At 63.0% G+C, this 111,970-nt stretch carries 109 protein-coding genes; 54 read left to right on the top strand and 55 right to left on the bottom strand.

From position 1 onward, the window contains the following. Positions 1-128 precede the first annotated feature (128 nt). The 3 genes from EWH12_RS08300 (at position 129) to EWH12_RS08290 (ending at position 2,411) form a co-directional block, all read left to right on the top strand. Positions 129-1,034 carry a TonB-dependent receptor domain-containing protein gene (locus EWH12_RS08300; protein ID WP_165363586.1) on the top strand — a complete coding sequence of 302 codons (906 nt, stop codon included), beginning with the start codon at positions 129-131 and terminating at the stop codon, positions 1,032-1,034. A gap of 16 nt (positions 1,035-1,050) precedes the next feature. Beyond that, on the top strand, positions 1,051-2,109 hold the full coding sequence (locus tag EWH12_RS08295; protein ID WP_066607905.1) for a tyrosine-protein phosphatase: 1,059 nt from the start codon (positions 1,051-1,053) through the stop codon (positions 2,107-2,109). Positions 2,110-2,210: 101 nt separating this feature from the next. Further along, positions 2,211-2,411: a hypothetical protein gene (locus EWH12_RS08290; protein WP_129926273.1), complete on the top strand. Its 201-nt coding sequence runs from the start codon at positions 2,211-2,213 to the stop codon at positions 2,409-2,411. 44 nt (positions 2,412-2,455) lie between these two features. Here the strand turns inward: EWH12_RS08290 and EWH12_RS08285 are convergent, their stop codons facing one another. The 5 genes from EWH12_RS08285 to EWH12_RS22455 all read right to left on the bottom strand — a co-directional run bounded on the left by EWH12_RS08285 (position 2,456) and on the right by EWH12_RS22455 (position 7,420). After that, a complete protein-coding gene (locus EWH12_RS08285) occupies positions 2,456-2,716 on the bottom strand; it encodes a hypothetical protein (protein ID WP_066607902.1) in 261 nt (86 codons plus the stop codon). 233 nt (positions 2,717-2,949) lie between these two features. Continuing rightward, positions 2,950-4,164, bottom strand: coding sequence for a GGDEF domain-containing protein (locus EWH12_RS08280; protein WP_242495992.1), 1,215 nt, complete (start codon positions 4,162-4,164; stop codon positions 2,950-2,952). Positions 4,165-4,427: 263 nt separating this feature from the next. Beyond that, positions 4,428-6,161 (bottom strand): acyl-CoA dehydrogenase family protein, encoded by a 1,734-nt coding sequence (locus EWH12_RS08275; protein ID WP_129926272.1) that lies wholly within the window; start codon positions 6,159-6,161, stop codon positions 4,428-4,430. A gap of 98 nt (positions 6,162-6,259) precedes the next feature. Next, positions 6,260-6,844: a TetR/AcrR family transcriptional regulator gene (locus tag EWH12_RS08270; RefSeq protein WP_129926271.1), complete on the bottom strand. Its 585-nt coding sequence runs from the start codon at positions 6,842-6,844 to the stop codon at positions 6,260-6,262. A gap of 270 nt (positions 6,845-7,114) precedes the next feature. Beyond that, positions 7,115-7,420, bottom strand: a complete 306-nt coding sequence (locus tag EWH12_RS22455; protein ID WP_207212376.1) for a hypothetical protein — start codon at positions 7,418-7,420, stop codon at positions 7,115-7,117. A gap of 373 nt (positions 7,421-7,793) precedes the next feature. Between EWH12_RS22455 and EWH12_RS08260 the strand changes: the two genes are divergently transcribed. Together EWH12_RS08260 and EWH12_RS08255 are read left to right on the top strand one after the other, a co-directional pair. Further along, complete coding sequence (locus EWH12_RS08260; RefSeq protein WP_129926270.1) at positions 7,794-9,368, top strand: Re/Si-specific NAD(P)(+) transhydrogenase subunit alpha; 1,575 nt, start codon at positions 7,794-7,796, stop codon at positions 9,366-9,368. Positions 9,369-9,381: 13 nt separating this feature from the next. Beyond that, the gene (locus tag EWH12_RS08255; protein WP_066607887.1) at positions 9,382-10,833 is read left to right on the top strand and encodes an NAD(P)(+) transhydrogenase (Re/Si-specific) subunit beta; all 1,452 of its coding nucleotides are present in this window, start codon (positions 9,382-9,384) and stop codon (positions 10,831-10,833) included. A 78-nt stretch (positions 10,834-10,911) separates the two neighbouring features. Here the strand turns inward: EWH12_RS08255 and EWH12_RS08250 are convergent, their stop codons facing one another. The 6 genes from EWH12_RS08250 to EWH12_RS08225 form a co-directional block, all read right to left on the bottom strand. Further along, positions 10,912-11,160: an S-adenosylmethionine decarboxylase family protein gene (locus EWH12_RS08250; protein ID WP_129926269.1), complete on the bottom strand. Its 249-nt coding sequence runs from the start codon at positions 11,158-11,160 to the stop codon at positions 10,912-10,914. A gap of 60 nt (positions 11,161-11,220) precedes the next feature. Continuing rightward, a complete protein-coding gene (locus EWH12_RS08245; RefSeq protein ID WP_129926268.1) occupies positions 11,221-11,472 on the bottom strand; it encodes a hypothetical protein in 252 nt (83 codons plus the stop codon). 192 nt (positions 11,473-11,664) lie between these two features. Beyond that, complete coding sequence (cofC, locus tag EWH12_RS08240; protein ID WP_129926267.1) at positions 11,665-12,228, bottom strand: 2-phospho-L-lactate guanylyltransferase; 564 nt, start codon at positions 12,226-12,228, stop codon at positions 11,665-11,667. Further along, positions 12,228-13,154: a 2-phospho-L-lactate transferase gene (gene cofD / locus EWH12_RS08235; protein WP_129926266.1), complete on the bottom strand. Its 927-nt coding sequence runs from the start codon at positions 13,152-13,154 to the stop codon at positions 12,228-12,230. The genes cofC and cofD overlap by 1 nt, the downstream gene beginning before the upstream one ends. Then, positions 13,151-13,888: a coenzyme F420-0:L-glutamate ligase gene (cofE, locus tag EWH12_RS08230; protein WP_129926265.1), complete on the bottom strand. Its 738-nt coding sequence runs from the start codon at positions 13,886-13,888 to the stop codon at positions 13,151-13,153. Before cofE ends, cofD begins: the two co-directional genes overlap by 4 nt. A gap of 75 nt (positions 13,889-13,963) precedes the next feature. Further along, the gene (locus EWH12_RS08225) at positions 13,964-15,184 is read right to left on the bottom strand and encodes a cytochrome P450 (protein ID WP_066607874.1); all 1,221 of its coding nucleotides are present in this window, start codon (positions 15,182-15,184) and stop codon (positions 13,964-13,966) included. A gap of 119 nt (positions 15,185-15,303) precedes the next feature. On the opposite strand from EWH12_RS08225, the gene EWH12_RS08220 reads away from it, so the two are divergent. After that, on the top strand, positions 15,304-15,669 hold the full coding sequence (locus EWH12_RS08220) for a nuclear transport factor 2 family protein (protein WP_129926264.1): 366 nt from the start codon (positions 15,304-15,306) through the stop codon (positions 15,667-15,669). Positions 15,670-15,692: 23 nt separating this feature from the next. On the opposite strand, the gene EWH12_RS08215 is transcribed toward EWH12_RS08220, so the two are convergent. The 3 genes from EWH12_RS08215 to EWH12_RS08205 all read right to left on the bottom strand — a co-directional run bounded on the left by EWH12_RS08215 (position 15,693) and on the right by EWH12_RS08205 (position 20,011). Beyond that, positions 15,693-16,493: an SDR family NAD(P)-dependent oxidoreductase gene (locus EWH12_RS08215; protein ID WP_066607871.1), complete on the bottom strand. Its 801-nt coding sequence runs from the start codon at positions 16,491-16,493 to the stop codon at positions 15,693-15,695. A 94-nt stretch (positions 16,494-16,587) separates the two neighbouring features. After that, positions 16,588-18,981, bottom strand: coding sequence for a TonB-dependent receptor (locus EWH12_RS08210; RefSeq protein ID WP_066607868.1), 2,394 nt, complete (start codon positions 18,979-18,981; stop codon positions 16,588-16,590). Positions 18,982-19,132: 151 nt separating this feature from the next. Further along, positions 19,133-20,011: a helix-turn-helix domain-containing protein gene (locus EWH12_RS08205; protein ID WP_066607864.1), complete on the bottom strand. Its 879-nt coding sequence runs from the start codon at positions 20,009-20,011 to the stop codon at positions 19,133-19,135. A 228-nt stretch (positions 20,012-20,239) separates the two neighbouring features. Here EWH12_RS08205 and EWH12_RS08200 point away from each other — a divergent pair, with 228 nt between their 5' ends. Continuing rightward, positions 20,240-21,529, top strand: a complete 1,290-nt coding sequence (locus EWH12_RS08200; protein WP_129926263.1) for an MFS transporter — start codon at positions 20,240-20,242, stop codon at positions 21,527-21,529. Positions 21,530-21,585: 56 nt separating this feature from the next. On the opposite strand, the gene EWH12_RS08195 is transcribed toward EWH12_RS08200, so the two are convergent. The 3 genes from EWH12_RS08195 to EWH12_RS08185 form a co-directional block, all read right to left on the bottom strand. Next, a complete protein-coding gene (locus EWH12_RS08195; protein WP_066607858.1) occupies positions 21,586-21,981 on the bottom strand; it encodes a carboxymuconolactone decarboxylase family protein in 396 nt (131 codons plus the stop codon). Beyond that, a complete protein-coding gene (locus EWH12_RS08190) occupies positions 21,978-22,826 on the bottom strand; it encodes an NAD(P)-dependent oxidoreductase (protein WP_129926262.1) in 849 nt (282 codons plus the stop codon). Before EWH12_RS08190 ends, EWH12_RS08195 begins: the two co-directional genes overlap by 4 nt. A gap of 127 nt (positions 22,827-22,953) precedes the next feature. Next, positions 22,954-24,264: an MFS transporter gene (locus EWH12_RS08185; protein ID WP_165363585.1), complete on the bottom strand. Its 1,311-nt coding sequence runs from the start codon at positions 24,262-24,264 to the stop codon at positions 22,954-22,956. 151 nt (positions 24,265-24,415) lie between these two features. Here EWH12_RS08185 and EWH12_RS08180 point away from each other — a divergent pair, with 151 nt between their 5' ends. Further along, positions 24,416-24,685 carry a hypothetical protein gene (locus tag EWH12_RS08180; protein ID WP_066607853.1) on the top strand — a complete coding sequence of 90 codons (270 nt, stop codon included), beginning with the start codon at positions 24,416-24,418 and terminating at the stop codon, positions 24,683-24,685. Between the two features lie 171 nt (positions 24,686-24,856). On the opposite strand, the gene EWH12_RS08175 is transcribed toward EWH12_RS08180, so the two are convergent. The 8 genes from EWH12_RS08175 to EWH12_RS08140 all read right to left on the bottom strand — a co-directional run bounded on the left by EWH12_RS08175 (position 24,857) and on the right by EWH12_RS08140 (position 31,957). Then, complete coding sequence (locus EWH12_RS08175) at positions 24,857-25,987, bottom strand: phosphotransferase family protein (RefSeq protein ID WP_129926260.1); 1,131 nt, start codon at positions 25,985-25,987, stop codon at positions 24,857-24,859. A 3-nt stretch (positions 25,988-25,990) separates the two neighbouring features. Beyond that, on the bottom strand, positions 25,991-27,073 hold the full coding sequence (locus tag EWH12_RS08170; RefSeq protein ID WP_129926259.1) for a TIGR03857 family LLM class F420-dependent oxidoreductase: 1,083 nt from the start codon (positions 27,071-27,073) through the stop codon (positions 25,991-25,993). Positions 27,074-27,134: 61 nt separating this feature from the next. After that, positions 27,135-27,590 carry a nuclear transport factor 2 family protein gene (locus tag EWH12_RS08165; RefSeq protein WP_066608700.1) on the bottom strand — a complete coding sequence of 152 codons (456 nt, stop codon included), beginning with the start codon at positions 27,588-27,590 and terminating at the stop codon, positions 27,135-27,137. A 14-nt stretch (positions 27,591-27,604) separates the two neighbouring features. Next, positions 27,605-28,798 (bottom strand): DUF1214 domain-containing protein, encoded by a 1,194-nt coding sequence (locus EWH12_RS08160; protein WP_129926258.1) that lies wholly within the window; start codon positions 28,796-28,798, stop codon positions 27,605-27,607. Between the two features lies 1 nt (position 28,799). Continuing rightward, on the bottom strand, positions 28,800-29,570 hold the full coding sequence (locus EWH12_RS08155) for a tyrosine-protein phosphatase (protein WP_066607836.1): 771 nt from the start codon (positions 29,568-29,570) through the stop codon (positions 28,800-28,802). Beyond that, on the bottom strand, positions 29,567-30,085 hold the full coding sequence (locus tag EWH12_RS08150) for a VOC family protein (RefSeq protein WP_129926257.1): 519 nt from the start codon (positions 30,083-30,085) through the stop codon (positions 29,567-29,569). The genes EWH12_RS08155 and EWH12_RS08150 overlap by 4 nt, the downstream gene beginning before the upstream one ends. A 64-nt stretch (positions 30,086-30,149) precedes the next feature. After that, positions 30,150-30,935 (bottom strand): SDR family NAD(P)-dependent oxidoreductase, encoded by a 786-nt coding sequence (locus tag EWH12_RS08145; RefSeq protein WP_066607833.1) that lies wholly within the window; start codon positions 30,933-30,935, stop codon positions 30,150-30,152. 158 nt (positions 30,936-31,093) lie between these two features. Continuing rightward, positions 31,094-31,957, bottom strand: coding sequence for a helix-turn-helix transcriptional regulator (locus EWH12_RS08140; RefSeq protein ID WP_129926256.1), 864 nt, complete (start codon positions 31,955-31,957; stop codon positions 31,094-31,096). Between the two features lie 130 nt (positions 31,958-32,087). Here EWH12_RS08140 and EWH12_RS08135 point away from each other — a divergent pair, with 130 nt between their 5' ends. Beyond that, positions 32,088-33,380: a sulfotransferase family protein gene (locus EWH12_RS08135; RefSeq protein WP_242495991.1), complete on the top strand. Its 1,293-nt coding sequence runs from the start codon at positions 32,088-32,090 to the stop codon at positions 33,378-33,380. 91 nt (positions 33,381-33,471) lie between these two features. After that, entirely contained in the window at positions 33,472-33,789 is a 318-nt protein-coding gene (locus tag EWH12_RS08130) for a 2Fe-2S iron-sulfur cluster-binding protein (RefSeq protein ID WP_066607827.1), read from the top strand. Between the two features lie 12 nt (positions 33,790-33,801). On the opposite strand, the gene EWH12_RS08125 is transcribed toward EWH12_RS08130, so the two are convergent. Further along, the gene (locus EWH12_RS08125) at positions 33,802-34,455 is read right to left on the bottom strand and encodes a TetR/AcrR family transcriptional regulator (protein WP_242495990.1); all 654 of its coding nucleotides are present in this window, start codon (positions 34,453-34,455) and stop codon (positions 33,802-33,804) included. Between the two features lie 78 nt (positions 34,456-34,533). Here EWH12_RS08125 and EWH12_RS08120 point away from each other — a divergent pair, with 78 nt between their 5' ends. The 3 genes from EWH12_RS08120 (at position 34,534) to EWH12_RS08110 (ending at position 37,698) form a co-directional block, all read left to right on the top strand. Continuing rightward, positions 34,534-35,472 carry a Rieske 2Fe-2S domain-containing protein gene (locus EWH12_RS08120; RefSeq protein ID WP_129926255.1) on the top strand — a complete coding sequence of 313 codons (939 nt, stop codon included), beginning with the start codon at positions 34,534-34,536 and terminating at the stop codon, positions 35,470-35,472. Positions 35,473-35,486: 14 nt separating this feature from the next. Then, positions 35,487-36,560, top strand: a complete 1,074-nt coding sequence (locus tag EWH12_RS08115; protein WP_066607822.1) for an aromatic ring-hydroxylating oxygenase subunit alpha — start codon at positions 35,487-35,489, stop codon at positions 36,558-36,560. Between the two features lie 61 nt (positions 36,561-36,621). Beyond that, positions 36,622-37,698 (top strand): LLM class flavin-dependent oxidoreductase, encoded by a 1,077-nt coding sequence (locus tag EWH12_RS08110; RefSeq protein ID WP_066607820.1) that lies wholly within the window; start codon positions 36,622-36,624, stop codon positions 37,696-37,698. A gap of 60 nt (positions 37,699-37,758) precedes the next feature. On the opposite strand, the gene EWH12_RS08105 is transcribed toward EWH12_RS08110, so the two are convergent. From EWH12_RS08105 to EWH12_RS08065, 9 genes are all read right to left on the bottom strand, one after another. Then, positions 37,759-39,426 (bottom strand): FAD-dependent oxidoreductase, encoded by a 1,668-nt coding sequence (locus EWH12_RS08105; protein ID WP_129926254.1) that lies wholly within the window; start codon positions 39,424-39,426, stop codon positions 37,759-37,761. Positions 39,427-39,461: 35 nt separating this feature from the next. Then, complete coding sequence (locus EWH12_RS08100; protein WP_066607816.1) at positions 39,462-40,382, bottom strand: TIGR03619 family F420-dependent LLM class oxidoreductase; 921 nt, start codon at positions 40,380-40,382, stop codon at positions 39,462-39,464. Positions 40,383-40,464: 82 nt separating this feature from the next. Beyond that, the gene (gene npdG, locus EWH12_RS08095) at positions 40,465-41,121 is read right to left on the bottom strand and encodes an NADPH-dependent F420 reductase (protein ID WP_129926253.1); all 657 of its coding nucleotides are present in this window, start codon (positions 41,119-41,121) and stop codon (positions 40,465-40,467) included. Further along, positions 41,118-41,948 (bottom strand): SDR family NAD(P)-dependent oxidoreductase, encoded by an 831-nt coding sequence (locus EWH12_RS08090; RefSeq protein WP_129926252.1) that lies wholly within the window; start codon positions 41,946-41,948, stop codon positions 41,118-41,120. Before EWH12_RS08090 ends, npdG begins: the two co-directional genes overlap by 4 nt. Then, complete coding sequence (cofH, locus tag EWH12_RS08085) at positions 41,945-44,284, bottom strand: 5-amino-6-(D-ribitylamino)uracil--L-tyrosine 4-hydroxyphenyl transferase CofH (RefSeq protein WP_129926251.1); 2,340 nt, start codon at positions 44,282-44,284, stop codon at positions 41,945-41,947. Before cofH ends, EWH12_RS08090 begins: the two co-directional genes overlap by 4 nt. A 69-nt stretch (positions 44,285-44,353) precedes the next feature. Continuing rightward, positions 44,354-46,687 carry a TonB-dependent receptor gene (locus EWH12_RS08080; protein WP_207212375.1) on the bottom strand — a complete coding sequence of 778 codons (2,334 nt, stop codon included), beginning with the start codon at positions 46,685-46,687 and terminating at the stop codon, positions 44,354-44,356. 221 nt (positions 46,688-46,908) lie between these two features. Continuing rightward, the gene (locus tag EWH12_RS08075; protein WP_129926249.1) at positions 46,909-48,003 is read right to left on the bottom strand and encodes a CaiB/BaiF CoA transferase family protein; all 1,095 of its coding nucleotides are present in this window, start codon (positions 48,001-48,003) and stop codon (positions 46,909-46,911) included. Continuing rightward, entirely contained in the window at positions 48,003-48,932 is a 930-nt protein-coding gene (gene kce, locus EWH12_RS08070) for a 3,5-dioxohexanoate:acetyl-CoA acetone transferase (protein WP_129926248.1), read from the bottom strand. The genes EWH12_RS08075 and kce overlap by 1 nt, the downstream gene beginning before the upstream one ends. Positions 48,933-49,013: 81 nt before the next feature. After that, the gene (locus EWH12_RS08065; RefSeq protein WP_242495989.1) at positions 49,014-51,698 is read right to left on the bottom strand and encodes a winged helix-turn-helix domain-containing protein; all 2,685 of its coding nucleotides are present in this window, start codon (positions 51,696-51,698) and stop codon (positions 49,014-49,016) included. Positions 51,699-51,919: 221 nt separating this feature from the next. Between EWH12_RS08065 and EWH12_RS08060 the strand changes: the two genes are divergently transcribed. Both EWH12_RS08060 and EWH12_RS08055 read left to right on the top strand, forming a co-directional pair. Then, positions 51,920-52,921, top strand: a complete 1,002-nt coding sequence (locus EWH12_RS08060) for a quinone oxidoreductase family protein (protein ID WP_066607798.1) — start codon at positions 51,920-51,922, stop codon at positions 52,919-52,921. Further along, on the top strand, positions 52,918-53,694 hold the full coding sequence (locus tag EWH12_RS08055) for an SDR family oxidoreductase (protein WP_129926247.1): 777 nt from the start codon (positions 52,918-52,920) through the stop codon (positions 53,692-53,694). Before EWH12_RS08060 ends, EWH12_RS08055 begins: the two co-directional genes overlap by 4 nt. A gap of 54 nt (positions 53,695-53,748) precedes the next feature. Here the strand turns inward: EWH12_RS08055 and EWH12_RS08050 are convergent, their stop codons facing one another. From EWH12_RS08050 to EWH12_RS08030, 5 genes are read right to left on the bottom strand one after another with little or no spacing between them, the layout of a single operon-like run. Beyond that, positions 53,749-54,576, bottom strand: a complete 828-nt coding sequence (locus tag EWH12_RS08050) for an SDR family NAD(P)-dependent oxidoreductase (RefSeq protein WP_066607793.1) — start codon at positions 54,574-54,576, stop codon at positions 53,749-53,751. A gap of 18 nt (positions 54,577-54,594) precedes the next feature. Beyond that, positions 54,595-55,449, bottom strand: a complete 855-nt coding sequence (locus EWH12_RS08045; RefSeq protein WP_129926246.1) for a MaoC/PaaZ C-terminal domain-containing protein — start codon at positions 55,447-55,449, stop codon at positions 54,595-54,597. Between the two features lie 21 nt (positions 55,450-55,470). Continuing rightward, complete coding sequence (locus tag EWH12_RS08040) at positions 55,471-56,628, bottom strand: acyl-CoA dehydrogenase family protein (RefSeq protein WP_129926245.1); 1,158 nt, start codon at positions 56,626-56,628, stop codon at positions 55,471-55,473. Then, entirely contained in the window at positions 56,625-58,793 is a 2,169-nt protein-coding gene (locus EWH12_RS08035) for a 3-hydroxyacyl-CoA dehydrogenase NAD-binding domain-containing protein (RefSeq protein WP_201785545.1), read from the bottom strand. Before EWH12_RS08035 ends, EWH12_RS08040 begins: the two co-directional genes overlap by 4 nt. 34 nt (positions 58,794-58,827) lie before the next feature. Further along, on the bottom strand, positions 58,828-60,030 hold the full coding sequence (locus tag EWH12_RS08030; protein ID WP_129926244.1) for an acetyl-CoA C-acetyltransferase: 1,203 nt from the start codon (positions 60,028-60,030) through the stop codon (positions 58,828-58,830). Positions 60,031-60,183: 153 nt separating this feature from the next. On the opposite strand from EWH12_RS08030, the gene EWH12_RS08025 reads away from it, so the two are divergent. Further along, entirely contained in the window at positions 60,184-61,854 is a 1,671-nt protein-coding gene (locus EWH12_RS08025) for a class I adenylate-forming enzyme family protein (protein ID WP_066607782.1), read from the top strand. A gap of 26 nt (positions 61,855-61,880) precedes the next feature. Further along, positions 61,881-62,663: an SDR family NAD(P)-dependent oxidoreductase gene (locus EWH12_RS08020; protein WP_066607780.1), complete on the top strand. Its 783-nt coding sequence runs from the start codon at positions 61,881-61,883 to the stop codon at positions 62,661-62,663. A 7-nt stretch (positions 62,664-62,670) separates the two neighbouring features. On the opposite strand, the gene EWH12_RS08015 is transcribed toward EWH12_RS08020, so the two are convergent. After that, a complete protein-coding gene (locus EWH12_RS08015) occupies positions 62,671-63,363 on the bottom strand; it encodes a GntR family transcriptional regulator (protein ID WP_201785544.1) in 693 nt (230 codons plus the stop codon). 130 nt (positions 63,364-63,493) lie between these two features. Here EWH12_RS08015 and EWH12_RS08010 point away from each other — a divergent pair, with 130 nt between their 5' ends. The 11 genes from EWH12_RS08010 to EWH12_RS07960 all read left to right on the top strand — a co-directional run bounded on the left by EWH12_RS08010 (position 63,494) and on the right by EWH12_RS07960 (position 72,089). Further along, the gene (locus tag EWH12_RS08010; protein ID WP_129926243.1) at positions 63,494-64,345 is read left to right on the top strand and encodes a fumarylacetoacetate hydrolase family protein; all 852 of its coding nucleotides are present in this window, start codon (positions 63,494-63,496) and stop codon (positions 64,343-64,345) included. A gap of 53 nt (positions 64,346-64,398) precedes the next feature. Continuing rightward, a complete protein-coding gene (locus EWH12_RS08005; RefSeq protein ID WP_066607768.1) occupies positions 64,399-65,364 on the top strand; it encodes a VOC family protein in 966 nt (321 codons plus the stop codon). Next, positions 65,361-66,101: an alpha/beta fold hydrolase gene (locus EWH12_RS08000; RefSeq protein ID WP_129926242.1), complete on the top strand. Its 741-nt coding sequence runs from the start codon at positions 65,361-65,363 to the stop codon at positions 66,099-66,101. The genes EWH12_RS08005 and EWH12_RS08000 overlap by 4 nt, the downstream gene beginning before the upstream one ends. After that, positions 66,098-66,874 (top strand): SDR family oxidoreductase, encoded by a 777-nt coding sequence (locus EWH12_RS07995; RefSeq protein WP_129926241.1) that lies wholly within the window; start codon positions 66,098-66,100, stop codon positions 66,872-66,874. Before EWH12_RS08000 ends, EWH12_RS07995 begins: the two co-directional genes overlap by 4 nt. A gap of 82 nt (positions 66,875-66,956) precedes the next feature. Continuing rightward, positions 66,957-68,120 (top strand): acyl-CoA dehydrogenase family protein, encoded by a 1,164-nt coding sequence (locus EWH12_RS07990; RefSeq protein ID WP_066607763.1) that lies wholly within the window; start codon positions 66,957-66,959, stop codon positions 68,118-68,120. A 9-nt stretch (positions 68,121-68,129) separates the two neighbouring features. Beyond that, complete coding sequence (locus tag EWH12_RS07985) at positions 68,130-68,588, top strand: hypothetical protein (RefSeq protein ID WP_066607761.1); 459 nt, start codon at positions 68,130-68,132, stop codon at positions 68,586-68,588. Continuing rightward, on the top strand, positions 68,585-68,974 hold the full coding sequence (locus EWH12_RS07980) for a MaoC family dehydratase (protein ID WP_129926240.1): 390 nt from the start codon (positions 68,585-68,587) through the stop codon (positions 68,972-68,974). Before EWH12_RS07985 ends, EWH12_RS07980 begins: the two co-directional genes overlap by 4 nt. 19 nt (positions 68,975-68,993) lie before the next feature. Next, positions 68,994-69,548: a VOC family protein gene (locus EWH12_RS07975; RefSeq protein WP_242495988.1), complete on the top strand. Its 555-nt coding sequence runs from the start codon at positions 68,994-68,996 to the stop codon at positions 69,546-69,548. Between the two features lie 16 nt (positions 69,549-69,564). Then, on the top strand, positions 69,565-70,404 hold the full coding sequence (locus tag EWH12_RS07970; RefSeq protein WP_129926239.1) for an alpha/beta fold hydrolase: 840 nt from the start codon (positions 69,565-69,567) through the stop codon (positions 70,402-70,404). Beyond that, positions 70,401-71,156 carry an SDR family NAD(P)-dependent oxidoreductase gene (locus EWH12_RS07965; RefSeq protein WP_129926238.1) on the top strand — a complete coding sequence of 252 codons (756 nt, stop codon included), beginning with the start codon at positions 70,401-70,403 and terminating at the stop codon, positions 71,154-71,156. The genes EWH12_RS07970 and EWH12_RS07965 overlap by 4 nt, the downstream gene beginning before the upstream one ends. Positions 71,157-71,171: 15 nt before the next feature. Continuing rightward, positions 71,172-72,089 (top strand): alpha/beta fold hydrolase, encoded by a 918-nt coding sequence (locus EWH12_RS07960; RefSeq protein WP_066607746.1) that lies wholly within the window; start codon positions 71,172-71,174, stop codon positions 72,087-72,089. A gap of 48 nt (positions 72,090-72,137) precedes the next feature. Here EWH12_RS07960 and EWH12_RS07955 read toward each other — a convergent pair whose 3' ends face one another. Continuing rightward, positions 72,138-72,662, bottom strand: a complete 525-nt coding sequence (locus tag EWH12_RS07955) for an ester cyclase (RefSeq protein ID WP_066607744.1) — start codon at positions 72,660-72,662, stop codon at positions 72,138-72,140. Positions 72,663-72,813: 151 nt separating this feature from the next. Between EWH12_RS07955 and EWH12_RS07950 the strand changes: the two genes are divergently transcribed. The 5 genes from EWH12_RS07950 (at position 72,814) to EWH12_RS07930 (ending at position 77,919) form a co-directional block, all read left to right on the top strand. Further along, the gene (locus EWH12_RS07950; RefSeq protein ID WP_066607741.1) at positions 72,814-73,269 is read left to right on the top strand and encodes a nuclear transport factor 2 family protein; all 456 of its coding nucleotides are present in this window, start codon (positions 72,814-72,816) and stop codon (positions 73,267-73,269) included. Between the two features lie 40 nt (positions 73,270-73,309). Continuing rightward, a complete protein-coding gene (locus tag EWH12_RS07945) occupies positions 73,310-75,646 on the top strand; it encodes a membrane-bound PQQ-dependent dehydrogenase, glucose/quinate/shikimate family (RefSeq protein WP_066608672.1) in 2,337 nt (778 codons plus the stop codon). An 85-nt stretch (positions 75,647-75,731) separates the two neighbouring features. Continuing rightward, positions 75,732-76,172 (top strand): nuclear transport factor 2 family protein, encoded by a 441-nt coding sequence (locus EWH12_RS07940; RefSeq protein WP_066607738.1) that lies wholly within the window; start codon positions 75,732-75,734, stop codon positions 76,170-76,172. Next, positions 76,165-77,166 carry an NADP-dependent oxidoreductase gene (locus EWH12_RS07935; protein WP_129926237.1) on the top strand — a complete coding sequence of 334 codons (1,002 nt, stop codon included), beginning with the start codon at positions 76,165-76,167 and terminating at the stop codon, positions 77,164-77,166. The genes EWH12_RS07940 and EWH12_RS07935 overlap by 8 nt, the downstream gene beginning before the upstream one ends. Before the next feature lie 27 nt (positions 77,167-77,193). Next, positions 77,194-77,919: an SDR family oxidoreductase gene (locus tag EWH12_RS07930; protein ID WP_129926236.1), complete on the top strand. Its 726-nt coding sequence runs from the start codon at positions 77,194-77,196 to the stop codon at positions 77,917-77,919. Here the strand turns inward: EWH12_RS07930 and EWH12_RS07925 are convergent. Together EWH12_RS07925 and EWH12_RS07920 are read right to left on the bottom strand one after the other, a co-directional pair. Then, positions 77,916-79,070 (bottom strand): oxidoreductase, encoded by a 1,155-nt coding sequence (locus tag EWH12_RS07925; protein WP_129926235.1) that lies wholly within the window; start codon positions 79,068-79,070, stop codon positions 77,916-77,918. The two genes, EWH12_RS07930 and EWH12_RS07925, sit on opposite strands and share 4 nt — an antisense overlap. A gap of 134 nt (positions 79,071-79,204) precedes the next feature. Beyond that, complete coding sequence (locus EWH12_RS07920; RefSeq protein ID WP_066608671.1) at positions 79,205-79,411, bottom strand: ferredoxin; 207 nt, start codon at positions 79,409-79,411, stop codon at positions 79,205-79,207. A gap of 92 nt (positions 79,412-79,503) precedes the next feature. Here EWH12_RS07920 and EWH12_RS07915 point away from each other — a divergent pair, with 92 nt between their 5' ends. The 7 genes from EWH12_RS07915 to EWH12_RS07885 are packed head-to-tail and all read left to right on the top strand — an operon-like array spanning position 79,504 to position 85,999. After that, a complete protein-coding gene (locus EWH12_RS07915; protein ID WP_066607723.1) occupies positions 79,504-80,889 on the top strand; it encodes an aromatic ring-hydroxylating dioxygenase subunit alpha in 1,386 nt (461 codons plus the stop codon). A gap of 26 nt (positions 80,890-80,915) precedes the next feature. Next, positions 80,916-81,494, top strand: coding sequence for a 3-phenylpropionate/cinnamic acid dioxygenase subunit beta (locus EWH12_RS07910; protein WP_066607720.1), 579 nt, complete (start codon positions 80,916-80,918; stop codon positions 81,492-81,494). Positions 81,495-81,507: 13 nt separating this feature from the next. After that, on the top strand, positions 81,508-82,677 hold the full coding sequence (locus EWH12_RS07905) for an FAD-dependent oxidoreductase (RefSeq protein WP_129926234.1): 1,170 nt from the start codon (positions 81,508-81,510) through the stop codon (positions 82,675-82,677). Next, positions 82,674-83,486, top strand: a complete 813-nt coding sequence (locus EWH12_RS07900) for an SDR family NAD(P)-dependent oxidoreductase (protein WP_066607714.1) — start codon at positions 82,674-82,676, stop codon at positions 83,484-83,486. Before EWH12_RS07905 ends, EWH12_RS07900 begins: the two co-directional genes overlap by 4 nt. Further along, a complete protein-coding gene (locus EWH12_RS07895; RefSeq protein WP_066607712.1) occupies positions 83,483-84,115 on the top strand; it encodes a TetR/AcrR family transcriptional regulator in 633 nt (210 codons plus the stop codon). Before EWH12_RS07900 ends, EWH12_RS07895 begins: the two co-directional genes overlap by 4 nt. Before the next feature lie 4 nt (positions 84,116-84,119). Further along, positions 84,120-85,346 carry an acyl-CoA dehydrogenase family protein gene (locus EWH12_RS07890; protein WP_201785543.1) on the top strand — a complete coding sequence of 409 codons (1,227 nt, stop codon included), beginning with the start codon at positions 84,120-84,122 and terminating at the stop codon, positions 85,344-85,346. Between the two features lie 56 nt (positions 85,347-85,402). Then, positions 85,403-85,999: a malonic semialdehyde reductase gene (locus EWH12_RS07885; protein ID WP_242495987.1), complete on the top strand. Its 597-nt coding sequence runs from the start codon at positions 85,403-85,405 to the stop codon at positions 85,997-85,999. A gap of 33 nt (positions 86,000-86,032) precedes the next feature. Here the strand turns inward: EWH12_RS07885 and EWH12_RS07880 are convergent, their stop codons facing one another. Genes EWH12_RS07880 through EWH12_RS07870 form a run of 3 tightly spaced genes read right to left on the bottom strand, consistent with a single transcriptional unit; the run spans position 86,033 to position 89,198 of the window. Continuing rightward, positions 86,033-87,256 carry a cytochrome P450 gene (locus tag EWH12_RS07880; RefSeq protein ID WP_129926233.1) on the bottom strand — a complete coding sequence of 408 codons (1,224 nt, stop codon included), beginning with the start codon at positions 87,254-87,256 and terminating at the stop codon, positions 86,033-86,035. A 53-nt stretch (positions 87,257-87,309) separates the two neighbouring features. Continuing rightward, on the bottom strand, positions 87,310-88,473 hold the full coding sequence (locus EWH12_RS07875) for an acyl-CoA dehydrogenase family protein (protein WP_066607703.1): 1,164 nt from the start codon (positions 88,471-88,473) through the stop codon (positions 87,310-87,312). 17 nt (positions 88,474-88,490) lie between these two features. Further along, positions 88,491-89,198 (bottom strand): GntR family transcriptional regulator, encoded by a 708-nt coding sequence (locus EWH12_RS07870; RefSeq protein ID WP_129926278.1) that lies wholly within the window; start codon positions 89,196-89,198, stop codon positions 88,491-88,493. A gap of 112 nt (positions 89,199-89,310) precedes the next feature. On the opposite strand from EWH12_RS07870, the gene EWH12_RS07865 reads away from it, so the two are divergent. From EWH12_RS07865 to EWH12_RS07845, 5 genes are all read left to right on the top strand, one after another. Then, positions 89,311-89,763, top strand: coding sequence for a hypothetical protein (locus EWH12_RS07865; protein ID WP_242495986.1), 453 nt, complete (start codon positions 89,311-89,313; stop codon positions 89,761-89,763). 118 nt (positions 89,764-89,881) lie between these two features. Then, positions 89,882-90,718 (top strand): SDR family NAD(P)-dependent oxidoreductase, encoded by an 837-nt coding sequence (locus tag EWH12_RS07860; RefSeq protein ID WP_066607700.1) that lies wholly within the window; start codon positions 89,882-89,884, stop codon positions 90,716-90,718. A gap of 20 nt (positions 90,719-90,738) precedes the next feature. Further along, positions 90,739-92,316: a phytoene desaturase family protein gene (locus EWH12_RS07855; RefSeq protein WP_129926232.1), complete on the top strand. Its 1,578-nt coding sequence runs from the start codon at positions 90,739-90,741 to the stop codon at positions 92,314-92,316. An 11-nt stretch (positions 92,317-92,327) separates the two neighbouring features. Next, positions 92,328-93,422 (top strand): phosphotransferase, encoded by a 1,095-nt coding sequence (locus EWH12_RS07850; RefSeq protein ID WP_129926231.1) that lies wholly within the window; start codon positions 92,328-92,330, stop codon positions 93,420-93,422. Positions 93,423-93,440: 18 nt separating this feature from the next. Continuing rightward, complete coding sequence (locus tag EWH12_RS07845; protein ID WP_066607678.1) at positions 93,441-94,577, top strand: epoxide hydrolase family protein; 1,137 nt, start codon at positions 93,441-93,443, stop codon at positions 94,575-94,577. 5 nt (positions 94,578-94,582) lie between these two features. Here EWH12_RS07845 and EWH12_RS07840 read toward each other — a convergent pair whose 3' ends face one another. The 3 genes from EWH12_RS07840 to EWH12_RS07830 are packed head-to-tail and all read right to left on the bottom strand — an operon-like array spanning position 94,583 to position 97,209. Further along, positions 94,583-95,410 carry an SDR family NAD(P)-dependent oxidoreductase gene (locus EWH12_RS07840; protein ID WP_129926230.1) on the bottom strand — a complete coding sequence of 276 codons (828 nt, stop codon included), beginning with the start codon at positions 95,408-95,410 and terminating at the stop codon, positions 94,583-94,585. 39 nt (positions 95,411-95,449) lie between these two features. Beyond that, a complete protein-coding gene (locus EWH12_RS07835) occupies positions 95,450-96,817 on the bottom strand; it encodes a phosphotransferase (protein ID WP_129926229.1) in 1,368 nt (455 codons plus the stop codon). Further along, complete coding sequence (locus EWH12_RS07830; protein WP_242495985.1) at positions 96,814-97,209, bottom strand: nuclear transport factor 2 family protein; 396 nt, start codon at positions 97,207-97,209, stop codon at positions 96,814-96,816. Before EWH12_RS07830 ends, EWH12_RS07835 begins: the two co-directional genes overlap by 4 nt. Before the next feature lie 162 nt (positions 97,210-97,371). On the opposite strand from EWH12_RS07830, the gene EWH12_RS07825 reads away from it, so the two are divergent. The 3 genes from EWH12_RS07825 to EWH12_RS07815 are packed head-to-tail and all read left to right on the top strand — an operon-like array spanning position 97,372 to position 98,899. After that, a complete protein-coding gene (locus EWH12_RS07825; protein WP_129926228.1) occupies positions 97,372-98,073 on the top strand; it encodes a hypothetical protein in 702 nt (233 codons plus the stop codon). Continuing rightward, the gene (locus tag EWH12_RS07820) at positions 98,070-98,657 is read left to right on the top strand and encodes a cytochrome c oxidase subunit 3 (RefSeq protein WP_066607654.1); all 588 of its coding nucleotides are present in this window, start codon (positions 98,070-98,072) and stop codon (positions 98,655-98,657) included. The genes EWH12_RS07825 and EWH12_RS07820 overlap by 4 nt, the downstream gene beginning before the upstream one ends. Beyond that, positions 98,654-98,899 carry a cytochrome C oxidase subunit IV family protein gene (locus EWH12_RS07815; protein ID WP_066607652.1) on the top strand — a complete coding sequence of 82 codons (246 nt, stop codon included), beginning with the start codon at positions 98,654-98,656 and terminating at the stop codon, positions 98,897-98,899. The genes EWH12_RS07820 and EWH12_RS07815 overlap by 4 nt, the downstream gene beginning before the upstream one ends. Before the next feature lie 9 nt (positions 98,900-98,908). On the opposite strand, the gene EWH12_RS07810 is transcribed toward EWH12_RS07815, so the two are convergent. From EWH12_RS07810 to EWH12_RS07790, 5 genes are all read right to left on the bottom strand, one after another. Continuing rightward, a complete protein-coding gene (locus EWH12_RS07810) occupies positions 98,909-99,688 on the bottom strand; it encodes an SDR family NAD(P)-dependent oxidoreductase (protein ID WP_129926227.1) in 780 nt (259 codons plus the stop codon). Then, positions 99,685-101,331: an FAD-dependent oxidoreductase gene (locus tag EWH12_RS07805; RefSeq protein WP_165363584.1), complete on the bottom strand. Its 1,647-nt coding sequence runs from the start codon at positions 101,329-101,331 to the stop codon at positions 99,685-99,687. The genes EWH12_RS07810 and EWH12_RS07805 overlap by 4 nt, the downstream gene beginning before the upstream one ends. Before the next feature lie 39 nt (positions 101,332-101,370). After that, the gene (locus tag EWH12_RS07800; RefSeq protein WP_066607646.1) at positions 101,371-102,429 is read right to left on the bottom strand and encodes a class I SAM-dependent methyltransferase; all 1,059 of its coding nucleotides are present in this window, start codon (positions 102,427-102,429) and stop codon (positions 101,371-101,373) included. After that, positions 102,422-103,447: an LLM class flavin-dependent oxidoreductase gene (locus tag EWH12_RS07795; RefSeq protein ID WP_129926225.1), complete on the bottom strand. Its 1,026-nt coding sequence runs from the start codon at positions 103,445-103,447 to the stop codon at positions 102,422-102,424. Before EWH12_RS07795 ends, EWH12_RS07800 begins: the two co-directional genes overlap by 8 nt. A gap of 95 nt (positions 103,448-103,542) precedes the next feature. Beyond that, complete coding sequence (locus EWH12_RS07790; RefSeq protein ID WP_165363583.1) at positions 103,543-104,226, bottom strand: TetR/AcrR family transcriptional regulator; 684 nt, start codon at positions 104,224-104,226, stop codon at positions 103,543-103,545. Between the two features lie 147 nt (positions 104,227-104,373). On the opposite strand from EWH12_RS07790, the gene EWH12_RS07785 reads away from it, so the two are divergent. From EWH12_RS07785 to EWH12_RS07760, 6 genes are read left to right on the top strand one after another with little or no spacing between them, the layout of a single operon-like run. Further along, positions 104,374-105,996: a GMC family oxidoreductase gene (locus EWH12_RS07785; RefSeq protein WP_242495984.1), complete on the top strand. Its 1,623-nt coding sequence runs from the start codon at positions 104,374-104,376 to the stop codon at positions 105,994-105,996. After that, the gene (locus EWH12_RS07780; RefSeq protein WP_129926223.1) at positions 105,993-107,483 is read left to right on the top strand and encodes an aldehyde dehydrogenase family protein; all 1,491 of its coding nucleotides are present in this window, start codon (positions 105,993-105,995) and stop codon (positions 107,481-107,483) included. The genes EWH12_RS07785 and EWH12_RS07780 overlap by 4 nt, the downstream gene beginning before the upstream one ends. Positions 107,484-107,486: 3 nt before the next feature. Further along, complete coding sequence (locus tag EWH12_RS07775; protein ID WP_129926222.1) at positions 107,487-108,647, top strand: sulfotransferase family protein; 1,161 nt, start codon at positions 107,487-107,489, stop codon at positions 108,645-108,647. Then, positions 108,634-109,812 carry a hypothetical protein gene (locus EWH12_RS07770; RefSeq protein ID WP_242495983.1) on the top strand — a complete coding sequence of 393 codons (1,179 nt, stop codon included), beginning with the start codon at positions 108,634-108,636 and terminating at the stop codon, positions 109,810-109,812. The genes EWH12_RS07775 and EWH12_RS07770 overlap by 14 nt, the downstream gene beginning before the upstream one ends. Next, positions 109,794-110,561, top strand: a complete 768-nt coding sequence (locus EWH12_RS07765; protein WP_242495982.1) for an SDR family NAD(P)-dependent oxidoreductase — start codon at positions 109,794-109,796, stop codon at positions 110,559-110,561. Before EWH12_RS07770 ends, EWH12_RS07765 begins: the two co-directional genes overlap by 19 nt. A gap of 38 nt (positions 110,562-110,599) precedes the next feature. Further along, positions 110,600-111,706 carry a phosphotransferase gene (locus EWH12_RS07760; RefSeq protein ID WP_129926221.1) on the top strand — a complete coding sequence of 369 codons (1,107 nt, stop codon included), beginning with the start codon at positions 110,600-110,602 and terminating at the stop codon, positions 111,704-111,706. Positions 111,707-111,970 lie beyond the last annotated feature (264 nt).

Raw genomic sequence — 111,970 nt, 5'->3', positions numbered from 1 at the left:
CGTTCCCGGCCCAATATCTCCACCGCCGTCCCTCGCTTTGGCTCAGGACGTCCATAACGACGTCCTTATGGACGTCTCTTACGCGCTCACATCACAGCAAGGCAGGCGGCCTCAACCGGTCGGTTACGATGGGCGGACGGTACAGTCATGACAAGAAGAAGGGCGAGTTGACCAAGGTCAATGGCGCAACGCCGACCGTCAACGGCGTCACCGGCGACGTGCCGATGGCATTCAAGTCCGATCGTTTCGATCCGCTGGTCACGCTTGCCTATGATGTGAGCCGCCATATCAATGTCTATGGCAAGTGGAGCACCGGCTACAAGGCGGGCGGCGCCAATTCGCGCTCGCTCACCTATCGCAGCTTCGGGCCGGAATCGGTGTCCAGTTTCGAAATCGGGTCGAAGATGGACCTGCTGGACAATATGGTCCGCCTCAACCTTGCGGCCTATACGACCAAGTATAAGAATGTGCAGATCGATTTCAACGCGGTGACGCCGGGTGTCAACCGCACCACATTGGAAACGGTCAATGTCGACGGGTCGGGCCGGATCAAGGGGTTCGAAGCGGACTTGACGGTGGCGCCAGCGACCGGCCTGACGCTGACCGCCAGCTACGCCCTGACCGACATCCGCCTGCCCCAGGCGCATAACCCCTTCATTGCCGGCAATCCGCTGGTCACCGTCTATCCGGTCTATGTGCCCAAACACTCGTCCAGCGGCGCGATCGATTACAGCCTGCCGGTCGCCGGGGACGCGAAGATCCTCGCGCATCTCGACGCCAATTTCGCCAGCCGCCAATATAGCAGCGCCAGCGATCCCACGCTCAACGACCGCACCTTCCTGGTCAATGGCCGACTGTCGCTGGCCGACATCGATTTGGGCCGGGACAATGCGAAGCTGCGCGTGTCGCTATGGGCGCGCAACCTGCTCGACAACCAGTTCGTGTTCCTGCGCAACTACAGCGCCGCGCTGGGCACATACGCCATCTATAACGAGCCGCGCACATTCGGCGGCGAAGTGAACGTCCAGTTCTGAACGAGAGGATAGAGCTATGAAGAAAATCATTCTGGCCCTGGCCGGCCCGTCCCTGATCGTCCTGTCTTTCGCCGCCATGCCTGCATCAGCCCGCGTCGCCGATGCGACGGCGGAGCGGCTGGCCGGCGACAAGATGCAATTGCGCTGGTCGGGCGCCGCCAAAGTCGACGTCTATGCCGCCGATCGGGCGGATGCGGACATCGCGTCGGCGCGACTGCTGTCGGCCGCCGATGTCGACGGCGGCGAGATCGTTCCGGTCGACGCAGTCAAGCGGCCCTATTTCCTGCTGCGCGACCGGGCCGACAACAAGGTCACGATCCTGTCCGAACGATTGGTGCCCTTGGCGCAGGGGTCCAACTTCCGCGATCTGGGCGGGTATCGGACCAAGGATGGCAAGCAGGTCAAATGGGGCCTGCTCTATCGGTCGGGCGGATCGGCCATGCTGACCGCCGACGACAAGGCGCGGGTCCAGGCGCTGGGCCTGCGCAACATGGTCGATCTGCGATCGGACGAGGAACGGCAGTTCGCACCGTCGCAGATCGACGGCGTCCCCTACTCCACGATAGGCTATTCAATGGCGGCGATGATCAAGGGCGACCTGCGCAATGGCGGTGCGCTCTATCGGAACTTCCCTGAACAGCTCGCGCCGCAACTGCGCATCCTGTTCGACATATTGAAGCGCAACGAAGGGCCGGTGGAATATAATTGCTCCGCCGGGCAGGACCGCACCGGCTTTGCGAGCGCGATGATCCTGTCCGCCCTTGGCGTGCCCCGCGACGTCATCCTGGCGGATTATCATCTGTCGACCAGCTATCGGCAGCCGCAATATGAGGTGCCCCCGATCAATGCGGCGCTCTACCCGGACAATCCGGTCGCCCAGATGTTCGCCCGCTATCAGAGCAATCCCGCCTATGCCAAGGCGCAACCGCTCAAGGATGCCGACGGCAAGGCGTTCCTGGCCAGCGCGTTCGAGGAAATCGACGCCCGCTGGGGTTCGGTCGACAATTATCTGAAGCAGGAGATCGGCGTCACCGCCGTCGATATCGCGGCATTGAAGCGCGCCTATCTCCAGTAACCGGGCGCATCGCACCGATGGGCGGGCAGGATATGGACCGTTCGTCCATCGGGGCGCTTCCGGTGTTTACGGGCCGGGGCGGTCGGCGCTAGAGCGCGTCGATGACCATCATTGCAACGATCATGAACAGCGCCACCGGCCAAGCCATCCAGAAGATGAGCTTTGGCCGGATGCCCAAGCCGTGGGCGACATTCCACCTGGAAACCGGTGAGCGGGTCACCGCCGACCGCGTTCATGTCGGCAAGCCCGCGCCCGGCAAATTCGTCGCACCGGTCGAGATATGGGTCACGCCCAAGAGCTGAAACGTCCCATTGACGGCCCGCGCCCCTGGCTTGACCCGGCGCGATCAACGCTGCGCGAAGCGCACCGCGGGCTTGTGGCTGATGGTCAGCCCCGCCTGCGCCCATTCGCTCTTGCTGCGGCACTGGGTCACGGGGATCAGCGATCCGGTCACCACCTGCTTGAAACAATAACGGTCGGTCTTGACGTCATAGCGCACCTTGGCGGCGCCGAAATTGCCCTGGGCCTGAGCGAAGGCGGGCGTGCTGGCGGCCGAAACGGCGACGGTGGCGACGGCAATGGCGGCGATGAAAGCAATGGTCTTCATGATGATGTCCTTCCCTGAGTATGTGGCCCTGAGTATCTGGCCCTGAGCGTCTGGCCGAAACCTGCTCGCAGGCTCTGTCCGCCATATTGCAGAGAGCGTGCCAGTTTGCGGAAAGTGCTGAAATCCAACCCTATCCCGGCCGCGCGCGGGATTGTCGCCGATAAATAATCCCGCTTATTGGGATTTTTCATCAACCATTCGGGAATATTGCATGGATTGCGGCATTTTGGCCGTCAGGCGACCGCCCGGCCCTCATCCTGCACATCTTCGGGACCGCAAAATTGCACCTGCGCCTTTCCCTTGGCCTTGGACCGATAGAGGGCCGCGTCCGCACATCCCATCAGCCTTTCCATGTCGAGGCCATGTTCGGGCGTCAGGGCGATGCCGATGCTGACCGAAATGCGCATGGCGACGCCGTCAATGACATAGGGTTCGCTCAATTGCCGGATCACCCTGCGCGCGAGCAGTTCGGCCTGATCGGCATGGTGCACATGGGATTGGATCAGGAGGAATTCATCGCCGCCCAGCCGCGCCGCGACATCCTGCGTTCGAATCGCCGACGCCAACCGATCCGCGACCTCCACCAGCATCCTGTCGCCGACGGGGTGGCCATATTGATCGTTGATCGCCTTGAATCCGTCCAGGTCCAGATAATGAATCGCCAGCTGGCTGGTCGCATGGGCGGATTTGAGCTTGGCCTGAAAGGATTCGCGCAGGAGCAGTCGATTGGGCAGGCCGGTCAACGGATCGAAGCGGGCGAGCTTGCCCAGATCATGTTTGGCGGTGAGATGTTCGACGGATGCGCCATAGAGATGCCGCGCCGACGCCAGGCTCATCAACCCCACCGTGATGAGGAGCAGGGCTTCGAGCGTGAAAAATTCGGTGTGCAGCCTCTCGCCATCATCGCTTGCGGCATGAACGAACATCGCGAACGCGACGGGCAGCACCGCCAACGACACGCTGATCGCGCATAATGTCGGCCGACCGGCGTTGCGCGACACGATGCCTGCGCCAAAGGTGAAGACCAGGCTGACCGTCGCCAGATGGACGAGTGGTTCGTGCGCCATCAGGACGCACAGGTTCAGCGCGGCGATCAGCAGCGCGAAGGCATAAGTGAGGATGGCGTAGCGCCCTTCCCAACGCCCCAGGCGCGCAACGTCCTGATCCGCGCCGCCGGCGCGATGATAGGCGCGGATCAACAGGACGCGCCCGATCGTCACCGCAATCGCAATGCCGGTCAGGGCGGCGATCCAGCCATCGTGCCACTTGATGTAGATGAGCGATCCGACCAGCGCATAGAGGATGCCAAATCCCGCGATCGGCGCAGTCATGGTGAAGAGGGTGGAGACGAGGTCGCGATAGACCGCATCGGGCAAGGCAGGCGCGGCGGCGCGGTTGAACCAGGTCCGCACCGGTCGTCCGCCGTCAATCTCCTGCCTTCTCTCCATGGCGCCTTTCTTCGACAGGAAAGTTAACAGTTCCCTATCGATGCGACGAGACGAGGCGGACGCCGGCCATGGAGACAGCATTCCCCCGCTCTGCGCAGCGATAGCCCTAGCCGATGGCGATCTGCTTTGGTGGCATTTTGCGCGCAGTCGTGACGCCCCAGGCCGATCGTGCCGATCCACGATATTGCCCCAAGCCGGTCAAGCGGCACCGCGCAGCGCCCTCCCCCTGGCTGCTACGCGGTTTCGGATCGATCAAGCCGTGCTTAAAAGCAGTCTGCGCCCAGCGCCATGATCGACGCTTCGCCAGCCGCGATGCTGACCGCCAGGCTCTGCGCCTGCGGCAGCATCCGCTGGGCGAAGAAGTCGGCGACGATACGCTTGCCGGCGTGCAACACATCGTCGCCCTGCGCCGCCACGGCCATGCGCGTCCACATCCATCCCATCGAAACCAGCGCGAAAAGACGCAGATAATCGACCGCCGCAGCGCCCGCAGCATCCCCATGCGCGCCTTGCAGCGATGCCGTGGTGGTGCGCAACAAAGCCAACGCCGCGCGCGTCTTGATCGCGATATCAATAGCGCCGGCCGCGTCCACATCCGCCGCGATAAGGTCGAAATAGCCGTCAACCACGGCGCCGCCCGCCATCGCCAGCTTGCGCCCGACCAAATCCATCGCCTGCACGCCATTGGTGCCTTCATAGATTTGCGCGATGCGCGCATCGCGCACATATTGCTCCATGCCCCATTCTCGGATGTAGCCATGGCCGCCGAACACCTGCTGCGCCTGCACCGCGCTGTCGAAACCGAAATCCGTGAAGGCGGCCTTCACGACCGGCGTCAACAGCGCGACCAGCGCGTCGGCCTTCGCCCGCTCGGCGGCGTCGGGATGATGATGCGCCCGATCGAGTTGGAGCGCGGTCCAGCCGCCCAATGCCCGCCCGGCCTCGACAAAGGCGCGGATGTTGAGCAGCATCCGCCGCACATCGGCATGGTCGATGATCGCCACCGGCCCACGCGCACCATCGGCGCTGCGTCCCTGGAGCCGCTCCTTGGCGTAACCCGCGGCCTGCTGATAGGCCGCGCCGGCGACGCCGAGTCCCTGGATGCCGACCATCAGCCGCTCCGCGTTCATCATCGTGAACATGGCGGCCAGCCCCCTGTTCGGCGCGCCGACCAGCCAGCCGGTCGCTTCGTCATAATTCATCACGCAGGTCGGCTGGGCATGGATGCCCATCTTCTTTTCCAGCGCGCCGACCGACATGCCGTTGCGTATCGTGAATTCGCCGTCCGCGTCGGGCAGATATTTGGGCACCAGAAACAGGCTGATTCCCTTCACCCCGGCCGGTGCATCGGGCAGGCGCGCCAGCACGAGATGGACGATGTTGCCGCCAAAATCATGGTCGCCCGACGAAATGAAGATTTTCTGTCCGGTCACGGCAAAGCTGCCATCGCCCTGCGGAACGGCCCTGGTCTTGAGCAGGGCGAGGTCGGTGCCTGCCCCGCTTTCGGTCAGCGCCATGGCGCCGGTCCATTCGCCGCTCACCATTCGCGGCAGATAGACCGATTTCAGCGCATCGTCAGCATGGGTCGCAATCGCTTCGCAGGCCCCGCGGGTCAGGCCGGGAAACAGGCCGAAGGACAGGTTCGTCGCCGACAGCATCTCGTCCAGCCAGAGTTGGAGGATGAACGGCAGTCCCTGCCCGCCATGGGCCGGATCGGCCGACATGGATGCCCATCCCGCCGCCACGAAATCGCGCCATGCGTCAGCGAAGCCGGCGGGAGTGATAACGCTTCCATCGACCAGGCGGCTACCTTCTTCATCGCCATGGCGGTTGAGCGGGTGTAGCCGATCGGCGCACATCCGCCCCGCTTCCTCCAGCACCGCGACCGCCAGGTCGGCGTCGACCGCCTGACCTGTCTCCGCCATCGCCGCGTCAAAGCGCAGCACCTGCGTCAGCAGGAAGCGGTAATCGTCGATCGGCGGAACATAACTGAACATCGGGCCTCTCCTCAAAGCGCAGCGCCGCAACTACACCAAACATGTGTTACAGTCAATTCCAATGGGCCGGACAGGATGGCGGGTTTACAGCGAACACCCTATTCGTGCCGGAAGATCGACACGATCTGGGCGGCGATGTCGTTGGGCGCCAGACGTCCTGCGCGATACCAATTCGACGCTGAATTAAGCTGTGACAACAATAGATTGCGGTAGACGGACCGGTCGATATGCGACGGCAGCGGCAGGCCCGCGACCAGCGATCGGAAAACCTCTTCGAACCGATCACGCCGCGCAATCAGCTGTTGGCGCACCGCATCGGGCACTTCGCGAAAATCGTTCATCATCGGCATCGTCAGCGAATCCGGCGCCAGCTGGATTTCCAGCAAGGCCGCGCAGGCCGCCGCCAGCCTGGCCCATGGATCGTCCTGCGCGCGGACAGCCTGGGCGATGCTGCTCTCGGCGGCGTCCAGCGCGGCATTGTGCAATTCGACGAACAGCGCGTCCTTCGATTTGATATGGTGATAAAGCGACCCGCCCAACACGCCGGCCTGCTCGCCGATGTCGCGCATGGATGTCCCGCGATATCCCTTTTTCGCGAACAGTTGCGCCGCGATCTCCAATATCTGGCGACGGCGCCCCGATCCCTCGTCGTTCGAACCGCTCGCTGGATCATGCTTCTTCATCAGGACGCGCTAGCATAACTTTTCGTGGCGTCGAAGCCCCGTCCCGCAGATCGATCGATCTACCAAATCCCATGTAAAATAGCGATTTGTATCCCTTGGCAGACATTTTGTGGATGCACGGCGATGTCGGGGGTAAAAGACGATGATGCCGGGCGATACGGTGATAAAACAGGGAGAGAGATGATGTCGAAACTGCGAAAGCATATGTCTATTTCGGCGTCTGCGATGGCGCTGGCCATGGCGCAAGCCACTGTCGCCGGCCGACATCGGCTATGACGAAATCATCGTGACCGCGCGCAGTCGTTGCAGGATGTCAGCGTCGCGGTATCGGCGGTGAGCGTCGTCCGTCACCTTCGGCAACGACTTCGACCAGGCGAAGGTCTTTATCCGCGCCGTGGGCGCAAATACGTCCACCACCGGCAGCAGCACCGGCGTCGCGCGCCTTGCGCCGCTTGGTCCGGCCGGTATCGCGACCAAACCCCGCGACCTGGGCAGCGATGAACCGCCGTCGGTCAATAGCAAGAGCCAGTCATACACGGCGACCTTCAACTGGGAATTGAGCGACGCCTTTTCCATCACCAACGTCGCCGACTACCGCGATTTCAAGACTATGGCTTCCCACTCGGCTACCGCTACTGATCAGCGTGGACCGAACGAAGGCGGGAATGGGATTTCGATCCTGCCCCCCTTCTCGGTGTCCGGAAATCCGCCGTCCTGGCGCGCGGACGGGCCGGTCCATGAGAATGCCGGGAAGCTCTCTGGCAGGAGCGCAGAGCGCCAATCGAGCCGACGCGCATTTTCGCCCGACAGCGCATGATGCATCGGCCGAAGCGCTAAACTTCACCTTCTATGCCCTCAAGTCTTTCACTATAGCGCTATGGCGATCGATCGACCATTAGCGCATCGGCTGGATCACATCCGCGCTAAAAAAGAGGGGGAGGAAGCCAGAGTGAGAATAGGTGCACCCAAAGAAGTGGCGCAAGGCGAGGCGCGCGTCGCGCTGACGCCCGACAGCGCTCTGCAATTGCAGAAACTGGGCCATATATGCCTTGTCGAAAGCGGCGCGGGCCAAGCAGCCGGCTTCGACGACGACAGTTATCGCGCTGCCGACGTGCAGGTGGTTGCAACCGCTGGCGAATTGTGGGCGGCATCTGACGTCATCGTCAAGGTGCGTCCGCCCGAAACAGAAGAGGCCGCGCGCCTTCAACCGGGCAAGTCCCTCATTTCCTTCTTTTATCCTGGACAGCGCAGCGACGAGCTGGCCGCGATCAGCGCGACTGGCGCCAATGTGCTGGCCATGGACATGGTGCCCCGCATCTCGCGCGCGCAGAAGATGGATGCGCTGTCCTCGATGGCGAACATTGCGGGCTATCGCGCCGTGATCGAAGCGGGCGCCAATTTCGGACGCTTCTTCACGGGCCAAGTGACCGCAGCGGGCAAGGTGCCGCCGGCCAGGGTGCTGGTGATCGGCGCGGGCGTCGCCGGCCTGGCCGCGATCGGCGCGGCGACGTCGCTTGGGGCGATCACGCTGGCCTTCGATGTCCGGCCGGAAGTCGCCGAACAGATCGAATCGATGGGCGCGCAGTTCGTCTATCTCGACTTTTCGGAGGAACAGCAGGATGGCGCGGCGACCGGTGGCTATGCCGCCCCGTCCAGCCCGGAATTTCGCGAAGCGCAGCTCAAGAAATTTCGCGAACTGGCCCCGAACGTCGATATCGTCATTTCCACCGCGCTCATTCCGGGGCGCGATGCCCCGGTCCTTTGGACCAAGGACATGGTCGAGGCCATGCGCCCTGGATCGGTCATTGTCGATCTGGCGGCGGAACGCGGCGGCAATTGCGAGCTGACGGTCACGGACGAGAAGATCGTTTCGCCAAATGGCGTTACGATCATCGGCTATACCGATTTCCCCAGCCGGATGGCGGCGCAGTCCAGTTCGCTCTACGCCAGCAATATCCGCCACATGCTGTTCGACCTGACGCCGGGCAAGGATGGCGTGATCGTCCATAATATGGAGGATGACGTAATCCGGGGCGCGACCATCGCCTTTGAAGGCGAGGTCAGCTTCCCGCCGCCACCGCCCAAGATCAAGGCGATCGCGGCCCAGAAGCCCAAACCCAAGGCGGAGGAACTGACGCCCGAACAGAAACGGGCGAAGGACGTCGCCGCCTTCAAGGCGCAGACCCGGTCGCAGGTCACGACTTTGATCGTCGCCGCGATCGTGCTGATCGCGGTCGGCGCCGTGGCGCCCGCCAGCTTCATGGCCCATTTCACGGTCTTCGTGCTGGCCTGTTTCGTCGGCTTTCAGGTGATCTGGAATGTCAGCCATTCACTGCATACGCCACTGATGGCGGTGACGAACGCGATTTCGGGCATCGTCGTGGTGGGGGCCATGCTCCAGGTCGGGTCATCCAGCACCATCATTCTGGTTCTGGCGACGATTTCGATCCTGATCGCGTCGATCAATATCGTTGGCGGCTTCCTGGTCACGCGCCGGATGCTGGCCATGTTCCAGCGGTCCTAAGGGGGTGGATTTCATGTTCGATACCGGTGTGGTGTCCGCAGCCTATCTCTCGGCCGCGGTCCTTTTCATTCTGTCGCTCGGCGGCCTGTCCAATCAGGAAAGCGCCAAGCGCGCCGTATGGTACGGCATTGCCGGCATGGCCCTGGCCGTGTTGGCGACGCTCTTTGGCCCTGGCGCGGCCAATCTGCCGATCGTGGCCGGCACCTTCGCCGTCGCAGCCGTCATCGGCTGGATCGTGGCGATGCGAGTCCAGATGACCGAAATGCCCCAGCTTGTCGCCGCGCTGCACAGCTTCGTGGGGCTTGCGGCGGTCTTCATCGGTTTCAACGCGCATTTCGAACTGGAAACGGTGAATGCGCTCGATCCGGCCGCGCGTGAAGCGCTCACCGGCTTTGCCGGCCTGCTCGCGCACAAGACGCCGGTGGAGATCAACATCCTCAAGGTCGAGGCGTTTCTCGGCATCTTCATCGGTGCGGTCACCTTCACCGGATCGATCGTCGCGTTCGGCAAGCTCGCGGGCAAGCTGGACGGCAAGGCGAAGAAGCTGCCCGGCGGCCATGTCCTCAACGCTTCCGCCCTGCTGGCGTCGTTGGTTCTGATGGTGATGTATGTCGGCGATATCGGCGTGGAAGGCCGCGAACTGACCGTGCTGCTCGCCATGGCGGCGCTGGCGCTGTTCATCGGCTTCCACCTCGTCATGGGCATCGGCGGGGCGGACATGCCGGTCGTCGTCTCGATGCTCAACAGCTATTCCGGCTGGGCTGCGGCCGCAATCGGCTTCACCCTGGGCAACGACCTGCTGATCGTCACCGGCGCGCTGGTCGGGTCTTCGGGCGCGATCCTGAGCTATATCATGTGCAAGGCGATGAACCGGTCCTTCGTATCGGTGATCCTGGGGGGCTTCGGCGGCACGACCGGCCCGGCCGCGGAAATCGAGGGCGAGCAGATCGCGATCGACGCCGATGGCGTGGCCTCCGCGCTCAACGATGCGGACAGCATCATCATCGTGCCGGGCTATGGCATGGCGGTGGCGCAGGCGCAGCAGAGCGTGAGCGAACTCACCCGCAAGCTGCGGGCCGCGGGCAAGAATGTCCGTTTCGCCATCCATCCCGTTGCGGGCCGCTTGCCGGGCCACATGAACGTGCTGCTGGCCGAAGCCAAGGTGCCCTATGACATCGTGCTGGAAATGGACGAGATCAACGACGACTTCCCTTCGACCGACGTCGTGATCGTCATCGGATCGAACGACATCGTCAATCCGGCGGCGCAGGATGATCCCAACTCGCCGATCGCGGGTATGCCGGTGCTGGAAGTGTGGAAGGCCAAGCAGGTTTTCGTGTCGAAGCGTGGTCAGGGCACCGGCTATTCCGGCATCGAAAACCCGCTTTTCTACAAGGACAATACAAGGATGTTCTACGGCGACGCCAAGGTCGCGGTGGACAGCCTGCTCGGCAAACTGGCCTGAACGCGCCTGTCAGGGAATATGTCGATGGTTTCGGCATATTCCCTGGACGCCTTCATCAGGATCGCGCCATCCGCGGGGTCACCCCCTACGCACCATGGTCCAGGTTATGCGCTCTGGCGCCAGATGATCCGCCAAAGTCGCAAGCGCCGCCGCCGAATCATGGGGCGCGCCGCTTAGAAAAATGTCGATGGCGGCATAGCCATGTTTGGGCCAGCTATGGATCGACATATGCGATTCGGCGATCAGCGCGCGCTCCAAGCCGGTCTGGCTGAACAGGCGGGTCAGGACACGCCGCCAGCGCACCGACATAGTCGAAGGTCCGGGCATTATGTCATATCCGGTTACCGCACGCTGGCTTTTTCCACGGCTCAATCGTCAATAATTCGATTATAAGGCCCGAATATTCAACATGGCCGCGATCTGTTCTTCGGCCGTGGTTGCTTCAGCGACGAGCAGGCGCAAGGCCTTTGCCGTGTCGTCCAGAAGACCGGCGCCAATAGGTCGCTCGCCATTTATGAAGCGGCGAATGGCCCTCTCGTCTATCCCAAGGCGCCGCGAAAAAGCGGTGACGCCACCAAATAGTTGAACGCAATAAGCGAAATGCTCACGTTGTTCATCCTCGGAAATTGACGCAGCCATTATTTCCCTCTTTGGTTCATGGTCTGCCGCCATAATCTATCTTGGCGATGAAACGCAATCGACCCGGCCACACCCTCTTAAATTCAACGGTCGTTCAGTGGCCCCGTCCGCCCTCCACCGCCCGAATCCTGCGGGGGAGGCACTGAAGTTCATGTTGATTGAGAGGGGAGCCGACATTCGGATTCGTCCCCACTATGACAAAATTCGCCCCGCAGATATGCCCCTGAGGTCTTCGGGCACATCAATGTCGAAACCAAGGCCCTCAGTCTCAACTATCGCCGCCTGCAATCGCTGGCTCCGATGACGGGCAAGACTGTTCGGACCAAAGGCGAACGCAAACGGATCGACATCGGCCAAAGCTACAGCATTGGTCCCCTGGCCATGGCGATCCGGCGCGAAAGCCGCGCCGGCATCTTCCGCGGCCGCCAGAAGACGCGCGATGTCGCCAGCGACCAATTTGGGCAGGTCGGCATGAACCACGACGAAACGGGATGTCCCGAACCGAAGGCGCGCCGCAGTCAGTTCGCGGTTCAATCCCCTTCCTTCATCCCGCACCCAGGCGCATGGCCAGTCAAGGGGAGCGGCCGGCGCCAGAAGGCGCACCATCCCCACCGCTTCGACTTCCGCCACGCAATCAACCACGCGCCGGGACATATCCGCCGCCAACATCATCCTCTGTCGCGCATCTAGCACACCGCCCAACCGCGACTTGGTGTCGGGCCCTTGCTTCCAGGGGATGATCACATTCCATTGCATCAGGCGCGCAGCCGGGTCGCCAGGTCCAACGCCGCCTGCGCCACCCGCATTTTATCGGCAAGCGTCGTCATCAATGTGGCGCACCGCGCAATGGCGATGTCCGTCCCATCGCACGGATCGCCGCTGTCGATCAGCATGGCGTCGATCAATCCGGCATAATGCTGCGCAATGCTGTCATTATCGACAGGCATGTGCAGTTCGCCCATCAGTTTCGCCGTCGGCCCCTTCACCGCTTTACCATTGATCAGCGGGGAGACGGCGACGACCGGCGCAGACGTCCGCGCCAACGCCGAACGCACGCCCGGCACCGCCAGCAAGGGGTCAACGCTCAAAAAAGGATTGGAGGGCGCGATGAGCACCGCGTCGGCGGACAGGATCGCGTCCACGACGCCGGGAGCGGGCTTCGCCTTTTCAGCGCCCTCGAACAGGATGGCGCGGACGACCGGCGCGCACCGCTGTTCGACAAAGTAGCGCTGAAATTCCATCAGGCCGTCATCGGTGGCCAGCATCGTCGCAACGGGATCGTCGCTCATCGGCATGATGCGGCTCGCAATATTCCATCGGACGGCGAAGCTGGCCGTAACCTGGGACAGGGATTCGCCCTGCGCCATCCTATGCGTGCGCAACACATGCAACGCCATGTCGCCGTCGCCCAGCGCGAACCAGTCCGGCCCGTCCAATTCCCGAACGGCCGCCATGAAAGCCCAGCTTTCCCCTTCCCGCCCCCAACCCTGCGCCGCATTGGCCTTGCCCGCCAGCGTGTAGAGCAAAGTATCAACGTCGGGCGACACATGGAGGCCCAGATGACGAAAATCATCGCCTGTATTGACGATCGCGGTCAAGGCGCCGTCGGGCAGGATATGGGACAGGCCCAAGGCCAGCTTGGCTCCGCCTACCCCGCCCGTCAGAACCACGATCTGTGTCATGCAAACAGATCCTCGTGCACCGGGCGGACCAGATCGGCGGCAGGTCGGGCCATGCCCCGCAGCGGATAGCCCCGGATCACCGCAGCGGGAATACCCTCCGCCCCCTCGCCCGTCGCCAGGCAAGCGGCGGTCGCGATAATATCGCCCAGCGCGATCTGGGTGACTTCCAGCGTGCGACCGTCGCGATCCATTTCACCCCGGCGGTCGTCGAGCGCGGGCAGTCCCGCCGCGCCGATGGCGACCGCGACCACACCCATGCGCCATGGTCGGCCAAAACTGTCCGATATGACCACCGGCATGTCCAGTTGCCGGTGCAACAGGGCCGCCGTTCCATCCGGGTCGACCGGCAGGAGCAGCGCGCGATCGCCGTTCCCTGCGCCGATATTGGACCGGTCGATGCCTGCGTTCGCCATGACATGGCCCAACCGGTGGCGGGCGATCAGAACATGTGGCACGGCCCGCAAGATAGCCGTGGATTCGTCCAGCACCAGCTGGACCAGTCGCGCATCCTTGCGGGTGATCGCCGCCAGCCGCTGCGCCTCTTGCCCCGGCACGACGTCATCCAGAACGACGAAACGCCCCTGCGCCTTCGAAACGATCTTCTGCGTGACGACCAGCACATCGTCATGATGGCGCTCCATGCCGCACCGCTGCATCGCGGCCAACAGCAAAGCCGCCAGATCATCGCCCGGACGAACCTCTCCAATCCCCGTCAAGGGGGTGATTTCTATCATGCGCGGCTATCCTTCGGCGTCACGCCTTCTCGTGCGACGCCACGGCCTCTTCGTCAACCTCGACGATGACGGGACTCACCCCCATTGCAGGTGCAGGTCGGGGACGTGCAGGATGTTGCCGACGAAATAGGGCACCTTGAACCCGTCCTTGACCCGGAATTGCGGCAACATGCCGACAAATTCCTCTACCGCGATCTGCAATTCCAGTCGCGCCAGATGCATCCCCAGGCATTTGTGAATGCCGCTGCCCAATGACATATGCGGCGCCTTGCGGTCGAACCGGATCGCCTGCGGATCTTCATAATAGGCCGGGTCGCGGCCGATGACCGGCGAACAGAAGGCGACATAATCGCCTGGCATGATCGTCTGCCCGTGAATTTCGATCACCTTGGTGGCGATGCGGAACGCCGTGACCGGCGCGAAGGCGCGCAGAAACTCCTCCACAGCCAGCACGATCAGCGACGGGTTGGCGCGCAATTCATCCTGCTTGTCGGGGTTTGCGGCCAGATAGTTGAAGATATTGCCCAGCAGCGACGTGACCGTGTCCAGCCCGCCGATATAGAGGTTGAAGCAATGGCCCAGCACCTCGTCGTCGTTCCACAGGCGGCCGTCCACCTCGAACGTCAAGATCTTGCTGATATAATCGTCGCGCGGCGCGACCCGGCGCGCCTCGATTTCCTCCATCAGGTAATTTTTGACGCTGCGCACGGCATTGCCGCGCACTTCCCAGTCATTGCTGTGGAGCAGTTCCTTTTCCCATTTCAGGAATTCTGCCATCCGCTCCTGCGGCAGGCCCAGCAGGTCCAGCACGATGAAGATCGGGAATTTCTCGGAAAAATCGGCGATGAAATCGCATTCGCCCTTGTCCTTGAATTCCTCGATCAAGGCGCGGGCGCGTTCACGCACCTGTTCCTTCATGGCGAACATCTTTTGCGGAGCGAAATGGCTATTGAGCGCCTTGCGATAGCCGGTATGGACCGGCGGATCGGCCTCGGTCGGGATCACCAGCCAGTTTTCACCGATATTCTGCGCCCATTTGCCCATGCCGTTCTTGGTGAAATTATCCGCGTCGCGCAGCATCGCCTGCACGTCGTCGGCATTTTTCAGCAGCCATCCGGGCTGGTCGCCGGGAAAGATATTGGTGACATAGGTGATCGGCGGCAATTCCGCGTGCATTTGCGGGATCAGCACGTCCTGCGGATTGTCGTAGGTCACCTTGCGCGCGAACAGCGGCAGGGCCATCGCCAGATGCGCGGGCACATGGTCCGGCAGGGGCTTTTGTGCGAGTGCGGTCATATAAATCTCCGAACGGGAACGGGATGAAAAATGTCCTTGCCAAAGACAGGTGCGGCACATGCCGCCTGCCCCAATCTGGCCGCGACGCGGATGGACCGCGACGACAGGAGGCGATGGACATGAACGAGGCAGCGACGCTGGATCTGGAACAGGCGATCCGCGACAATTACCGATTGTGGAACGAGGGCAAGCGGGACGAACTGGACCGGCTGTTCGCAGCGCTCGGACCGGACGGCTTCACCATAGAATATGTCGGCACCCCCGCGGTGGACGGACCGGCCGCCATGACCGATATGTGGACGCAATATGGCGGCCAGTGCACGACCGATCCGGTCGAGGTGATCGTCAACGGGTCGGAAGGCGCGGCCTATGTGCTCAACCGGCTCCAGACGCCGGACGGCATCGTCACCCTGCCGAGCCTGGAAACCTACAAGGTCGATGGCGGGCGGCTGACCATCCGCTATTTCCACCGGACCGCGCATTAGGGATCGGCAGGCGGCGGCCATGGTCAGTCCGCCGCCTGCATGAAAGCCAGCAGGTCGGCATAATGGGGCTGATGCACCAGCCCGCCGCCGGAAATCGAGATATTCTCTCCCGTGATGTAGCGCGCTTCGTCCGACGCCAGGAAAGCGACCAGCGCGGCTATATCTTCCGGCGTGCCGAATTCGGGCGTCAATATGTGCCGCTTGATGATGTCCTTCAGGCCCGGCACCGTCTTTTCCAGCGCCGGGGTCAACACCACGCCCGGCGCAATGCTGTTGCACCGGATATTCTGCCGTCCATGCTGGGTGGCGACATATTTGGTCAGGCCGATGATCGCGGCCTTGGACGATCCATAGGCGATGCGCGCCAGGTCGCCCGCCGTGCCCGAATTGGACGCGGTGTTGATGATCGATCCGCCACCGCCCGCAACCATATGGGGAATCGCATATTTGCACCCCAGCAGATAGCCGGTCAGGTTGACGTCCAATATTTCGCGCCAGATGCCGATGGGAATGTCGACGGCGGTGGTGTCCTGCGGGCTTTTGGCCGGGTCGGTCATCGCCGCATTATTGTGCAATATGTCCAGCCGCCCGAAATGATCGACGCAACGGTCCACCATCGCCTTGACCGACGCCGGGTCGGCGGCGTCGAACTGCACCGCCAGCGCCTTGTCGCCCAGCGGCTGCGCGGCGCGGGTAGCGGCATCCTCGAACAGGTCGGCGATCACCACGCGCGCGCCTTCCGCGACCATCCGCATGGCCACCGCCGCGCCGATGCCGCCGCCCCCGCCCGTTACGATCGCGACCCTGTTTTCCAACCGCTTCATATACCGACAATCTCCGTGTGCGAGCGTCCGGGAGAAGGCGATTGCGTCAAAGCCTTCTCCCATAGCCCCCTTTTATCCGATCAGCCGTGGCCGATCAGAATCTGAACGTCGTTTCCACGCCATAGGTGCCCGGCTGCCCGACATAGGCGGCCGCGATGCCCAGCGTCCGATAGAGATCGGGGAAGCGGCGCAGCAGATATTTCTTGTCGCCGATATTGCGGCCATAAACCGCGATTTCGACATTGGGATTTTCCAGCTGGAAGGCGATACGGCCATTGAAGATGCCGTAGCCTGGCACCCGACCCAACCGGTTTTCGACATCATAGGCCGCCTTGGTCGCCGCCGACGCCTGATCCGCCGCCTTCACCGCGTCGAAATGCTGTGCGCCGATATAGGCATAGGCACCCGTCACGGCCAGCGTGCCGCCGCCCAGCGGGATTTTCTGCGTCGCGCTGATGTTCAGCTGCTTCTTGGGCGTCTGGAGCAACGGCAGGCCGCTCAGATCGACGACGCAGCCATTGACCACGCCTTCGGGATTGGTGCAGCCGCTGCCCGCAATGACCTGAGTCTCGCTGAATGTCCCCTTGACATATTTGCCGTCCTGCAAGCTGCCATTGACGCTCAGCGTCATGCCTTCCCATGGCACGACGGTCAGTTCGTTTTCGATGCCCCAGATTCGGACCTTGCCGTTATTCTGGATATATTGGGTCACGCCGATGCCAGGGACGAAACTGTTGACGATCGCCTGATTGTCGTCCTTCCACGTATGGAAGATGGCGGTATTGAACCGCACCCGCCGGTCGAACAGGTCGATTTTCAAACCGGCTTCCACGTCCTTGACCTTTTCCGGGGCGAAGGCGGGCAGGCCGCCGGCGCGCAAATTCCATCCGCCCGCCTTGGCCGCACCACGGGTGGCGGCATAGAGGAAAATATTGTCCGCCGCCTGCCAGTCGATGCCCAGATTCCAGGCGGGATAGTTGAACTTGGCGTTCTGCACCTGGTTACAGGTCGTGGCGGTCACTGGCTCAGACGGCGTCACGGTGCAATTGATGCCGGTGGGCGTGCCCGCGACCGGGACATCATAGGGGCGACCCAGAACCTGCGCATTGTGCAGCACGCTGTCGCGCGTGTCCCAGGTATAACGGAAACCGCCGACCGCACGCAGCGTCGGTGTCAGCTCATAATAGGCCTGGGCGAACAGGCCGAACGTCTTGTTGGTGACGTCCGCGTTGGAATCGCGGATCAGACCGCCGAAAATCTGCGACCGGCTGAACTCATAGCCGCTTTCCTTGCCCGCATAGGCGCCGGTGATGAAGCTAAGGCTGTCGGTGATATTGCCGGAAATCTGCAATTCCTGCGACACATAATAGGAACCCGAACCGGCGAAGGTGCCCAGCAGCGGCACGGCCGTGCCGTCGGTATCGCTCAGGCCATAATTCATCGAATGGCGATAGCCGGTGATGGATTTGAGGTTCAGCCCACCCAGTTCGACATTGATCGTCCCGGAAAAGCCATAGACTTCCAGCGTGTTGAACGGCTGCACTCCGTAAAGCGCCTGCGCTTCGGGGGTCAGCGCGCCGATCCCCGCCGCGATCGACGTGCCGGTCGCGGTATTGTCCCACCAGTTCGCCTTCTTGAGCAGCCCGGCGGTCAGGCCGGGCTGGAACGGCGCCGGAACGATCGCGGGGTTGAAAGTCCACAGCGCCGTCTGCTGACCCTGGTTGGTCTGGCGATTCCAGTCGGCCGACAGCGTCACATCCCAGCCATTGCCGTCATATTTCAGCTTGCCGCGCAGGAATTTCGATTTGTTGTCCGAAAAATCGCGGTTGTTGAGCGGGTTGGTGCCATAGCCTTCGCGGTCGTTGATCGCGCCGCTCACGCGGATCGCCAGATCCTGCGCCAAGGGCACGTTGACGCTCGCCGACACGCCCAGATTGTTGTAATTGCCATATTCGGCCTTGAACATGCCGCTCAGCTGATCGTCGGGATCGCTGGTGATGATGTTGATCGCGCCGCCGGTCGTGTTGCGGCCGAACAATGTGCCCTGCGGCCCGCGCAGCACTTCCAGTCGCTGAATATCCTGAAGATCGGTCATGCCAGTCGACGGACGGGGAATATAGATGCCGTCGATATAGGTGGCGACTGCCGGATCATTGGCCAAAATCGGCTGGAGGTTGCCCTGACCGCGAATGGCGACGAACACGATGCCGTCGCCGCCTGCAGAACCGCGGCCGATAACCAGGCCCGGCGCGGTGCGCTGAAGATCGACGACCGTCTCGACTTTTGCGGTGGTCAGCGCTTCGGGGTTGAGCGCCGTGACCGCGATCGGCGTGGTCTGAAGGCTTTCCTCGGTCCGGCGCGCGGTGACGACGATGTCCTGGATGCCGCTGACGGCGCCGGTCTGCGGCGCCTGCGCCAGCGCGGGCTGCGCCAGTGCGGCGATCAGCGCGCCGGTGGCGACAGTTCCCAAAGTGACAGATTTCTTCATAAATCCTCCCTGATTATTTTTTGTCGAGCGATGCTTGTGCAGTCTGGTGTTGCGAGCAGCGGTTTAACGGGGTGCGGTTTGGCCTGACAGGGACCGCATCCTGATTGACTGTGCGGCGACAGATTTTGGCCGCCGTCCGATATTTTGCCTGTCAGTGCACCTGCGTGGGCTGGCAGCGATAATCTTTGGGCGTCTGGCCGGTCGCCGCGCGAAATGCGGCGGAAAAGGCGGACGTGCTGCTGAAACCGCAGCGCCAGCTGACTTCCTTGATCCGGCTGCTGTCGCCGCGCAGCAATTCCTTGGCCAGCGCGATGCGGCTGCGCGCGACGAATTCGCCCAGGCTGACGCCGGTGCCGTCCTTGAACACGCGCGCGACATGGCGCACGCTCATATTGCATCCGCGCGCGATGTCGGCCACGCCCAGCGGACCGGACAGATTGTCCATCACATAATCGACGATATGGCGCACCTGCCGCCCGCACCGCGACGCGCCGCCGCCCAGATCCTGCGGTCCCATATGCCGCACCAGTTCGACCGCCAGACCCATCATCATGGATTCGATCAGCGTCTGGCTGGCAAAGCCGGGCGAACGCAGTTCCGCCGCCAGCCCCTCGAACATCCGGCGCATCGCGATATTCTGCACATCCGCGCACGGGTCCAGCCCCTGAAGCGGGCGCCGGCCCTCGAACAATTCCTCCAGAAACATGTCGCCCAGCGCGACGCAGACCAGATGTCGTTCCTGCAAGGCGGGTTCGCCGACATATTGGCGGTGCGGCGGCATATAGAGGATGTCGCCCGCCGCCGCGCGCCGGTTCGGCCCGCCCATGCTGACGATGCTGCGGCGCGGCTGGCTGTCGAGCGAATAGTCGAGATAATGTTTTTCCGGGCTGAACACGCCGGTGCACGGCAAGACCCAGTTGAAGTGGCGCACGTCCACCCGTGCGTCACCCATCGTCGCCATCGCCTCGATATAGAAGTTGTTGACGCCGAACCTTTGCTGGTCGGTCCAGTCGCTCTCCGGTCGAAACATGGTTTCCTCCGTCCGTTTCTATTCTGTCTTTCCCCTTCACTAGCCGATCATCGCTGCTCGGCCTCTATCTTCGGGTAGGTAGGACCATGGCCCATATGCGACATGATCTGGCCCATCGACGGCACAGCCCCCGGTGGCGTGCACCCGCCAGCCAGTTAGGCTGCACCATTCAAAAAAGACGGAGAGGCCCGCCATGCACATCCCCCCTATCCAACGACGGTGCGCGGCATGAAGGCGCGGATGGAAAAGCCGACCGCCATGGGCCGCTATCCCTGGTATGTGCTGGGCATATTGACCCTGGCGCAAACCTGCCATGGCATCGACCGCGCCATCATCGGGCTGGTGCTGGCGCCGGTCGGGCGTGAATTTGCGCTGACCGACGGGCAATTGGGTATCCTGGCGGGCTTTGCCTATGGCATCTTCTTCGCGCTTGCCGCTTTGCCCTTCGGCATGGCCGTGGACAGGTGGAACCGGCGCAACCTGATGGCCGCGGCGCTGACGTTGTGGAGCGGGGCGACCGCGCTGTGCGGGCTGGCGACCGGCTTCTGGACGCTGGTCATCGGCCGCGCCGCCGTCGGCACCGCAGAAGCGGGCGGGTCGCCCACCGGCATGTCGCTGCTCAGCGACTATTTCGGGGAAGACCGGCGCGCCACCGCCATCGGCATCTGGTATCTGAGTTCGGGCATCGGCCTGGCCATCGCCTTCGTCGTGGGCGGGGCGATCGTCCAGAACGTCGGCTGGCGCTGGGCCTTCGTCGCGGCGGGCGTGCCGGGACTGCTGCTGGCGCCCATCCTGCTGCTGACCGTGCGCGAACCCAGGCGCGGCGCGCTCGATGCGCCCGCCCCGGCGCAACGCGACGATCCCGCCGGCCTGATGCAGCGCATCGGCCTGCTCGCCGCGCGGCCGGGTCTGCTCTACTGCATCGGCGCGATCGTCCTGATCGCGGCGGGCATTTACGGCATGAGCACATGGCTCACCACCTTCCTCATCCGGGTCCATGACATGCCGATCGCGCGGGCAGGCACACTGATCGCCATCGCCTATGGCGGGCTGGGGTCGCTGGGCGGGTTCCTCGCGGGTTGGGTGATCGACGCAATCAACCGGCGGCGCGGCGGGTTCGATCCGGCGCGCACCGCCCTGTTCGGCGCGTTCATCCCGCTGCTGACCGCCGTCACCGGCATCGCCACCATGCTGGTCCAGGACTTGCAACCCATGCTGGTCCTGATGATGGCCTGCGGCTTCCTCAGCGCCTCCTATAATGGTCCCATCTATGCCGTCATCGTCACGATTGCCGGGCCGCGCCTGCGCGGGCTGGCCGTGTCTGTGGTGCAACTGGGCGCCAACCTGATCGGCGTGGGCGCTGGCACCTATCTGATCGGCGCGGTCAGCGATTATGTCGGCGGCAATGAAGGCGTCGCCTGGGGCATCGGCACCGCCATGCTGTTCACCTTCGCCGGTGGCCTGATGCTGCTGATGGCGTCGCGCGCCATCCGCCGGTCGCCAGCGCCCGGCGCATGAAAAACGGCCCGGTCGTGTCCGACCGGGCCGCCCCTTTTTCTGTCATGGCCGCTGGCTTATTCGCCCGCCGCTTCACGCTCCGCGCGCCGCGCCTTGGCCGCCTCTATCCCGCGGAACACCGTGGTCGTATTACCCGCCCCGGCGTAGAAGAGGATGAACAGCGGCATGAAGTCCAGTTCCTCATCGGTAAATTCGCCATTGATAAGCGCGCCGTTCATCTGGATTTCGACCAGATCGGCCCGCCCCAGCATCGCCGTGGCGCCCAGTACCAGCAACCGCTTTTCGCGCATCGACAATATGTCGCTGGCCCATAAATTCGCGAACTGGTTGCCCACGATTTCCTGGTTGAAGGCGGAATCGCGAAACGGCAGCGTCATTGCCGACGTGCCCGGTCCATAGACCTTGTCGAAAACCTCCAGACCCTTCTGCCACTGTGCTTCGTCGACCTTCATGCCTTCTCTCCCATCACATCGGCCATGCCCACGACCGCCTGGTCGGTGCGGCGCGTCAATTCGATCAGCGGCAAGGTGATGCCATAGCTGCGCGCCAGGTCGATCGCCGCGTCCAGATCCTTTATCATCAGCGCGCGGGTATATTCGCGGATCGCCGCTTCCTGTTCACTCGACGCCGGATCGTCGCGCACCGCCAGCATCAACGGCCCGCCCACGCTGTCGGAACTGGCGTCGATCACCTCGCTCAACTGGCGCACGTCCACGCCCGCATTGCGGCACAGGATCGCAGCTTCATAACCCGCGCGCAGCCCGCCGAACACGATGACGTTGCGCGCGATCTTGGCCGCCATGCCCGCACCCGGCCCGCCCATATGCGCGACCAGCTTGGCAAAGCCGTCCAGCACGGGGCGCACCCGCGCGACGCTCTCGTCCGTACCGCCGACCAGGCAGACCAGGCCGTTTTCGCGCGACTTGGGACCGCCGGTTACGCCGCAATCGACCAGGTCGACGCCCGCCGCGTCGGTCAGCGCGCGAAGCGCGTTCAGATCCTCGATCGAAACGGTCGCGACCAGCACGATGCTCATCCCCGGCCGCGCCTGCGCCAGCACGCCGTCGGGACCGGACAGGACATCCACCGTCTGCTTGGCATTGACCACCGCGATGATGACGACATCGGCCTGCCGCGCCAGTTCCGCCGGGCTGGCCACCACCGCGGGCACGCCGTCCAGCGTGTCGGACGCATCGGCCCGCACGTCATAGACCGCCGCCAACTGGCCGCTGCGCGCCAGGCAGATGGCGACGCCCGCCCCAATCTGTCCCAATCCGATTACGCCTGCATTCTTCATCCTCAACATCCTTTCCGTCGCTTGTTAGCGATACTGTGGTCGTGATGGCGACAGCCTGACACAGCCATGGCCCCGGCGTCATCCCGCACCGAACGCGGTGGCCGAACATCGACAGCTTTGCCGCCAATCACGACGCATTTGCCGCCCGTGGCAACCGCCGCGCCGCCAGCAGATAATGGCCCACCGCCAGCAACAGCACGAACGCGGCCAACTGCATACTCAACTGCAACCCATCCGCCGCCGCGCTCAGACAGGCGGGCGCGGGCTGCCCCGTCCGGCAATCGGCGGCATAGTCGCCGGCATAGAGAAAGACGGCCAGCCGGTCGCTCAGATAACCCAAAATCACAGACCCCAGCCCCAGTCCGGCGACCGTCTGCCCGAAACTGTGCAGCGCGGCGGCCGACGCGCGCATCCGTGGTTCCACCAGCGACTGCGTTATTGTCATGATCGCGGGGATGAACGCATAAAGCAGCGCGGTCGCGACGAACAGGAAACCGATCAGCCAGCGCCAGTCGGACTGCTGTATCGCCAGCAGGTAGAGCGGCAACGCGATTCCCACCGCGATCGCGGGCGCCCACCCGCCCCAGCGCATGTCGCGGCGGATCAGATGGCCGATCAGATAGCCGCCGCTCACCTGTCCCACCATCGTCGCCAGGCTGAACGACAGGGCGAATATCATCCCCGCCTGCGCCAATGGCAGGTCGTATCGCCGCACCAGCAGCGGGATCAGGAACAGGTTGGTGCCAAAACCGACCATGCCGACGAAACCACTGCCAAAGGTCAGATGCAGGAACGCGGGCGACCGGCCCAGACGCCGCAGCACCGCGCCGAAGGGCGGTGTGTCCGCCCGGTCGCCCGCGTCGGTACGGGCAGGTTCCGGGATGGTCAGGAACAGCAGCGCCGCCAGCAACAGGCCCGGCGCACCGACCGCCACCAATGCCATGCGCCAGCCGAAATGCTGCGCGATCGCGCCGCCGCCGATCGCCGCGATCGCCCCGCCCAGCGGCACGCCCAGCGCGATCAGCGAAAAGACGACTGCGCGCCGCCCGGCGTCGAATCGGTCGGAAATCATCGACACCAGCGCCGGGGTGAAACCCGCTTCCCCCACGCCCACCCCCATCCGGCACAATAGCAACTGGATATAGCTGCCCGCCATGCCCGTCAGCGCCGTCATGAACGACCATAGCAGCGTCACCGCCGCGATGATCCGCACCCGGCTGTAGCGTTCGGCCAGCCGCGCCAGCGGGATGCCCAGAATCGCATAGAAGAAGGAGAAAGCCAGCCCGCCCAGCAAGCCCAGTTGCAGGTCGCTCAGTTGCAGGTCGTGACGGATCGCTTCCCCCACCACCGCAATGATGGTGCGATCGATGAAATTGAACATATAGATCGCGCCCAGCAACAGCAGAAACCAGCGGTCGCGTGCGCCAAAACCCGTCATTTTCATCCTCGCCCCTGCTTTGGCCATCATCGGGCCTTATCCTGTATCAGTACAGATAGAACAGAATCTTTCCTATGTGTATTGGTTTTCTCTTGAAACTGTCTCCGGCCTGCGCCAACAGGTCGATAGAATCGACAAGAGGATATTGGACATGAAGATGATAATCACGCTCGCCGCCCTCGCCATGGCTACGCCCGCGCTGGCGCAGGCGCCCGCTGTCGATCGCAACGCAGCGATTTTTTCCGCCGAAGGGACCAAGATCGGCAAGGTCGACAAGGTTGTGACCGCCGACGATGGCGCGCTTGCCGCTGTCCGCGTCATCTATCGCGGCAAGTTCATCACCATCCCCGCCGCGACGCTCAGCACCGGGGAAAAGGGCGTGACGACCAGCCTGTCGAACGCCGACCTCAAGAAATTCTGATCCCGCTCGACGGTTGCGCAAAGGGCGGCGGGGGATGCTTCCCCCGCCGCCCTTTTGCCTGGCATCGACACATAAACAAGACTTGTTCATTTAATCGTTAGCCTGCTAATTAAACCACGCCTTTGTCGCCATGACTGTCCATCTTGCTGTCTACTAATGGCGCCCGCCCGATCAGGCCGCATCCTCCTCCACCGGCGTCAGATTCTTCATGAACGCCACAAAATCCGGGCCGAATTGCGGCACCGGCAGGCCCAGTTTTTCCGCCAGATATTGCGTCATGAAATTGTCGTTCAGCGACTTGTTGGTCGCCGGAATGTTGCCGATCCCGACCTGCCGGTCGAACGCGCCCACCGCAACCAGCGCCATGCGCAACGCAGCCACAATATCATAATAATCCAGATGCCGGGCCTTCTGCCCGGACGCCGCTTCCCAGATCGCGACCGTCTCGTCCCGGCTCGGCAACCCCTCCAGCCGGGTGACGCCGAAACGCCGCCCGAACAGGTCGTCGAAATAAAGCCACCAGGCCAGATCCAGCTCCGCCGGGCCAAGCGCGGCCAGTTCCCAGTCGATCAGCGCATTGACGCTGCCGTCCGGCGCGAACATCACATTCGACGGCGTGGGATCGCCCCACAGCACATTGACTCCCGCATCGTCGGGCATGTTCGCCCGCACATAGGCCATCGCCGCATCCACGATCGGCATGGACCGGCCCCGGCCCGCCGCCCTGTGCCACGCCTCCAGCGCGCCGACATATTGGTCCAGCCCCGGCTGGCCATTTTCGGGCTGCGCCAGAAAATCGAACCCGTCGCGCCAGTCGATCGTCGCCATGCTGGCAAAGGCGGAAATGGCGTTGGTAAAGCTGGCGCGGCGCTGGTCCGGCGTCATCTCCACCAGCCAGCCGTCCAGATTATAATTGGGCTTCTGCCTGGCGCACTCTCCCTCGACCTTGCCCATCACCAGGAAGGGCAGGCCAAGAATGTCGGACTCCAGATACATGCCGATCCACGGCGGCACGGGCAGGTCGCCCCGCGCATAGAGCGCGGCCATCATCTTGCCCTGCAACGCCAGGCTGCTGCCGAACACCACCTCCAGGTCCATCGGCTGCCGACGCACCACCAGCGTCTGGTTCTGTGTCCCGGCGGGGTCGACATAATCGACATCGACAAAGAAGATATCGGCGGAAAATCCTGCCCCCAGCGTGACGTTCAGCGGGCGGACGACAATGTCGCGCCAGTCGGGTTTTTCATTGGCCAGCCAGCCCTGCAACTGGGTGGTGATGCGCTCCGGCGTCAGAAACTCCATGACTTACAGCCCCTTCGCCGCCAGCGCGCGCTTCAGTTCGCTGGTCAGCAGACCCATGTCCTTGGGCGATGATCCATGCAGCAATATCTCGTCCGCGCCAGCGTCCAGATAGGCCATCAACTGATCGGCGCACTGCGCCGCCGTGCCGACCGCCGCGCCCTCGTCCAGCCATTGCTGCGGGATCAGCTTGCTGACATCGACCAGTTCCTGCCGCGTATAGGCCTGATCGGCGGGCTTGCCGTTCAGGCTGGCGATCTTGGGATGGGCGCGGATCTGCTCCAGCACGCCCTTGTCCCAACCGTTGATGTCCACGATCAGGTCGCCGAAACCGGGCAGTTCGAAATAGGTGATGGCGCGGCCACCGACGACCGCCTCCTCCTCATCCTTGGGCAGGTCGGGCGCGACGATGATATTGTGGTAGATGCGCACCGCCATCGGATCGCGCCCCGCCTTTTCCGCAGCGTCGCGCACGATCTTGACGCTGTTCTTCACCCCCTGCGCCGATACGAAGGGGTGCAACAGCACCCCGTCGCAATGTTCGCCGGCAAATTCCAGGCTCTTGGGACCGATGGCGGTAAAGATGATCGGCGGCGGCGTGCCGCCATGGCGATCGGTCAGGCTGATCGCGGGGAATTTTCCCAATATGCCGTCATAATCCACCTTCTCCCCCGCCCACAGGCGACGGCAGATGGAAATAAGGTCGGCCAGCCGCTCCATCGTGATCGGCGGCGATCCCAGCATCTTCATATAGGCCGGGACGGCGCGCGCGAACATCAGGCGGAATCGGTCCCCGCTCATCGCCTGCATCAGGTCCGCGACGCTGGCGGTGACCAGCGGGTGACGCATCGTGGCATACATGGTGCCGGTGATGCGGATCTTCGACGTCGCCTGCGACACTGCGCCTGCCAGCACGGCGGGTTCCTTCAGCGCATAGCGTTCGGAAATCCACACGCAGCCCAGGCCGATCCGCTCGGCCTCCTGCGCTTCCTCTATCCCCCGGCGCGGATCGCTGACCCGTCCGGGCAGGATATAGGTGCCGAACTTGTCGAACAACGCCTGCGCGCCGGGTTCCATTGCTACCGTCATATCCTGTCCTCTCAAATCCATGGCGGGCAGGATTGCCGCGCAGCACAGGCGGCGCAACCTGTCAAAGGACAGGCGCGGGATGCACTTCGACATAGAGGCGGGTCAGCTTGAGGAAGGCGATCTTCCACACGCCGTCGACGCGCACATAGCGTTCGGTATAATGGCCAAAGCCAGTGATCGACTCGCCGCCGGGGATCGGGCATGTGCCCGGCGCCCATACTACCCGGTCCTGCATCGCGGTGACAACTTCGGCACTGTCGCCGTGCAGGGCGATTTCGGACGAGTGGACCTGATGCGCGCTCTGCGCGTCGATGACGGCGGAACGCACCTGTTCCAGGATCGCGGCATGGCCGCTGATTGGGGGATGGCCGGTATCCTCCTGCACGTCCATCACCGCGTCCGGCGTGAACAGGGCTATGAAGCCATCCCAATCCTTCGTATCGAGCAGGCGGCAATAGCGCGCCTTCACCTGACGGATCGCCTCATAATCCAGCAGCATGGCCAGTGCGTCGCTCATGATCGCCTCCTCCCTCACCAGATGACGCGCATCTGCGCGCGCAATGTCCGTTCGCGGATCGCGGCGTCGCGCGCCTGTGGCGTCACCAACATGGTGTCGGCGGGCAGATGCTCACGCACCTCGGCCAGCTTCACCTTGCGCATCGTCGGCGTCGGGCGCGCGTCGCTGTTGAACCAGCGTCCCTGCACCGCGCCGCTGGCATAGCCTGCGGTATCCAGCCAGTTGTGAACGCCCGGATCGCGCGCGGAAATGACCGCGCGGAAGATGCCGTCACCATCGACCACCGCCTGCGCATCGTTCAGGCTCGACTGGTTGTGATACCAGTCGGTCGTCTCATAAAGTTCGTTGGTCAGGATCAGCGACCAGTAAGCGACATCGGCCGGAATCCGCACTTCGGTAATCAGCGCCTCATCCTCGGCCAGATCATAGGCGCCCTCATAATAGGACTGGCGGGCCAGCCCCGTCATCTGCGAAAAATCCACGACCTTGAGCGTGTTGATCAACCCTTCGTCACGCAGTTTCTGCACCTTGTCGGGGAAGGCCAGCGCACAAACCGCCGCCGTTGTCGGTATCTCGGCAAAGCGATCAGCCAGTTGCGCCAGCGTCGGCCGCCCCTTGGCGGCGCGTTCCGCGTCCAGCCGGACGATGCCGAAACGCGGCTCCCGCTCCACGCCCCAGTCGCACCCGACGATCCGCACCATCAACTTTTCGGTGTCCGGTTTCAGTTCCCACCAGTCGCCGCTGTAGCCATCGGGCCGGGCGGGCGAGAGGATCACATCGAACCCGCCATCCGCACCGATCGCCAGATCGTCGAAATCATTGGCGTCCTGCGCGGGATGATGCTGCCCGGTGCGCAGCGTGTCGGGGCCAAGCTGGGCCAAAATCATCATCCGCGTTGTGCCCCGGTCGCCCCGGATGCGATAGGTGCCGCCCTTCTCGATCAGCGCCGCCTTGTAGATGGTGTCGGCATTGGGCTGAAAGATATTCTGGCAGATATTGAGTTCGGGCACGAACATCGGATGGCTGCGATCGTGCATGATCGCGTCATTGGCGGTGCGCAGCACGCCCGCCAGCAACAGTCGCATCGCTTCCTGCATCACCTGCGCATCGTCATGCAGCCGCGGCGGAATCCGGTCGCGCATCTGCTGGCCCAGCGGGCGCAACTGATCGAGCAACTGCTCCCATTCGTAAATCGCCATGTCCGTCATGTCATTCTCCGCCCATAACAAGAAGCTGCCGCAGCGCGTCGCGTCGCGCCGCATCCACCCCCGCCGCCTGGAAATAGTCGTCGATCCCGCCCCATTGCGTCCCCACCACGTCCAGCGCACGGTTCAGGAAGTCGGCATGAACACCGATCAGCACAGCGACCATTGCGTCGGGGGGGACGAAGCCGAAAGTCTTTTGCAGATCCCGCTTCAAATGGCCCGACATGACAAGATTCTGGCCGAACACGTCGGACCGGGCATAGTCGGCGCCAATGACGTCGCGCGGCACGCCCAGCAGGTCCAGAATCAGCGCGATCACCACCCCGGTGCGGTCCTTGCCCGCGGTGCAATGGACCAGCATCGGCGTATCGCCCGCCAGCAACGCATCGACCATCGGCGCGACATGGGGCAGGAACGCCTGCGGCATCAGGCCGTAATTATGGGTCATGACCGCAATGGCCCGCGCCTGCGTCGGATCACGCCCCAGCGTCATCCACATTTCCTCCCCCTGCGCGCGCAGATCGGTGTTCATGTCGAGGTCTAGGATGCGGCAATCGGCCCCACACCAGTCGTGCGGCGCCTTGTCCCGCTCCATTTCCGACCGCAGGTCCGCCACCGCGCGAACGCCCAGTTCGGCCAGCTCGGCATGATGTTCGGCGACGAAACTGGCCGGACCTTCGGACCGGAACAGGATGCCGGGTCGCACCTGTCCGCCATGGATCGTCGGCAATCCGCCGATGTCGCGAAAGTTGAGGCGGGACAGCGCGATCGTCATGCCGCGTTCTCCACCGCCGGATAGGCAGGCACGATAGCCCCCATCTGCGCCAGCAGGTCGGGCGACATCCACACATGCTCGACATAATGGCCCAACGTCGCGCGCTCGTCAGTATAGATGAAGCGCAGCATGTCACCCACCGCCCCTTCGAACACCACCGGATGCGCCGCAAGGTCCAGCGAGGCGACATGCGCGTCCCAATGCGCCATCGGTCCCTCGATCCGGCTGGCGATATGGTGGAAGCAGATGGCCAGTCCCTCCCGGTCGGGCAGCACGTCGCTGAACAAGGGCGCGGTATCGCCGACCGGCTCGATCAGTTCGATTTCCACCCCGCCGACCACGGCCAGCGCGATCTTGAGCACCGGCTTGCCGGCCGGGTCTTCGCCCGGCTGGATGTTCGACATTTCGAAAAAGCCGGGCGTCCCATAGTCGGCCGCCAGCCGCGCCATCGCGGCCTCCATATCGTTGGTGACATAGGCGATCTGGGAATGGTGACTGTTGGGCCGGGCAAACATGCGCTTCTCCTGTGGGGCGTGCCGGATCAGCCGCATCGCGACCCGCCGGGCACCTGCCGGACGATCAGTTGGCGAACAGCTTGCCGCCATCCACGACCAGCGTGTCCCCGGTATGATAGGACGCCATGTCGCTGGCGAGATAGACGACCGCCCCCTCCAGGTCGGCGGGTTTCCCTGCGCGGCCCAATGGAGCCTTTGCCGCAACCATGTCGGCGAGCATCTGGCCGACGGCGGGGTCGGCGAAGGTCATGTCGGTTTCGATAAAGCCGGGCGCGATGACGTTGCAACGCACACCAATCGGTCCCAGTTCGGCGGCCAGCGCCTTGGCCAGCGAATTGAGCGCGCCTTTGGCGATGCCATAATGGGCCATCGTCGGCACGCCCTGAAAGATCGACCCGCTGCCGCAGATGATGAGCGACCCGCCCGGATCGCCCGCCTCCGCCCGCGCCTTCATGTGCCGCGCGCCTTCGCGCAGGGTGAACACCGCGCCGTCCAGATTGACGTCGATCAGCTTGCGGTATGTCGCAACGTCCATGTCGGTAAAGGCGACCTGACTGGCAATTCCGGCATTGGCGACCAGCGTGTCAACCCGGCCCATCGCGTCGAGCGCGCGGGCGAAACCGGCGACGATCGCCGGCTCGCTGGCCACGTCCACACTGTCGGCAAATACCCTGACCCCATATTGACGCAGCGCCTGTGCCGCTTCTTCATTCCTGTCGGCGCGCCGCCCCCACAGGATGATGTCGCTGCCCGCGCGCGCCAGCCCACGGGCATAGCCGAAACCCAGTCCCGAATTGGCGCCGGTGACCAGCGCCACCTTTCCCGTCAGGTCGAACAGATTTTCCGGCATTGCGCTTCTCCTGCTGGCCGCTCGTCATGGGGCGACGCTTTGGCGCGACAGTGCGGGCGAAGGCGAGCGACGACAAGGGGGCGGACTTGCGCGGTTGCGCCAATGCCATCGCCAAACTGCCCTGGTCCCCAACACCCTGGCGCCAAATTACCCGAACGTCAGTGCAGCATAGATTCGCGGAACTGCCGGGGCGTCAGGCCGGTCGCCTTGCGGAAGGCTGCGGAAAAGGCCGCCGCGCTGTCGAACCCACATTCCCACGCGACCACCTTGATCGCGGCGCTGTCCTGCCGCAGCAACTGCCTCGCCCGTTCGATCTTGCGATCTGTCACATATCGGGTCAGCGTCTGCCCGGTGGCGGCGCGGAACTGGCGAAAGAAATGCCGGGTCGAAAGGCCACATTCCGCCGCCAGCTCCGCAACGGCAGGCGCCTTGCCCGGCTGTTCGATGCGATCGGCGATCCGCCTGATCTGCCCTCGCGACAGGCCGCCCTGCGTCCCGCCATCCTCTGCCGACTGACGCAGATAGCGTTGCAGGTCGATCGACGCCTGCATCCAGATCGCCTGGGTCAACATCTCGCTGCAAAACCCCGGTTCGGCAATCTCTCCGGCAATGCGCCGCAGCGCGTCGCGGACCACGGGGCTGCGCACATTGAGCGACGCCTGCAAGGCGTCGTCCGACAAATGCAGCGCATCGCCATCGAACGCCGTCCCGTCGAAACCGCAACAGATCGACATCTGCTCCCCCTCCCCCCATGCGGTGTGCAACGGATTTCCCGCCGGAATGAAGATGATGTCGCCCAGTGCGCTGGTCGGGCCATGATAGCCGCCGCAGGGCTGCCCCGGCCTTGGCGACAGCGCCAGATCGAGGAAGCTGCGCGGCGAGGAGAAGACCCCGCCCTGCACCCCGCGAAAACGATAATGATGCAATTCCATCACCACGCCGGGCAGCGCGATCCGCCCCTTGACCGTGCAGTCCATGGCGGGCGTGACCGGCAGGTCATAGACTTGGGAAACAGCGTCCATCCATCCTCTCCGCTTGGCTCTTTGGCGGCCCTGTGGCGCGATGACGCAGCAATTGGCGCAGCGGCGATGGCCGCGCACCTTGCCGAAGACAGGGTGGCCGCGATTAGATGGCGCATCAAGACAGGAGAGCATGATGGGCAGTCCCGCGCAGGAAGCGGCCGCGCGCCGCAATATCATAGACATTACCGACCTGCATCATCCGGTGCTGACCGACATCCAGAAACAGGTGATCGCCGGGGCGCAGGCGGCAGCGGACCAGATCGTCTTTCAGCCCGCGATCATCCTGGACGCGGCACAGGCCCAGACCGGCCTGTCCGATTTCGGCGCGGACGATTTTCGCGAAAGGCTGGCCGTCTGGTGCCAGGCGATCGAGGAGGACGTCAATGCGTCAGCGGTCGCCCGCGCCAATCTGTTCCAGATGATGATCCGTTTCGCCGCGACCCGGCTGCGGATCGAGGATATGGTCAGGCGTCATCCGGAAATACTGGACATACAGATCGAACGGCCGATCATCGTGGCGGGCCTGCCCCGGTCGGGGACCACGCATCTGCTGGGGCTGCTGTCGGCCGATCGCCGCTTCCGCTCCCTGCCCTGGTGGGAGGCGATCGCGCCGGTGCCCGCGCCCGACGAGCAGCCGACGCCGGGCGACGCCAATCCCCGCTGGACCAAGGCCGAACAGGGATGGCGGATGATGGAGAGCATATTGCCCTACATGGCGATCATGCACGAATTTTCGCCCGACCATATCAGCGAGGATATCGAACTTCAGGGACCGGATTTTTCGTCCTACCTGATCGAATGGCTGGCGATGGTGCCGCGCTGGCGCGATTATTATCTGAGCCACGACCAGTCGGGCACCTATGCCTATCTGAAAAAATCGCTTCAGGTGCTGACATTTCTGAACGGGCCGAACCGCTGGGTCATCAAATGCCCGCAGCATATGGAGCAGTTGCCCGCGCTCCATAAGACTTTCCCGGACGCGACGTTCGTCATCACCCATCGCGATCCTGTCGGCTCGATCCGCTCGCAACTGACCATGTACAGCTATGCCGCCCGCATGTTCCGAAAGTCGATCGATATACGGGAGCCGCTGGGCTACTGGCCGGACCGTTACGAAAAATTGCTGCGCGCCTGCGTGCGCGATCGCGACATATTACCGCCCGATCAGACGATCGACGTCTATTTCCACGACTGGATCAAAAATCCCGATCCGATCCTGAAAGAGATTTACCGCATCGCCGACATTCCCCTGACCGACGAGGCGCTGGCCGACCTGCATGTCTATCTGGCCGAACATGGCGAGCAGACGAAGGGCAAGATCGTCTACGACCTGGAGCGGGATTTCCACGTCACCGGGGACGAATTGCGGCGCCCCTTCGCCTTCTATTTCGATCGTTTTCCAGTGCAGGTCGAAGTGAGATAGCGTCGCTTGCGCCCTGTCTTTCGGCAGGCAGGGCGAGGGGCGGGCCGCATTAGGAGCGCCTATCCCTTCCGATTTCCAGCCGAGGACCATCATGCCCGAACTCAACGTCATTACCCGCGACGGCACCTGCAAGACGATCGACGCGCCTGCGGATGTGTCGGTGATGGAAGCGATCCGCGATGCGGGCTTCGACGAATTGCTGGCGCTGTGCGGCGGATGCTGCTCCTGCGCTACCTGCCATGTCTATGTCGATCCGGCCGTCGCCGCGACGTTGCCGCCGGTAACGGAAGATGAAAGTGACCTGCTCGACGGTTCGTCCCACCGCACCGAACAATCCCGCCTGTCCTGTCAGCTGATGATGTCTCAAGCGCTGTCGGGCATGACCGTCACCATCGCACCCGAAGATTGACCGCAACGCGGGTCAGCGAATGGGCGGAAGCAGCGCGGCGAGAAGAAATCCTGCCAGTCGTTCGGCTTGCGCGGTGGCGTGGATGGCATCCACTTCCCGCCCCGCACCGATCCGCTGCTGCATCGGCACCGCACAGAAATAATAGCCTACCCCCTGCACCAGCAGCGCCATGAGCGCCGCGGTAGACAGGTCATGCACAGGCCGTTGCCGCTTCACTGCGTCCAGCAGGTCGTCCAGGCGGCGCTGGAACGGCAGCACGAAGCGTTCAACGATATGGTCGAGTCGCCAGGTCGACCGGCACCCTTCGACATTGGTAAGCGACACAATGTCTCCGTTGCTGGTCGCCCACAGACAAAAGCGCTGGATCAGATGGCGCAGCCTGACTTCGGGATCGGCCGGCTCGTCGAAGGCCGCTTCGACGAAAGGGGACGCCTGCGCCATGCGCCAGTCGACCGCGCGCACCCACAGATCCTCCTTTCGCCCGAAACGGACGTTGAGCAGATTGTGGCTGACGCCCAGCCGTTTCGACAGGTCGCGCAGCGTCGTGCCCTCATAACCACGTTCGGCGAAGGTAGCGAAGGCCAGGCCGAGCAGCCGGTCTTCGTCCACAGCCTGAATAGCGTTGAGTGCGGGGCGGCCGCGGGCGCGCTGGGGTCGATCGAGCATCTGCTGATCCATAGTGAAAAGACGTTGACATATAAATTGTCATACGTCAATTTAATCGCAGGAGAAGGAAATACCGCTATGAGTCTCGCTACTGATCTTTGGTGGGCCGTCGCACGGTCGGAGGAAGTGACTTCCAAAAAGCCGCTGTCGGTCGATATTGGCGACCAGCCGGTCGTGCTGTGGCGCGACAATCAGGGGATCGCCCGCGCGCTGGAGGACCGTTGCCCCCATCGCCGCGCGCCGCTTTCGCTGGGCTGTGTCCGCGACAATGGGCTGATCCAGTGCGGCTATCATGGCTGGAGCTATGACGGCGAAACGGGGCGGTTGAAAGAAATCCCCAATATGAAGGATCAGCAGAAATTTCCGCCGATCTACAAGGCCAATGCCTTTGGCGTCAGCGAACAAGCGGGTTTCGTGCGCGTATGCCTCAATCCCAAGGCCGAAGCGCCGTTGAGCGCCGATCCCAAATATACCTATGTCGGCACCGTCAACGTCAGTTGCAGCCATCAGGAATATCTGAACGCCCTGTATGACGACCCTGCGCTGGTCATCGCCATTCGCGGCGTGCGATTCAGCCCTTATCTGATGGCCGAACTGCATGAAGAAGGCGGGATGTTGGTGATGGAGCGCAATTGCCAGTGGAATCCGCTGCACTGGCCTTCGCATTTCGTCGCCGAATTTCCGCTGACGCTTCTGACCCGCACGCATCCATCGACCGGCGAGACGCAACTGACGCTGCGCGACGATCAGTTTAATGATCTGCTCCATGCGGTGCTGTCGCCGGTTCCGTCGGCGCGCGGCGTGACCGCCGTTCGCTGGCGGGCTGAAATGGGGGTGCGCCATCCGGGCGTCCGCGGCGCGATCTTGCGCGGTATCAACCCCCTGTCGGTCCTTGCCACCATCGACGGGTCGAAACTGCGGACCACCAAGCCGACCGTATCGCTGCATGGCGAAGATTTGCGCGCCACCATGCTCGACGCCCCGCATAGCGCCCAAGACCAGACCCAGGCCGCCTGAAGGAGGATTTGAAGATGTTGGAAGTCGCCGACCGCCCCGTCTCGCCAGACGACAATGCCCCAGCCTCAACCGGGGGCAGCCCGATTGCGATGAATGTCGTCAATCGTTGGGTGCCGCACAATATCGTAATGCTCGACAGCTGGTTTCCGGTCGCACATGACTATTCCGTGAGCGGCAAGCCGGTCCGCCGCGCCATCTATTCGCACCCCATTTTCCTGTGGCGCGACAATGGCGTTGCAGTCGCCAGCGAATTTCACCCCAATGAACGGATCGCGCGCGACAAGAGCGCGCATACCGATGCGCGCGGCCGCTACCCGGTCATGGAACATTATGGCGTTGTGTGGGTGTGGTTGGGCAATCCGCTGGCCGCCGATCCGCGCCATTTGCCCAGCCTGCCCTTCCTGCCGCCCCAGGGTGGACTGCCCCGCCACATGACGGCGACGGTCCGCTTCGAAAGCTCCGCGCCGATCAGCCTGGAAAATCTGATCGACCTGACCCATGCCGATTTCCTGCACGCCGACGTGGTGGGCGATGAACGGTCGGACAGCGAGACGGTGGAAACCTATTATGATAGCGAAACCGTCACTATGGTGCGCACCTGCGTCAACAAATCGGTCGCGCCGGTGATGAAATTCTTTAGCGGTATCAAGCAGCCGACCCAGAATGTGCGGCAGGTGATCCGAATCTATCTGCGTTCGCATTGCGCGATCGCCTATGGCCGGTTCAGCCCCGGCGACGATGTGCCGCTGTTCCATCCTTGCACCCCCGAAACGCGCGATCGCACCCGGATGGAGATGGTGATGAACACCAGCAACGCCGGGCGGATGTTCCGCCATGTCATGCCCAAGGCCGGGTATAAGGTGTCGCGGCAGGACAGCTATATGACCTCCCCGCAAAGTCCCCGCTATATGCGCCATACCGACCGCAAGGATCTGCACAGCAAGTTCGACCAGGCCGGGCAGCGCTATCGCATGGCGATGATGGAACTGGCCGAGCGGCAGGCGAAGGGCGATTTTGCCTATCGCGACAATGTGAGCGACGATTGCAGCGAAATCATCGGCCTGCGTAAGGAACTGTTCCAGTTCTGATACCCCCCTCCCCCCTGAAGGGCGGACCCTCTGGTCCGCCCCGCTTTTTTCAGGAACAGAGATGACATATCCGGTCAATGCCGTCGGTGGCGAGCGCCGCTGGTGGGGCGTTATGCCGACCCTGCCCGCGCCGATGATGGCCGGGATCGGTCAACAGATGGAGCAGGTCGGTTTCGAAGGCTGTTTTTCGCTCCAGATTTACGGCCCTCCCTTCGTGCCGATGGCGGCCACGGCTGCAACGACCAGCCGTCTGAAGGTCGGCACCGGCGTCGCGATCGCAGGCACACGCAGTCCGGTCGAAACCGCCTATGCCGCAATGGATGTCGACCGGATTTCGGAAGGGCGCTTCGTCCTTGGTCTTGGTTCCAGCATCAAAAGCTGCGTCACGGGCATGTATGGCGAGCCCGAACGCAAATTGCTCACCCATCTGCGTGAAAGCGTCAAGGTGATCCGCTATGTCATCGCGAACGCGCATAAGGGACTCGATCCGATCGCGGGCGAATATTTCACTGCGGATTTCGCCGAAATGATGGTCACCGCGCCACCTGTTCGCACCGACATTCCGATTTGGATCGCCGCCTTGCAGGACAAGATGACGGCGCTGGCGCTGGAGGTCGGCGACGGGCTGATGGTCCATGCGCTGTGGTCGGCGGCCTATACCCGCAGCAAGCTGCCCTTTATCGAAGCGACCCTGGCGCAACACGGGCGCGCGCGCAGCGACATAGAAATTAACGCCTGGCCATGGATCGCGGTCAACGACGACAAGCAGAAGGCGATTGACGACAGCCGCGCGACGGTCGCGGCCTATTCGGGCTACAAGGAATATGAGCCGTTCTTTGAGGCGATTGGCTTTGGCGACCAAGCCCGCGCCTGCCAACTCAGCCTGGGCGAACATGGCGACATCGCCAATGTGGTTGGCAATGTCCCGGACGAGATGGTCGAAGCGTTCGTGACCTGCGGCCCGGTGGACGAGGTGCTGGAAAAGATCGAACCTTTTTGGGACGTTGTGGATTCGCTCTGTCCGATGACGCCCTATCGCGATCTGACGATGGAGCAGATGACGCAATATAATGCGGGTCTGTACGCGCTGGTCGCCACGGCAAAAGCGCGGGCCGGAGCAGTCGCCGAACCAGTTTGAGAGGCGGATAAGTAACAGGCCCGCGCTATTACCGATAGCGCGGGCCTTGCCTTGTGCCGGTCAGGCGGGAACCAGCGCCTCGGCCCCGAATGCGGCCATCGCCTGCCCGGCGATATAGCCGGTGACCATGGCCGGACCGACATTGCAGCCATGGGCGGGCGACTTGCCCCGCCAGATCGAATTGGCGTCGAGGCCTGCGGCATAAAGGCCCGCAACCGGCGCGCCACCGGTGCCAATCACCCGACAATGCGCGTCGATCTTCAAGCCCACCGTGGTCGATCCATCACCGGGATGGATCTTGATCGCATAGAAGGGCGCCTTCTCGACACGGCCCAGGCACGGATTGGGTTTGTGCTTCGGATCGCCGATTTCGATGTCAATCTGGGTGTCGCCCTTGCCGAAATCGGGGTCTTTGCCTGTTTCGGCATAGCGGTTCATCTTGGCCACGGTCGAAAGCAGGCCGTCGCCATCGACACCGATCTTGTCGGCCAGTTCGCGCAAAGTGGGTGCCTCGATCACATAGCCTGCCGCGATCAGCTTTTTGAGGCCGCCACCACCCGGCAGCACCATCCCCATGCCATAGGTTTTGACGAAATGCGCGTCGCCGATGATGTGGGCCGGCACCGTGCCGGTGGCGTGCATCGCCTCTACGAAATGGACCGAGGCTTCGTTGCCAAAGCGCTCGCCCTTCGCGTTGACGGCGATGCAGCCGGGTTTCGACATGTCGATCAGATGGGCGTAGCGGGCGACATAGCCGTCTGGCCGGGTCATGGTCGATACGACCGCCCAGACCGCGTTGACGAGGTTGTCGCCGTCCAGCGACGCGCCAACCTCCAGGCCCATATTCATGCCGTCGCCGGTATTTTCATAGGGCAGGATCGAGACATGCTGCTCCGCAAACGGAATATAGGCTTTGCGCAATTGTTCGCTGGCGGAAAAGCCGCCCGCCGCCAGCAGCACGCCGACCCTGGCCGCGATCTCTTCGCCATCCACGCGCACGCCGGTCACGCGGCCATCACTGACCAGCAGGCGATCGACCGCCGCGTCCTTGCGCAGGGTGATGCCCGCGTCGAGCGCCGAGCGCAGCAGCCGCGCGACGAGCGCATTGCCCATGGTCAGCCGCGTACCGCGCGGGTAGCGGCGCAGCTTGTCGGCACCGAACTTCGCGGCCAGCTTACCGAAATGGAACAGGGATTTGGGTGATGGCATCGTCGCCAGATAGGGCAGATCGAACAGGTCGATCATGAAGCCGCCGGGGGCGTTGAATTCCTCACGCGCGGGGCGCAGGTCGGCGAAATGCGCGCCGAGCAACTTGCCGTCATATTCCTGGGGCGAGAGGAGACGGCCCTGGTCGGCGGCCCCTGCGATGTCGGGATACCAGTCGCTGCTGGGCGGGGAAAGGAGGAAGCGGACCGCGCTGTTGCGTTCCAGCCAAGCGACCATGGCCGGTGCCGTATCCAGATAGGCGTCGATCAGCGCCGGGTCGGCGCTCGGCCCGATGACGTCGAGCACATATTGGCGGGCAACCGCCGCGCTGTCATCGACGCCGGCGGCCTGCGCCTGCGGGCTGCCCGGCACCCAGATGCCGCCCCCCGATATGGCGGTCGTGCCACCGAAATGCGCGGCCTTTTCCAGCACCAGCACCGACAGGCCCGCCGCAGCGGCCCGCAGCGCCGCCGTCAGGCCCGCCGCGCCCGATCCGACGACGACCACATCATATTGGGTCATGATCTACTCCGATTCAGTATGCGGGTGGGCAATGCTCACACCTTGGGCATGATCTCTTCGGCCACCCAGTGCAGCCGTTCGATATATTCGGTGAGGCCCGTCATGCCCGGTGGCAGCGGCACGATCGTTTCGTTCACGCCCAGATCCTTCAGCCAGCCGATCTGGTCGATGATCTTCTGCGCATTACGGGTGCCGGGCGCGCGGGGATCGTCCATGATTTCGTGATGGGCGCCGACATTGAGCATTTCGAGCGCGAAGAACAGGTCGATCGGGCGGCCATCATAGGTCGGCTGGGTGCGGATGAGGTCGAGGCATTGGGGGAATTTTTCGGGCGGGGTGCGGAAAGGCGACCAGCCGTCGCCGAATTTCGCGACACGCTTCAAGACCGGTTCCGCGTCGCCGCCAAACCAAATCGGCAGGCGCGGCTGCTGCACCGGCTTGGGCGCGAAGCCGACATTCTTGAAAGAAACAAATTCGCCCTCGAAGGTCGGCGTGTCGGACGTCCACAACTCGATGATCGCGGCGACATATTCGTCCGCCATGCGCCCGCGATTGTGGAAATCGACGCCCAGCATGTCGAATTCCTCCTTCAGCCAGCCGACCCCGAACAGCGCGGTGGCGCGGCCGCCGCTCAGCCAGTCGAGCGTGGACCAGGCCTTAGCCTGCACGATGGGGCTTTGCAGCGGCAGAATGGAGACGGACGAACTGACCCGCATTTTCGCGGTGCGCCCGGCAAGGAAAGCCAGCGCAACGGTGCCATGGACATAATGGTCGCCCGACAGCGCGACATGTTCCTGCGGGATGATGAAATGCTCGCCCAACATACATTTGTGAAAACCCAGATCATCCGCGATCTTGAGCACATGGCCTATGTCATCGCCGGTCAGCGCATGTTCCCATGGTTGCGTCATCGCCGCGACGTGCATCGAATTGGGCACACCGATGTTGAGCTTCATTCCTCTATCCCCTTGGTCACTTATGCCGGACAAAATGGCGCACCCGGCGCCACCCTCGCACCTTCCGCCCGGAAGGGGGCGGTCAATCGGCGGGCGGGATCAGGTCGCCGGTGATGCGGATGCCAGCGCCATCTACCTTGTAGGTCTTGTTGAGAAAGATGAGGATGGACGTCAGCGCTTCGGCCGCGGCGGCATTGCACAGCGCGCCGCCATGCAGGCCGCGCAGGCCCATCGCGTCGGCCAGCGCCACGACCTGACCACGCGCCGCCTTGTCATCGCCGAACACCAGCACGTCGCAGCCGACATCGACATCCTTGGCCAGCTTGTGCGCGGCGACATTGTGGAAGGCCGACACAAGCGTCACGCCCCCGCCCAGCGCTGCCTGCGCCCGCAGCGCAGCGGAGCCTTCGGCGGGAAGCTGCACGCGCATCACCTTGGGCGGGACCAGCGGGACCGTGGTGTCCACGACGATCTTGCCCGCGACATGGGGCGCGATGTCGCGCAACGTCGCGTCCTGCGCGGCAAAGGGCACGGTGACGATGACGATGTCCGCCCCCGCCGCCGCCTCGATATTGGTCGCGCCCGAAAGGCCGTGGCCAAGCTCTGCGGCCGCCTTTTGCGCGCCGTCGGCGCTGCGCGACCCGATGACGACGGGATAGCCCGCGCGGGCGAGGCGCCAGGCGATCGCCGCGCCCAGATTGCCGGTGCCGCCGACTACGGCGATAGCAGGAAGGCTCATGCCGGTGTCCCCGTCTGCATCGCGGCGAAGCGCATCATGTCCGCATAGACCGCCGAATGGGATGTGAAGCCGCCATCGGCGACGATCGACGCGCCGGTGACATAGCGCGCCTGATCGGACGCGAGGAAGGCGACGACTTCGGCGATATCTTCGGGGCGACCCAGATAATCGACCAGATTATGTTCGGTCATCAGCTTCTGGGCCTCCAGCGGCATATTGTCATCCAGCGCTTCCGTCATCACCAGCCCGACCACGACCACGTTGGAGCGGATGCCCTGCTTGCCATATTGGGTGGCGATATATTTGGAGAGGCCCAGCATCCCGGCCTTGGTCGTGCCATAAGCGGGATAGTCGAGGTCGCCCGCCAGCCCCTTGCCGGAGCCTGTGAAAACGATCGACCCGCCGCCTGCCGAAAGCAGATGGGGAATGGCGTGCTTGGCGCATAGCATCGACCCGCGCAGGTTGGTGGCGAAGGTGCGGTCCCAGAAAGCGACGTCCATGTCCGCGATCAGCGCGTCTTCGTGCATCAGGCCGGTCTGGGCGGCGTTGCTGTGCAGGATATGGAGACCGCCGAAATGGTCGACCACCCTGGTTATGCCCGCCGCGATCGAGGCTTCCTCCATCACGTCCATGGCGACGGCCAGCGCCTGCCCGCCTGCGGCGGTGATTTCTTCCACGACATGGGCGAGCCGCGCCTCGGTGCGTCCGGTGATCGCGACCTTCGCGCCGCGTTGCGCCATCATCAGCGCGGTGGCGCGGCCGATGCCGCTGCCGCCGCCGGTGATGATCGCCACCTTGTCCTTCAGGGGGTGCAACAGATCGGTCATAGAGACTCCGTGATGTGGGTTTGCCGGGGCAATACCGGCTCGTAAAGGGTGGTGCGCTGACGCACCGGGCGGCCGACCGAAGCGGCCAGCGCGCGCATTTCCGCCGGGCCAAATTCCTGGCCGTTGACGCCGCCCGCCGCGCGGGTGATCGATTCATCCATCAGCGTGCCGCCCATGTCATTCGCGCCCGCATTCAGGATCGCCGCCGCACCCTCCGGTCCCATCTTGACCCAGGACACCTGGATATTGGGGATCAGCGGGTGCAGCACGATGCGGGCGATGGCATGCATCAGCACCGCCTCGCGATAACTTGGTCCCGACCGGGCCAGCCCTTTGCGCCAGATCGGCGCTTCCATATGGACGAACGGCAAGGGTACGAATTCGGTAAAGCCGCCGGTCTGTTCCTGCAAGGCGCGGATGCGCAGCAGGTGGCGCGCCCAGTGGCGATAGCCCTCGACATGGCCGAACATGATCGTCGCGGTGCTGCGCAGGCCGATGCCATGGGCGACGCGCATCACCTCGATCCACTCGTCCGCGCTGACCTTGTCCGGGCAGATCAGGGCGCGGATTTCGGGGTCGAGTATTTCGGCCGCGGTGCCGGGCAGCGTGGAGAGGCCCGCCGCCTTCAACCGCGCCAGATAATCCTCCAGCGGCAGGCCCAGCGTCTGCGCGCCATGGGTGACTTCCAGCGGAGAGAAGGCGTGGATATGGATATCGGGCGCGGCGTCGCGCACGGCCTTTAGCACCGCCAGATAGGTGTTGCCGTCATAGTCGGGATGGATGCCGCCTTGCAGGCAGACTTCGGTCGCGCCGCGATTCCAAGCTTCCGCCGCGCGCCGCCCGACCTCGGCATAGTCGAGCCGGTAGGCGGGACCGCGCATCGCCTTCGTACTGCCCTTGGAAAAGGCGCAAAAGCCGCATTTGTAGAGGCAGATATTGGTATAGTTGATGTTGCGGTTGACGGCATAGGTCAGCGTCTCGCCAACGCTCTCCTGCCGCAGCCGATCAGCTTGGGCGACGATGGCGGCAAGGTCATGGCCCTCCGCATCGAACAGGGTTACGATGTTGCGCTCGCTCAGGCGCATACCCGCTTCGGCGTCGCGCAGGATCGCCTGCACCGATACCGACGCCTGGCCGGCATCGCCTCCGGTCAGCGCAGGCGCGGCATCGCCATGTCCGGCCGCCCAATCGTCGGGCTTGGGCAGGCCACGTCCGTCGATAGCGCGCAGGATGTTGGTCGCGACCGCGGGGGCGGCCCAATCCCGTGCCGCCAGCGCATAGCGTGGCCCGATGGCGAGCCGCTGGGCCAGCGTGCGGCCAGCGGCGCGGGTAGCCTGCGCCAATGTCTCCAGATGCGGCCAAGGCGCTTCGGGGTTCACATGGTCGGGCGTCACGGGCGACACCCCACCCCAGTCATTCACTCCGGCCCGGATCAGAGGGGCGAGATCGACCTGGTCGTGCAGGTTGGGCGGCGCCTGGATCGTCATCTCCGGCCCCAGGATCAGCCGCGCGGCGGCGATCGCCCACAGATGGTCGTCGAGCGCCGGTTCGGTATGATCGGCCATCCGCGTGCCGGGCTTGGCTCGGAAATTCTGGATGATGACTTCCTGAATATGGCCATATTGGCGATGTAGATCGCGGATGGCGACGAGCGCTTCGACCTGTTCGTCGCGGGTATCGCCGATGCCGATCAACAGCCCGGTCGTGAAAGGCACTTTGGCGCGGCCCGCCTCGGCGATCGTGGCCAGGCGACGCGCGGGCTCCTTGTCGGGCGAGCCGAAATGCGGCCCACCGCGCGCGCACAACCGATCGGCGCTGCTTTCCAGCATGATGCCCATGGATGCGGCATGAGGCCGCAGCAGGGCATAATCGGCCGCATCCATCAGGCCGGGGTTGAGGTGGGGCAGCAGGCCGGTCTCTTTCAGGACCAGTTCGGCCATTTCGGCGAGATAGGACAAGGTCGAAGCGTGGCCCAGCCTGGCAAGCGCCTCGCGCGCAGCCCCGTAGCGGTCTTCGGGTCGGTCGCCCAATGTAAACAAGGCTTCCCGGCATCCCGCCGCGACACCGGCGCGCGCGATCGCCAATACTTGCTCACGGTTGAGATAAGCGTCTCCCGCCTGCGCGGGGGTGGTAGCAAAAGTGCAATAATGGCAGACGTCGCGGCATAACTTGGTCAGCGGGATGAACACTTTGCGCGAATAGGTGACGCGCGCGCCATGCCCCTCCACCGTCAATGCCTGTGCGGTCGTCATCATCGCGTCCAGACTAGTAGCACGCAGAAGGGCGCTGATGTCACCAGCGCCTGCTTCCCAGCGATGAAGATCGTCCAAAGTCACATCCTACTCCGCGCTTATGCTACCCCATCGCGGCGGCGGAGTAGAGCCTGTCCACTCCGCCGCCCATATTCAGAACCGATATTTCGCGCTGACGCCCCAGGTCCGCGGTTCCCCGGCATAGACCGAGCTGAGCGGGAAAGAGGCGAGTAGCACACTCGACGCGGAGAAATATTCCTCTTTGAAGAGATTTTTGACGAATACACCCAAGTCCAGGCCCGTTCCACCGATACCGCGCCAGTCGAGCCGGGCGTTGGCCAGCTTGTATCCGGGCAGCTTCTCACCGTTCTGACCACCGAAATCGTCGGTCATGAACAGATCGGCGTTGAAGGCGAGGTCGCCATCGGCTGGCCTGACGGGCAGGATCCAGCTGACGCTGGCGGTGCCGGAAAAGGTCGGCGAATAGGTGTTGATCTGAGCCTCGCCCACGGTAACCGCAGCCGGCAGGCCGGCGGGAACATCGACCTTTTCGACCTTCACGTTAGTATAGGCGGCATTGAATGCGACGGTCAGGTTGCGGCTGGGACTGATCGACGCTTCCAATTCCACACCCCAAATCCGCAGATCGGCGACATTCGCCGCCAGCGAACCGTTGGTCGGCGAATCCGGCGTACCATTGGGTACGATCGTCTGGGTGTTGAGGAATTGCAGCGCATTCTTATATTTGCTGTAATAGGCGGCCAGGTTCAACCGACCCCGCGCCGACCCGATATGATAGTCATATTTCGAGCCAACTTCGATGTCCGTGATCGTTTCTTCGTCGGTCTTCTGAAACGGGCGCAGATCAGGGCATATCCCGCCCGTAGCCGCGCAGGCAGCGTCGGTCCCGCCGGTCGTGAAAGGGGTTTCGAACAAGGGCGTGTTGATATTCACGCCGCGATACCCCCGGCGCGATGAAATATAGAGCAACCAGTCGGGCGTCGCCTTATAGTCCAGGCCAATGGTCCAGCTTGGCTCCTTACCCTTGTTGGATACGGTGCCGACGCCGTCGGCCAGACCCAGATTCGCAGTCGCAAGACAGGTATCTTCGTCTACATAGCTGGTACCGATTGTGCCGCCACAAGCCGACACCTTGTCCCAGCTGTAGCGCGCGCCAAGGTTCAACTTGAGCTTGTCGGTGATTTCGTAGCCGATCTGACCGTAGACCGCCCAATTCTTGTTACGGACATGGGCGCTAACTGCCGGGGCAGGCACGCCCCCCACCGAAAAGGCGGTAAATTGCGATCCGGTCGGCCCGGCGGACCTGTCGTCATTATAGAATATGCCGGTAATGAAGTTGAACGATCCGAAATCGCCCAGCAATTGCGTTTCGTTGGTCAGATATTGACGATCCAGCACGGATGCGGCGTTGAACAAAGTAAAGGGGACCGCCGCCGGGAACGGCGCGGGCAATCCGGTCGGGATCGACAGGTTCGGCAATGCGCCGGTGTTGATGAGCTGGTCGCTGAAATTCTTGCGGAAACCAAAGATATTGCGCAGAGTCAGATCGCCGAAGCTGAACGAGGTGTCGTTGGTGATCGACGTGGTCTTGCGGAATGCCCGCCCGCCATTGATACCGCCGTCGAACGAACCCCGGCGATTGGCGCGCTGCGTCTGGAGCGCCGCCTGCGCCTGCGGATCGAGCACGCCCAGACCAAAGGCGGCCAGCGGAAAATTCTGACGCAGCAGATATAACCCGCCGGCCAGTTCATCGCTTTTGAAATATTCGTAGACGGTCGTGCTTTTCAACCCCTCAACCGGCTCCAGCAGCAGCGAAAGGCGGAAGGCGTCCTGCTTGATATTGTCGAAGCCCGGCCCACCGTCGAACGCGATCGTCCGCGGATCCTGTCGCCGGATCTGGCCGGCCGCGCGAAAGGCGACCTTGTCCGCAATGATCGGAATGTTGATCGCGGCTTCCACTTCGCGATAGTCGAAACTGCCGTAAGTGCCCTCGACATAGCCTTCAAATTCATAGGTCGGCTTCTGGCTGCCGATCACCACCGCGCCGCCCAGCGTGTTGCGGCCAAACAGCGTCCCCTGCGGACCTTTGAGCACCTGTATGCTGCCGATGTCATAGGTCGGCACGTTGGAGCCGACGGACGGCAGCGGCGTATCGTTGAGATAGATGACCACGCCCGGCGTCACTTCACCCAGCGGCAACTGGCCGATGCCGCGCAGCGTCAGCGCCACATTGTCCTTGCCCCCTTCGGACGAGAAGGTGAAGCCCGGCGCGATCGTCTTGATGTCGCTGACCGTCTGGACCGTGCTGCGTTCCAGCGCTTCGGTGGAAAAGGCAGCGATGGAAACCGACACGTCCTGTAACCGTTCTTCGCGACGACGCGCAGTCACGACGATGTCGCCGCCGCTTGCGCTTTCGGCCTGCGGCGCAACGCCAGCGGCATCCTGCGCCCAAATCGGAGTCGCCATCGGTGCTACGGTCGACAAAAGGGCCAGTTTAAAAAAGCCGAATTTCATTCTCTCTCTCCCAGGATCATTGGGACCACCTGTTCTTTGCGCAGGCATCGTCCCGACGGAGCATAGAGGCCTTTGCGGCCGTTTTTCTCCACCTACCTTTCGGCAGGAATCATTGCACAGTTACAAACAAATCTGTCTATCGTTGTATTTATGGCGCAGCCGTCACAGATCGCTCAGGCCCAGCGGCGGACAAGGTCGGCAATGTCTGCGACCGCCGGTTCGGCGATCGCGCCCGACGTGCGATCAAGCCGTGGCGCAGGCGCGGGCTGGGCGCTTCCTCCGCGTTGGACAAAAGTGCCGCGCGCTCGATTGTGCGGATGTTCCGGCGCTTCGCCCATCGCCAGAACAGGGGTGACGCAGGCATCGCTGTCCGCAAAATGGGCGGCCCATGCGTCGCGCGGCCGCGTGGCGAAGGCGGCTTCGAAATCGGCTTGCATCGCGGGCCAGCCCGCCCGGTCATTCTGGTCGTACCGCCGATGGCCAAGACCAAGACCCTCAACCATCTGTGCGAAGAATTTGGGTTCCAGACAACCGACCGCGACATGCCGCCCATCCGCGCAGGCATAGCAGCGATAGAAAGGCGCCGCGCCATCCAGCAGGTTCGAAGCCGGTGCGTCCGTCCAAAGCCCCTTGGACTGCCATGCGTAAAAAAGGCTCATCAACGACGCCACACCGTCCGTTATGCAAGCATCGACCACCTGCCCCTGCCCGGTCCTTTGCGCCGATAACAGGGCGCTGAGCAGGCCGAAAATCAGGAACATCGCTCCGCCGCCATAGTCGCCCACCAGATTAAGCGGCACAAGCGGCGGCGCCCCTTGCGCGCCCATCGCGTGCAGCGCGCCGGTGATCGACAGATAATTGATGTCATGCCCCGCCCGCATCGCCATCGGACCAGATTGGCCCCATCCGGTCATACGGCCAAACACCAGCCGGGGATTGCGCGCCAGGCAAATGTCGGGACCCACGCCAAGCCGTTCCATGACGCCGGGCCGATAGCCTTCGATCAATCCATCAGCGCACGCGATCAGGTCGAGCAATCGTGCGCGGTCATCCTCCCGTTTCAGGTCCAGATAGGTGACGGTGCGGCTGCGATGCAGAATGTCGCCGCCGACATCCTCCCAATCGCCTACGCCCGCAGATGGCGGGCGCGCCACGCGCACGATTTGCGCCCCCATGTCCGCCAGCAGCATCGCCGCCAGCGGCACCGGGCCGATCGCGTCGATTTCGACGATACGGATACCCGCAAGAGGTCCGGATGGCTGCGTCATCAGATGCTGGTCCGATCCGCACCCTTGAGGTCGAGAATGGCGCGCGCCTCGTCCGGGGTAGCGATTTCCAGCCCCATGCCTTCGATGATCTGCCGCGCGGTCGCGACCTGTTCCGCATTGGTCCGGGCCAGGCGACCGGGACCGCCCCATAGCGAATCTTCCAGCCCCACGCGCACATTGCCGCCCATCGACGCGGCCATTGCGACGATGCTCATCTGGCGCGCGCCTGCGCCCAGCACCGACCATTGATATTGATCGCCAAACAGCCGGTCGGCCGTGCGCTTCATGTGCATGATGTCGTCGGGATGGCTGCCGATGCCACCCAATATGCCAAAGCAGGTCTGGATGAACAACGGCGCCTTCACCAGTCCGCGATCGAGGAAATATTTAAGGTTATAGAGATGGCTGGTGTCGTAACATTCAAATTCGAACCGCGTGCCGAGCGGCGACAGCGTCGCCAGCAGATGCTCGATGTCCGCATAGGTATTTTTGAAAACCAGATCCCGCGACGCTTCGAGCGCGGCAGCTTCCCAGTCATGCTTGAAATCCTTGAACCGGTCCAGCATAGGAAACAGGCCAAAGCCCATCGTCCCCATATTCAGGCTGGCGACTTCGGGGGCGAATGTCTGGGCCGGGCGGATGCGTTCCTGCACGCTCATGGACGGATGGCCGCCGGTCGTCAGGTTGAGCACCGCATCGCTGCGCTGCTTGATAACCTGAAGGAAGGGCGCGAACAGGTCGGGATTCTGGTCGGGGCGCCCGTCGACGGGATTGCGGGCGTGTAGGTGGATGATCGCCGCCCCGGCCTCCGCCGCGCCGACGGCCGATTCCGCGATTTCCTGCGCCGTCACCGGCAGATAGGGCGACATGGACGGCGTATGGATTGCGCCGGTGATGGCGCAGCTGATGATGACTTTACGTTTGGCCATGATGGTTCCTTTCACGCAGCAGCGCGATGGCAGGCGCCCTGAGGCGCGCAATCTATCCTTCGATAGGCGCAGGACAAGCGATCAGGGCAGGATACCCAACTGGCGCGCGCGCAGCACCGCCTGCGGCCGCCGCCGCACGCCCAGCTTGTCATATATCTGCTGCATATACCATTTGACCGTGCCTTCGGTCAGTCCCAGCCGGTCCCCGATTTCGCGGTTGCGCAAACCGCCGCTGACCATGGTCAATATGTCAACTTCGCGATTGGCGAGGCGGCCGGTCAGGCCGAAATCATCCTGGTCATCCTCATCCGTTTCGATCTGCGGACCACTGCGCATCATCGACACCAATCGCACGGCGAAACGGTCAGCCGGGGTTTCCAGTTCCGGTCCCTGCGCATAGGCTTCGGTCAGTAGCGACGCGATCACTTCGCCTTCGTCGATGAAGGTGCGGACCCAGCCCGCCGGTTCGGCCATTTCCACAGCGGTGCGAACCGCCCGACGCGCTTCGGACCGATTGCCCTGCAACACGGCGATTTCAGCCAGCAGCAGTTCGAACGTGACCGCCGATCGCACAGCGCCTGCCCGCTTGACGAATTCCAGCCAGCGATGCGCGACCTTGCGCGCCCGGCCAAGCCGATGCCGCTGCATTTCGATCCGCAGCCAGGCGATCGCGATACTCTCGTTGCGACGGGTGGGGTGCAGCGTGGGGACCGGTTCGCCATCCAGTTGCGGATCGCCCGCCGCGAAATGCTGCTCTGCTTCCTCGATCTGCCCCGCCTTGATGAGCAAACGGACTTCTTCGGCCACGATGAACGCCCGCATCCGGTCCAGCCCACATTCGATCGCGACCAGATGCGCGTCGTTGAGCGTCGTGAGCGCGCCGGGCAGATCGCCACGCGCCGCGCGCAGACGGGCGTTGACGATATAGCCCGACGCCATCTGGTCCGCAAAGCCCCATTGCCGCACGACCGGCAGATGGCGTTCGACCAGATCGGTCGCACTGTCCATATCGCCAGCATCATAGAGAAGTTCCGCCATCGGCAGCGCGGGCAAGGCGGCAAGGCCCGATCCTTCGCCGTGTATCTCCCTGGCCAGCGTCAATGCCTCGTCCAGAAAACGATGCGCCAGTTGGGTCTTGCCCTGGGCCATCAATGTCGGGGCGACCGATGCCTTGAGCGCGATCGAAGCAAAGTCCGATCCCGGACGGGACAAGGCGCGCCGGGTTTCCGCCTCCAGTTTGAGCATGTCCTGAAAATGATAGAGTTCGCGGCGCGCCGACATCAGCTGCGCCAACAATGTGCAGCTCAGATAGGCATGGCTTTCGGCCATTTCGGCCAGCAGCGGCTCGGCCTCCGCCTCCACATTGACCATGTCGTCGCGCGCCGCGGCCAGCATCACGAGCCGATGTCGGATCATCAGGTCAAGCTGTTCGCTTTCATGGGCGGACATCGCATCGCCCTGACTGCGCGCATCATGGATCGAGCGCGCCGTGGCAATCAGCCGGTCGGCAGCGGCGAAGGATAATTGCCGTATCCGTCGCCACGCCAATGCCAACAACAAATAGGGATGCTGCGCCAGCACACTCCAGGGCAGATCCGCGCTCAGTTCGTCAATTCGGTAGAGATAGCCCGAATAGGTCAGCCGTTCGGCCAGCCGATCCAGTTGCGCGGCCAGGAAGCCCTGGTCCCCGCTCAAGCGCGCATGTTCGATCGCCGTTACGATGTCGCCGGTCTCCGCGAAATGGTTGCTCGCGCGGCAGTGCGTCATCGTGGCGCGGGCGGGCGCACGGTCCATCAGGCGACCCAGCACCATCTCGCGGAACAGGCGATGATAGGCGTAGCGGCCATGTTCCTGATCGACGGCGTTGAGAAACAGTCCCTGACGAAAGACATGATCCAGCATCACGCGCGCGTCTTCGTCTCCGGTGACCGCTGCGCAGGCCGACGGGGTCAGTTCGTCGAGGATCGACGTGTCGACCAGAAAGCGTCGCACATGGTCCGGCTGAAGGCCCAGGACTTCCTCGTGGAAATATTCCGCAAACTCCGGGCGCAGGCCGGTCAGCCGCAGATTGCCGCCGCCCTGCATCCCGCGCCGGTAGAGGTCGCACGCGATGACGACGCCCGACACCCATCCCTGCGTATCTCGCACGATGTCCTGCAAATCGCGCGAATCGATCGGCGCGCCGATGCTCTTAGTCACCAATTGGGTAGCTTCAGCCAAGGTGAAGGACAGATCGCTGTTGCCCACTTCGACCAGAAAGCCGAGCGCCCGCATCCGCGCCAGCGGCAGGCCGACGACGCCGCGCGCCGCCACGATCATCGTCAGCCCGTCGCGCGCGCTTGACGACAGTTGCGCGATGAAGGCGATGGTCTGTTCGTCGAGCAATTGGGCGTCGTCGATGATGATGACGGGCCTGGGTTCCACGACCGTCGATAACGTCCTGAGCCAGACCGCGTCATCGGCATCCCCGGCAAGGTCGGGCCAGTCGAGACGCAGAGCATTCCCCGCGGCCTTGAGCGCCAGCAGGAAGGATGTCTTGTTGCCGATGCCGGCCCGCGCCGCCAGCCACAGCACGGGCCGACCTTGCGCCCGCAGCCTTTCCGCCCAGTAAAGCATCGCCGTCGTCTTGCCGCTGCCAGCGGGGGCGGACACCATGGTCAGACGCGCTTGGGCGACCTTTTCGGTCAGGGCGGCCAGCGCCGGACGCTCGATCAGCGTCGGCGTTATCCGGGGCGGCAGGACGATCGTTGGGACCACAGCCATCATTCTCTCCTGTTCGTGCTGCGTGGCACGATTCGTTTTATCGTTCTAAATATATTCTGACCTGTGAAATCCTAAATGCAATCCCCTTTTCCTATCCTCAGATAGGTCATCATTCGCGCCAGATATTGTCCTGGGGAAACCTCAAGGCTGCGTCGCACACGCGCCGTCCATGAAAAAGGCAGGCGACCCGAACCGCCGGGCCGGCACATCAGGAAAGGTTGACCATGAAGGCCCTGTATCTCGAAAAGATCGACGGACCCGATTCCGTCGTGGTGGCGGACGTCGAAACGCCGGTGCCAGGGCCAGGCGAGGTCCGCGTCGCGATAAAGGCCGCGTCGGTCAACCACCGCGAATTGTTCATAACCCATGGCCAATATCCCGGCATGACCGTGCCCGTCACGCTGGGTTGCGACGGCGCGGGTGTCGTGGACATGATCGGAGAGAGCGTTTCGGGCGTCAGCGAAGGCGACGAGGTCGTCCTCTATCCTGCGCGCAATTGGGGTTCCAACCGCCACGCGCCCGCCGCCGATTTCGGCCTGCTGGGGATGCCCTTTGCTGGCACCATTGCCGAATATATCTGCGTGCCGGTCGAAAATCTGGCGCCAAAGCCTGCATTCATGAGCTTCGAGGAAGCGGGCGCCATGCCGTTGACGGCGCTCACCTCGTGGCGGGCGCTGATGTTCAAGGGGCGGTTGCAGGCGGGCGAAACGCTGCTCATCAGCGGCGTGGGCGGCGGCGTCGCCACGTTCGGTCTTGCCTTCGCGGTCGCCAAGGGCGCCAATGTCTATGTCACGGGCGAAAGTCAGGATGTTATAGACCGCGCCATCGCCATGGGGGCCAAGGGCGGCCTGCTCTACACCGATCCCGACTGGCGCAAACAAGTCGGCAAGCTGACCGGCGGCATCGACGTAGTGCTGGACGGCGCACCTTCGCCCAGCTTTTCGAACTATGTCCGCGCCATCAATCCAGGCGCGCGCATCGTCATCTATGGTTCGACGGCAGGGAACGAGATCAAGTTCAACGCGACCGACATATTCCTGAAAAGCGCCAGCATCGTCGGCAGCCAGGTCGGCGATCCGCAGGATTTCCAGGACATGCTGGCCTTTGCGGATGAACATAAGATCAAGCCGGTGATCGAGGCGTCCTATCCTTTGGCGCAGGCCAAGGAAGCGCTGCTCCACCTGCGCGACGCGCATAAATTCGGCAAAGTCGTGGTGACGATGTGAGCGACCTGTTCAGTCTTGCAGGCAAGCAGGCGCTCGTCACCGGCGGTGCGCAAGGGCTTGGCCGCATGATCGCCGAGGGGCTTCTGCGCGCGGGCGCAACCGTGGCGATCACATCGCGCAAAGCCGATATTTGTGAGGCCGCGGCCAGCGAAATGTCGGTACTGGGAAGGTGCATCCCCCTGCCTGCCGATCTGTCTACGCCGGAGGCGGCGGTCGATCTGGTGGCGCGCTATCGCAATACGATGGGCGCGTGCCACATCCTCGTCAATAATGCGGGCAAGACCTGGGGCGGCGATATAGACAATTTCCCCGACAAGGCATGGCCAGGCGTGATGGCCGTCAATGTACAGACGCCTTTCACCATGGTGCGTGAATTGCTGCCCGAATTGGGCGCCAGTGCGACTGCCGACGATCCTGCACGGATCATCAACATCGGTTCGGTCGCGGGCATGAAGACGGAGCGCTTGAACGCCTATAGCTACGCCGCCAGCAAGGCCGCCGTTCATATGATGACGCGCGACCTGGCCGGGGACTTGGCCGCGCGCAACATTACCGTAAATGCAGTCATTCCAGGCTTTTTCCCCACGAAGATGACGGCGCATATGCGCGACGACGACAATGTCGATCCGGGGCTTCTAGCCCATATCCCGCTGCGTCGCCTGGGCAAGCCGGACGACATCGCCGGTATCGTCATATTTCTGTGTTCGCGGGCAGGCGGCTATGTGACGGGCGCGCAAATTCCCGTGGATGGCGGCGTGGTCGGTTGCGGCTGAATTGAAAAGAACGAGAGGGGCGGTCGCGATGCCGGTTCGCCGCCCCCTTCCTCCCTATAATTGCCAGCCGCCACCCGCAACGATCACCTGGCCGGTGATATAATCGGCTTCCGGCAGGCACAGCAGATAGACAGCGCCCGCCGCTTCCTCCGGCGTTCCGGCACGGCCCAGCGGAATACCTTTTTCCATCGCTTCGAGAATTTCGTCGCTGACCCCGGCCTTGATGTCCTTGCCCTTGACATTGATGGTCGAACTGCCGGCCTCCCCTGCGGTCATCCGCGTCATGATCGCGCCGAAAGCAACGGCGTTGACCGTGACATTATAGCGCCCCCATTCCTTCATCACGGTCTTGGTCAGGCCGACGATCCCGGCCTTCCCCGCGGCATAGCCTGCCTGCCCGGCATTGCCCCCCAGCCCCGCGACCGATGAGATATTGACGACCGTGCGACGCTGCGCACGGCCATGTTCGGCAATTTCCGCCTTGGCCGCAGTGGCGATAACCGGTTGCGCGGCGCGCAGGATGCGGAACGGGGCGCTCAGATGCACGTCCAGCATCGCCATCCATTGTTCGTCGCTGGTCTTTTGCAGCACCGAGTCCCAGGCGTAACCGGCATTGTTAACGATGATGTCGATCGTGCCGAAGGCATCGACCGCGGCGGCCACAAATTTTTCGCCGAAATCCGCCGCCGTCACATCACCCACGCACACCACGGCACGCACACCCAGCGCCTCGATCTCCGCCGCAGTCGCCTGTGCGACATCATTGTCCAGGTCGTTGACTACGACATGCGCGCCATTGCCCGCCAGCTTGAGCGCGATCGCCTTGCCGATACCCCGACCGGAACCGGAAACCAGCGCGATCTTACCGTCCAATATTTTCACTTTGCTTCCCGTTCTTCTTCAAAATCCGGCGACGCACGCACGTCCGCCATCCATTACCACGACGCTGCGGTCGGGGATGCTTGCCCGAAACAATATGTTATCGCCATCGCGCCAGATTTCGGTCCGCACCGTTTCCCCCGGCCAGACAGGTGCGGTGAAACGTGCACTCATCCCGGTCAGCAGCGCCGCTTGGCCGCCGCAGCACAAGTGAACCAGCGCCCTGCTGACCAGCCCCATCGTCGCCAGCCCATGCAAAACGGGTCGATCAAACCCTGCCGATGCCGCCGTCCCTGCATCGACATGCAGCGGATTGCGATCCCCGGTCAGGCGATAGAGCAGCGCCTGATTGATCGCGGTCGGCAGATCGAGCAAGGCATGGGCCGGTTCGTCGGGCATCGTCGTCGCCATTTGGCCCGGCAAATCGCGCGGACCGCCAAAGCCGCCCGCGCCGCGCAGCACCCAGATTTCCTCCATCTCCGCGATCACCAGATCGGTCGGGGTCATCAGGGTCCGCTTGGCGCGCACCAGCGCAGCCTTGCCCGGTCCTTTGTCGGCGACATCGCCAATCTCTATCCGGCCATGCACCAACTGGCCCAGTTCCAACGGACGCAGCAGCCGCAAACTCTGCTCCCCGTGCAGGATGCGCGGCCAGTCCCAGCCCAGTTCGCCCGCCATCGGCCAGAAACCCGGTGTCCCCAGCACCAGCGCCATCGTCGGCAGCACTTCAAGGTCACGCTCGAACAGCAGATGCTGCTCGTCGATCGCACCCAGCCCGGCACCCACGCCCAGCGCGTAAAGGATGGCGCTGCGCGGATCGCAAATATCTTCCGCCGCCGGGACAGCAAAGGCCCGCAAACGATCAAGGTTCAACATCGGCACTCTCCCGGCAATGGCTCAGGACAGCTTGCGCTCGTCCAGACCCAGCCCGCGCCCGATAATTTCACGCATGATTTCGCTGGTGCCGGCGAAGATACGGCTGATCCGGGCGTCGGTATACATGCGGCTGATGCGATATTCTTCCATATAGCCCGCGCCACCGTGCAATTGTACGCACTCGTCCATCACCCGGCCTTCCAGTTCGCTGGTCAACAGCTTGGCCGCCGACGCATCCTCCGCCGTCAATTCGCCGGCGTTGAGCAGCAGGACGCATTGATCGACATAGGTTTGAAGCGCGTCCAGTTCGGCCCGCATCGACGCCATCTTGAACCGGCTGTTCTGGAACGCGCCGATCGGTTTGCCGAACGCCTTGCGCTCCTTCACATAATCTAGCGTGATGTCGAACGCGGTCTGCGCCGTCGCCATGAAGCCGATCGCGGCGACCAACCGCTCTTGCGCCAGGAAACGGGCCAGATATTTGAAGCCCTGCGTCGGATCGCCCAGCACATTGGCCTTGGGCACCTTCACGTCGTTGAAGAAGAGTTCAGCGGTATCCTGGGCTTTCAGACCCATCTTAGCGAGTTTGCGCCCGCGTTCGAACCCTTCCATGCCGCGTTCGACCACGAACAGGCCAAGACCGTGGCGGCTGTTGGGATCGGTGCGCGCGGCGACGATAACCAAATCACCCAATATCCCGTTGGAAATATAGGTTTTCGCGCCATTGAGCAGCCAATGGTCGCCCTGATCGGTGGCGCTGGTGCGCATCCCGGCCAGGTCGCTGCCGGTCGAAGGTTCGGTCATCGCGACGGCCAGGATTTTTTCCCCGCTGACGATGCCGGGCATCCAGCGATCCTTCTGTTCCTCCGTTCCCAGCTTGGCGATATAGGGCGCAACCAGATCATTATGCAGGTTGATGTAGAAGCCTACATCGCCATGCCGCATATTTTCTTCGATGATGATCTGTTCGAAGCGAAAATCGTCTATCCCCGCGCCGCCATATTTTTCGTCCGCCCAGGTGCACAGCAGACCGTTCGCGCCCGCCTTAAGATACAGGTCGCGATCCACCATGCCCTGCTCGCGAAAGCGCTCGGCATGGGCGCCGACTTCGGCGCCCATGAACTTGACCACGCTATCGCGAAACTGCTCATGCTCAGTTTCGAAAATCAGGCGTTTCATGCCGGAACCGGCTCCTTGACCGTGGTTTCGGTGGCGGCGGTGTAGAAATCTTCGCCCCTGGCCGCCTTGTCGCGCAACCAGGCGGACGGCAGGAAACGCGGACCGTAAAGCTGGGCCAGGCGGTCGGATTCCTGCACGAATTTTGCGATGCCGATCGTGTCGATATAGCTGATCGTGCCGCCGGTCCATGCCGGGAAGCCCCAGCCATAAATGGCGCCAAGGTCGGCATCCTGCGGCGTTTCCAGCACATTTTCTTCCAGGCAGCGGGCGGTTTCCATCGCCTGGGCATAGAGATAGCGCTGTTTCAGTTCCTCAATGTCCCAGCCAGCTTTGGTAGGGAAATGATCGGCCAATCCTGTCCACAGATGTTTCTTGCCGCCTTCGGGATAGTCGTAAAACGCTCCGCCCGTCTTGCGACCGGAGCGGCCAATTTCATCCTTCATCCGTCGCATGACGGCAACGCCGGCGGGCGGCGTGTAGGCGTCGCCCTCTTCCGCGATCGCCTGATCGACGATCTTGAGCGGCAGATCGAGCGTCAGTTCATCCAATAGAGCGAGCGGCCCGACTGGCATTCCCACTGCCTTTGCCGCATTCTCGATCACCGCAGGCGGTACGCCTTCGGCCAGCATCGCAGCGCCTTCGTGGATCAGCATCTGGAACACGCGGCTGGTGTAGAAGCCGCGGCTGTCGTTGACGACAATCGGTGTCTTGCGCAACTGGGCGATGTAATCGAGGCCCTTGGCCAGCGTCGCCTTGCTGGTTTGCTTACCCATGATGACCTCGACCAGTCCCATCCGCTCGACCGGCGAGAAGAAGTGCAGGCCGATAAACTGGTCGGGACGTTTGGAGGCCTGTGCCAGTTGGGAAATCGGCAGGGTGGACGTGTTCGACGCGAAGATGGCCGCTTCGGGCAACACCGCTTCGGCCTTGCGCGTGGTTTCGGCTTTGATCGCAGTGTCCTCGAACACCGCTTCGATCACCAGGTCGCAGCCGTCGAGGAGCGCGAAGTCGTCGGTCGGGGTAATACGGGCCAGGATGGCGTCGGCCTTATCCTGCGCTATCTGGCCCTTCTGCACCGACTTGCCCAGCACCTTGGCGGAGTAGTCCTTGCCCTTTTGCGCGGTCGCGGTGTCGCGGTCGATCAGCACGACCTCTATACCCGCATTGGCGGAGACATAGGCGATGCCCGCGCCCATCATGCCCGCGCCCAGCACGCCGACCTTCTTGGCCGCGAATTTCTCAAAGCCTTCGGGACGGCGCGCGCCCTTTTCGGCGGCCTGCTTGGAAATGAAGGTCGTGCGGATGATGTTGCGCGCGACAGGATCGGTCAGCAGCCTGGCGAAATATTTGCCCTCGACGGTCAGCGCCTTGTCGAAAGGCAGTTGCAGCCCCTGGAACACGCAGTTGAGGATGGCGAGCGGCGCCGGCTGATTATAGCCGACCTTCGCTAGGCCGCCAGCCGCCATCATATAGGCGGCGGAGTCTTCCGGGACGGTCAGCCCTTTCTTCTGCGGCGGGGTCCACCCCTTGACGTCCCACGGCTTGACCGGATCGGGACCAGTAGCCAGCCAGGCCTTGCCCGCGTCGATCAGCGTGGCGGCAGGCACGACCTCATCGACGATCTTGAGCTTGAGCGCATCGGCAGGGCCGACCGAACGGCCGGAAAGCAGCAGGTCGAGCGCGGTTTTCATGCCCGCGATCAGACCCAGCCGCACCGTGCCGCCCGATCCAGGGAGCAGGCCCACATTGACTTCGGGCAGGCCGACCAGTGCCTTGGCATCGTCCGCCAGGATGCGCCGATGGCAGGCGAGCGCGAGTTCGAACCCGCCGCCGAGCGCCAGCCCGTTGATAGCCGCAACCCAGGGCTTGCCCGATTGTTCGATCGCGCGGTGCATGTCGGTCGCGCGCTTGGAAAAGGCGTAGGCTTGGCTGGGCGTCAGCGTACCGAAGCCGTTGACCAGTTGCTTGAGGTCGGCGCCCGCCATGAAGCTGGCCTTGGCCGATGTCAGGATGACGCCCTTGATGCTGTCGTCTTCGGCTATCTGCCGGGTCGCCGCTTCCATGTCGGCGATGAAAGCATCGTTGACGACGTTCATCGATCCTTCGGCGTCGAGGGTCAGGATCGCGAAGCCGTCATCGGCCTTTTGCAGTTGCATGGTCTTCATGGAATGTCCCGCTTCATGGTTCGCAAGGGCGCGTTCAGACGCGCTCGATAATGGCGGCCGTGCCCAGGCCGTTGGCGGCGCACAGCGTTATAAGGCCGGTTGACGCATCGCGCCGCTCCAGTTCGTCGAGCACGGTGCCCAGGATCATCGCCCCGGTCGCGCCGAGCGGATGGCCCATGGCGATCGCGCCGCCATTCACGTTGATCTTGTCATCGGGAATGTCGAGGTTGCGCTGGAAGTGCATGACGACGCTGGCGAAGGCTTCGTTCAGCTCCCACAGGTCGATGTCCTTTTCAGTCATGCCGCCGACCTTCAAGGCCTTGCGCGACACGGCGGTCGGCGCTGTCAGCATGATCGTGGGTTCAGACCCGATATTGGCATAGGCGCGGATGCGGCCGCGCGGCTTCAATCCGGCCTTTTCCCCAAATGCCCTGGATCCCACGAGCACCAGACCCGACCCGTCGACTATGCCCGAACTGTTGCCGCCATGATGGACATAGCTCAGCTCTTCGATCTGCGGATATTTCGCCTTCGCCACGGCTTCGAACCCGGCCTTGCCGAACCCTTCGAACGCCGGCTTGAGCTTGGCCAGGCTTTCGACTGTGGTGCCCGGACGCATATGCTCGTCACGGTCGAGGACAACCTCGCCTAAAACATCCGTTACCGGGACGATAGAGCGTTTGAAATAGCCCTGATCCCACGCATGGGCAGCCTTGCGCTGGCTTTCGACCGCGAAGCGATCGACATCTTCGCGGGTATAGCCGTCCAGTGTGGCTATAATGTCCGCACCGATCCCCTGCGGCGCGTAATAATTGCCGTAAGCAACCGCGGGATCGGATGTCCATGCGCCCGAATCATAACCCATCACCGTGCGACTCATCGATTCTACGCCGCCGCCGATTCCCGCGTCGATCATCCCGGCATGAACCTGCGCCGCGATCAGGCTGACAGCGTCCAGCCCGGTGGCGCAAAAACGATGGATCTGCTGTCCGGCGACGGTTTGAGCATAGCCGGCCTGCAATACGGCCGCGCGGGCCAGAACGCCGCCCTGCTCGCCGACCGGCTGGGCCATGCCGATGATGACATCGTCCAGCAACGCGGTGTCCAGATCGTTGCGGGTCTGGAGCGCCTTGAGCAATTGCGCGGCCATTTCGACCGACGTGATTTCGTGCAGCGCGCCGTCCGGGCGGCCCTTGCCGCGCGGCGTGCGAACATGATCGTAGATATAGGCTTCCATCGTAAATTCCCGACCCGTGATCCGATACTTTGCTGTGTCCGCTCTTGGCGCGGGCCGCCCTGTCCGCACCTATCCAACGAAAGGCGCATGGGCGCGCGGGCGCTGCAATCTGATGCCAAGACAGGATCGGCTGAAATTTAGGAGCGGGCTTTCGTGGGCATCAAGGGCGAGGACAGCGCCGCAATTCGCATAACGGCGACGACGCTGGGCGATCTGCTACTGGCAGGGTGGGACAAGGGTCGCGGCAAGGACGCACTGGTCTTTCCAGGCGAACGCAAAAGCTATGACGATCTGGTGGCGAGCGTCCTACGGCGCGCGCGTGGGTTGAAAGCGCTGGGCATCGGGCGGGGCGACCATGTCGGCATATTATTGCCGTCCAGCATCGAATTTGTCGAAACGCTGTTCGCCAACGCCATGTGCGGCGCGGTGTCGGTGTTGATGAATGCCCGCTACAAGGCGCCGGAAATGGCTTATGTGGCGCAAAATGCCGATTTGCGTGCAATCGTGACTAATGATCTGATCAGCGAGCATGTGGATTTCGGCGCGCGCCTGACAGAGGCCTTTCCCGACCTGTCATCGGCGGTCGATCCTGCCGCGCTGACGCTGGCGGAAACGCCCCTGCTTCGACAGATCATCATGCTTGGCGGACGCTCCGCCCCCGGTTTCATCGACCAAGCCATGTTCGATGCAGCGGCAGATGGCGTCAGCGAGATGGACATACATGACGCACGTTTGACGGTGCGTGTCCGCGACACCGCGATGATCCTCTATACGTCCGGGACGTCGGCCAATCCCAAGGGTTGCCTGCTCAGCCATGAGGCGGTGACGCGCGAGGCGAATAATCTTGCCCGCTATCGCTGGGGCTTCCAGCCCGACGAACGCGCCTGGTCGCCGCTGCCGCTGTTTCACATCGCCGCGATGCTGTGCATGCTGGGCGCGATGGATGTAGGCGGCACCTTCATCGGCCAGCCCCATTTCGACGCCGGGGAAAGCCTGCGCCAGATCGAGGCGGAACGGGTGACGATGATGTTTTTGCCCTTCGTCACCTTCCATCAGGCGATGATCGCGCACCCCGATTGGGACAAGACGGATATGTCGTCCGTCCGCCTGCAAAATAGCTGCTTTGCCTTCATGCCGGACCGGGTCGGCCGGGCCTATCGAGACAAGGCGCCCAACATGCTGCAAGTCGGCACCATGGGCATGACCGAAGCGACGGGGATCGTGACGACTGGCGGCCCGGCGATGGACCCTGAAATGGGCTTCAGAAAGCTGGGCTATCCGCTGGCCGGGATCGAGATGAAAATCATCGATCCCGACACCGGCGTGGAACGCGGCGTGGACGAGCGGGGCGAAATATTGATCCGCGGCTATAATCTGTTCGACGGCTATTATCGCGACCCGGAAAAAACCGCCGAAGCGATCGACCCGGACGGATGGTATCATAGCGCCGACATCGGATCGATCGACGCGGAAGGCCATGTGATGTTCCATGGACGTTTCAAGGATATGCTAAAGGTCGGCGGTGAGAATGTCGCAGCAGCGGAAGTGGAGGCCGTCCTGGCCAGCCATCCCGCCGTCCGGCTGGCGCAGGTCGTCGGCCTGCCCGACGATCGGCTGGCCGAGATACCGGCGGCCTATATCGAGTGCGATGGCGACGTGTCGGTGGAGCCGGACGAACTGATCGCCTACACCAAGGCGCGCCTGGCATCGTTCAAGGTGCCGCGCCACATCCGGTTCGTCGACGAATGGCCTATGTCGGCGTCAAAGATTCAAAAGTTCAAGCTGCGCGCGGCGTTGATGGACGAACTGGGCCTGAACGACTGACAGAAAAAAGAATTGGGAGAGCATATATGCGGGTCATCATCACAGGCGCGGCCAGCGGCATAGGGCGCGCCTGCGCGCAACTGCTGGCCGATGGCGGCGCGATTGCGGGCGAGCATCGGATGTTGCTGGTCGATCGGGATGCGGCCAACCTTCAGATCGTCGCCGATGCGATCGGCCCGGCGGCTGCGACGTGCGTGGTCGACCTGGCGCAGCTGGATTGCGGCGACCGGATCGTGGCGGCAGCGCTTGCGCATATGGGCGGGATCGACGCGGTCGTCAGCAATGCCGGAATCATCATGGGTGGCGCGCTCGTCGACCTCCCCGTCGAAGATTTCGACCGTATCTTTGCGATCAATACCCGGTCCGCCTGGCTGCTGGGCAAGGCGGCGCATCCGCATTTGAAAGTCAGCAAGGGCGCCTTCGTGGCCACCGCCTCCATGTCCGCGACCGCGCCGACGCCCGCGCTGGGTTTCTATTCATGCAGCAAGGCCGCCTTGCTGATGATGATCCGCCAGTTGAGCATCGAATGGGGACCGGACGGCATCCGATGCAACAGCGTATCCCCCGGCCCGACCTATACGCCGATGACGGCAGCGGGCTATGACGACAAGGCCCGGCGCGACCAGCGCGAGGCGAGCATACCGCTGGGCAAGCTGGGCATGGCCGAAGATGTCGCCAACGCCATTTTGTTCCTGATCGGGCCTCAAGCGGGACATATTAGCGGGATCGACATATTGGTCGATGGCGGAATGAGCAACATGCTAATGCCCGCCAGTGGCGGCGGAACCGGACAGAAGCGGCAGGACTAGAATGGGGTCAGGCCGCCTTCTCGCCCGGCAGGCGCATCGCGCCGTCCTGCGCATCGACCAGCAGGCGGGCGGTCGCCATCAGGTGATCGCCCAGCAGCGCCACCGCCCGATCGGCGTCGCGGCCGAGCGTCGCGGTGACGATATCGCGATGTTCATGGACCAGATCGCGCTCGCCGGTCGCCAGCGGGACGGTGAGGTAGCGATAGCGCTCCGACTGGGCGTAGAGCCAGTCGCGCATCCGCAGCAGCCAGGGGCTGTCGCAGGCGGCCACCAGCGCATGGTGGAACGCGCCATGGGCGTCGGCATAATCCTCGTTCAGGCGGGCAGGATCGGCGGGATCGCGAGTCGGCGTTTTGCTCAGGCGGTGGGCGGCGCTGACGATCGCGGACTCCCAGTCCAGCCCTCCGCTCATAATGGCGCGGCGCAGACATTGCCCTTCTATATCGCTGCGCACCGTTACCAGATCCATCAGGTCGCCGATCGAAATCGGCGTCGCGCGAAAACCGCGCGCATCATCCTGCGTCACGAAACCTTCGGACGTCAGGCGGGACAAAGCCTCCCGCACCGCGCCAAGGCTGAATCCGCGATTGTCGGACACATCCTTGATGTTGATCCTGTCACCCGGCACCAGCCGACACGTCAGCAGATCATCCCGCAACTGGCGATAGGCCCGCTCGGTCAGGCTCAATTTCTTCATCATCGCAGCAGTCATAGCAGCTTTGAAACCACAGGCAAATGCAGATAGTATATTTTAAATCTCAGAATATATTTCATATTGACCCGGATGGCGGCGGCCGCCACGGTGGCAGGGTATCAGGAGGACAAGAATCATGCGTTTGGCTAAGGTTTCGAGAAATGGGCAGATCGGTTTGGCGGTCGATACCGGGGCGGGCGTCAAGGTGCTGTTCGGCGATGCAGCGCTCTATGATCTGGACGCGCTGATCGCGCAGGGTGGCGATGCGCTGACTCAGGCGGGTGACGCGGTCGCGACCGGGGGCGAGGATGTCGCCATCGACGACCTGACGTTCCTGCCGCCACTGGTCAAGGCGCCCAAGATCCTGTGCCTGGGCCTGAACTATAAGGACCATGCCGCGGAGGGCGGTTTCCAGGTACCCGAATTCCCGACCGTGTTCGGTCGGTTCAATAGCAGCCTGATCGGCCATGGCGCCCCCATCATCAAGCCGCCCTGTTCCGACCAGCTCGACTATGAGGCCGAAATGGTCGCGGTCGTCGGCAAGGGCGGCAAGGACATAGCCAAGGACGACGCGCTGTCGCACATCGTCGCCTATTCGGTGTTCAATGACGGGTCGATCCGCGACTATCAGCTAAAGACACCGCAATGGACCGTCGGCAAGAATTTCGACGATACCGGCGCATTCGGGCCGTGGCTGGTGACGCCCGACGAACTGCCGGCGGGCGGCGCGGGCCTCAAGATCGAGACGCGCCTCAATGGCCAAACTGTGCAAAGCGCCAACACATCCGACATGGTATTCGACGTAGTCGACACGGTGGCGCTGCTGTCGACCTGCTTCACGCTGGAGGCCGGCGACCTGCTGGTGATGGGGACGCCGTCGGGCATCGGCCTTGCCCGCAAGCCCCCGCTGTTCATGAAGGATGGCGATGTGTGCGAGGTGGAGATCGAGAAAATCGGCTTGCTGGTCAACCCGATCAAGGCAGCCTGACAACGGGCGGGCGGCGGCATTGCGTCGCCGCCCAATCAGCCAAGGAGGACAGGATGAACGACAAGAGCATCGTGGGACGGCGCGCCAATGTGCTGGGCGTCCATTCGATCGACCATTTTGCGTTGGACGTGCCCGACCTGGAGGAAGCACGCCGCTTCTATAGCCTGTTTGGCCTTGACGTGCGCGACCGCGATGGCGCAATCGAACTCTATACTCGGGGCAACGCGCACCGCTGGGGCATCATCACCCAGGGGGGCACTACCAGGAAACTGCGCTATGTGAGTTTTGGCGTCTATGCCGATGAGATCGACGCCTTTGCCGCGCATCTCGATGGCTGTGGCGTGACTCAAATCGATGCCCCGGCGGGCGCGGAAGATAATGGTATCTGGTTCTACGGTTTTGACGGCCTGCCGATCAATGTCCGGGCGGCGGACAAGGCGACACCGGCGGAAAAGAGCCAATTTTCCTTTGTCAGTGCGCAACCCGGCAAGTCGGGCGCGATCCTCAACAGCCAGGCGCCCAAAGTCTATCCCCGCCGCCTGTCGCATTTCGCCATTTTCACCACCGACGTGAATGCGGCGATCGACTATTATGAAAAGACGCTGGGCCTGCGCCTGTCGGACAAGAGCGAACCGGCGGTCGCCTTTCTGCATGGGGTCCATGGCAGCGACCATCATCTCCTGGCGCTCGTAATGTCGGATCGGCGCGGAATGCATCATAATAGCTGGGACGTAGGGTCGGTCATGGAAGTCGGCCTGGGCGGTGCGACCATGGCGCGGGCGGGCTATGGACCCAATTGGGGTCTGGGCCAGCATGTGCTGGGCGCCAATTATTTCTATTATGTCCGCGACCCTTGGGGCAGTTTCAGCGAATATTCCGCCGACATCGACTTCATCCCGCATGATGTGGACTGGCCGTCGGCCAACCATGCGCCCGAAGACAGCATGTTCCTGTGGGGACCAGATCCGTTCCCGGAATTCATCCAGAATACAGAAGTTGCGGAGGCTGACCAGTCATGACCACATTCGTTTTACTCCACGGCGGCGGCATGGGCGGCTGGACCTGGAAATATGTCCGTGAACTGCTCGAAACACTGGGGCATAAGGTTTATACGCCGACCTTCACCGGCTTTGGCGAACGGTCGCACCTGATCGGCCGGGATGTCGGCAATGCCACGCATGTGCAGGATGTTGTCAACGTCTTGCGCTATGAGGATTTGCGCGATGTCGTGTTGGTCGCCCACAGCTATGCCGGGACGGTCGCGCCGGGGGTGATTGCGCAGATCGGCGATCGCATCGCCAGCGTGATCTACCTCGACGCCATCGTGCCGCATTCGGGCGAACGTATAGCATCGCTTATGGGCTATGTTCCCGAAGATCAGCTTGCTGGTCTGGACGCCATGCTGGACGCGGGCGAGGGACCAATCGGTTCTGGCGTCGATGCCATGCAGCGCGAGGCAGCCAAGACCCATCCCCATCTGATGGACCCGGATCGCGAAAAATGGCTGCTCGACAATCTGTCGGACCAGCCGATGAAGGCGACCGCCTGCGTCATTCCCGTCGGCGCAGAAACGATTGAGAAGCCAGTCGATTATATCGCGGCGGCGATAACCGTCATGACCGCGATGCACGATCGCGCGCGAGCGCTGGGCTGGACGATCCATAGTCATCCGGGCGATCATGCGCTGCTGGTGGGCGATCCCGAAGGGACCGTCGAACTGATCCTGAAAATCACAGCATCGAAGGGCGCGGCATGAACGTCGATGCGCTTTTTTCAGTCCAGGGTCGGGTCGCGCTGGTCACCGGCGGATCGAGCGGCATCGGTCGCCACATCGCCACCGGCTATGCGGCGGCAGGCGCCAAAGTCTATATCTGCGCCCGTACCGAAACCAAGGTCATGGCCGCCGCGCAGGCGATTAACGAAGCGACCGGCGGCACCTGCATCGGCCTGACGGCCGACCTGTCGACGCTCGGTGGTATCGACGCCCTGGTGGCGCAGGTGGCTGCGCGCGAAAACGCGCTGCATATGCTCGTCAACAATGCCGGGACCATGGCGGATGCGCCAATCGACGATTATGGCGAGGATGACTGGGACCAGGTGATCGACCTGAACCTCAAGGCGCCCTTCTTCATACTCCAGAAATTCCTGCCGCTGTTGCGCGCGGGCGGAACGGCGGAGCGGCCGGCATCGCTCATCAACATCGGGTCTGTCGGTGCGCTCAAGGTCGGGCCAAAGGAAAATTACGCCTATCAGGCGTCCAAGAGCGCGATTCACTGGATGGCCAAAGGGCTGGCCAAAAGACTGGGGCGCGACAACATCACCGCCAATGTGATCGCGCCGGGCTTTTTCGAATCCGAAATGACCGTGATCGCGTCGGACGAGATGCGCAAGATGGTGGAAGCCATGGTCCCGCGCGGGCGCGTCGGCACGCCGGAGGATCTCGCCGGGGCCGCCATCTATCTGGCGTCGCGCGCGGGCGCCTACGTAACCGGATCGGTCATCCCGGTCGAAGGCGGCCTGTCGATCTGACGGCAGCTTACCCTATAGGACGATAGGTTCTCAATGCGCCCGACTGGTGCCTAACGGCCGGGCAAAGAGAACAGGAAAGACAATGGATTTTTCGCTCACCGAGGAGCAGCAGGCGTTTCGCGATATCGTGCGCCGCTGGGTGGATGCCGAGGCACCCAAGGACTGGATGCGCACGCTGGAGGCCGACGAGGAAAATTATCCCTACGCATTGTGGGACAAGATCGCAGAGCAGGGTTTCTTCGGAATCGGCATCCCGGAGGAGTATGACGGCCTGGGCGGCGACGTCATGATGCAGATGATCTTCGCGCGTGAATTTGCGCGGACGGCGGGCGGGTTGCTCTGGGTTTGGGGTCTGACATCCTTTGGCGGGGCCAAGACGATCAGTTCGGTCGGCACCGAAGAACAGAAGAACCGCTGGTTGCGGCCGATGGCGCAGGGCAAGTTGCGGGTCTCCCTTTCCATGACTGAACCAGATGGCGGCACCGACGTGCTGGGCGCGATGAAAACCTATGCCGACAAGGTCGAGGGCGGATGGAAGCTCAATGGCGCGAAGATGTGGACGACCGGCGCGAAGGCCGCCGACCGCCTGCTCGTCCTGGCGCGCACCGACAAGGATGTCGAAAAGAAACATCATGGCCTGACCATGTTCTTCGTCGATGCCAAAGCGCAGGGCATCACCGCATCGCTTCTGCCCAAGCTGGGGATGCGCGCGATGGGATCGTGCGAGGTCCATTATGAGGATGTGTTCGTCCCCGATGAGGATGTTCTGGGGGAGCCGGGCAAAGCCTGGTATGCGATGCTGCCGACGCTCAACAATGAGCGGATCATGGTCGGCGCGCAATGCCTGGGTGCCATCGACGGCGTGTTGGAGGACGCTGTGGCCTATATGCTCCAGCGCAAGGCGTTTGGCGGCATCATCGGCCGCTTTCAGGCGCTCCAGCATTATGTCGCCGACATCGCGACCTGGCAGAAAACCACCGAATTGCTGCTCAACAATGTCGCCTGGATGCAGTCCAACGGCATGAATTGCGGCGTCGAGGCAAACATGCTCAAGATGGTCGCGACCGAAAATGCGGTGAAGGCCGCCGACCTTGGCATACAGATCATGGGCGGCATGGGCTATTCGGCGGAAACCGACATGCAGCGTTACTGGCGGGATCATCGCATCCTGCGCATGACCCCGATCAGCAACGAAATGGTGCGCAATTCGATCGCCGAAAGCCTCGGCCTGCCGCGCTCATACTAGGAAACCGCCATGAGCGATCTCGACACCCTGCCCCCCGCCCCCAATGCTGCCGGCACATCGCTGGACGGAACCGCGGTATTTACCATCAATGCGGAGGAAAACGCCGCACTGTGCCGTTCGACGGGCATCGAACCGGCGAGCGACGGCACCGCGCACCCGATCTATTATTATATCGCCACGCAGGTCGCGATGGGCAAGACCGTGGCGGGCGTATGCGAGGCCTGCGAATTCGATGTCGATGACGGCCCGATGATGGGCAGCAGCGGCGTGCAGTTTGACGCCCCGCTGATGGTCGGGGCAAGCTACAAGGTGACGGGGGAAATATTGAGCCTGATCCGCAAGCGTAGCCGCAAGCTGGGCGTTATGGATGTGCTGACATACCGTCTGCGCCTGCATCTGCTGGACGGAACGCAAGTTCTGGAAACCGACAATGTGTGGGTTCTGCCGCGCAAGGAGTTTGCCGCATGAGCTATGCCGTCGGAGACACATTGCCGCCCTTCACGATCGAGAGCGTCAGCCCCGAAGCCATGAAACAATGGGCGATTTTCCTGGCGGACCCCAATCCCATCCATCTGGATGTCGAGGTGGTCAAGGCCAAGGGGCTGGGCGACCGCGTCATCAATCAGGGACCGGCCAATGTCGCCTATATGATGAACATGCTGATGCGCGCATTTCCCGGCGGGCGGATCAAGGCGATGGATTCACGCTTTCTGGACAATGTCTATGGCGGCGACCGCGCAACCGTGACCGGCACGGTCACAGCGATCGATGGCCAGGTGATAAGCTGCGCCTTCGCGCTGGACATAGATGGGCGCGGGACGGTCAATTCCGGCACGGCGACGATAGAAATCTAGAATTTTCGAGGAGAAGAATATGCCAAGCGGACCTTTTGCCCATGTGTGCATGGTCGTGCGTGACCTGGACACGGCGATCGTGGACTGGACCAAGATATTGCGCGTGCTGGACCCCGCCAGCCTGGAAAAGCGCCTCGTCAAATATGACGAATTTTCCAGCGGCGCCGATGCCGGCATGAAATGGGCGACCTTCGTCAACGACGGCGGTACTGAAATCCAGTTCATCCAGCCCGCTCCCGGCACGCCGATGGGCGACCGGCTCGACAAGGTCGGCGAACATGTCCATCATCTTTGCTATGCGACCGACGATGTGCCGGGCGCGATGGAAAAGCTCAAGGCCGAAGGGCTGCACCTGCCCGGCGGTGGCCAGACCTATAATGACCCCGACATGACCTGGCAGAAATGGAGTTGGGTCGGCGCTAAAAGCACTCACGGCGCCCTGATCGAAGTGGCGTCGCCCTATGAGAGCCGCAACGATGGCAAATGGCACCATGCGCCGGGCAAATTCGCCTATACCGGACCGGGCGAACATGAATGTTTCGCCGAGATCGCGCCGCCCATCGCCGCCGAATAAGCCTGACGCGCCCGGCATGATGTCCGCGACCCGGATCACCCTGCCGGGCGACGGCGTGGCGATGGTCGCGGACGCCTATGGCGACCCGGCCGCGCCGCCCGTCTGCTTCTTTCACGGGGGAGGTCAGAGCCGCCGGTCCTGGACAGGATCGGCGCGGCGGGTCGCGCAGGCGGGCTATTATGGCCTGACTTTCGACCTGCGCGGCCATGGCGACAGCGGGTGGGCCAGCAATGGCGACTATCTGCTGGAAGCCTATGGCCGGGATGTCGAAGCGATCCTGTTCGCGCTCGATCGTCCGGTCGCTCTGGTTGGCGCATCGCGCGGCGGGCAATCGGCGTTGGTAGGCGGATCGCGCCATCCTGATCGCGTGCGGCTGATCATGCTGGCCGATGTTGCCCCCCATATCGATGACGCCGGGGTGGAGGAAATACGCAGTTTCTTCCATGCCAGTGCGGCGGGCTTCGCGTCGCTCGATGAAGCCGCCGATGCGCTGCATCTTCACCTCGGCCAGCCGCGCCTGCCCGACGTGTCCGGCCTGGCCAAGGCGATGCGGACGGATGGCGGGCGGCTGTTCTGGCACTGGGATCCGCGCACCACATCACGGGAATTTCTGCACCCACCCTCGGAAGGTGAAGCGCTGGTCGCCGCAGCGCAGCGCGTGACTGCGCCGGTCGTGCTTGTGAGGGCCGAACTGAGCGAGATCGTAACGGACGAGAGTATTAGCCAGTTTCAGACGCTGACCCCGCAATTGGAGGTCGAGGTCGCCTATGGCGTGGGCCATATGTTCACCGGCGACCATAATGATGCCTTTGCCGACCGGCTGTTGCGCCATCTGGGCAGGCATTTGCCGCTATGAACCGGAGCGCGGCCTTGATTGTCGGCGGCACGGGCGGGCTGGGAAGCGCGATCTGTCGCTGCCTTGCGTCCGATTGGGACGGCCTGGCGATCGGCTATCGCTCCAGCGCGGACAAGGCGCAGGTTGTGATCGACACATTGGAGGAAGGCGCGAAACGCGCCATCGCCGTCCATTGCGACCTGGCTGAAATGGCAAGCATTCAAAATGCGGTCGCTCAAACCAAAGCCCGGTTCGGCGCGATCGGGACGGTGATATTCGCCAGCGGCGTCGACATTGCCCAACCCTTTGTCAGCCAGATCGGCGAGTCTCAATGGCGGCAGGTAATCGAAGTCGAGCTGATCGGCTTTACCCGCGTCGTCGCTGCCGCCCTGCCCCATTTCCGGGCGCAACGCTTTGGCAATTTCGTATCGGTGGTGTCGGTCGCCAACTATTGTTTTCCGCCCGGAGACGCGCTGTCATCGGTGCCCAAGGCAGGGATCGAGGCGCTGGGTCGTGCGATCGCGAAGGAGGAAGGGCGATACGGCATCCGCGCGAACATGGTCGCGCCCGGCATCATCGACGCCGGTCTGGGCGCCGATTTCCTCACCAGCCTTTACACGCCCGACATCTGGGAGGCGCAACGCAAGCGGATCGCGCTCCGGCACTTTGGTGCGGGCGATGATGTCGCGCAGGCCGTCGCCTTTCTGGCCTCGCAGAAGGCGCGCTACATCACTGGCCAGACGCTGATCGTCGATGGCGGTTTCAGCCTCTGATCGCAAGGAACGTCCATGCCGAAGTTCACACTGTCGCTGCCCGTCCAAACCGCCGTCGATTTCGGCGAGCCTATACAGATCGCCGCAACGCTCGCGTTGCCAGACAATGCGCGCCCCGGCCCACTCGATTTGCGCATATGCCTGCATGGCGGCACCTACAGCCGATGGTATTGGGACGCGCAGATTGCGGAGTGGCCGGGATATAGTTTCGTCGATCACTGCCTGGCGCATGGCAAGGCGGTGCTGGCGATCGACGCGCTGGGCATGGGCGACAGCAGCCAGCCGCTCCACGAAGACAGGCTGACGCCGTACTGCGGTGCGCAGGCGCATCATCTGGCGTTGAGCAAAGTGCTGCAACGGATGGACGCAGGGGAATGGGGCGCGGAATTTGCCGGGCGCGCGCGCCGGGTGACGGGGGTGGGTCATTCGATGGGCGGGATGCTGACCATCCTGCAACAGGCAAGATGGGCCAGTTTCGATCAGGTCGCCATCCTTGGATTCACGAATATCGGGCTGGCCATGAGCGACGCGGTGCGCGCGGATCTGGACGCGCGGGTCGCAGGGTCAGGCTATGGCGCGGCCAATCGTGCCGCGATGCGCGGCTATTTCCATGCTGCCGACGTGCCTGACGCCGTCATCGCGGCGGACGATGCGCAGGCTTCCACCACGCCCAACAGCTATGGGCGGCTGGCGATCGTGCCGGGCGGCGTAGCGGGGGAGGCAGCGGCGATCACCGCCCCGGTGTATCTGCATTTCGCCGACATCGACGTCAGTCCCGATCCCCATCGCGAACCGGCCGGCTATCGCGGATCGCGCCATGTCACGATGACGACATTGGCGGATGCGGCCCATTGCCATAATTTCGCATCGACACGCCAGCAAAGCTGGGCGATGCTGGACCGGTGGATCGACCATGTCGGCGCCGTCGACTGACCGCAATGCCGCCCCGATCCGCCAAAGGGGATCGGGGCGTGCACCATCTTATTTGTAGGGATCGACCGGCTGGGGCACTTCGATCACTTCGAGATCCTTGAGCATCGTCAGCACGTCCGAGATCGAATAAATATGGTCGATCTTGTCACCGCGGAAGCGCAGCCACGAGAACCACAGGACGTTGAGTTCGTTGCCGGTCGGCTGAACGCCCATATAGGGTCCGCCGGTATGTTTGCCATGATGGTGGCACAGGACGCAGATTTCGTCTTCACCCCGGCCCCACGCCTTGAGCGTGCGATAGATGCTGGGCGGGAATGTCGTGTACAGACCCTGCGGTGAGGTTTTCCAGACATGATAGGTGCCCAGGTCCGGCCGGTTGGGATTGTCATAGGTCATGGTGTCGGTGTTGAAGAATGCGTCCATGCCATCCCAGTCACCGCGGTTGATGACTTCGTGCAGGTCCATCCAGTGATTGACCATGAACGCCTGGCGATCGGTCAGCCCGGCGGTGATTTCGGCCCGCTTTTCTTTGGACAGGACGAAATCGGCTTCGGTGAACGGGGCGAGACCCATCTAAACTCTCCTTGATGCAAAATTGGCCCGCTGACCTACGCCGGCGGTAACGCCTCATCCCCTCCACAGCCAGGGTCTACACCTACCCAACGAAAGGCGGTCGGCCAACCTGCCTGTGCAATCCATGATTCTATAGAATGGAGGAGAGGTTATGACCATGACCGTGCAGGAGATGTCGGATCGGTTCGAAATACAGGATCTGATCGTTGGCTATTGCTATGCCGTGGACAGCCGCGACTGGGACGGGCTGGACCGATATTTCACCGATGACGCGGTGATCGATTATTCCGAAATGGTCGGGGTGGTCGGCAGCCTGGCCGACATCAAGCGCTTTCTAGCGCAAAGCCTGGCCCCGATCGTGGCGTTTCAGCACGCCATATCGACCACCCAATATCGGATCGAGGGCGACCGGGCGCAGACCAAGACGGTATGCACCAACCCGATGACCGTCAGCGACGGCAGCACCAGCGACACGCTGGTTTTCGGGCTGTGGTATATCCACGATTATGTCCGCACCGCCGACGGATGGCGGATCAGCCGCCTGTATGAGCAGAAATGCTATCGGATGAACGTGCCTGACTGGCTGGCGGCGCAACTACCCGCCTGATCGCACCGATCGATCCTTTGTGCTGCGCCGGGGTGCCATGATGCAACGCTTCCTCAACATCGCATTCCTATCGTCACTGACCATTACGGGCGCATCGCTTGCATGGCTGGGCGGCCGCCTGCTGCTGCTGGGCGGATCGCCATGGTATCTTGCGTCGGGGATCGTGATGGTCGCCGTCGCGCTGCTGGGCTGGCGCAGGCGGTCTGTGTCGATCCTGTTGTTCTGGCTGTATCTGGCCGCCAATCTGGGCTGGGCGACGTGGGAAGTCGGAGCAGACGGATGGGCGTTAGCCCCGCGCATCGCCATGCCGATGGGACTGGGCCTGTATATGCTGACTCCCTTCTATCGGCGGCATGTCGGGAGGATGCAGCCCCTGCCGGGCGCACGGCTGTTGTGGCCCGGTCTGGCGTTGATACTCGCGGGCGGCGTCGGGCTGGCCTTCTGGGCCGATCGGATGCCGGCGCCACGCAGCGAATTATGGGGTCCGCCCCCCGCACAGGCCGGCGATGGCGACTGGATCGCTTATGGCAACGACCGGGGCGGGTCGCGCTTTTCACCGCTGGCGCAAATCACCCCGGCCAATGTCGGCCATTTGCGACCAGCCTGGACCTACCGCACCGGGAAGCTGGGCGATGGCAAGCAGGGAACGGCGTTTCAGGTCAACCCGCTCAAGATCGGCAACCGCCTCTATCTATGTGCGGGCAATAATGACGTGATTGCGCTGGACCCGGAGACGGGGCGGCAATTGTGGCGGCATAATCCCAAGACCGATCTGGCGGGCGTCTATGGCCTGGTCTGTCGCGGCGTCACTTATTATCGCGTGCCGCAGGCGAACGGCCCATGCGCCGAACGAATATATACCGCGACGCTGGACGCACGGCTGATCGCGCTGGACGCGGCCACCGGGCGCCCTTGTCCCGGCTTCGGACGCGGGGGCCAAGTCGACCTGAGATCCGGCCTCGGCACGGTGGACAAGGGTTATTATTTCGTCACATCACCCCCCGCGCTGGTGCGTGGACGACTGGTGCTGGGCGGTTGGGTGACGGACGGGCAGAGGATCGGCGAGCCATCGGGCGTCATCCGCGCCTTCGATGCGGTCAGCGGCGACTTCGCCTGGGCGTTCGATATCGGCCGTCCCGACGATCACGGCCTGCCCGCGCCCGGCGCGACCTTCACCCCTGGCACGCCGAACAGCTGGGCGCCGATGAGTTCGGACGAATCGCTGGGGCTGGTCTATGCGCCGACGGGCAATGCCACGCCCGATTATTTCGGCGGACACCGCACCGCCAATGACGACCGCTTTTCCAGTTCGGTCATTGCCTTGGACGCCGCGACCGGCGCGGTCCGGTGGTCTTTCCAGACCACCCATCACGACCTGTGGGACTATGACGTCCCGGCGCAGCCGACGCTGGTCGATCTGCCCGGTGGGGTGCGCGGCCTGATCCAGCCGACCAAGCGGGGCGAGATTTTCCTGCTGGACCGGGCGACGGGCAAGCCGATCCTGCCGGTCGAGGAGCGCCCCGTGCCCCAAGGGGCCGTCGCGGGTGAACGAATCGCCAAGACCCAGCCCTATTCGACCACCATGCCCAGCTTTGGCGGGCCGCGTCCTACGGAAAAGGGCATGTGGGGACTGACCCCGATCGATCAGGCGATCTGTCGCATCCGTTTTCGGCAGGCGCGATTCGATGGTGACATGACGCCCCTGTCGACGGAGCATCCCACGATCACCTGGCCTGGCTATCTGGGCGGGATCGACTGGGGTGGCGTGTCGGTGGACAAGCTGCGCGGGCTGATGATCGTCAACAACAACCAGGTCGGCAATTATAACCGTCTGATCCCACGCGCGGAGGCCGACCGGCGCGGCATCAAGCCGATGAACGCGGTGCATATGGGCGATGTCGGCGGCCCGGCGGCGCAGCAGGGCGTTCCTTATGCAGCGCAGATCGCGCCATTCCTGTCGCCATTGGCCATACCCTGTCAGCAGCCGCCCTATGGCCGGATCAACGCTGTCGACATCAGGACCGGCAAGATGGTGTGGAGCCGGACTTTGGGCACCTCGCGCGACAGCGGGCCGCTGGCGCTGCCGACGCTCGTCCCCATCCCGATGGGGGTGCCCAATATCGGCGGGTCGGTGGCGACGGCCAGTGGCCTGACCTTCATCGGCGCGACCCAGGAACATGCGTTTCGCGCGTTCGATACGGCGACCGGACAGTTGCTGTGGAAGGCGCGCCTGCCTGCCGGTGGCAATGCGTCGCCCAGCAGCTATTGGTCCAGTGCCAGCGGGCGTCAATTCATAGTGATTGCGGCGGGGGGGCATGGCGCGATGCTGTCGGGGTCCAGCGATCAGTTGGTCGCCTATGCCCTGCCCAGGAAATGACGCGATAGGCGCCGATCCTATCGTTCGACGGGCAAGATCGGCATCCCCTTCCCTATGATCCGTCAGGATATAAGGGAGGATGACTATGGCGGCACATGGCAGCCTGACGCGCAGGGCGCCACTCGCAGCGGATGATGAGCGCGCGATCCATCATTTGCTGCTACGCTATGCGACCGGGATCGACACGCGCGACTGGCCGTTGTTTCGCACCTGCTTCGCACAGGATTGCGAGGCGGATTATGGCAGCTTCGGCCGATGGCGCGGCCCGCGCGCGATTACCGAATATATGGAGAGCGCGCATCGGCAGATGGGCGCGACGTTGCACCGGATCACCAACATCGTGGTGGAAAGCCGGAACGATGAAATCGTCGCACGCAGCTATGTCGACGCGGTGCTGACCGATCAGGCACATGGGGTGACGCATCGCGCGGCAGGCTTTTATGACGACTGCCTGATCCGCACCGCGGACGGGTGGCGGATCGCGCGACGCAAATTCACGATGGTGAAGGCGGGATTGAATGAATGACATTAATCGTCAGGTGATTCTGATCGCCCGTCCAGCGGGCATCGCGCAGGCGGAGCATTTCGCGATCCGGCACAGTAGGGTCGATCAGCCTGGACCGGGCGAAATTCTGGTGCGCAACCATTATCTGTCGGTCGAACCGGCGATGCGTGGCTGGATCGCGGACAGCGACAATTATGCCGCGCCGGTCGCGATCGGATCGGTCATGCGCGCGCTCGCCGCAGGGCAGGTGGTGGCGTCCGGTGACGATGCCTATCAGGTCGGCGATTATGTGACGGGATGGTTCGGGTGGCAGGATTTTACCCGTGTTCGGACCGATCAGGTGGTGCAGCGAACCAATGCGCCGGAGATGCGTGCGTCGCTCGGCATATTGGGGATCAACGGTGTCACAGCCTTTCTGGCGCTGACGCTGATCGGCCAGCCGCGCGCGGGCGATACCGTACTGGTATCGACGGCGGCCGGCGCAGTCGGATCGGCCGTGGGTCAGATTGCGCGGCTGATGGGATGCCGGACGATCGGCATTGCCGGCGGGCCGGACAAGGTGCGCCGCTGCGTCGATCAGTTCGGCTATGACAGCGCGATCGACTATCGCGGGGAAGATGTGGGCGTGGCAGTGGCCCGCCATGCGCCGCAGGGTGTCGACATTTATTTCGATAATGTCGCAGGCGCGATCAGCGACGCCGTGCTGCCGCATCTGGCCATGCGGGGGCGCGTCGTCGCGTGCGGCACCGCGTCGATCGACCGTTGGAACCCCTGGCCGCAAGGTCCGCGCGTCGAACGGCATCTGCTGGTCAAGCGAGCGCGGATGGAGGGCTTCGTCATCTTTGACCATATGGACCGCTATGGTGATGCCGTCGCGCAATTGCGGGCATGGATCGCGCAGGGGCAACTGACTTGGCGGGAGGAAATATTGGACGGGATCGTCGCTTGCCCGGACGCTCTGGCGGGACTGTATCGCGGCGAAAATGATGGCAAGCGGCTGATCCGCCTCGTCTGAACCCCCTGGACCAAATGGAGTGAAGCAATGAGCAAGCTGGCTGGCAGGATCGCGATCGTGACGGGCGCATCGTCGGGCATCGGCGCGGCGACCGCCCATGCCCTGTCGGCGGCGGGCGCAACGCTAGTGCTGGTCGCGCGCAGGGCTGATCGGCTGGCGGCGCTGGCGGCGGAGTTGGGTGGTGATGCGCTGCCCTTCGCCGACGACATGGCCGATCCGCTCGCCCCGCAGCGGCTGCATGATGAGGTGATGGGGCGGTTCGGGCGCGCAGACATCCTTGTGAACAATGCCGGCATCCTTCATGCTGCGCCGGTCGAACAGTTCGATCTGGACCAGTTGCGCCCGATGATCGCGCTGAATTACGAGGCCGTCGTGCGGACCAGCACCTTGTTCGCGCGTTCCATGAAAGCGGCCGGGACCGGCCAGATCATCAACATATCCAGCATCGGGGCCAACATAACCGCGCCGGGCGTGGGCGTCTATGGCGGGCTGAAGCGCGCGCTGGAGGCTTTTACCGATTGCCTGCGCGTCGAACTGGCTGGCAGCGGCGTCAAAGTCGGCATCGTCGCGCCGGGAACGACCAGCACCGAAATTTTCGAGGATATGAAGGCGCGCGGCCAGCCTGCCTGGGACAGCTTCATCCCCGCGATGCAGCCGGGCGACGTCGCTGACGCCGTACGCTATATGGCGGAGCAACCCGACCGCACCAATATGGCGCGGATACAGGTCTATGCCGCCGCCGATTCGCATTAGTCCAGCGTGGCGTATGCCTCCAACCGGAACGGATCGGGCGCGCCGCCGTCGCGCATCTTGCGGACCCATAAAGGGTCCATGAGCAGCGCGCGACCGACGGCGATCAGGTCGAACTCGCCCTGCGCGATGCGGTCCGCCACCAGCGCCAGATTGTCGGTCATCACCGTGGGCTGGGCGAAGGAGGATTGCAGATCCTTGCTGAGGCCGACGCCGCCGACCGCGATGACCGGCTTGCCGGTCAGCCGCTTGATCCATCCGGCAAGACCCATATCCGACCCTTCGAACGCGGGAGTGGAAAAAAGGCGCGTGCTGGCGTCGAAAATGTCGACACCGCCGTCCGCAATGGGAGCCAGCATTGCGGCCAGTTCATCGGGCGTCTGGGCGCTGCGGGCGTCGTAATCCTGCAATTTCCATTGGGAGAAGCGAAAGATGATCGGGAAATCGGGCGCGGTCGCGGCCCGGACGGCGCGGACGACTTCGGCAGCAAAAAGAGCACGGGCGGCCGCATCGCCGCCCCAGCGATCATCCCGCATGTTCGTATGGCCCCACAGAAAGCTGTCGATCAGATAACCATGCGCGCCATGCAGCGCGATGCCATCGAAGCCGACGGCGCGGGCGTTGGCCGCGCTGCGGGCGAACGCAGCAATGATGTCGCCGATTTCGCTGTCGGTCAGCGGTGTCGAAGGATCACGCACGGCCGCCAGATAATCGGGGGGCACCATGGCCTTGTCGGTCGGTCCCCAGATACCCGATGGCCGGGCCGAGGGCGCTTGCGGATGGTAGCCGGTGCCCGGCACCCGGATGACGCCCTGATGCCAGAGTTGCGGCACGATCAAACCGCCTGCCGCATGGACGCCCGTCACGATGTCACGCCAGCGCGTCAGCGCAGCGTCACCATGCAGCACCGGCGAAGCGCCGCCGCCCATCGATTCGCGTCCCAGCGCAGCGAGATGATCGACCCCAATGCCTTCGGTCACGATCAACCCGACATCGGCGGCGGCGCGGCGCGCATAATAGGATGCGACGCCATCGGACGGGATGCCGTCGGGCGCGAAATTGCGCGTCATGGGAGCCATGACGAAGCGATTGCGCAGGCGCAGGCCCGCCGTTTCGAAAGGGGTAAAGAGCTTGTCCCTGTCGCCAGTCGTCATTTCACTCTCCCTTGCCGATCGCCTGTTCCGCGCTGGGTGCAACAGGGGCGAACGCCAACGGACCTACCCATGGACAGGTTCGTTGGGCGCGGAACAGGCAGAGCCTTTCCGCACCGGAAAGAAGGAGCAGCCGATCAGGCGTCGACCACTGCCAATGCCGCTTGGGGACAGGCTTCCGCGCCTTCGCGGGCGAGGTCTTCCATGCCTTCGGGCACAATGGCGTCATCGACATAGACAATGCCGTTCGCATCCAGCTTGTACACGTCGGGGCATATTTCGGCGCACACGCCATAGCCACAGCAGGCTGCCTTATCGATTACGATCTTCAACTTCTGGCTCATCATCCTCTCCTTGTGACGCAACATTACAACTTGAACAGATTTAGTTCAATATGTATAAAGCGACTCACGATGGATTTTCCAAGGAGAGGAAGATGCTACACAAGGCCGGGTTGACTCTGGGCGATGGAACCACGCTCGACGACCTCATCAACCGCGACATGAACGAAGTGTCGCTGCGCGTGATGAACGACAAGGAACTGTACGAACTGGAAATGGAGCGCATCTTTGCGCGCACCTGGCTGTTGCTGGGCCATGAATCGGAAATTCCCAAGGCGGGCGACTATGTCATGCGCGACATGGCCGAGGATAATGTGATCGTGTCGCGGGCACGCGACGGCGAAGTGCATGTCATGCTCAACGTCTGTCCGCATCGCGGGATGAAGGTGTGCACCGCCGAGGCGGGCAACGCCGCCGCGCATCGCTGCATCTATCACGGCTGGGCCTTCCGTTCCGACGGCAGCTTCATCGGCGCGCCGATCGAAAAGGAGCAGATGCACGGCAACAAGCATAGCAAGGACGAACTGGGCCTGAAAAAGGCGCGCGTGCATCTTTATGGCGGTCTGATCTTTGCGACATGGAGCAAGGATCTCTCGTTCGAGGACTATCTGGGCGACGCCAAATTCTATCTCGACCAGCTTTTCTGCCGCACCGACAATGGCCTTGAAATGCTCGGCCCCCCGCAGCGCTTCGTGCTGCCGTGCAACTGGAAGATCCCCGGCGAACAGTCCGGTTCGGACGGCTTCCATACGCTGACGCTGCACCGTTCGCTGATGGAAGGCGGCATCATGGGCGGCACCGCCGAGTCGATCTACGACACTGCGCCGGGCATGTATGGCGTCGATATTTCGGTGCCGCAGGGGCATACGCTGCGTTGCCTGGAAGCGGCGCAGACGTTCAAGATGTTCGCCGACATCAGCTTCGAGGGCAAGACGACCGAAGAGCGGCTGAACCTGCTGACCCCGCCGGGTGTCACCAAGGAGATGATCCCCCAGCTGTTCAGGAACCTTACCGAGGATCAGGTCAACCAGCTGGCGACCATCCCGCCCCAGGTCGGCGGCATGTTCCCCAACATCCTGATCGCCTTCATCTTCGCGCCGCGTATGGATGGCGGCGCGTCGGGTGCTCTTTCGCTCCACACTTATGTGCCCAAGGGACCGGACAAGGTGGAGTTCGTCAATTTCATCTTCGCCGAAAAGGACGCGCCTGAAGATGTGAAGCGCGACATGCTCCAAAATGCGATCTGGTCCACCGGCACGTCCGGCACGATCGAGCAGGACGATGCCGATACCTGGCCGCAGATCATGCGCAATGCGCGCGGGCATATGAGCAAGAGCGTGACGTTGAAATATCAGGCGCTCCATGGTCATGAACGGCCCGAAGGCTGGGTCGGTGGCGGTGACCTCTACCCCGGCTTCACCAAGGACGACACGCAATGGGCCTGGTGGATGGCCTATTACGACCTGATGGCCGACGCCTGAGCGACGCGAACCGAGAGGATCATAGCATGACCGTGAACTACGCGACCGCCGCCATCGACAAGACCAGCGTGATGCGCGGGCTGGTATCCACCCAGCGCGTGCCGTTGGGGTCGGAGGTCTATAACCGCCTGCTCGAAACCCTGTATGATGAAGCGGCGGCGCTGGACGAGCGCCGGTTCGACGACTGGGTCGCCTATCTGGCGCAGGATCTGGTCTATACCGCGCCGCTGCGCCTGACCCGCAACGGTCCCAACAAGGATCGCGACGTCGTGCGGACGATGAAGCATTTTGACGAAAATTATGCGTCGATCCTGATGCGGACCGGGCGGCTGTCGAAAAGCGCCTGGGCGGAAGATCCGCCGTCGCGAACCCGCCGTTTCGTTACCAATGTCCGTGTCGCACAGTGCGACACGGCGGGCGAATATGAAGTTGTGAGCTATCTTTATGTAGAGCGCAGCCGGTTCGATAACCCGGAAAACGAGTCGATCACGGCGGAACGGCGGGACGTGTGGCGACTGGTCGATGGCGTGTACAAGCTGGCCGTGCGCGAGATCATCGTCGATCAATCGACGTTGGGCATGTCCAACTTCGCGATCTTCCTCTGACGGAGTTGGGCAGGTGACAGGCTCCCCGCATATCGTGGTGATCGGCAGCGGCTTGGCCGGCTATGGGGTCCTGCGCGAGTTGCGCAAACTGGCGCCGGACGCCCGGCTTACCTTGGTGACGCAGGATGACGGGCACTTCTATTCCAAGCCCGCTTTGTCCACCGCGCTGGCCAAGGGCAAGGTTGCCGATACGCTAGTCACCACGGCTGCGGGGAAAATGTCGACGCAGTTGAAGCTGGACCTGCGCGCCGGCCGGGTTGTCGAGGCGATCGACCGGCAGGACAAGGCCGTTCTGACCACCGGCGGGCCGATCTTCTACGATCGGCTGGTGCTGGCGCTGGGGGCTGAGCCGATCCGACCGCCGATCGACGGCGATGCCGCGCACCGGGCGATGGCGGTGAACAGCCTCGACCATTATCGCGATTTTCGCGAAAAGTTGCCCGATGGCGCGCGGGTGCTGATTATGGGCAGCGGGCTGGTCGGCACCGAATTTGCCAATGATCTGGCCGCGACGGGCTATCGTCCGGTGGTGGTCGACATGCTGGGACATCCGCTGGCGCAACTTGTGCCAGCGGATGTCGGTGCCAGCATTCGCGACGCGCTGTCGGAGAAGGGCGTGGAGTGGCATCTGGGCCGCAAGGTGATGGCGATCCACAAGACAGATGGCGGCATCCGCGCCGAGCTGGACGATGGCATGGAGATCGAGGCGGCAGCGGTGCTGTCTGCCATTGGCCTGCGCCCCAATGTGCAACTGGCGCAGGACGCCGGGCTGGACGTGGGACGGGGCATCCGTGTCGATCAGACTGGCCGCACCAGCGACCCGGACATTTTCGCGATTGGGGATTGCGCCGAATATCCTAGCGGGCTGGCTGCCTATGTCACCCCGATCATGGCCGCCGCACGGGCGATCGCGCCCAGCGCGCTTGGCACGCCGACCGACATTCGCTTTCCGCCCTTGTCGGTGCAGGTCAAGACGACCGCCTGCCCGGTCGTGCTGCTCCCAGCGCCGCAGGGCGTAGCGGGTAACTGGGAAGAAGCAGCGAACGACTCGATGGGCCTGAAATATCTGTTTCGCGACAGCGATGGCGCTGTCCGGGGTTATGTCTTCACACAGGAATATTGCCAGGAGCGCATGGATATGGACCGCGCCCTGAGCGAACAATTGGCGGGAGTGGCAGCGTGACGGGATTGGTGCAGGATAAGGTTGCGATCGTCACCGGCGGGGCAAAGGGGCTTGGCCACGGCATATCCCGCTGTCTGGCCCGCGAAGGCGCGTATGTCCTGATCACCGGGCGCGACGGGGCCGCGGCGGAAAAGGTTGCGGCGGAGATCAGCACCGAATTTGGCGTGCGCGCGGTCGGCATGGCCGCCGATGTCGGGGTCAAGGCCGATGTGGAGGCGATGATCGATCGTGCGGTCGCCGAATTTGGCGGCATCGACATATTGGTCAACAACGCGTCCCTGCTGTCCGACAATGTCCTGCTGGAGCAGAAAACCGATGAAATGCTCAAGCGCACGCTGGAAATCGGCACCTGGGGCAGTTGGTGGGCGATGCGCGCCGCCTTCCCGCATATGAAGGCGCGCGGCGGCGGGTCGATTGTCAATTTCTATTCCATCGACGCGCAGACCGGGGCGTGGCTACATGCCGATTATAATATGAACAAGGGCGCGATCATGGGCCTGACGCGCAGCGCCGCAGTGGAATGGGGGCGTTTCAACATCCGCACCAACGCGATCGCGCCAACCGGCATGGGACAGGTATTCGCGCAACTGGTGGAGGATGTGCCGGGCTTTCTGGACATGGCCACCGCCAGCAATCCGTTGAAGCGCGCGGGCGACCCCGAACTGGACATCGGGCCGGTCGTGCTGTTCCTGGCGTCGGAAATGTCGCGGTTCGTCAATGGCGAACTGATCAATGTAGATGGCGGACAGCATCTGCCCGGTTATGTGAGCGTTCCGCACAATCTGTCAGAGATGGAAGCCCAGACATGAAGCTGATGCCGCACACCGACTGGAGCGAAATCGTCGCCATCGATCAATCGGGCAGCGTCCAGAAGATCATGGACGGTACGTTGCGCGCGATCGCCAGTATCGGTGCGCGCCGCCTGTCGATGAGCGACATCAGCGAAAGCAGCGGCGTGTCGCGCGGCACGCTGTACCGCTATTTCGCGTCCAAGGAGGATGTGCTGGCCGCGGTCAGCGAATATATTTGCAGCAGCTTCGAAAAGGGGATCGTCGAGGCGGGGCAAAATATTGCCGATCCGATAGAGCGGTTCCGCGCAGTCATGCGCTTCTATGGCCGCTTCACCATCGAACGGTCGCCCGACGGCATATTCGAGGTCGAGCCGGCCTTTCATCTCAATTTTCTGCGCAGTCATTTCGGCCGTCACAAGGCCGCGGTGCAACAGGCGCTCGGCCCGGTGCTCGACCATTTCGAAATGTTAACCGGCAGTCGCCTCGACCGGGATATTTTCTGCGACACGCTGGTACGGCTGCAACTGAGTACGCTCATCATTCCGGCCACGCCGGAATGGCTGGCCATCTGGAATGGCGCGCCCGACCGATTGTGCGAATGGGCGTTGCAGATCGCCGGTCACCATGCCGAACACAAGAGAGGATGAACTGATGGCTACCTTGGCAAAGTTTGAATCCGCCACGAAGATTGGCTTCGCCGACAAAAGCGTCGCCGACGCGATGGTGGAAAAGGCGCGCGGCCTGCGCAGCTTCCTCCAGAGCGAGGCGCCGGCCGGCGAAAAGCGTCGCAGCCCGACCCCTGCGGTCGACAAGATGCTGAAGGACGAAGGGTTCCTGCGCCTGCTGCTACCGCAGCGGCTGGGCGGCATGGGACTGTCGCCGACCGATTTCTGCCGTGTGCAGATCGAAATCGCGAAGGGCGATCCGGCGATCAGCTGGGTCATGCAGATCATCAACGGCACCAGCTGGATCACCAGCCTGGCCCCCGACGGGGTGCAGGACGCGGTATTTGCTGACGGCGCGCAAACGGTGTGCGGTGCATACAACCCGCCCGGCAAGGCGCGCAAGGTCGATGGCGGCTGGATCATCAACGGCAAATGGCCCTATATGTCCGGGTCGCGCCAGTCGAACTGGGCGCAGCAGGGCGTGGTGCTGGAAGATTATGACGGCCCCGTCGTGCCTGGTATCAATATGTGCTATCTGCGCATGGACCAGATGACGATCGAGGACAGCTGGTTCGTGTCCGGGATGCAGGGCACCGGGTCCGACACCGCCATTGCCAAGGATGTCTTCATTCCCGACGCGCAAATGGCGCTGATGACCGAGAGAACCGGCCAGATCGACCCGACAAAGCGCCATTTCGGTGCGCCGTCCGACCTTTTGCCCGCCGTTCCGGTGGTCCGCACGACCGGCATCGCGCAGTTGATCGGTGCGGTTGAGGCCATGCTGGAAATCGTCACCGCCGAAGCGCCCAAGAAGCCGGTGTTGACCACGATCATCGGCCCGCGCACCAGTTCGGGCGCCTATATGCGCGACCTGGGCGAGGCCGCCGCGATGATCGACACGGCCAAGCTGATCCTGTTCGACCTGACCGCCAAGCTGGACCGGATCGGCGTGGGTGAAGAATTTTCGATTGCGGAGAAGGCCAAGCACAGGGCCGCGGGCGCGCAGATGATCGAACTGGTCCATGGCGCCAGCGAATCGCTGATGTTCCAGGCCGGGTCTTCGGCTTTTGCGCTCGACAAGCCGATCAACCGTTACTGGCGCGACGTGTCGATGGCGACCCGGCATATCCAGAATATTCCAACCATTGGCTATGAAATTTATGGCCGCGCCACCACCGGGGCCGATCCGATTTCGCCGCCGGGCGCCTATTGATTTTTCGGGCCGTCCGCCAAGCAAACGGACGGCCCGGTTTTTTCGACGGAGCCTGCATGGCGCAGACAGACGCATCATGCGACGACATGTTGGATCGCCTCTTTCGGCAAGCGCGTACCCATAATGGCTGGACCGACCGTCCCGTCACCGGAGAGATGGTGCGCGCGCTGTATGATCTGGCGAAATGGGGACCGACGACGGCCAATAGTTGTCCCGGGCGGTTTGTGTTCATCCGTTCGGCGCAGGCGAAGGCGCGGCTGATGCCCCACATCAATCCAGGCAATGTCGACAAGGTGACGCAGGCGCCTTGTACAGTCATCATCGCGGGCGATACGCGATTTTACGAGAAATATGACACCCTGTTCCCTTCACGCGACATGCGGAGCGTGTTCGAGGGGAACGAGGCGCTGATCGTCGATACGGTTGCGCGATCTTCGACATTGCAGGGCGCGTACCTTATCATGGCGGCGCGGGCGATGGGGCTGGATTGCGGGCCGATGTCGGGCTTCGACGCGGCGGGCGTGGATGGCGAATTTTTCCCCGATGGGCGGTGGCAGGCCAATTTCCTGTGCAACATCGGCTATGGCCGACCCGAAGCACTGCATCCGCGTAACCCACGCCTGGATTTCAACACCGCCTGCCTCGACCTGTAGGGGCGCCGCCACGAAACGAACGCCCCCTTGCGATCAGGCGGCAGGCGTCCAGACCAGCGGCAGCGCGACCGGCTGGATCATACCGAGATGACATTCGACCTTGTGCCCCGGCGCGATGCGGAATTGCGGGATGCGGGCCAGAAACTCCTCCATCGCGATCCGCAATTCCCGCCGCGCCAGGTGCATCCCGACACAGGTATGTATGCCAAAGCCAAAGCCGACATGGCGCGGTTTGCGGTCCAGCCTTACTTCGGCAGGCGCATCGAATTCGGCCGGATCGCGGCCCGCAAGCGTGGTCGACATTGCCACCTTTTCCCCCGGCATGAAGCGCACGCCGCCGACCTCGGTTGCCTTGATGCAGGTGCGGAAGGTCGTCACCGCGCCATAGGCTCGCATCAATTCATCAATCGCGTGCGGGATTTCGGACGGGTTGGCGCGCAAATAGGCCTGATCGTCCATCGCGCTGCCCAGATGGCGGAAATGCAGCCCCATATTGGTGGATACGGTATCCAGCCCGCCAATGAAAAGGTTGAACATGAAGCCCAGCAATTCATCCTGCGTCAGCGGCCGATCGCCGATCCGGCCCTGCACCCCGAAGCTGATGAGATCGTCGCGCGGATTGGCGCGTCGGTCTGCGATTTCACCACCCAGATAATCCAGCACATTGCGGGTCGCCTCGGCGATTTTCGAAAGGTCGTGATTGTGGAGAAGGTTCATTTCCCACTCCATGAACTCGGCCACCCGGTCATGAGGCAGGCCCATCAGGTCCATGAACACCTTGATCGGAAATTCGAACGCGAAATCGGCCATGAACTCACATTCGCCTTTGCCGGCGAAGGCGTCGATATATTCGACCGCATATTGGCGGATTTTCCCCTCCAGCGCGGCCATGGCCTTTGGCGTGAAGGCGGGGTTGACCATCTGGCGGAAGGGACCATGGGCCGGCGGGTCCAGTTCGGCGGGCGAATTGATCCAATTGCCGCCGACCAGTTTGGAAAAAGGCGAAAAGTCCGTCGAAGAGAAATGTTGCGTGTCCAGATAGATGGCGCGCATATGCGCCATCCGCCGGGGCACCCAGGCGGCAGTTCCGCCCGGATAGGCGTGCGGCGCATAGATGATATCCGGGCCGTCATGCACTGCCATCGCCATGTCGTCGAACGGATCGCGATCGGTCGTCATGCCAAAGATGAAGGGAAAATCGGGTTTGACCAGATCGGCCGGCACATGATCGGGAATGGGCTGGGGCGGAAACATCATGATCTTCTCTTTCCTTGGTCGACAGAGAGGCTGCACGCCTTTTGACGCGTCTTTCAGAATGAACGGGGCAGCCCCAGGCTTTCGGCGATGCCGTTGCGGACCATTTCATTGGTGATCGGACCGATCCGCCACAGACGGCTATCGCGCCAGTAGCGCTGCATGTCGGTTTCCGCGGAATAGCCCATGCCGCCCATGATCTGTATGCCACGATCGGCGGCCGCATTGGCATTTTCCGACGCCATGAGTTTGAGCATATTGGCCTCGACCCCGACATTTTCGCCGCGCGCCTGCTTATCAGCACAGAAATGCAGCATCAGTTCGGTGGTCTTCTGCATGGTCGCGATGTCGGCGACATAATGTTGCAAGCTCTGGAAACGGCCGATGATCCCGCCAAACGCCTTGCGCTGCTTCATATAATCAAGCGCATCCTCCAGCACCCCGTCGATGACGCCCAAGCAGAAGGCGCCGACCATGATGCGTTCATTGTTGAGCGTGGGCAGCAGCATGTACCAGGCCTTGTGCGGCGCCCCCAGCACCTGTTCGTCCGCAACGAAGGCGTCCTCGAAATGCACCGAGCAACTGCCCATCGAGCGCATACCCAATTTGGCCAGCGGGGTGATCTTCACGCCTGCCGTCCTGGTCGGCACCCAGAACAGGGTCAGGCCCTGATGTTTCTTTTCCGTCTCCTTGTCGCTCCGCGCGATCACCAGCAGATAGTCGGCGACATGGGCGGAGGAGGACCATATTTTTTCCCCATTCAGTTTCCAGCCGCCCTCGACCCGATCGGCGGTGGTAGTCATTCCGCCCAGCAAGTCGGTGCCGCCACCCGGTTCGGTAAAGGCGATCGCCGCCTTCAACTGGCCGGTCGCGATCAGCGGAAGATATTTCGCCTTTTGTTCGGGTGACCCATAGAGGCCGATCGACTTCGACCCGGCAAAGCTGGTGATGCCCCATATCCAGGCGAGACCGCCCAGCGAGCGGGCAAGTTCGCGCGCCAGCAGCATCTGCATGACGACATCGCCACCCTGCCCGTCATATTCTTCCGCAATGCCGATGCCATGGAATCCCGCCTGGGTGAATTTATCCCACAGAGCGAATGGATAATTATGTTCGTCCTTTTCCAGTGCGCGCGCCCACTCCTTCGGCACTTCCTTGTCGACCCAGCGGCGCACCATGTCCTGAAAAGACCGATATTCTTCTGGCAGTTCGAAATCCATGTCCTGTGTCTCTTCTTTTATAAGGTCTGATGAGCGATTGACGGTGAACAGCCCGCCTGCGCGATGGCGATCAGGCGTGTGGCCATATGGTCAAGGCAGGCGATTACGCAGGGATGATCGCCGGCCCTGAATGCGGTCAGAATCGCCTGATGCTGGGCCAAGCCGATGGTCGTCAGGGTTTGCAAGCCGTGCAGCAGGATGAAGCGCGCGATCAACCCGCGCCGGTCGAGCGTGGAGCGCAGCAATTCCCGGTTCGCCGATGCTGTGATAAAGATGGTATGAAAATCAAGGCCCGCCGCGATCGCTCCGGCATGGTCCCCGGTGTCGAGCGCCGTGCGATAGCGAAGGATCGCCTGATCGAGCAGCGCATTTTGTTCGACACCGATGCTGCTCATCCCCCAGGCATAGCCCAATCTCCACAATTCCCATTGCACGCGCAGCAGATCGCGCGTCGCGGGAAAATCGATCGGCGTCACGCGCTTCAATCGGTGCGCCTCGATCTCAACCAGCCCTTCGGACGCCAGCGTGCCAAGCGCTTCGCGGATCGGCGTGGCGCTGACGTTCAGGCTGGCGGCCAGCGCGGTTTCACGCAGTAAAGTGCCCGGCGATAGGGCGCCAGACACGATGGCGTCACGCAGGCGATCAACCACCGCCTGCCGCAATGTCGAGGGAGATCGCAATGGCGCGCTGGCGAAGGAGGCGGTCGGGACCGGAAGCGGGCGCATATCGGGCTGGTTCAGAAACGATTCCATAGTCTATAGAATTATGCTGCGCCTTCGCGCTTGCGCCTGTCGGTTGGTAGGGCCCGCACAAAGAGGTGCGCGATAGGGCAAGATCATGAATTGCCCGAAATGCCGCGCGCCGATCAACGGTTTTGGAAAAGGCTGCATCGCGTGCGGTCATAGCGGCAGCGATCTGCGCCGCGCCTTATTATGGACGCTGGTGCCCACCGGAATGATCGCCGCCACGCTGGGGCTGTCGATCGCCATTGCCGAAGCGCATCGCACCGGCAGCAGCCGCAACAGGCACAGCAACGCCATAGAGGCGAGAGACGCGGCGGGACGCACGCAGGCCTTTGCTAAGCTGATGCACGATGCGGGCGAGGTCTGCACATCGACGAATCGGTCGCTGTTTCGCGGCGACATCGGCGCCAACGCGGTATGGGCGATCGGTTGCGGCGACACGGGCGACTGGATGATCCTGATCGCGAACAATGGGACGACGCGCGTGTCGCAATGCGGGCCGATGGAAAAGGCGGGCACGCCTTGCTGGACGCCGCTGGATTCCTAAGCGGCATAGCGACCGCCCTTCCGCACGATAGGCCGCGCGAAGACATTCGCCTTATAGTGTTCCGCCAAAGCCGTGAAAGGCCGCAAAATGGCCGGCGCCAAGAGAGGACTGATACCCGATGCGTAAAATCGACCTGCCCGCTTTCGATTCCGCTGCCTTTGCCGCATCCTATGGTCCCTGGGCCATCATCGCCGGAGCGTCTGAGGGAACGGGCGCCTGTTATGCGCAGCAGTTAGCAGCAATGGGCATCAATCTTGTGCTGGTATCCCGCCGTCTGCCTGCGCTCGAAGCGCTGGGCCAGCAGCTTGCCAACGACCATGGCATCGTATTTCGGGCGATTGCGGCCGACCTTACCGAAGCCGGCGCGGGCGGGCGCCTGGTCGAAGCGACCGCCGATCTCGACATTGGCCTTTATATCTCCAACGCTGGTGCGGACGGCGCGGGCAACAGCTTCTTTGGCGCGCCGGTGGAACGGTCGCTGCGGCTGCTGACCATGAATGCCGCCAATGTGCTGGAGGCGGTCCATGGCTTTGGCAATCGCTTCCTGGCGCGGGGCAAAGGCGGCGTCATCATCATGTCGTCCGGCGCTGGCCTAGGCGGACAGCCCTGGCTTGTCATGTATTCGGCCACCAAGGCGTTCGAACTGAATTTCGTCGAGTCGCTCTGGGCCGAGCTGGATGGCCAGAATATCGACATTGTCGGCGTCGCCGCGCCGATCATGGACACGCCGACCTTGCGCCGCGCGACCGAAGGGCTGGGGATGGACTATAGCATCGCCTATGATCCCTCCGACGTGTGCGCATTGGCGCTGGCCAGCTTGGGCAAGGAACCGCTGGTGATTGTGCCGGACGGGCCGGACGAAGCAAAAATTCCCCAGATTCAAGCCGATCGCAAGACGCGCCTGGTCGCGCTGGCCGAATGGGGCAAGGCCTATACCGCCGCCGCCACTGCCTGAAGCAGCAAAGGACAGAGAGCATGACCGATCAGGTGGACGTCGTCGTCATTGGAGCGGGCCATAATGGCATGGCCGCCGCAGGCTATCTGGCGCGCCAGGGCAAGAAGGTCGTCGTGGTCGAACGCATGGCGAAGGTCGGAGGGATGACCAGTTCGGGCTATATGATCCCGGAAGCGCCCGAACATCTGGTCACGCCCTGCGCGGTGGAACTGCTGTTCGCGCGCAAATCGGGCATAATCGAGGATTTCGAGCTGGCCAAATATGGCCTCAAGACCGTCGATCCCGATCCGACCTATGCCTATCTGCACCCCGATGGCAGTTCCATCGCTTTATTCTACGATTACAAACGCACGGCCGAGGATATAGCCCGGATCAGCCGCAATGACGGCAAGGCCTATCTAAAGTTCATGGAGACGCTGAACGTCATGATGGACATCGGTTTTCCGATGATGATGGCGGAACCGGGTCGCCCGGACATGAAGAACCTGTCCAAGATGATCGGCAGCGCCGTGCGCAACGTACGGTTGAAGGATGAACTGGTCGCCATGTCGAAAGCGACCGCCGATCAGGTCGCGTGCGAACGGTTCGAACATCCCGCCACCATCGCCCTGCTGCTGGGCATCGCGGCAGGTGCCGGGCCAGTCGATGATGATGGCAATGCAGCGGCCTATATGATCTTTGCCGTCACCCATAAATATGGGACCGGCAAACCGATCGGGTCGCTCCAGTCCTTTTCCGACGCGCTGGCGCGCAGCATCGAAGCGTCCGGCGCGACGATACAGCTTAACGCCCCCGTCGCCGAAATCATCGTCGATGATGGTGCGGCCAAGGGCGTGCGGCTGGAGGATGGCCGGGTAATCCGCGCCAAGATGGTCATCGCCACCTGCGACCCGCGCACCGCCATGCGCCTGACGACGCCGGGCGGGGTCGATCGCACATTGATGCAGCGGATCGAACATGCGCCAGCCAATCGCTCGAACGCCGCGCCGTTCCTGGCCAATATCGCCATGTCGGGACCGCTCACATTGAAGAAGCATCAGGATTTGCGGCATGACGATGCGGACCTGAACAAGGCGGTCGGCCTGATCGGCACCCCCGAAGAAGTGCGCGAATCCTTCGCCACCGCGCGGCGCGGCGACATTCCCGACCGGCACGCCATGTCGCTCAGCCCGCTGTCGAACAGCGACCCGACGCAGGCGCCGCCGGGCGGATCGCTGGCCTATGTCTATCTGCCGGGCATGGCGGTGGATGCCCGCGAGGGCTGGTCGCCGGCACTCAAGGACAAGACCATGTCCTCGATCATCAACCATCTGGGCGAATATTATGACGGACTGGACACCGAAGTAGGGCGCTTCGTCGAAACCGCGCGGGAGCGGGAAAAGCGGCTGAACGTCACCAATGGCTGCGTCACCCATATCGATTTCGGCGCGCTGCGGTCGGGCGTGCATCGCCCTGCCACCGGCTTTGGCGGTCCCAAGCCGCCCTTCCCCGGATTTCTGATCGGCGGCGCGGGCGCGCATCCGGGTGGCGGCGTGTCGGGCATTGCCGGCCGCATTGCGGCCAACCGCGCGCTGCGCGAACTCAAGAAAATGAAATAAGGGATGATGCCATGACAAGTCTCGCAAATCCGGTCGGCATCCCCGCCCGGCTGGACGATGTGACTGCCGACTGGCTGACGCAAATCATGCAGTCGCGCTATCCCGGCATTGTCGTCGAGGATATGGAACAGGTTTTCCTGCGCAATAGTCACACGACCAAATATCAGGTGAAGCTGACGCTCAACGATGTCGGCAGGGCGGCGGGCATCCCAGAAAATGTCTGCCTGAAAGCCAATTGGGCGCAGTTCGAAAGCCAGGGCATCTGCCGGCTGGAAGCCCGCTTCTACGAGGATTTTCGCCGTCTCGTCGCCTTCCCCGCGCCCCGTTCCTTCTTCGAGGCGTGGGATCCGCGCGAGGATAGCGGGCAGGGACTGGTCGTGATGGAGGATTTGTCGATCGAGGGCGGCCATTTCGGCGTCTCCACCGACCATATGGGGGTGGAGGAAGCCGCACGCGCCGTCGCCAGCCTGGCGAAAATCCATGGCGCCTTCTGGGACAGCCCGGTGCTGCACGCAGCCGACTGGCTGCCCGTATCGATGGAGACGCCGGTGGACGCGCAGCAACTGCACATGATGTATAGCTTTGCCGAGAAGAACCACGTAAAGCCGGAATATCAGGCATTCCTGCCCGGCTGGATCAAGGGCGACCTGTCTCGCCTGCATACCGTGTTCGACGCGCTAATTGACTTTGCGCAGCATAAGGAACAGGGTCCATGGTGCTTGGTCCATGGTGATAGCCATCAGGGCAACAGCTATCTGCGCCCCGATGGCGAGCGCGTATGGCTCGACTGGCAACTGGTGCGCAAGGGGCGGCCGATCCGCGACTTCACCTATTTCGTTCTGGGCGCGCTGACGATCGAAGAGCGACGCGCAAACGAACGCGACCTGTTGCGCCATTATCGCCGCTGCCTGGTCGAAACCGGGGCGCAAAATGTGCCGGACGATGAGACATTGTGGGAATATTATCGCCGGTGGCCGCCCTATGCGATGCAGGCGTGGATCGCGAATATGGACGAGTGGGGCCAGAAGGGGATGCACATCGTCGAGCGCATCTTCGTCGCTGGCGAGGATCTGCGAACGGTCGAAGCGCTGGGCGTCACCTTCTAACGATCAGGGGAAAGCGCCATGTCGGATTCCATCACGCCCTTTACCGTCGCCGTGCCGCAGGATGCGTTAGACGATCTGCACCAGCGTATCAGCAACACGCGCTGGCCCGCGACGGAGACGGTTACGGACTGGAGCCAGGGCGCGCCGATCGCCGCGATGCGCGACCTGTGCGCCTATTGGGCCAATGGCTATGACTGGCGGCGGTGCGAAGCGGCGCTCAACGCCCTGCCCCAGTTCATGACACAGATCGACGGTCTGTCGATCCACTTCCTGCATGTGCGCAGCCCCCGTCCCGATGCCGTGCCGCTGATCCTGACTCATGGCTGGCCCGGATCGGTGCTGGAATTCATGAAGGTCATCGGGCCACTCAGCAACCCTGCGCCCGACGCGCCCGCCTTCCACCTCGTCATCCCCTCGCTGCCCGGCTATGGTTTTTCCGACAAACCCGCCGCGACTGGATGGGGCGTCGAAAAGATCGCCGATGCCTGGATCACCCTGATGCGGCGGCTGGGCTATGATCGCTTCTTTGCACAAGGCGGCGATTGGGGCGCGGCGGTCACGACCGCCATCGCCATGGCCGCGCCCCCGGAACTGGCGGGCATCCACCTCAACATGCCGCTTGTCTTTCCCGAAGCTGGCGACTTTGCCGACCTGACCCCCGCCGAGGCCAGGACGGTCGAGCGGATGCAATATTATCAGGACCATGATGCCGGCTACGCCAAGCTGCAAGGGACAAGGCCGCAGACGATCGGTTACGCTCTGGCCGATTCCCCGGTCGGGCAGGCAGCCTGGATTTACGAGAAGTTCCAGGCGTGGACCGATAATGAAGGTGCGGCAGAGGACGCGCTGTCCCGCGACGAGATGCTGGACATCATCAACCTCTACTGGCTGACCAACAGTGCCGCGTCATCGGGGAGACTCTATTGGGAAAGCGCTGGCGCATTCAAGGCGCAGCGACTCGACCTGCCGGTCGGCGTCAGCATCTTCGCACAGGAAATCTTCCGCCCGTCGCGCCGCTGGGCGGAACGCAGCTATCCCGATCTGGTCCATTGGAACGAGCTGCCCGTCGGTGGCCATTTTGCCGCGTTCGAGCAGCCTGACCTGTTCGCCGCAGAATTGCGCGCCTGCTTTGGCGCGATGCAGGCCCGCACCTGAAGGCATCAGGGCAGAAAGGCTATCGGCGCGCCCATGGTCGCGCGATAGGACACAGGTTGCTTGCCGTCGGTATCGCGCACGCCATAGCGCTCGCCCAGTTCCGCACCGATCAGCGCCTTACCCGAAAGGGCGGTAAGGCCGGGATCGTCCATCAAGCGATCAAGGACCAAACCGGAAAATTCCGGCGTCTCCCAAGTTGGCAGCATCGCGCGCAAGTCTTCGGGCAGCATGTCGGGCGGCATCGCGCGCACCGCATCGGTCAGGATGAAACCGGGCCATAGCGATACGGCCGACACGCCGTGCGGGGCGAGGTCGATCGCCATGTCAGCGGTCATCTTGTCGGTCCCTGCCTTAGCCGCGCCATAGGCCGGTCCATGGAAATAAGACACTGCGCCATAAAAGGATATGGTCGCGATAAGCCCCCGGCCGGCCGCGACCATCAGCGGCGCGGCATGATAGGCAGCGACATAGGATGACCGCAGACCCACATCGATCATGTCCGCCAGCTTGAGCGATTTTTCCCAAAAGCCGCCCGGCGCGATCAGGTCCATGGCATGAACGGCGGCGGCATTGTTGACCAGCAGATCCAGTCGCCCTCCTGTCCTGTCCGCCAGTGTCGCAAAAGCCGCCGCTACCGCATCGTCATCGCGATGGTCGCATGGCAGCGCCAGCCCCCTGCCCCCTGCGCGGTCGATCTCTGCCACCACATCGGCCAGCTGCGCGGTGTCACGGCCGGTGACCGCGACAATATGTCCGCGCGCGGCAAGCCCACGCGCGATCCCGCGACCCAGCCCACGCGTGGCCCCCGTCACCAGCACTATCTTGTCGCTCATCCTTATCCCTCTCTCCGTCCAGCCCGATAGAGCGCATAATCAGCGTGTCGCGGGCAACACCACATGGCTCGCCGCCGCCCCCAGCGCGGTGGGACCAAAGAGCTGGAGCCGCCGCCCCTCAATCGTGCCTAGCAGACGAATGAGCGCAGCGTCCTGGTCCGGCTCCACCGCGCTCGCATATCCCTCCAGCGCTGCGGCAGCCGCATCCCAGCCATCGAAGGACTCGCCTAGCAGCGCGGACACATCCGCGATGTTGCGCGCGACCATGTCCGCCCCATGGGCATCGGCGCGCTGTGCCCATTCGATCAATTCGGCGACCTGCGCCTTCTGCATCTGCGCGCCTTCGTCAGACACCGGCACCCCGGCCAGCGTATCGGCGATCTTGGCCATCAAGGGGCAATTGTCGCCCCGCTGTTCGGCCAACGGAGGCAGATCAGGCAGTGCGACACCGGAAAGGGCCGACAGCGCCAGCAGGATGGACCGGCGCAGCGCCAGGTCGAACATCAGATAGACCGAATGGGGATCGCCCGGTTTGGGCACGCCCACCGTGCCGGCAAACTGCATGGTTCCCAGCAGCGAAAATTGCAGCACATGGAACAGCACGACATCATGATCCACCGGCTCCCCGGTCGCTTCCTCATAATAACGGACCAGTTCAGGCAAGGGGGCGCCCAGCGGCTCATAACTGTTGCGCATCCCCATCGTGGCAATATCGACCAAGGGATCGCCGATCATGGAAAATTCGAAGTCGTACAGCTTTGTCATCGCGCCCTGATCGACCAGATATTGCCCGGAATCGAACTGGATGAAGCTGGCCTGGGTGCGATGACGCGGCACATTGCGGCGCAGCCAGCCGATGACGAAGGCCAGCAGCGGTTCGGGACGGCTTTTCGTTCGCTGATAATGCGGCATATAGGCGTCCAGCCCCGCCAGCGCGATCGCCTCCGCGCCTTCGGGGCGATGCAGGCCAGCGGCGACGAATGGCTCGATCGGCAGCCGGTGCATCGCCGCGATCGCGTGCATATAATCACGCCCGATCGCGCTTTTGGTTGTTTCGTCCAGCGCGGAAAAATCGCGCGTGCCCGCAATGGCTTCCATGACGATACAGGGCGGGTCGGCCAGATAACCATGGATTTGCGGCACGGGCAGGCCGTGCTGGTGAAGAATGTCGATCACATCGGCCTCCCGCTTGAGATCGGGAAAGATCGAAACGTCGCCGCCCCGGTCGCCGCGCAGATGCAATCGCGCCACCGCACCGTCGATCGCCACATCGGCAAACCAGGATGGACGCCAGCGCACCAGCCGTTCCAGACCGACGACTTTGCCACCCGTCAGTTTTTCGACAAAATGCGTGATCCGTTCGACGGCGGCATCGTCATATTCGTTCAGAGGGACAGGGCCGCTCATCGTCCGGTTCCTTCCGGCGCGAAGGCTTCAGCGGCTGCGCGCGTATCCATATATTCACGTCCCGACACGATCTGCCCGTCGCGTATAACCAGAAGATTATGATATTCGTTGCGATAGACCCGGTCGGGAAAGTGCATTTCACCCCGCACCTCGATCGCTACTCTTTCCCCTTCCGCCGTGATGCCCACGACTTGCGCCATCCGTCGATGCGCCGACAGCAAACCGCTGGTCACGCTGGCGATAAAGTCGGCACGGCTCATGTCGCCATAGCCCAATATCCACCACTGGCAGTCGGGATGCTGCAAAGCCTCCAGCGTTGCGATATCCCCTTCCTCGACCGCCTGCATATATTGGCGGGCGACCGCCTTGTTCGCTTCGATGTCCTGCATCATCCTCTCCCGCGATCAGCGCCGCATCCATGGTGCGCGGTCGGCTCTGCTTCTCTGTGCAGGCAGCAGCGGTCGGCATAACCCTATCGGAGGGCGGGTGGCCTGCGCTTCCCGGCTGGCAATTTCACGCCGGGCGCGCAATCCACGCGCCGGGGGAGGAAAGCCATGGGCGGCAACAGCCTGACGATGAAGATATGCACCCTGATGGGCGCGCTGGCCGGAACATTGTTGTTCCTGGGCATATGGCCGCTGGCGCAGATGTTTCCGCCGCTGCCCCCGTCCATGCCCGCCGCCCAGGTGGCCGATTTCTATCGCGCGCACCAGACGGGCATATTGACCGGCGGGATATTGATCGCCGCTTCCTCGCCGCTATTCTTTCCCTTCGCGGCGGCGATCGCGACCTTTCTGAAGAAGATCGAGGGCGAACATGCGCCGCTGACTTTAGCCTTCCTGATGATCTGTGCGGCAGGCTTCGTCACCGTCTTTCTGGCCGGGCTGTTCTTCACCGTCGCAGCCTACCGCCCGGACTATCCCGACACGACGATCGCGATCATGAGCGACATCGCCTTTTTCCTGTTCGTGATGCCCGCCGTTCCGGCTTTCGTTCAGAATATCGTGACCGGCATCGTCATTCTGGGCGACCGACGGGCGCAACCGGTGCTGCCACGCTGGCTGGGCTATATGAACCTGTGGACCGGGGTGCTGTTACTGCCCGGCCTGGCAGTCGGCCTGTTCAAGGTCGGTCCCTTTGCGTGGAATGGCGTTCTGGCTTTCTGGGTGCCGGCGGTGGTGTTCGCCATCTGGTTCAACCTGATGATCGTCGCGATGCTGGGTGCGATCCGGCGTGACGCCTTGACGCAGGCATGAACGAGGAGGCAATCCACCCGCCGCGCCGCGCCGCACGCGGCCATGTGCCGGGCGAAGAAGGCGTCTGGGTCTTCATCGGGGGCGATCTGGTCGCCTTCGCTATTTTCTTCATGACCTACGCAGTCGCCCGGCGTCAGGAGCCGGCCCTGTTCGATCGCGCGCAGGCATTGCTTGATCGAGGGCTTGGCCTGCTCAACACATTGCTGCTGCTAACCAGTAGCCTGCTGGTCGCGCAGGCGTTGGCGGCGGTACGGCGCGATGATCGCCGCGCGCGTCCGCTCCTCTTGGGGGCGATGGCGCTAGGCACCGGCTTCGTTATCGTCAAGGCGTGCGAATATAGCGCGAAGATCGCGCAGGGTTTCACGCTCAACAGCAACGATTTTTCCATCTTTTACTATATGTTTACCGGCATTCATTTGGTCCACGTCTTGATCGGCCTGGGCGTTTTAGCCTTTGCGGTGTCGCGGTTCGACAACAGGGGCGCGTTACGCGGCGGCATCGGCGTGATCGAAGGCGGCGGCGCCTTCTGGCATCTCGTCGATCTGCTGTGGATCATCCTGTTTGCACTGTTGTATCTGGTATGAGCCGCCGTCTCACGCTGATCTGGGCCTTGCTGGTCGCCGCCACGCTGCTGTCTTTTGAAACGATGGGGTTGGGCGACGCCAGGATCGGCGGCGCGCTGATCCTGCTCCTCGCCTTCGCCAAAGTGCTGCTGGTCGGCCGTGAGTTCATGGAATTGCGCCATGCGCCGCTGATGCTGCTCTGGCTGTTCCAGGGCTGGGTGGCGGTCACAGGTGCGGCTCTGGCCTGCCTTCTCATCTTTTAGGACATTGCGCTATTTCGCGCTCCACCCGCCATCGACCGGCAGCACTTGCCCCGTCACCATCGCGGCCGCGTCGGAACAGAGCCACAAGATCGTGGCGGCCTGTTCTTCGGGCGTAATGGCGCGGCGGATCGGCTGGTTCGTCACCAGATCGGCAATGATCGCCTGCGCTATGTCCTCACCGGCTGTCTTATATGCCTCCGTCGGCACCACGCCGGGCGCAATGCAGTTCACCCGCACTCCGCGATCGGCATAGGCGACGGCTGCAAATTTGCTCAGGCGGATCACGCCCGCCTTCGCCGCAGCATAGGCCGCGCCCGCCGCGCCGACATGCAACAGGGCCGCGAGCGAGGTGATGTTGACGATCGCACCGCCGCCATGGTCGATCATATGGGCGATCTGATGCTTCATGCCCAGAAAAACACTGTTCAATGACAGGCGCTGGGTAAATTCCCAGCCGTCGAGCGGCTGGAGATGCAGGTCGGCCCCCGTCGCGCTGATTGTGGAGCCACCCGCGATGTTGGCGGCGACATGCAGGCCGCCGAAATGATCGACAGCTTCACGAACCAGCGCGGCGACCTCAGCCTCCACAGTGGCATCGGCACGGCGGAACAGAACGTCATGCCCCTGCGCGCGCAAGTCCGCCGCCGTCGCCTCTCCGCCGTCGGCATTGATGTCGGCCATCAATACACGCGCGCCTGCCTGCGCAAAGGCCGTCGCCGTCGCCTGACCGATGCCCCCTGCCGCTGCCGTCACCAACGCAACCTTGCCTGAATAATCGTAGCGGATCACTCTTCTTCTCCCTGCTGCCTGGTCATGGCCAGCGCGGCGCGATGGCCGTAAAGCATCCCGCGCATGTTCGCGATGCCGCTATTATATCCCCCGCCCCAGTCGAGCCACGCGGCCGCATTGCCCGCCGCATACAGGCCGCAGATGGGCTTGCCATGGGGGTCGATCACCTGCCCGTCCATGTCGATCGGCAATCCGGCGGTCGGCACGCCCATCGTCACCCGCATCAGCGGCACGGCATGGAAGGGCGCGCGCGCAATCGGGGCCATGTTGGGATGTGGCAGGCGCGGGTCGCCGGTCATGATCCGGGGCCAAGGCATTTTGCCCCTGCCAAAATCATGATCGACGCCATCTGAGCAAAAATCGTTGAAAGACTCCACGGTGGCGCACAGGCCAGGCAGGTCAATTCCGGTCTTGCCGGCCAATGCCTCAAGCGTCGGCGCGGAAATCGCCATGCCATCGGGCAAGGGCTGGCCGGGCCATGCCGGCAGCAGGCCATATTTGTCGAGCATGTCCTGATCGAAGATGATCCAGGCGGGCCAATTCGCCAGCCCGCCTTCCTGCCCGTCGAACCGCGCCACCCGCGTCGCCAGATCGGGATAGAAGCTGTCGTCGGCGAAACGCTGGCCCTTGCGATTGACGACGATGCTGTGGGGTGCGCCCGGCAACCACATCCGTGTCGAAGCTTGGCCATAGATATTTTCCCCCGGCACCGCATAACCGAGGAAGATAGGGGTTTGCGACGGCGCGCGCGCGGGCAAAGGCAGCGCGCCAGCCGCAGCGGCGAGGGCGAAATGATCGCCAGTGATGCTGGGCGGCGCCATGCTGCCAGCCTGCGGCAGGGCATCGAACGCGCGGACAAGATCGGCGCGCCAGTCATAGCCGCCCGTTGCCAGCACGACGCCCAGCCGTGCCTGAATGGCGTGGTCGCCCAAAGCATCGCGCATGATGACGCCCCGCACTTCCCCATCTTCGACGACCAGCCGCACGACTTCGCTCGATGCGTGCAGTGCCACCCCCCGTTCGACCGCCGCGACCACCTGCGCGGCGGCCAGTCCCGCGCCAGCGCACCGCTCGCCCGCCGCCAGATGCTGCGCCAGACGGTCGCCGATGAACGCGCCACCGTCCTGCATGTCGATCCACTCGTTTGACGTCGTATAGCTATAGCCATCGCCATAGGGAGACGTGAGAACGTCGTGGGCCAGATCGCCCAGCCGATCGGCGGCGAATGGCTTTATCTCGACATAGCGCCCTTGCGCCGCTGAACCGTCGACCAGCGGATAATAATAGTCCGGCAAGCCGCGCACCACCTGCATTTCCAGCCCGATGACGTCGGTAAAATAGCGCAATGCCTGTCGGCTATGTTCGAAATAGACGTCGCGCAGGGCGGGGACGGCGAATCCCTGATTCAAATGTCCCAGATATGCGTTGGCGGCGGCCATGCTGTCGGTCATGCCCGCCTCTTCCGCCAGATGGTTGGGGCCAAGCCATAATTGACCGGAAGAAAGCGCCGACACGCCTCCCAGCTGCACGAATTTTTCGAGCACGACGACACGCGCGCCGGACTGTGCCCCCGTCAGCGCTGCGGAAAGGCCCCCGATGCCCGACCCCACGCACACTATGTCGAAAGAGGAATCCCAGTCCATAATCTCTCCCATCGCCGAAGCTATGATCGGGCATCGGCCCTATGCATCGCGACGGACCGCGAGCAGGATGTTGAACGCCTGGCTGCGTTGCGGGTCAGCGGCGATCCGCGCCGAAAGGCGATCAACCAACAGGTCGAGCAGTTTGGCGGCATCGCGTGACGGATCGACGGCGGCGATCAGGTTCGGGCCATTGGCCGCCCGCATCATCGCAGCCCATTGCCGCCCCAGCAGCGCCGCATCGCCCGTTCTCACATAGGCGTCCCAATAGGGATCTGGCGATTCGACCAGCGAGAGATGGTCGATGACCAGTCCGGGCAATCCATTGGACGCAAAGGGTGCGGCGACTTGTTCGATGGAACGACCCGCCGATGGCGCTGTCATCCGCCACGTTTCCGCCATGGTCAGCCACCCTTCCTCTCGTAGCGAGAGGATCGATTGCCAGAAATGCCCGGCCATCCATTCAAAGCCATGACTGTCGGGACCGCGCCCCATAAATTGGCAGATCAGCTGCCCGCCAGGTCGCAACTCGGCCCGGCGCGCCTCCAGGAACCGCAACCAGTCGTCCGCCAGAACGGCATCAACGGCGGCGCGCGCCTCGGCAGATTGGCTGAATATGGCCCAGCCATGATCGTCCACCGCGACAGGACTGTGGCTCATCCAGTGCAATGCGTTGGACGACCAGCCAATATCCACGCTGGACGCGGGCAATATCTGATCGAAATAGGACCGCCCTATTGCGCTGGGGTAAATGCCGTCCCGCCCCGCCATGTAGCTGGCGGGGTCATGGTCCAGCACCGCGAACAGAGAGGCAAAATCGTTGGAAGGCAGGTCGGTATGAACGATCTGGACTGCGCGCGATCCATCCCCGACTCGCACAAGGTCGATGGCAGACCCCATCGGCACCATCGAATTGCGCCCTTGCGATGCGCCATAGTCGACAATGGTGACCGGCCCGTGCGACCGCGCGCCGATGCTGCGCGCTGCCGCTTCCAGCAAGGGGAGCGCGCTTTGCAGATTGGCCTGTTGTAAACCGGAATGGCGATTATAAAGACCGCCTCCCGCCATGGCCGCGACCGGCCGGTGTGCGACGTCAGTCATAAAAGGCGTCGGCAATGCGCTGACCATATATCGCCGATTTTTCGGGCGACAGGCCATAATGGGGGATAACCGGCGTGATCGCGTCTGCCTGCGCCGCGCGTTGCGCCACGCGATCGCGCACCTCGTCACGCGGACCGATGATGGCGATGCTGTTCACCATGGCGTCCGTGCACGCCGCTGTCATCGCCTGATAATCCCCCCGCGCGAACGCAGCCTGTATCGCCGCCGCCTCTCGCCCGAAGCCGATCTCTTGGAAATAACGCAGATATTGGGGCGATTGACTATAATAAGCGATCGTTGCCCGACAATCGTCCGTCGCCTCGCGCCGGTCATCGGAAATGGCGGTGAAGATCGATATATTGAGCGTGAAAGCATCCCGCGCCCGGCCCGACAGGTCCAGCCCAGCCTTGATGGCGGGCATCACTTCCCGATCAATCCAGGCATCGTTCCACAGGGGGTGACCGAGCAACCCGTCGGCGATCTCGGCGGCCTGGGTGCTGGCCTTTTGAAACAGGGCGGGCAGGATGATCGGGATGTGCGCGCGCAGAGGCGGGTGCAGCAGGCGGAAATGGGACAGGTCCAGCCGATGATAGTCGCCGCCCAGTTCCGTCAGTTCGCCGCTATGTCCCTTGGTCACGATGGCGCGGATCATGCCGACAATTTCCCGCATATGGGCGAGCGGCTTGCCATAGACGCTGCCAAAGGAGCCTTCGACCTGGCTCTGCGCGCTGGACCCCAGACCCAGCACGACCCGTCCATCGCTGACAAGGTCAAGATCGATCGCGCTGCACGCCGTTTCGAGCGGACTGCGCACAAAGGCGAGTGCGATGCCCGTCCCCAGCTTGACCCGCTGCGTCGCCGGCGCCACGGCGGCCAATGTCGTGAAGGGCGCACCGAACATCTGCGGCGCCCACAGCCCTTCCACGCCCGCCGCTTCGAGGGATTGAGCGATGCCGACCAGATCCGCGCCGGGCATCGGCATGATCTGCGCCCAGACTGGCTTGCGCCGTTTCGTCATCCGTCTCTCCCTGAATCGCAAAGCCATACGACCGCGCGGGCCTGACTTTTGCCAGCATTGGCAAGAGAGTTAGAAGACGATCGCCTTTACACAGCCTATCCTTGGAAAGGGCAACCCTGGTTCGCCGCCGACCCGGCCGTCCCGTCGTTATCGTCGAAGGGCGGCTGCATCAGCAAGGCGCAACCGGTGGCGATCAAATCCTCCAGATATTGATCGGACTGCGGATAGCGCCCGCCGGTCAGATTGGCGACACGATCGCCATAGCTGACCCCCATCAGGAAATTGGTCACCGCCACGGAAAGGCGCATGGTGAATACCTGATCCGACATATCGGCGCAGCGCGTGCGAAGCGCCTGATGCACCAGGCGGACCGCCGGCTCTTCATGCCTTGTATCAAAGGCTTCATCGAACGGGTCGTTGAGGATCAGATGCAGGATGAATTGCGAATAGATCCAGCGCTGTCGCCCTGCAAACGCGTCCAGCACGGGCAGCAGGAACAGTTCCAGCAAGCCGCGAATGTCGTCCGGCAACTTGGGCAGACGCTGCATCCTTGTCATCCGGCAATCATCCACTTCCGCCTGACGAATGTCGTAGATCGCCCGGATCAGGCGGTCTTTCGACCCGAAATGGCGATAGATGGCGGAATTGTTCCCCTGTTTCGCGACACGCAGGATTTCCCGTATCGACGCCCCTTCGATGCCGCGCTCGGCAATGATTTCCTCTACCGCCAGCAGCAATTTCTGCGCGACGGGGCCATGATCTGCAAATCTCGCTTTCATCCCAAAACGCATGGCAAGCCCTCCCCGCCAAGCCAAGCGGAAATATGGCGACGATGACAGCGCGCACCCCCGCCCCCCTATCACAGGACAGGTGGGGCAATGGACGGGCCCGTGGTCTGTAACGTCATGGCGAGGAACCGGAACAACATGATGCTGCATGGCTATGACTATATCATCGTCGGCGCAGGATCATCCGGCTGCGTCCTTGCCAACCGCTTGTCCGCCGATCCCACCGTCACCGTCTTGCTGGTCGAGGCTGGACCCGATGACAATAGCCCCCTGATCGCAATGCCGCGCGGCATCGGCAAATTGCTGGCGCCGGGCAATGCCCATGTCTGGGACTATGCCGTATCGCCGGGCGGCAACGCGCCGCAGGAAATCTGGTTGAAGGGGCGAACGGTCGGCGGGTCGAGTTCGGTCAACGGCATGGTTTATGTGCGCGGCGCGCCCGCCGATTATGACGCATGGGAAGCGGCAGGCTGCACCGGCTGGGGCTGGGACCGGATGGGTCGTCACTTCGTCGCGCTAGAGGATCATGCGCTGGGCGCGAAGCCATGGCGCGGCACTGGCGGGCCGCTGAAGGTCAGCGTCCATCCAGCGGGCGACCCGCTGTGCGAGGCGTTCCTGGACGCGGCGGCGCAGGCCGGGACGCAGCGGGTCGACGACATGAACGACATCCCCGCCGTCACACAGGGCGGCATGGGCTATCAGCCAACATCCACCTATCGCGGCAAGCGCTTTTCCGCCGCGCGCGCCTTTCTGAAACCGGTGCGGGGACGCGTGAACCTGACCGTGGCGACCGGCACCGACGTCCAGCGCATCCTGTTCGATGGACAACGGACCAGCGGCATCCTGCTGCGCGACAAGCATGGCGTGCATGAGGTTGCGGTACGGCGCGAGATCATCCTGTCGGCCGGCGCGATTCAGAGCCCCAAATTGCTGCAATTGTCAGGCATCGGCCCCCGCGCCCTGCTAGAATCGATGGCCATTCCGGTGGTGGTCGACGCGCCCGGCGTCGGCGCAAACCTGCGCGAACATCGCTATCTGGGTTTCACCTATCAGGTGCGCGGCAACAGCCTGAACCAGAAGCTGTCTGGCCTGGGCCTCATCGGATCGGTCCTGCGCTACATCTTCGGATCGAAGGGCGCGCTGAGCCACGCCGCGCATGAAGTGGGTGGCTTCATCAAGACGCAGGCGTCGCCCGACCGGCCCGATGCGCAGATCGGCCTGGGGCTCTATTCCTTCCATACCAATGCCAAGGGCGCGGTGGCGCTGGACCCCTATCCGGGGATGACCGTCATCGCCTATTATCTGCGGCCCGACAGCCAGGGGCAAATGCGGATCAGTTCCGCCGATCCCGATGCGCCGCCCGTCATCGACGCCAATCACCTGGCCACCGATACCGACCGGCGGCACTTCGTCGCCCTGTTCCGCTGGCTCCGCTATCTGGCCACGCAACCCGCGCTCAAGGACTGGATCGTCGCGGAGACGGGCAAGACCGTGGGCATAGAGACGGACGAGGACATATTGGCCAATGCGATCGGTCTTGGCGGCACGTCCTTCCACATTTGCGGGACGTGCCGGATGGGCGCGGATGCGGACGCCGTACTCGACCCGCAGTTGCGCGTGCGTGGCGTCACCGGCCTGCGCGTGGTCGACACCTCCATCATGCCGACCATCGTGTCGGGCAACACCAATGCGCCAGCCATGGCGATCGCCCTTAACGCTGCGGAGATGATCCTGCGGCCCGGACAGGATATCCACCCATGACCATCCCCTTCACAACGATCGACAAACTCTACATCGACGGCGCATGGGTTGCCGCAGGCGCAGAGCGCGACGCCATCATCAATCCGGCGAGCGAAGCGGTGATCGGCCACGCGCCCGTGGGCGATGCAGCGGAGGCGGAGGCGGCTATCGCGGCAGCGCGCGAGGCGTTCGACAATGGCCTCTGGCCGCGCATGGCGATGTCGGAGCGCGCGACCTATCTGCGCCGGATGCACGCGGCGCTGGACGCGCGACGGCCGCAGATCGTCGCGCTGATCGTGGCGGAGGTCGGCTGCGCGCAGGGCGTGACCCGCGGGATGCAGGTCGCCAACCCGCTCGACCATCTGCTCGCCGCGCTGGACCATTCGACCCGCGACGACAGCGTCCGCCTGCCGATCGACATCACGCCCAACCCGTTCGATCCCGATGGCCCGCGCAAGATGGGAGGGACAACGGTGGTGCGCGAGCCAGTGGGCGTGGTCGCGGGCATCACCGGTTATAATTTCCCTTTTCTCATCAATCTGGCCAAGATCGTGCCGGCGCTGCTGGCGGGCAATACGCTGGTGTTGAAACCCTCCCCTTTCACACCGTTTTCGGCGCTGTTGTTCGGCGAGATTGCCGAGGAAATCGGCCTGCCCAAGGGGGTGCTGAACGTCATCACCGGCGGGCCGAAGGTCGGCACGATGCTGACCAGCGACCCGCGCGTCGACCTGATCAGCTTCACCGGGTCCGAAGGCGTCGGCGCGGCGATCATGGCGCAGGCCGCCCCGACGCTCAAGCGCGTGCATCTGGAACTGGGCGGCAAGTCGGCGCTGATCGTGCGGCACGATGCCGATGTCGCGCGGGCGGCGGCGATGGCGGTCGCCATACTGTCCGTCAATGCGGGTCAGGGCTGCGCGCTCCTTACCCGCCTGGTCGTCCATAACAGCATCCGCAAGGCGTTCGTGGAAACCGCCTGCGCCGTCGCCAGCCATTTCAAGATCGGGGATCCGATCGATCCGTCCGTGGCGATGGGGCCGTTGATCCGCGAATCGCAGCGGAGCAAGGTCGAAAATCTGATCGCCATCGGCCGCGACGAAGGCGCAAAGATCGTCCATGGCGGCGGGCGGCCTGCGGGCCTGGACAAGGGCTTCTTCACCGACATCACGATTTTCGACGATGTCGACAACGCCATGACCATCGCGCAGGAAGAGGTGTTCGGCCCGGTCGGCTGCATCATCGGCTTCGACAGTGACGAGGAAGCGGTCCGCATCGCCAATGATAGCCGCTACGGCTTGAATGGCGGCGTCGAGACGGCGGACGCGGCCAAGGGATACGAAATGGCCCTGCAAATCCGGTCGGGCAGCGTCATGCTGAACGGCGGCACCGGGCGCATGAGCTATGCGCCGATCGGCGGCTATAAGCGATCGGGTGTCGGGCGCGAATATGGTCCCGATTGGCTGCATGAATATCAGAATCAGAAGTCGATATTCTATCCGTTGGGGATATAAGCCATGGCAACGATCAGCAGCGCCCATGATTTCCCCGACGCCGATACGCTTCTGGACCGCTATCCCCTGCCCGACTATCTGCGCGACAATGTCAGGCCCGGCCTGACGATGTTGCTGGCGTCGATGGCGGAGGACCGCGATCTCAACGCCAATGGCCATGCCCGCGCCCTGCATATCGTCAACGATGATCTGTCGCGCTTGAAAGCGATAGCCGACGATCGCGCGCGCTACCCCGAAATTGCCGAGGTGGAGATCAGACAACCACTGTTCATCCTGGGCCTGCCCCGTTGCGGCACCAGTTTCCTCCATGCGTTGATGGACGGCGACCCGCAGGTCCGCACTCCACTGATGTGGGAAGTGGCCGAACCCTCGCCCCCGCCAGAGGCCGCGACAGCCAATACAGACCCGCGCATCGCCCGCTTCGACGCGCATCTGCGCGCGCAATTGGGCGCGGATGCCGACGAATTGCTCAAGGCCCATCCGCTCGGTGCCAAAATACCGCAGGAATGCGGGTCGTTCATGACCACGTCGTTCCAGAGCAGCAATCCCTGCATGTTCCAGCATCTCCCGCGCTTCTACGACTGGTTCAAGGGGATCGACGCAACCTTCCGCTACGAGGTGCACAAAATGTGGCTCCAGCATCTGGGCTGGCGCCATCCGGGCAAACATTGGGTGCTCAAGATTCAGGAGCATATGTACAAGCTGCCTGCGTTGCGCAGCATCTATCCCGACGCGATATTCATTCAACCGCATCGCGACCCTACCACCGTTATCGCCTCCATATCCCAGCTTATCAGCGTCATTCGCGGGCCATCCTACGATAATCTCGACCTGCACGCGCTGGGGGCCGAGTTTCTGCAACTCTGGTGGGACGGGGTGAAGTGCAGCATGGACTATCGCAAAGCGCATCCCGAGCTGCCGATCCACGACATGCGCTACAAGGATCTGGTCGCCGATCCGGTCGCCACCATCCGCGCCGCCTACGACCATTTCGGCTGGGACTTCACGCCGGAATCGGAAGCGGGCATCCTTGGGTGGCTGCACGACAATCCGGCGGGCAAACACGGCGCGCGCAGCTATACGCTGGCCGATTACGGCCTGACCACCGATCAGGTCAGCGACCGGTTCGCCGAATATATAGAGACATATCGTGCCTACATCTGAACCGTCTGCCTGGCGCGGCTGGCTGGAGACGATGGCCAGCGCGGACAGCGTATTGGACAGGTTGACGGACCCCGCAGACCCGCAGGCGCGGGCGGAGGCGCATCGCCTGCTCTTTGCGGCGCTCGCCACCGGCTACCAGACCGCGTTCGCCGACGCCGATCAGCCCGATTTCGTGCCGTCGGTCAGCAATGTGCTGAACACCGTCGGGGTCAATCCCGACTTCATCTATGGCGCGGCGCGGATTGATGGTAGCGGCATTTACCGGCTGTCGGGCCAGCGTGGCGACGGGGTGTTCATCTTCATTGATCTGGTCGCAGGCGGGCTGGGACCGATGGAGCAACTGGGTCCATCGGTCGGCATGATCGACCTGGATGCCTGCACATTGGGGCCGGACGGGGCGTTCGACATATTGGTCAGTGGCGAACGGCCGGACGGTCATACGGGCGACTGGTTCCCGCTCGATCCACGTGCCGTCACCATCGGCCTGCGCCATGCTTATTATAACTGGGGCGTGGGCCGGGAATTGCGGATCGCCATCGAGCGGGTCGACCGGCCCGTGGGCGGCGCGCCCATGCCTGCGGCCGAGATCGTGCATCGGCTCGATCGGTTGTCCGCCTTCGTCGAACGCTATGCCGGTTTCGCGCTGGGCTATGGCCAGCGACAGCGGGCGCAAGGCTTCATTAACAGCCTTGAATATGACGACTGGGCCGGACGCGGCGGCGTGGCCGGGCAGCATTATTATCAGGGCATTTTCCGGCTGGAAGCGGGGCAAGCGATGATTATCGACACCGCGATGCCCGATCAGGTCCGCTATTGGAATGTGCAGCTGAACGATCCGCTGTGGAACACGATCGACTGGATCAACCATCAGAGCAGCCTGAATGGCGGCCAGGCCGTTCTGGATAGTGACGGCCGCTTTCGCGCCGTGATCGCGATCGACGATCCCGGCGTGCCCAACTGGCTGGACCCGGCCGGGTGGCTGGAGGGATCGCTGATGCTGCGCTGGACCGGCGCGAGTTCGGGGCCGGAGCCGGTGCTGAAAATCGTGCCGGCGGCAGAGATACGCGCGCACCTGCCCAGCGATACGCCGGTGGTGACGCCAGAGCAGCGCGACGAAGCCCTCCGTCGGCGCAGGCGCGGGGCGCAATGGCGGCGACGCTGGTGATGGAATTTACCGGCAAGGTGGTCCTCGTCACCGGGGCGGGATCGGGATTGGGTCGGGCCGCCAGCCTGGCGTTCGCGCGCGAGGGGGCAACACTATGCCTGCTGGGGCGCAGCGCGTACAAGCTAGCGGAAACGGCGCGGTTGATCGGGGAAGCGGGCGGCCGTAGCGTGGAGCTACCCTTCGACCTGGGCGATGCCGATGATTGCGCCGCTTCGATCGCAGCGGCCATCGCGGCGTTCGGGCGGCTTGACGTGCTGTGCAATATCGCCGCCGATGTGATGTTCCACCAATTGCCGGACGTCACCGCCGCACAATGGCATCGCACCATCGCGTCCAATCTGTCCGGCCCCTTCTTCCTGATGCAGGCGGCGATGCCGCACCTGATCGAAAGCCATGGCAATATCATCAGCGTCGCGTCCACCGCGGGCTTCATGGGCCAGGCCTATCTGGCGCCCTATACAGCGTCCAAATTTGGCCTTGTCGGCCTGACCCTGTCGCTGGCGATGGAGATGATGGACAGTCCGGTCAGGATCAATGTCCTGGCCCCTGGCCCGATGCGGACGGAAATGTTGCAGGGCATGGCGTTTCCTGACTTCGCCGATCCCCGATTGCTGGCCCGCTACACCGGGATGCGGCCGCCCTGCCCGCCAGAGGATGTAGTGGAACCGCTGCTGTTCCTGGCGTCCGACCGCGCGCGCCGGGTGCATGGCGCCTGCTGGGCGGTCGATGGCGGGATCATGGCCGGTTAGCCCCGCCGAGATAATATAGCAGAAAAGGATAGCTTTGTATGGCCGACCCACTGGCGCACCCGACATCGGCGGCGGACATCACGCCCGCCTATCTGACCAGGCTGATGGCGCAGGCCGTGCCGGGCGTGACCGTCACTCATGTCGATATGGTGGAGGCCAAGACCTATGGCGAGCAGTTCGTGTCCACGGCGGGGCGCGTGATCGTCAATGTCCGTTATGGGCCGGGCAGTCCGGCGGACCTGCCTACCCGCCTGGTCGTGAAGGTTGCGCGCGGCGTCGACAAGATATTGGCGCCCTTCTACGAAAATGAAGTCAATTTCTACAATCGCGTCCGTCCCGGACTGGACCTGGAGACGCCGCGCAGTTTCGGCGCGGGCTTCGATGCGGTATCGAGCGACTTTGCCATCGTGCTGGAAGACCTGACCCTGCGCGGCGCGACCTTCCCCAGCGTCCTGTCGCCGGTAACGCTCGACAATGTGCGATCCATCCTGTCGCAGCAGGCAAAGCTGCACGCCCGCTTCTGGGAAAGCCCCCGCCTGCGGCCCGGCGGCGATCTGGCCTGGGCGGGCAGCCATGTCGAGGGCAAGGTGGCGGAACTGATGATGGTGGGGGCCGAGCCGCTGATCCAGCATGAGATCGACACGGTGTCATTCAAGCGCGAAATGGTGCAGCGACTGCGCACGACCGGCCCTGCCCTACGCAACGGCACCTTGGCGCTGCACCGGCACCAGCAGAGCCTGCCGCAAACGCTGGTCGAGGGCGACATGCATATCGGTAACAGCTATATATTGCCCGATGGGTCGGGTGGGCTGCTCGACTGGCAACTCACCTGTCGCGGCCATCATATGCATGATGTCAGCTATCTTGTGACGACGGCGCTGTCGGTGGAGGATCGCCGCGCCCATGAACAGGATCTGGTCCGCTTCTATCTCGATAGGCTGGCGGTCGAGGGCGTGGCCGATTGCCCCTCGTTCGAGGAGAGTTTTACCGAGTTTGGCCGCTGCCTGATGTGGGGCGTCTATATCGGCTGGCTGACGACGCCAGTGGTCAATTATGGCTGGGAGATCACTGTCATGAACCATTTTCGCCTGACCACGGCGTTCGAGGATCACGAAACAGCGCGGTTGATAGCACAGGTAGTGTGACAGATCGAGCTTAGCGACGCGCCCCCCGCTCGTCATTGCAGAGGGCAGCGTCGAGGGGTTCGTAACCACGCCACAACCGCAGAGATCACCAGCATCTTCGAGAGAGAGCGCCTGTCTCCCATTCTCATCGCTATTTGAGAGCCCGATCCGAAAGTTGTTGAGCAATACCAGCATGTTGTGATTCAGCCGTCTTTGCGACAAGATGGAGTGAATGGTGGCATGGACTGGTATTGCCCGGCGAGAGCATAGTCGGGAAGGTTTGCG

Source organism: Sphingobium cupriresistens (assembly GCF_004152865.1).
Taxonomy (GTDB): Bacteria; Pseudomonadota; Alphaproteobacteria; order Sphingomonadales; family Sphingomonadaceae; genus Sphingobium; species Sphingobium cupriresistens.
Note: the sequence above shows the minus strand (reverse complement) of the source record. Positions and strands in the feature narration are given on the sequence as shown.

What these genes read in the sequence shown, in the direction of transcription:
- EWH12_RS08140 (WP_129926256.1), bottom strand. Translation starts at nt 31,957, where the DNA reads ATGGACGCTGTTTCCCAAGTCTATGACCTGCCGGTCACGCCCGCCATG.
- EWH12_RS08030 (WP_129926244.1), bottom strand. Translation starts at nt 60,030, where the DNA reads ATGGAAGCCTATATCTACGATCATGTTCGCACGCCGCGCGGCAAGGGC.
- EWH12_RS07970 (WP_129926239.1), top strand. Translation starts at nt 69,565, where the DNA reads ATGATGTCCGCGACCCGGATCACCCTGCCGGGCGACGGCGTGGCGATG.
- EWH12_RS08195 (WP_066607858.1), bottom strand. Translation starts at nt 21,981, where the DNA reads ATGAAGGTCGACGAAGCACAGTGGCAGAAGGGTCTGGAGGTTTTCGAC.
- EWH12_RS08270 (WP_129926271.1), bottom strand. Translation starts at nt 6,844, where the DNA reads ATGAAGAAGCATGATCCAGCGAGCGGTTCGAACGACGAGGGATCGGGG.
- EWH12_RS07910 (WP_066607720.1), top strand. Translation starts at nt 80,916, where the DNA reads ATGACCGTGAACTACGCGACCGCCGCCATCGACAAGACCAGCGTGATG.
- cofD (WP_129926266.1), bottom strand. Translation starts at nt 13,154, where the DNA reads ATGACACAGATCGTGGTTCTGACGGGCGGGGTAGGCGGAGCCAAGCTG.
- EWH12_RS07845 (WP_066607678.1), top strand. Translation starts at nt 93,441, where the DNA reads ATGTCGGATTCCATCACGCCCTTTACCGTCGCCGTGCCGCAGGATGCG.
- EWH12_RS08120 (WP_129926255.1), top strand. Translation starts at nt 34,534, where the DNA reads ATGAGTCTCGCTACTGATCTTTGGTGGGCCGTCGCACGGTCGGAGGAA.
- EWH12_RS08075 (WP_129926249.1), bottom strand. Translation starts at nt 48,003, where the DNA reads ATGACGCAGCCATCCGGACCTCTTGCGGGTATCCGTATCGTCGAAATC.
- EWH12_RS07880 (WP_129926233.1), bottom strand. Translation starts at nt 87,256, where the DNA reads ATGATGTTTCCGCCCCAGCCCATTCCCGATCATGTGCCGGCCGATCTG.
- EWH12_RS07990 (WP_066607763.1), top strand. Translation starts at nt 66,957, where the DNA reads ATGGATTTTTCGCTCACCGAGGAGCAGCAGGCGTTTCGCGATATCGTG.
- EWH12_RS08290 (WP_129926273.1), top strand. Translation starts at nt 2,211, where the DNA reads ATGACCATCATTGCAACGATCATGAACAGCGCCACCGGCCAAGCCATC.
- EWH12_RS08135 (WP_242495991.1), top strand. Translation starts at nt 32,088, where the DNA reads ATGATGGGCAGTCCCGCGCAGGAAGCGGCCGCGCGCCGCAATATCATA.
- EWH12_RS07960 (WP_066607746.1), top strand. Translation starts at nt 71,172, where the DNA reads ATGCCGAAGTTCACACTGTCGCTGCCCGTCCAAACCGCCGTCGATTTC.
- EWH12_RS08020 (WP_066607780.1), top strand. Translation starts at nt 61,881, where the DNA reads ATGCGGGTCATCATCACAGGCGCGGCCAGCGGCATAGGGCGCGCCTGC.
- EWH12_RS08215 (WP_066607871.1), bottom strand. Translation starts at nt 16,493, where the DNA reads ATGAAGCGGTTGGAAAACAGGGTCGCGATCGTAACGGGCGGGGGCGGC.
- EWH12_RS07785 (WP_242495984.1), top strand. Translation starts at nt 104,374, where the DNA reads ATGATGCTGCATGGCTATGACTATATCATCGTCGGCGCAGGATCATCC.
- EWH12_RS08105 (WP_129926254.1), bottom strand. Translation starts at nt 39,426, where the DNA reads ATGACCCAATATGATGTGGTCGTCGTCGGATCGGGCGCGGCGGGCCTG.
- EWH12_RS07850 (WP_129926231.1), top strand. Translation starts at nt 92,328, where the DNA reads ATGACAAGTCTCGCAAATCCGGTCGGCATCCCCGCCCGGCTGGACGAT.
- EWH12_RS07950 (WP_066607741.1), top strand. Translation starts at nt 72,814, where the DNA reads ATGACCATGACCGTGCAGGAGATGTCGGATCGGTTCGAAATACAGGAT.
- EWH12_RS08255 (WP_066607887.1), top strand. Translation starts at nt 9,382, where the DNA reads ATGTTCGATACCGGTGTGGTGTCCGCAGCCTATCTCTCGGCCGCGGTC.
- EWH12_RS08080 (WP_207212375.1), bottom strand. Translation starts at nt 46,687, where the DNA reads ATGGCGACTCCGATTTGGGCGCAGGATGCCGCTGGCGTTGCGCCGCAG.
- EWH12_RS08145 (WP_066607833.1), bottom strand. Translation starts at nt 30,935, where the DNA reads ATGCCGGAAAATCTGTTCGACCTGACGGGAAAGGTGGCGCTGGTCACC.
- EWH12_RS07835 (WP_129926229.1), bottom strand. Translation starts at nt 96,817, where the DNA reads ATGAGCGGCCCTGTCCCTCTGAACGAATATGACGATGCCGCCGTCGAA.
- EWH12_RS22455 (WP_207212376.1), bottom strand. Translation starts at nt 7,420, where the DNA reads ATGGAAAAGGCGTCGCTCAATTCCCAGTTGAAGGTCGCCGTGTATGAC.
- EWH12_RS08045 (WP_129926246.1), bottom strand. Translation starts at nt 55,449, where the DNA reads ATGTTGAACCTTGATCGTTTGCGGGCCTTTGCTGTCCCGGCGGCGGAA.
- EWH12_RS07925 (WP_129926235.1), bottom strand. Translation starts at nt 79,070, where the DNA reads ATGACGACTGGCGACAGGGACAAGCTCTTTACCCCTTTCGAAACGGCG.
- EWH12_RS07830 (WP_242495985.1), bottom strand. Translation starts at nt 97,209, where the DNA reads ATGATGCAGGACATCGAAGCGAACAAGGCGGTCGCCCGCCAATATATG.
- EWH12_RS08275 (WP_129926272.1), bottom strand. Translation starts at nt 6,161, where the DNA reads ATGTTCAGTTATGTTCCGCCGATCGACGATTACCGCTTCCTGCTGACG.
- EWH12_RS08200 (WP_129926263.1), top strand. Translation starts at nt 20,240, where the DNA reads ATGAAGGCGCGGATGGAAAAGCCGACCGCCATGGGCCGCTATCCCTGG.
- EWH12_RS08100 (WP_066607816.1), bottom strand. Translation starts at nt 40,382, where the DNA reads ATGAAGCTCAACATCGGTGTGCCCAATTCGATGCACGTCGCGGCGATG.
- EWH12_RS08170 (WP_129926259.1), bottom strand. Translation starts at nt 27,073, where the DNA reads ATGACGGTAGCAATGGAACCCGGCGCGCAGGCGTTGTTCGACAAGTTC.
- EWH12_RS07765 (WP_242495982.1), top strand. Translation starts at nt 109,794, where the DNA reads ATGGCGGCGACGCTGGTGATGGAATTTACCGGCAAGGTGGTCCTCGTC.
- EWH12_RS08115 (WP_066607822.1), top strand. Translation starts at nt 35,487, where the DNA reads ATGTTGGAAGTCGCCGACCGCCCCGTCTCGCCAGACGACAATGCCCCA.
- EWH12_RS08280 (WP_242495992.1), bottom strand. Translation starts at nt 4,164, where the DNA reads ATGGAGAGAAGGCAGGAGATTGACGGCGGACGACCGGTGCGGACCTGG.
- npdG (WP_129926253.1), bottom strand. Translation starts at nt 41,121, where the DNA reads ATGAGCCTTCCTGCTATCGCCGTAGTCGGCGGCACCGGCAATCTGGGC.
- EWH12_RS08185 (WP_165363585.1), bottom strand. Translation starts at nt 24,264, where the DNA reads ATGACGGGTTTTGGCGCACGCGACCGCTGGTTTCTGCTGTTGCTGGGC.
- EWH12_RS07860 (WP_066607700.1), top strand. Translation starts at nt 89,882, where the DNA reads ATGCGTAAAATCGACCTGCCCGCTTTCGATTCCGCTGCCTTTGCCGCA.
- EWH12_RS08110 (WP_066607820.1), top strand. Translation starts at nt 36,622, where the DNA reads ATGACATATCCGGTCAATGCCGTCGGTGGCGAGCGCCGCTGGTGGGGC.
- EWH12_RS07805 (WP_165363584.1), bottom strand. Translation starts at nt 101,331, where the DNA reads ATGGACTGGGATTCCTCTTTCGACATAGTGTGCGTGGGGTCGGGCATC.
- EWH12_RS08060 (WP_066607798.1), top strand. Translation starts at nt 51,920, where the DNA reads ATGAAGGCCCTGTATCTCGAAAAGATCGACGGACCCGATTCCGTCGTG.
- EWH12_RS07800 (WP_066607646.1), bottom strand. Translation starts at nt 102,429, where the DNA reads ATGACTGACGTCGCACACCGGCCGGTCGCGGCCATGGCGGGAGGCGGT.
- EWH12_RS08220 (WP_129926264.1), top strand. Translation starts at nt 15,304, where the DNA reads ATGAACGAGGCAGCGACGCTGGATCTGGAACAGGCGATCCGCGACAAT.
- EWH12_RS07995 (WP_129926241.1), top strand. Translation starts at nt 66,098, where the DNA reads ATGAACGTCGATGCGCTTTTTTCAGTCCAGGGTCGGGTCGCGCTGGTC.
- EWH12_RS07760 (WP_129926221.1), top strand. Translation starts at nt 110,600, where the DNA reads ATGGCCGACCCACTGGCGCACCCGACATCGGCGGCGGACATCACGCCC.
- EWH12_RS08065 (WP_242495989.1), bottom strand. Translation starts at nt 51,698, where the DNA reads ATGATGGCTGTGGTCCCAACGATCGTCCTGCCGCCCCGGATAACGCCG.
- EWH12_RS08130 (WP_066607827.1), top strand. Translation starts at nt 33,472, where the DNA reads ATGCCCGAACTCAACGTCATTACCCGCGACGGCACCTGCAAGACGATC.
- EWH12_RS08295 (WP_066607905.1), top strand. Translation starts at nt 1,051, where the DNA reads ATGAAGAAAATCATTCTGGCCCTGGCCGGCCCGTCCCTGATCGTCCTG.
- EWH12_RS08010 (WP_129926243.1), top strand. Translation starts at nt 63,494, where the DNA reads ATGCGTTTGGCTAAGGTTTCGAGAAATGGGCAGATCGGTTTGGCGGTC.
- cofC (WP_129926267.1), bottom strand. Translation starts at nt 12,228, where the DNA reads ATGCAATGGAATGTGATCATCCCCTGGAAGCAAGGGCCCGACACCAAG.
- EWH12_RS08180 (WP_066607853.1), top strand. Translation starts at nt 24,416, where the DNA reads ATGAAGATGATAATCACGCTCGCCGCCCTCGCCATGGCTACGCCCGCG.
- EWH12_RS07955 (WP_066607744.1), bottom strand. Translation starts at nt 72,662, where the DNA reads ATGGGTCTCGCCCCGTTCACCGAAGCCGATTTCGTCCTGTCCAAAGAA.
- EWH12_RS07885 (WP_242495987.1), top strand. Translation starts at nt 85,403, where the DNA reads ATGGCGCAGACAGACGCATCATGCGACGACATGTTGGATCGCCTCTTT.
- EWH12_RS08175 (WP_129926260.1), bottom strand. Translation starts at nt 25,987, where the DNA reads ATGGAGTTTCTGACGCCGGAGCGCATCACCACCCAGTTGCAGGGCTGG.
- EWH12_RS07980 (WP_129926240.1), top strand. Translation starts at nt 68,585, where the DNA reads ATGAGCTATGCCGTCGGAGACACATTGCCGCCCTTCACGATCGAGAGC.
- EWH12_RS07780 (WP_129926223.1), top strand. Translation starts at nt 105,993, where the DNA reads ATGACCATCCCCTTCACAACGATCGACAAACTCTACATCGACGGCGCA.
- EWH12_RS08015 (WP_201785544.1), bottom strand. Translation starts at nt 63,363, where the DNA reads ATGATGAAGAAATTGAGCCTGACCGAGCGGGCCTATCGCCAGTTGCGG.
- EWH12_RS07940 (WP_066607738.1), top strand. Translation starts at nt 75,732, where the DNA reads ATGGCGGCACATGGCAGCCTGACGCGCAGGGCGCCACTCGCAGCGGAT.
- EWH12_RS07825 (WP_129926228.1), top strand. Translation starts at nt 97,372, where the DNA reads ATGGGCGGCAACAGCCTGACGATGAAGATATGCACCCTGATGGGCGCG.
- EWH12_RS07795 (WP_129926225.1), bottom strand. Translation starts at nt 103,447, where the DNA reads ATGACGAAACGGCGCAAGCCAGTCTGGGCGCAGATCATGCCGATGCCC.
- cofE (WP_129926265.1), bottom strand. Translation starts at nt 13,888, where the DNA reads ATGATAGAAATCACCCCCTTGACGGGGATTGGAGAGGTTCGTCCGGGC.
- EWH12_RS08205 (WP_066607864.1), bottom strand. Translation starts at nt 20,011, where the DNA reads ATGTTTCGACCGGAGAGCGACTGGACCGACCAGCAAAGGTTCGGCGTC.
- EWH12_RS08285 (WP_066607902.1), bottom strand. Translation starts at nt 2,716, where the DNA reads ATGAAGACCATTGCTTTCATCGCCGCCATTGCCGTCGCCACCGTCGCC.
- EWH12_RS07815 (WP_066607652.1), top strand. Translation starts at nt 98,654, where the DNA reads ATGAGCCGCCGTCTCACGCTGATCTGGGCCTTGCTGGTCGCCGCCACG.
- EWH12_RS08125 (WP_242495990.1), bottom strand. Translation starts at nt 34,455, where the DNA reads ATGCTCGATCGACCCCAGCGCGCCCGCGGCCGCCCCGCACTCAACGCT.
- EWH12_RS08090 (WP_129926252.1), bottom strand. Translation starts at nt 41,948, where the DNA reads ATGACCGATCTGTTGCACCCCCTGAAGGACAAGGTGGCGATCATCACC.
- EWH12_RS08300 (WP_165363586.1), top strand. Translation starts at nt 129, where the DNA reads ATGGGCGGACGGTACAGTCATGACAAGAAGAAGGGCGAGTTGACCAAG.
- EWH12_RS08155 (WP_066607836.1), bottom strand. Translation starts at nt 29,570, where the DNA reads ATGACGATCGCGCTGTCCCGCCTCAACTTTCGCGACATCGGCGGATTG.
- EWH12_RS07820 (WP_066607654.1), top strand. Translation starts at nt 98,070, where the DNA reads ATGAACGAGGAGGCAATCCACCCGCCGCGCCGCGCCGCACGCGGCCAT.
- EWH12_RS07935 (WP_129926237.1), top strand. Translation starts at nt 76,165, where the DNA reads ATGAATGACATTAATCGTCAGGTGATTCTGATCGCCCGTCCAGCGGGC.
- EWH12_RS08040 (WP_129926245.1), bottom strand. Translation starts at nt 56,628, where the DNA reads ATGAAACGCCTGATTTTCGAAACTGAGCATGAGCAGTTTCGCGATAGC.
- EWH12_RS08005 (WP_066607768.1), top strand. Translation starts at nt 64,399, where the DNA reads ATGAACGACAAGAGCATCGTGGGACGGCGCGCCAATGTGCTGGGCGTC.
- EWH12_RS08150 (WP_129926257.1), bottom strand. Translation starts at nt 30,085, where the DNA reads ATGTTTGCCCGGCCCAACAGTCACCATTCCCAGATCGCCTATGTCACC.
- EWH12_RS08190 (WP_129926262.1), bottom strand. Translation starts at nt 22,826, where the DNA reads ATGAAGAATGCAGGCGTAATCGGATTGGGACAGATTGGGGCGGGCGTC.
- EWH12_RS08035 (WP_201785545.1), bottom strand. Translation starts at nt 58,793, where the DNA reads ATGAAGACCATGCAACTGCAAAAGGCCGATGACGGCTTCGCGATCCTG.
- EWH12_RS07875 (WP_066607703.1), bottom strand. Translation starts at nt 88,473, where the DNA reads ATGGATTTCGAACTGCCAGAAGAATATCGGTCTTTTCAGGACATGGTG.
- EWH12_RS07895 (WP_066607712.1), top strand. Translation starts at nt 83,483, where the DNA reads ATGAAGCTGATGCCGCACACCGACTGGAGCGAAATCGTCGCCATCGAT.
- EWH12_RS07920 (WP_066608671.1), bottom strand. Translation starts at nt 79,411, where the DNA reads ATGAGCCAGAAGTTGAAGATCGTAATCGATAAGGCAGCCTGCTGTGGC.
- EWH12_RS07855 (WP_129926232.1), top strand. Translation starts at nt 90,739, where the DNA reads ATGACCGATCAGGTGGACGTCGTCGTCATTGGAGCGGGCCATAATGGC.
- EWH12_RS08160 (WP_129926258.1), bottom strand. Translation starts at nt 28,798, where the DNA reads ATGACGGACATGGCGATTTACGAATGGGAGCAGTTGCTCGATCAGTTG.
- EWH12_RS08165 (WP_066608700.1), bottom strand. Translation starts at nt 27,590, where the DNA reads ATGAGCGACGCACTGGCCATGCTGCTGGATTATGAGGCGATCCGTCAG.
- EWH12_RS07945 (WP_066608672.1), top strand. Translation starts at nt 73,310, where the DNA reads ATGCAACGCTTCCTCAACATCGCATTCCTATCGTCACTGACCATTACG.
- EWH12_RS07965 (WP_129926238.1), top strand. Translation starts at nt 70,401, where the DNA reads ATGAACCGGAGCGCGGCCTTGATTGTCGGCGGCACGGGCGGGCTGGGA.
- EWH12_RS07870 (WP_129926278.1), bottom strand. Translation starts at nt 89,198, where the DNA reads ATGCGCCCGCTTCCGGTCCCGACCGCCTCCTTCGCCAGCGCGCCATTG.
- EWH12_RS08245 (WP_129926268.1), bottom strand. Translation starts at nt 11,472, where the DNA reads ATGGCTGCGTCAATTTCCGAGGATGAACAACGTGAGCATTTCGCTTAT.
- EWH12_RS08000 (WP_129926242.1), top strand. Translation starts at nt 65,361, where the DNA reads ATGACCACATTCGTTTTACTCCACGGCGGCGGCATGGGCGGCTGGACC.
- EWH12_RS07985 (WP_066607761.1), top strand. Translation starts at nt 68,130, where the DNA reads ATGAGCGATCTCGACACCCTGCCCCCCGCCCCCAATGCTGCCGGCACA.
- EWH12_RS07930 (WP_129926236.1), top strand. Translation starts at nt 77,194, where the DNA reads ATGAGCAAGCTGGCTGGCAGGATCGCGATCGTGACGGGCGCATCGTCG.
- EWH12_RS07775 (WP_129926222.1), top strand. Translation starts at nt 107,487, where the DNA reads ATGGCAACGATCAGCAGCGCCCATGATTTCCCCGACGCCGATACGCTT.
- EWH12_RS07915 (WP_066607723.1), top strand. Translation starts at nt 79,504, where the DNA reads ATGCTACACAAGGCCGGGTTGACTCTGGGCGATGGAACCACGCTCGAC.
- EWH12_RS08225 (WP_066607874.1), bottom strand. Translation starts at nt 15,184, where the DNA reads ATGACCGCACTCGCACAAAAGCCCCTGCCGGACCATGTGCCCGCGCAT.
- EWH12_RS08250 (WP_129926269.1), bottom strand. Translation starts at nt 11,160, where the DNA reads ATGCCCGGACCTTCGACTATGTCGGTGCGCTGGCGGCGTGTCCTGACC.
- EWH12_RS07890 (WP_201785543.1), top strand. Translation starts at nt 84,120, where the DNA reads ATGGCTACCTTGGCAAAGTTTGAATCCGCCACGAAGATTGGCTTCGCC.
- kce (WP_129926248.1), bottom strand. Translation starts at nt 48,932, where the DNA reads ATGGCCAAACGTAAAGTCATCATCAGCTGCGCCATCACCGGCGCAATC.
- EWH12_RS07865 (WP_242495986.1), top strand. Translation starts at nt 89,311, where the DNA reads ATGAATTGCCCGAAATGCCGCGCGCCGATCAACGGTTTTGGAAAAGGC.
- EWH12_RS07790 (WP_165363583.1), bottom strand. Translation starts at nt 104,226, where the DNA reads ATGAAAGCGAGATTTGCAGATCATGGCCCCGTCGCGCAGAAATTGCTG.
- EWH12_RS07975 (WP_242495988.1), top strand. Translation starts at nt 68,994, where the DNA reads ATGCCAAGCGGACCTTTTGCCCATGTGTGCATGGTCGTGCGTGACCTG.
- EWH12_RS07840 (WP_129926230.1), bottom strand. Translation starts at nt 95,410, where the DNA reads ATGAGCGACAAGATAGTGCTGGTGACGGGGGCCACGCGTGGGCTGGGT.
- EWH12_RS08210 (WP_066607868.1), bottom strand. Translation starts at nt 18,981, where the DNA reads ATGAAGAAATCTGTCACTTTGGGAACTGTCGCCACCGGCGCGCTGATC.